This window comes from Mesorhizobium sp. M0615, from assembly GCF_040320805.1.
Classification (GTDB): domain Bacteria; phylum Pseudomonadota; class Alphaproteobacteria; order Rhizobiales; family Rhizobiaceae; genus Mesorhizobium.
In genome coordinates this window covers 1-100,456 of record NZ_JAMYQI010000019.1, presented here as the reverse complement: position 1 = coordinate 100,456, position 100,456 = coordinate 1, and the positions used below count along the sequence as shown (strand labels likewise).

Genomic DNA, 100,456 nt, shown 5'->3' with positions numbered 1-100,456 from the left:
CGCCGTTATCATCGCCGTCGGTGTCAACGCGGACGGCCGGCGCGAGGTACTGGGCATGGAGATTGGCACCTCGGAGGCCGAGCCGATCTGGACAGAGTTCCTGCGCAAGCTGACACGTCGCGGCCTGCGCGGCGTCAAGCTCGTCGTCTCCGATGCTCACGAAGGCCTTCAAGGCGGCCGTCACTCCTGCCGGCATCCTCTCCCCGTATAGCGGCGGGGAGAGGGGTCGCGCATCGTAACATATCCTACAAGTAAATTTGCAGGATCTTTACCACGGCAAATCGCCGACAATGGTACGTTCACCAAAAATCTGAGGTCAGGCACGGCCGAAAAGTAGATGGTGGTTTTACGCTCGGACCGCGACAGCAGATTGGAAGCGAGCGCTCATCCCGGCTGAAGACACAGGAGCAATATCTGTCGTGCGGAGCTTATACAGCCATCTTGCGGCGAAAAGCGCCAAAAAGTTCCCGGCAACGTGCGACCTGCGGCGTTGCTGGCGTCGCGAACGCAGAGGGGTCAATTTATGCAACAGTTGGCAAGCTCTGCCGGTATTTCGATCTCCGAGGGCCAAACACCGCATCACGGCAAATTTACTCGAAACCCACTCCTCGCGAAGCCCAGCGTTCCAGTATCTCTCATCGCTTGTCGGAAAATGCGCCCTGCGGGCTGCCGCCGCATTTTACCTTTTGTGAAATCACATATCTCGCCCCGCCGACCGATGACGAGCAGGAGTGTATCTCCGACGTTGCGCTGACTAGCGGGCCGCTCGGCCTCGGCCAGGGCCGACGAACGTTGAATTCCTGTGGACGAAGCGTGCCCTAGCATTGAGGTCAATTTGCCCTTTGCCGGCGCGCCAAATCCTCAGCTGATTAGTCGACTTTACAATGCCGATGTCATCACCGAGCACACGACTGGGGTTTGCGCACCAGGCAGTGGCGGACTGCGGTCGCGCGAATCCTGGTTCCTGATGATGATGGCACCCGTTTCGATTGGATCGATGGCGCCAATAGGCCGTTGCCATACCAAGTGTCGCCGAGATCAAATTGGATATTGACATCTCGTGAAAGGCGATCGCCGAGAACTCGGATATGTCATCGCCACTTTACTCAACCTTGCTCGGAACAGGGGGATAATTGAACGAAAAGGAACAATCTGCGGCCCCTCCTCTTCCCAGGGCATTTCTCCGTTCTTGGTCCAGGGGCCCGGACCATACCACCGACAATCAAAACGTCGCAACTTGTCCGATAGGAGCCGATATGGAAGACAAAGGGTCGATCGTCAGCGCAAGACCATTCGAGGTTACCAATCGGCAAGTCCTGGCGATTGCTGTTCCGATTACGCTCGCATCCTTCACGACGCCGCTGGTCGGCCTTGTCGGTACGGCCATAGTCGGGCAGTTTGGTAACGCCGAACTACTCGCCGGCCTTGCAGCCGGGGCGGTCGTTTTCGACGTCGTCTACTCGACCTTCACTTTCCTGCGCTCGGGGACTACCGGCCTCGTAGCCCAGGCTTTCGGAAGGGACGATGTCCTGGAAGAGTGGACGGTTCTCTCGCGTGCCCTAGCCATTGCTGCGATCTCGGGTTTGGCCTTGATCCAGCTTGCGCCGCTGATTGCCGCGATCGGCGAATGGCTCATGAACCCCGGGCAGGCGGTGACCGCCGCGATGGATCTTTATATCCGCATCCGGCTCGTCTCGGCGCCCGCCGCGCTGATTAACCTTGTAATCCTTGGCTATTTCTTAGGTCGCGGCGAAGCCAGCCTCGGACTTTTCCTGCAACTCCTCCTCAACGGGATGAATTTCGTCTTCTCGATCTTTTTAGGCGTTTATCTCGGCTGGGGTATTGCTGGCGTCGGCTGGGGCGCGGTGTGCGGCGAGGTTGCCGGCATGATCGCCGGCCTGGCAATCCTCGCCGGGCGTTTTCGCGCAATGCCGAGAACGTCGCCCCACCATACGTTTCATGACGCAGCGATGGGGCGAATGCTTCGCCTAAACGGCAACATTATGATTTGTGACCTCGTGCTCATAGGAGCATACCTGCTTTTCATGCGGCAGAGCGCGCAGCTGAGCACGCTGACCCTTGCCGCCAATGCTGTGCTAATGCACTTTTTACTGTCCGCAGCGTACTTCCTCGACGGCTTTGCGACCGCTGCACAGCAGCTCGCCGGGCGTGCCATCGGCACCCGTGATCAGACGGCTTTCTTGCGTGCCGTTACACTAACGGTTGGCTGGGGATTCGCGCTTGCGGGCTTTGCAAGCTTCTTGGGCTTCGCGTTCGGCGAACCGCTTATCGGTGCGATAACAAAGGCAGCAGACGTGCGTGCCGAGGCGGCATTCTATCTTCCTTGGGCGGTCTTTACGGCGCCTAGCGGCGTGCTGGCCTTCCAGATGACAGGTGTCTTCGAGGGAGCAACTTGGTCGCGCGACATGCGCAACGTGATGCTCTTATCCTTCGCCGCCTTTGTCCCTGCTTTGTTCGCATTGGAGCAGATGTTCGGTAATCACGGGCTCTGGGCAGCCTATCACATCTTTTTGCTAACGCGGGGGATAGGCCTGCTGTCGGTCATACGTCGGCGGGTCCGCACTGCCTTCGCAGGATGACGAGTTGATAGCCGTCGGTGACATCGGGGATATTGGTTTGCTTGCAAGGAGCTAACCCATTTTCATGCATACGGGCGCGTTGAGAAGCTAGCGGATGTAGCTTAAGCGGTTGATTTGGCCAGGAGTCCGTGGCTCAGGCCAGCGCTTCCACCGCATCTCGCGAGCCACGCCCCTATGACCGTGGATGCGTTGCTGCCGCTGTCTTTTCCAGCCGTCGGACGCAAGAAGGTCACAACTGCGTTGGACGACGGACGTATCACGTCAGATGGCAGCGTCATGCTTCTGGCGGCCGCCCAGCGGCGTTTGCGACTGGCCGCCGGCTTGCCGCTGCGATCCGCGAAGTGCTGCCCGAAGCGGTCTGGCAGCGCTGCTACGTCCACTTCCTAAGAACGCACTCGATTACGTGCCGCGCAATGTCGACAACGATTGCCTGCGGAGCTCCGATGGTTCTACGACCGGCGCGACCTTGTCGAGGTCAAGCGCGACTTGGCGCAGTGGATCGCCAAATGGCAGGCCAAATACTCGAAGCTGGTCAACTGGGTGGAAGATAACATCGAGGAGACGCTGAGCTTCTATCGGCTGCCGCTAACTCACCACAAGCACATGAAGTCGACGGACATGCTGGAGCGGCTGAACCAGGAGATCAAGCGGCGCACCCTGGTCGTTCGCATCTTCCCCAACCCGCGGAGCTGTCTGCGGCTGGTTCGGGCAGTGGCGGTGGAGATCCACGAGAACTGGCTCGAGGCGACCCGCTATCTCAACATGGATCATCTGCGCGAGCACAAGAAGGACAGCCTGAGGACCTTGGCCGCCTGAGCACCGTCATGTGTCCGCCGCTCCGCTAAACACGGGGGCTGCGCGGCGGACACGCCCACGTCACCGCTACTGCCACGCTATTGCATTTCATCTATGGATGACACGGACACATCCCGACCAGGGCCGCCGCGGACACTGCGGGCTTGCGTCCAGCCGGTTCGCAACCGCCTCAAGGACATGGACTTCTATCATCAGGCATAGGTGCAGACATAGAAATTGACACTGCAATCTCCTCGGCTCCTTCAGTGTCATCATCTCTCGCCCATCATCTTATTTGGCGCCAGATGGGTGAGCGCGGAATTCGCCAATATAGAGAGGCGGTGCCGTCGAGTCTCCAAGTGACAGACCCTGCCAAGAAGCCGCGGAGCCGCCATCACCAGGCTATGCTCCATGCGGCGTGTCCCTCAGCGACAACTGGCCTACATCACTATGTCTCCTTCCGGACTAATTGTGGCGGCAAGCTTGCAATTGTCTGGGACCTACCGATCGCCGGAGGCATGACCAACTACATTGTCTAACGTCGCGCGTTATCGCCACAGCTCCTTGCTGTCGATGCGCCCGAGAGGGCAACCGCAGCGCGCCGTTGCTCCGCGAAAATCCCGAGCTCGACTATGGGGTATATAACACAGCGAGGTTCGCGGCACAGAAACTGGCTTCACTTGGCATCAATCATGCTTCAATCATATCGAAAGCGGATCCGAACCGGCGTCGCAAGCGCAATTATCATCTGCAATTCCACAGCGTGGATTAACCCGCGGGAAAGGGGAACTGGAACATGACAACCTCTCGACGCAATCTCTTCAAAACCGGCATAGCCGCAGGAACGGCTTTGTCGATCCCTTCATTGTTGCTGGCACAGACAGCGCCAGCGGCCGCACGGACGGTGCACATGGTGAAGGCGATGGACCTGCGCATCTTCGATCCGATTTGGTCGGCGACGAGCATCACCGCCGAACATGGCGCGGCGATTTATGACACGCTGTTCTCGTTGGACTCGAAGTTCATGCCGCAGCCACAAATGGTGGGGAAGTGGGACGTCTCCGACGACAAGAAGACTTATACGTTCGAGCTGCGGGACGGCCTGCGCTGGCACGACGGTAATCCGGTCACCGCGGCAGACTGCGTCGCCTCGATCCGTCGCTGGGGCCAGGTGGCCCCCGGCGGACAGCTGATCATGGCGCGCGCCAGCGACATCTCGAAGAAGGACGATAAAGCCTTCACGATCGGCCTCAAGGAGCCACTTGGGCTTTTGGTCGATATCCTAGCGGACCTGACGCCGCCGTGCCTGTTCATCATGCGCGAGAAGGATGCAAATCGGCCTGCGACCGAGCAGGTGACTACGACTATCGGATCGGGGCCGTTCAAGTTCAACGAAGCTCTTTCTAAGCCAGGCGCAAGCTACATCTATGATCGCAATAAAAAATACGTGCCGCGCAAGGAGCCGTCCGATGGATTGGCCGGCGGGAAGATCGTCAATGTCGATAGCGTCATCTGGCATGTTATCGCCGACCAGCAGACGGCGATGGCGGCCTTGCAAGCAGGTGAGATCGATTATTTCGAGACGCCGCCGGCAGACCTTTACTCCTTGGTCGAGAGTGATGCCAACCTTGAACTTCACGTCCTGGACAAGGCGGGCTGGGACGCGCTCGTGCGCATGAATTTCCTGCAGCCGCCATTTAACAACGTCAAAGCGCGCCAGGCGATCCTCCACCTGATTGATCAGGAAGCGTTCATGCGCGTCATGGCCCCCGACTCAAAATATTCCAGCACCCACGCCTCAATCTTTGGAGACACTACGCCGGTGTCCAATACGGGGTGGTACAAGAAGGGCGGCGGCCCCGAAAAGGCCAAGCAGCTCTTCAAGGAGGCCGGATACGCCGGCGAGAAGGTCGTCATTCTCAATCCAACGGACTGGCACGAAGCCGACAATGCCTCGCAGCTTCTGGCGGCCGCGCTGCAGAAGATTGGGGTCAATGCCGAGCTTGCGCCGAGCGACTGGGGCGGGCTCACCACCCGCCGAGCGAAAAAGGACCCCATTGAGAACGGCGGCTGGAACCTCTTCATCACGACTGAATCAGATTACTCGCTCGGCAATCCGCTCACGGACCCCCTCCTAACCGCAAATGGAGACGACGCCTGGTACGGCTGGCCGAAGAACGACGAATATGAGGCGCTGCGGACCAAATGGGCGTATGTTGCAACACTCGACGAGCGCAAGGCGCTTGCCCGCAAAATGCAAGGGCTTTGGTGGGACTTCGTCGGCGATGTGAGGTTGGGAAAATATGTCGCGCCGATCGCGCACCGCAAGACCCTCACTGGCCTCATCGGCATGCCGCAGATCGTCCCGATGTGGAACATGCAGAAAGCTTCAGCCTGATGGCTGGCTATATCCTGCGCAGGATGTTCTCGACCATTGCCGTCATGGCGATGGTCGGGATCTTCGCCTTTCTTCTTCTCAGGCTGGCACCCGGCGACCCCGCGGCGATCATCGCCGGCAGGTCGGCCACGGCGGAGGTGATAGCCGGCATCCGGGAGCAGATGGGCCTGAACGATCCTATGCCGGTTCAGTTCATAGGTTGGGTGCGGGACATGTTCGGCGGCGATTTCGGCACCTCGATTTTCACTGGGCGACCGGTTCTCCAACTGATATCACAGCGGCTTGAACCGACCCTTTCCCTGTCGATCCTGACGATGATCCTTTCGGTGACGGTGGGGGTCTCTTTCGGTATCCTTGCCGCGTGGCGAACTGGCGGGCTCGTCGACCGCCTCCTCGCGGCGTTTTCGGCAATTGGTTATTCCGTTCCGGTCTTTGTCATCGGCTATTTCTTCATATACTTTTTCGCCATCAGGACACACTGGCTGCCGGTCCAGGGGTATGCCCCGATCGGCGAGGGTCTCGGGCCTTGGTTTGTGCACCTGATCCTTCCCACCGTTGCGTTGAGTCTTGGCTTCATTGCCTTCATCGCTCGGGTCACGCGGGCGAGCATGCTCGAGGTCCTGTCGGAAGACTATATGCGAACGGCCGCTGCCAAGGGTGCTTCGTCCTATGCCATGCTTTTCCACCATGCCTTGAAGAACGCGGGCGTCCCGATCCTGACCGTCATCGGCATTAGCTTCGCCTACCTGATCGGCGGAGTGGTTCTCACGGAAACTGTGTTCAACATACCCGGAATCGGTCGCCTGGTCGTGGATGCAATCAACAACCGCGACTATCCGCTCATTCAGAGTGTGCTCATCCTTACTTCGGGTCTGTACGTCATCATCAATCTCACGATCGACCTGGCCTACACGCTGATCGATCCCCGGATCCGGTACTGATATGACGATTTTGTCCGAAGTCGTGCCGATGGGTCGGCTGCAGCTGTCCGATCTTCGTCGTCTGGCAAGACGGCACCCGCTGGTTCTGTTAGGCGGGTGGCTCCTGGCACTCTTGATCATTCTGGCGCTCGCCGCCCCGCTTTACGCCGGTGATCCAGTGAACATGGATCCATTCAAGCGGCTCCAGCCGCCTTCTGCCGAAATGTGGTTCGGAAGCGACAATCTGGGCCGAGATGTGTTTGCACGAACGATCTTCGGTGCCCGCATCTCCCTGGTGGTCGGACTGCTGTCGGCAGCGAGCGCGGCTCTTGCCGGGGCTCTGATCGGTGTCATCGCCGGCTACAGTCGCAGCTTTGACAACGTCGTCATGCGGGTCATGGACGGCCTGATGTCCATCCCGACGATTCTGCTGGCGATTGCACTCATTTCTCTGACGGGACCCGGAATCGGCATCCTCATCGTCGCCATTGCGATCCCCGAGACGCCAGCCGTCGCGCGGCTCGTTCGATCTGTGGTCCTGGGCGTTCGCGACCGCCCCTATGTGGAGGCCGCGCTCTGCGGCGGGGCGCGCCTGCCCAAGGTGCTATGCCGGCATATTCTGCCCAGCACAGTTCCGGCGCTGACGGTCCAGGGCGCTACTGTCTGCGCCAGCGCGATCATGACGGAGGCGGGGCTGAGTTTCCTCGGCATTGGCGTGCCGCCCGAGATTCCGAGCTGGGGCAACATGATTGCGAGTTCGCGCCTGTATCTTGCCATTGCTCCCATGACGATCTCCGCCCCCGGTATTTGCCTTGCAGTCACGGTCCTTGCCGTCAACCTTCTCGGCGACGGCCTGCGCGAGCTGTTCGATCCCCGCGCGAAGCAGAGGCGCTGATATGCAACGCATATGAACATGGAAAAAAACGAAATGCTTCTCGATGTCCAAGACCTCGAGACCCATTTCTATGGTGAGGAAAGCGTCACGCGGGCATTGGGTGGGATCAGCTTCCAGGTGATGATTGGCGAGACGGTCGGCGTCGTTGGCGAATCCGGGTGCGGAAAGAGCGTCACCGCTCTTTCCATTCTCCGCCTGCTGCCGAAGCTGTCCGCCAGGACGGTCCGCGGCAAGGTCCGCTTCCACGGACGCGGCCTTCTTGAGCTGTCCGATCAGGAGATGCGCAAGATCCGTGGGGATCGGATCGCCATGATCTTCCAGGAGCCGATGACGAGCCTGAACCCCGTCTACACGGTCGGCCACCAGATCGCTGAGGCCGTGCAGATCCACACCAAGGCCTCACGGTCTGTTGCCATGGCGAAGGCCGAGGAGATGCTTCGTCTGGTTCGCATCGCCGACCCCGAGCGCCGCGTTAACAATTATCCCCACGAAATGTCGGGCGGCATGCGTCAGCGCGCAATGATCGCCATGGCCCTTGCCTGCTCGCCGGAACTGTTGATTGCCGACGAGCCGACGACTGCGCTCGATGTCACCATCCAGGCGCAGATCCTACGGCTGATCGTCGATCTGAAAGATCGCACGGGAACGGCCGTGATGTTCATCACGCATGATCTGGGCGTAGTAGCAGAGACGTGCCAACGGGTGATTGTGATGTATGCTGGCCGGATTGTAGAACAAGCGAAGGTGATAGATTTGTTTGCGCGTCCGGCGCATCCCTACACTCAGGGCCTCATGCGATCGGTGCCTGACCGGCGGCGCGGCCGACAGCGCCGCCTTCCGGAAATTCCCGGCATTGTTCCAAGCCTGCGCGAGCCCATTGTGGGCTGCAGCTTCGCGCCCCGCTGCCCGTTTGCGATCGACATTTGCCGCGACAAGATGCCCGTATTGCGTGATGTCGGGTCGAGCCACGCCGCAGCTTGCTGGCGCGCCGAAGAGGTGATGGGCGGATGAACGGTCCTTTGCTGAAAGTCGAGAATCTGACCAAGCACTATGCGCTTGGCTCGGGAATCTTCAAGAAAAGCATTCCGGTGATCCGGGCGGTGGAGGATGTATCCTTTTCCGTCGAGGCGGGTGAGACGCTTTGCATCGTCGGCGAATCTGGCTGTGGCAAGTCCACAGTGGCGCGGCTCCTGATGCGGCTCGTGGAACCGACGGGTGGGCGCGTGCTGATCGACGGGGCCGACATTGCAGGCCTCAGGAAGGACGCGCTTCGCGCGTGGCGCCGTCGAATGCAGATGGTCTTTCAGGATCCTTACTCGTCGCTGAACCCGCGCCTTACTGCCGGGCAAATTATTACGGAGCCTGTCGAGAATTTTGAGCGCCTCAGTCGCAAGCAGCGCAAGGCACTGGCCGCAGACCTTCTCCGAAAAGTCGGAATGTCACCTGAGATGATGGACAGGCTCCCGTCTGAATTGTCGGGTGGCCAGCGGCAGCGTCTCGGCATCGCGCGCGCGCTGGCCCTTGAGCCCTCGCTCATCATCGCCGACGAAGCGGTCTCAGCCCTTGACGTCTCCGTGCAGGCCCAGATCTTGAATCTGCTTCTGGATCTCCAGCAGCAGATGGGTATCGCCTTTGTCTTCATCTCGCATGACCTTGGCGTCGTTGAACATATCGGACATCGTATCGCGGTCATGTATTTGGGGCGGATCGTGGAACTCGCCCCATCCGAGGCGCTCTTCACCAAGGCGATTCATCCCTACACCGAGGCGCTGATCGCGGCAGCTCCAGTGCCGGACCCGACGCGGGTTCGGCTAGAGGTGCCCGTGGAGGGCGAGGTGCCGAGCCCGGTAAATCCACCGAGCGGATGCGCGTTTCATCCGCGCTGTCCGCTCCCTGTCGAACGCTGCCGCATTGACGTGCCGTCTCTGGGACCGCTGGCCGACGGCCGGGTCGTGGCCTGTCATGTGCGCTCCGGCCACCAGCATCCCGGGCCAGCTGGCTGAAGCGAATGCCTTGGCGGTAGTGATGGAGTGGACGCCCCCTCGGCGGCATCGATGTGCCAGAATGGTGGTGTTTGACAGCCACCGTAAGAGAGGGAGCGTCCACAACGCAAGTTAACACGATCGGGTTGGACCTAGCGAAGAATGTGTTTCAGGCGCATGGAGCCATGCGGCGGGCGCCATTGTTTTCCGCAAGCAACTGCGACGCGACAAGGTGCTTGCGTTTCTCGCTGGGCAGCCGGCCTGCTTGGCCGCCATGGAGGCCTGTTCTGGGGCGCATCACTGGGCGCGCGAGATCGGCAAGCTCGGCCACACCGTTCGTCTGATCCCACCATCCTATGTGAAGCCTTTCGTGAAGCGGCAGAAGAACGACGCGGCCGATGCCGAGGCGATTTGCGAGGCCGCGCAGCGGCCGACCATGCGGTTTGTCGCCGTGAAGAGTGAGGAGGAGCAGGCGAGTGCGGCCGTATTCCGAGCTCGTGATCTGCTGGTGCGGCAGCGCACCCAGACGATCAACGCCTTGCGCGGCCATCTCGCAGAATATGGACTGGTCGTTGCCCAGGGCCCTTCTCACACCGCCAAGCTGATGGAAAAGGTAGAGGATCCTGAGGGCGATCTGCCAAAGCAGCCCGCCTGGCCCTCACATGCTGGTCGATACGCTGAGATCGCTGGAGGAAAGGATCAAGCAGCTCGATGCCGAGATTGCACGGCGTGCCCGAGAGGATGAAGACGTGCGGCGGTTGGCCCCGGCGTTGGTCCGATAACGGCAACGGCTCTGGTTGCACTGGCGCCTTGCGCCGCAATCTTCCGAAAGGGGCGCGACTTCGCCGCTTGGCTGGGCCTGACGCCGCTGCAACGCTCTACCGGCGGTAAACAGAAGCTCGGTGCAACATCGAAGATGGGCGAGCGTACATTGCGTCGCCTGCTTATCATCGGAGCGAGCGCTGTCGTGCGTCATGCTCGTTGGCGAGGCATTCGTGAAGGATCGTACGCGCGGCAGTCGGCCTCGATCATTTCCACAAGGCAGAGAGCTTCATGAAAACGCTGAAGGTCGAGGCGATCTACCCGATGGTGCTCGAAACCTTCGAGGAAGTCGCAGCACACCTTTCTAACCGGAAACTGCATATCCGGGTTAGAGCGACCGGAATGCGCCGCCACCGATCATACCGAGCACATTATTCCTCGAAGATCCGTCAATGTTCATGGTTCGTCCAAAGTGGCGCGAATCTGAGCTCTGACCTTGTCACGGCGTCGCAAGGGAGCGGCGAAGCCGGGCATTTGGCCGAGCTGGGGCACATCTGAAGATTCATTCCTCACCCATCATAATCTGGCGGTTGGATCGACCTTTCTTGCACCTGTCGAAATTCAGCCCTTTGGCCAGCTCTGCTAGCGCAGCTAGCCCGCCAGACCAGAAAGAGCACGCTTGCGAAATAGGCCAACTGAAGGAGCAGCGAGCCGGCCAGCATCGTGACGACTGTCAGACGGATGGAATGCGAGGCGAAGTAAACGGTCACAGCACTGCCGCACAGGACCAGGATAAACACGGCGCAAAAGCCTCTAAAGGGCAACACCGTTCTCCTGGGCTGCGACCTGATCGGCCGCAACATGGGTCTGGCAGTTCTTCGGGCAGACGCGGCTGCAGGCTCCGCAGCCAATGCAGCGGCCAGCATGGTCGACGACCATGATCATGCGATTGAGCTCGCCATCGAAATCATCGGCCTCGTCGTCGCAGGCGCCGAGGATTTCACCCGCGTCATCGACGCCGTAAAGATGCATAACCTCGCGCGAGCAGACTTTGAAACAGCGGCCGCAGCCGATGCAGGTCCTGCCGTCTATAGCGGTGAGATATTCCGGCATCCATCCGGAGCCGTCGCGGGTGGTGAATGTGCTCGTCATCGTAACTTCTTCATGGCAACGAGCTCTCTCTTGGCACCGTCCAACTCGGCAAAAACGGCCGATGCTTCCTCGGCAACTTCCTCTATCTCCGGCCATTTTCCCGGGAGATTCTCGGCAAGATCGCGCAATTTCACCTTGGCAATTGCCGCGCGCAGCTGAAGCTTTCGGACTTTCGTTCCCATCTCATCCAGCTTTGACATAGATCCTTCCTCGAAATCGGTGTCTTCACGCCCGTGCCACGTCGCGATAGGCTTCAGTGGCTGAGGTCGCATCGTCGACCAGTTTCGTACCGGCCTCCGAGTTGCCGGAACGTATCGAAGCCGAACCGATGGACGTCTGGACAGAACGACGAGCTGCCCGACCGTGAAAAGCAATCGTCCGAAGCCCCCATGGCTTTCATCTCCATCATTGGGCCGGAGCGCTCCTCGATCGCAAGCCCGACGGCCGTGTAGAACAAATCGAGCCTCCACAGCACGTCCGGATCGGGATCGCCGATGATGGGATCGCACGGCGCTGTTTTCTGGTGATGGTGAAGTCGCCCAGCAGTTCGGCGTCAGATTTGCCTTTCCCACGAGCCATAGGAGTCTTGAGCACGGATTAGCCGCACCAGGCATCTGACAAAAGGCATGGCAAGGGCCGCCTCGTCCGCGTTGATAGCCCGGCTGACCAGCATCAGACATTTCGCCTTCTCCTCATTTCAGTCCTCTTCCTCGAAGCACGATGTCTGTTTTCTGGCACGCCTACTTCGGGCACACTTGCACAGCCGACGCCCGGCTCGGCGCGGCTGATTCCGCGCAATTGACGTCCCTTTGGCCGACCTTGAACACGTCCTCGGCTGCGAAGTCTTCCACGCGAATTCGCGTCGAACATCACTTCCGCCGCAATGCGGCCGGAGGCCATGAAGATTCGAGCCTCGGTCCTGCTGCAAACGATCGACCAAGTGCTGCATGAACCCTCCTTGCTGCTGTCACGCGAGGGAAATGGACGAATTGGCCAGTAGCCAATTTCGACCAATTACCCTTTTTTATCTTTCCTCCTCGGCCGACCGCGCTTTGGCACCTTCGGGGAACTGGTTTGCGCAGCCGAAAAGAGAGTGCCGCAACAAGCCTTCGCACCCGTGTACTTGGCGAGGGCCTGCAGCAAATCCGGCAGATGCTGCTCTTTCAATTCGGCCGGGATAGGCTCCGGACCGTCCAGCGACGTCAGTGCCAGTTCGACCAACTCGACGGCGCGATCATTGTTGCCGTTCTCGTGATAGTATCGGGCGACCGCGGGATAGGACCGGAACTTAGGACTGCCGCCTTGCGGCGGATTCAGCGCCAGGATGTGTTCGGACAGCTCCTTGCCCATCGCGAAGCGCTCAGCAGGGGGAAGGCGCGAATGGTCATTGGCCGGATGGAAAAGTTGGTCTAGCCCCGAAACCATCCAGTCCTCGCAGTTTTTGTCGATCGCGTCGCGAACCAATTGGCGCATCACGGGCAAGCCGGTCCACATGTCTTGAATTTTGTGAAGCAACAGATGCGCATGAGCCAGGCGGAAATTGAGGTCGTCCGGCATCAAGGCGATGCCCTCTTCGATCGCCCAGAGCGCCGTCTTCCAATCTTCCAGCTTCACCGCCGCCCAGAACCTGTCATCGATCGGCTTCTTCAGCGCTTGTCCGCGCGCCAGGGGTTCGCTTGCGGCAATCCGCTGCTGATCGGCGGCTTTCGCTTTGTTGCTGGTGGGCCAGCTGCCGGTGAACACTTTCGGCAAAACCTCACCGAGTTGGCTCGGATGACCGATAAAGGCGATGCAGCCGTCTCGGTCGACTACGAACGAGGTCGGAATCCCGACGCAAAAGCTGGGTTCCCTCCAAAGCTTCTTCATTTCGCCTGTGAAGTCGAACCCAATCCGATGATTCAGATCCGGGCACTTTTCGGCCAACCACGCGTCCAACTTGGTCCGGGCCTCGACGGCCGTTGGAGCGTCTTCATCAGCCGCGATCCCGACGACCTCAAGTCCGCTGTCCTTGTATTTCTCCTGTAGCTGCATCAGCTCGAGCATCTCCGCCGCAGATAGTTCGCACCAAGTTGCCCAAAATTCGACGATATAGACTTTGCCGGGCTGGAAGTCCGCAAGGGGCTCGCCACGCAGCCAGTCCTCCACTTGGATCGAAGGAGCCGGTGACCCCATCCGCAACATCACCTTGCCCTCCAAAGCTGTTGCCAAAGGTTGCGTGACCTTATGCGCAAGCTTGTTCCCCTTTTGAGACGGGGCACGAGGGTTCAACGAAGGGAGAGCATTGTTCGTCTTGCGCATCTGCGTGCAGTCAGCCTTCACTCAGTGTTGCTGAATCTCAATTCGCAAAGGCCGTGCCAACGCGCTCAGCGTGCTGTAAACGCTTGATTATGCTTTGAAAAATTTCTGTGGCGCCCAAGATCGCCGGTTGTATTGGACGCGACATATTTTCCGCCACTGTCGGGTCTTGGACACGCATCACCCGCTTCCCGTCGGCGCAGAAGCGTGGCCACCGACGTCTCGACATATAGGGACGAGCAGATGCATGACCGCGTTGGCTACCGCCAGCCTCGTCATCATCGTCCGCCTCAAGCCTTGCTTGAGCTTCTTGTCGTTTCGGTCGCTCAGGTGGTAGCGCAACGCCATTGCGATTGCAGGCGCCGCTCCATCCGAGCATCGCCTCACCGATGCTGGCCTGATCGCAGTTGGCAATATCGACATCATAACACCGCCACGTGGCTCTCAGCAGTTTGTGAATTTCCTTGGATGTTTTTTCCCAACTGGCCGTGTCCTGTGAAAATCTCTCGATTTGCCTGTACCGTTTTTCCAGTGCGGCAATGGCGTGCGCGCGTTGTCTAGGCCACTCGGAGATGCCATCGCTTAGCGGCGGAGGTGACATAACGAGAGGCGGAGGCGACATGATCAGGACGGACAAATGTGCGCCGACTTCGGCGCACAAGCTCGCAGCTGTTCTGACGTCCTGGTCGGAGTGGTCAGCTCCCGCTACACTGAGTATTTTCTTGAAGGCCATCTGACTGCTTCCCCCTGAGATGTCGGGCCCGTAGCGCGTTTCGAACCGCAAGACTTGCCTTCCAACGAACACGGAGAGTGGCACACCATCCGTTCGCTATTCAGTCGTCCGGCTTCTCGAGCGAGTAGCCGGCAGACCTGACAGTACGAATGACGCTACCTGGCGAGGCCGCCTTCAGCGCCTTTCTGATCCGGCTGATATGGACGTCGACAGTGCGTTCACCGATATGGATATTGTTCGGCCAGGCCGCGTCGATCAGCTCGTCTCGGCTGAAGACCTTGCCGGGAGCCTCAAGAAATTGCCGCAGCAGGTTGAATTCGAGAGGTCCGAGATGGATGTCGTGGCCATTACCTCGAACCCGGTGGGCATCGAGCTTCATCTCAAGGCTGCCGCAACTGAGCCAGCTGCCGTTTTTTATCCCGTTTGAACCCGGCTGTGGCAGCGCCAGCTTTGTGCGTAGACAGTCAAGCAGCTTGGCCGGCGCGAAGGGCAGCATAAAGCTCTCGTCAATACCTGCCTTCAAGAGATCCAGGTGCTGGTTCTCGGCGCCGGGCGCGATCAGCGCAATGACAGGCAGGCCGCCGGTCCGGGGCTCCCGCTTCAACCGGGCGCAGATTGTGGAGCCTGTCGCGCTTGCCGGCCCGCAGTCCAGCACGATCGCCTGGAGCTCCCGTTGATCGGCCAATGCAAGTGCTTCCTTCACGCCGTCTGCCGGCTCACTGGTGAAGCCGTCTACCCCCAGAATGTGGCTGAGAAACAGATACAACTGCGCATCTTGCGAACAGATCAGGACCAGAGGCTTCATCAGCGCTACCCCAAGGACCCGTCAGCCTCGACCGCCTCGATTGAGAGGGCTGTCCATCGCATGTCATCAAGGCCTGACATGATCCCCTCTATCGAAAATCGGTTCCATCACGCCCGCGCCACCTCGGGATAGGCCTCAATGGCTGCGGTGGCATCGCCGGCCAGTTGGGTGCCGGCCGCGGCGAGTTTCCAGAACGTCTCGAAGCCGAACCGATGGACGTCGCGCAGGGTCTTTGACACAACGACCAGTCGCCCGGCCGTGAAGAGCACGCGCCCGAAGCCCTCGTGGCTTATCTCCATCATCGGCGATGCCATCAGGCCGGAGCGTTCCTCAATCGCAAGCCCGACGGCGGTGTAGAACTTATCGAGCCTCCACAGCACGTCCGGATCGGGATCGCCGATGATTGGAATTGCACGGCGCTGTTCCCTGGTGATGATGAAGTCGCCCAGCAGCTCGGCGTCCGATTTGCCTTCCCATGATCCGTGGGAATCATTGGCACGGATCAGCCGCACGAGGCATTTGACGAACGGGGTGGCAAGGGCCGCCTCGTCCTCGGTAGCGGCAGGGCTAACAGCGGCTTCAAACATTTCGCCCACTCCTCATTTTAGTCCTCGTCCTCGAAGGAGGGTTTCTGTTCAGCGACACCTGCCTGCGCCAGCACCTTGCGCAGCCAAGGGGGAGGACACGTTCTGAGCATCATCTGCGTGCGCAACAGCACCTCTTGGATGGTCTGGGGCTGCGGCACTTTGATCGGATGGATCTTTGCGGAAACAAGTTTGGCTGCCGAAGGTCCGCCGATCGCCAGACAAAACAGGAGATGACAGCCCTTCAGCGCCTCCACCTTCGGGGTGATGCGGTCATCGCCCTCAGTTCGATGCTTCCCGCTCTCGTCGGAAACGTCATCGAAGGCCACGGCTTCCACGAGATTCCACTCCTCGCGCATCACGTCGTAGACAGCAAAGCGCCTGGCCGATCCGAAATGGGCGTTGAGGTTCTTCATGTCCTGCGTGGCGATCGCCACGCGCAATGCGCCCGCCTGGCGTTCCGGCGTCGGTGCGTGAACCTCGTCAGTGACGATCGAGAGGCGACGGACGGAGCTCATCTGGCATTTCTCGCTTACGGAGTGGATCAAGCGCCTCAGGCGTCGGCGCTCGCCCGTTGGCTTCGAAAATGTTGGCAACCTCGAAGATCAGGTCGCGGGTCCCCTGGTAGAGGATTGTGAGCTTGTGCTGGGCCCCGAGCCGGTCGAAGATCGGGAAGCCGACCCGCATGAGCGGAATGCCGAGGCGCTGCGCCGCCTGGCGGCCGTGGGAATGAGTAACGAGAAGATCAGCGCCGGCGCCAAGCGCTTCCAAATCGCCGAGATCGCCGATTTGAACCGACTGCGCCGGCACTTCCTCCAGAATTTTCGACATAGCGGCCGTTGTGACCGCCGCCGCGATCTCGGAGCCCATGCCGATGAAGAAGCTCGCGAGTTGGTAGAGTTGGTCTGGTTCAGCAGCGATCGCAATTTTCTTGCCTCCAAAGTGGAAATGTCCGTCGAGCAAAGCGTCCTGCAACTGCGACCGCCGACGGCGCACCCCAGCCGGCGCCGCCTCGCCCGAAACTGCGGACAACAGCGAGACGAACCGGTCGGCGTCCCTCAATCCAGTCAACGATCGGAACAGCACGTAAGAAACCCCGGTCAACCTCTGCAGCACCTCGGCCGGGCGGCGCATATGCTCACCGATGACAATGCATCGCTCGGCCGTGCCTAGCTCGCGGATATCCTCGACGCTGGTGCCGCCATAGGTGGTCGTGACCCAACGGTCGGGCACCGTACCGTCGAGCGAGCCGGAGACGTCCGGCAAAATCACCGGTTTCAGTCCAAAGCTCTCAACCATCTCACGCAAATGCTCGATGTCAGCCACAGTGAGGTTCCAGCCAGGCAGGATCACGATTTTCTTCGATTGCCGCGCCTGCTCGCCGGGCCGTGTAATCCCTTCGATCATCGCGGTGACAGCTTTGGCCCAGCCCTCTTCGATCGCACCATCGAAATCTGGTGTGTTGGCCAGCACCACCTCCGTACCCGCGAGTTCTTTGGTGCGCTTCAGCCCGATATTGGCGATATCGCCTGCGCAGTCTTCGCCCCGGGTTTCCACCAGCGCGGTCGTGCAAACCCCGATCAGCGTTGGCTTTGTGCGGGCCTTGAGGTTGAGGATCGCCTCTTCCAGATGGTCTGCCCCGCCGAGGATCGTTGCCACCTCGTCCATCGCGGTTGTCTGCAAGGGAATGGCTTCCTTGAAATGTCGCACGAAGAGCACGAGCGCGAAGCTGGTGCACCCCTGGCTGCCGTGGAACAACGGCATCGCGCCGTCGACGCCAAGAAAGGCCAAGGCGGCACCCAGCGGCTGCGATGACTTCAGCGGATTGACCGCCGCCGCTTTGGTCTGGGGAACGATGCGGCCCATTGGCTTCTCAACACTCGCCGAAATCACCGGCCGTCGTGCCGGAGAATTCCTGGACAGCATGCAAGGTCACAGTCTCGATTCTCGTGCGCGGCCGTTCCTCCCTCACCGCAGGCTGGCAATCCCATGGTGCCGGCTCCCGCACCTGGCGCCAGATCGGGTTATGAATAGCGAGGTCGATCTGGCGTACGAGTTCCACCATGCCGTGATAGCCGGCGTAAGGATGTTGGCGCTCCTGGTTGATATCGAGCCAGGGTGTCTTGGCCTTCAGGGCGATGAACTGCGTGCGCCCGCCCGACAGCATGATATCGGCCTTGTGTTCCGAGAGCATGGCGTAAAGCTCGCGCGCCGCCATCTGCTCGAACATGTGGTTGTCGTCCTTGAGGATCTGCTTGATGCGTTCCTTGTCTTCGACGGTCGACTTCTTGACAGAGGTGCCGACGATCTCGATGCCGATCTCCATCAGCGCATGGACGACCGACCAGGACTTCACACCGCCGGTGTTGAGCAGCACGCGCTTGCCTTCGAGCCTCGGCCGGTAGGCGGCGAGCTTCTTCCAAGCGATCGCCTCCTCCTCTGCAATCAACGCCTCGGTGCGGCCGAGGATCTCCGGATCGGCACCCTTCTTCACCAGCAGCTGAGAGATCTGTCGGAGCGCTTCCGAGGTGTCGGTGATGCCGTAGAAGGAGCCCTCGAAGAACGGGATCTCCCAGCGCTGCTCCATCTTGCGGGCCAGATTGATGAGCGCGGTCGAGCACACCACCATAGCCGCCCGGGCGCGGTGCGCGCAGGCAATGTCGAAGTAACGCGCGTCGCCCGGAATGCAGGCGCGCACCCGAATGCCGAGCCGATCCAGCAGCGGCTTCACCAGCCAAAATTCGCCCGAGAGGTTGAATTCGCCAAGGATGTTGATGTCGTAAGGGCCGGCCTCGTCGGGCTCCACCGTGCCGATGACATGCTCGAGCAACGCCTCGCCGGCAAGCTTGTTGCCAAGATTCTTGGAGCCCACGAAGCCCGGCGCATTGACGGGCACCACCGGTAGACCGAACTTTTCCGCCGCGCGTTTGCACACGGCCTCAATGTCGTCGCCGATCAGCGCCGTCACGCAGGTCGGATAGACGAAGATCGCCGGCGGCCCATACGCTTCCTTGATCTCGCGGAACGCTTTGAAAAGCTTCCGCTCGCCCCGCCCCATCACAACATCGAGTTCGGTGAGGTCGGTCGTGAAGCTCGTGCGCCACAGCGTTGGCCCGGACGAAGCCGCACCGCGGTTGTCCCAGGAATTGCCCTCGCAGGCGAGCGGCCCATGGACCAGGTGTGCGACGTCGGTGATCGGCTGCAGTACGATCTTGGCGCCATCGAAGGCACAGCCGCCGGCCGCCGCCCCGGGGGTCAGTGGCTTCGAACAGCCCTCCTTGCGCGCCTTGGCATCCTTGCCGCGGTTCTGCTCGCAGGCGGGCTCGTTGAAGACATCCTGGATTTTGGCTCTGAGCAAGGACATTGCGTCGGTCTCCAAAGTCCCTCGGGAAGACGACCGGCCAAAGCCGACCGTCATGTTTAGCGGGTGAGGTCATACGAGTAGTCCGTCACGCCCGTCTCGCTTGTCTCGCGATCGAGCTTGTCGAAGATCTTGTCGAGGATCGTCGTCAGTACGCGCAATCCGCCTTGATAGCCCATGAGCGCAAACCGATGGTGATGGTGGCGGTCGAAGATCGGAAACGTCAGCCGGATCAGCGGCGTGCCCGTGTCGCGCTCCAGATACTTGCCATAGGAGTTGCCGATCAGCAGGTCCACCGGCTCGGTGAAGAGCAGCGAGCGCATCGCCCAGAGGTCCTTGCCCGCCCAGACTTGAGCACCGTTGCCGAAGGGCGATGATGCAAGCAGTGCCTTCAACTCCGCTTCCCATGCCGAGGTGCCGTTGGTGGCGAGGCAATGGGTCGGCTCGCCGCCCGTCTCCATGATGAAGCGGGCCATGGCGTAGACAAAGTCCGGATCACCGTAAATGGCGTATTTCTTACCGTGCAGCCAGGATTGGCTGTCGGCCATGGCGTCAACAAGTCGGCCGCGCTCCAGGCGGATTGCCTCGGGGATTTGCTTGCCGGAAATCGCGGAGACCTCCATCAGCAAGTCGTCGGTCGCCTGGACTCCAAGCGGGTAATGAAACGAGGCAGTCGCCTGCCCTACCCCCTCGCAATACTCCAGTGTTTTTCGGGTGTTGTAATGCTGAAGCGAAAGTGTCGCCTCGGCGTTGAGTGCCTTCCTCACGTCTTCGATCTTCGTGCCGCCGTCATACATGCGGTATTCGCCGTCGGACGGCGTGTCGAACTGGTCAGAGGCGTCTTGGATGAAAGTATAGGACACGCCTATCAGATCGAGCAGGCGCTTGAGTTCCCGGTTGTTGCCGACACAGAAGCCGTCGAAGCCCGGAATGATGTTGATGGTTCCCTCGGCTTCCGTTCGCTCCTCGCCCTTCCAGAAATGCTCCAAAATGCCCTTGACCGCAACGTCATAGCCGTCGACATGGCTGCCGACAAAGGCCGGCGTGTGGGCGAAGGGCACGTCGAAGTCGCGCGGGACCGAGCCTTCGTCCTTGGCGTTCTCGATGAAGCTGTGCAGGTCGTCGCCAATGACCTCCGCCATACAAGTGGTCGAGACGGCGATCATCTTTGGGTCGTAAAGTTGGTACGTGTTGGCGAGCCCGTCTACCATGTTCTTCAGGCCGCCGAACACTGCCGCGTCCTCGGTCATCGAGGAGGAAACCGCCGAAGCAGGCTCCTTGAAATGGCGCGACAGGTGCGAGCGGTAATAGGCCACGCAGCCCTGGCTGCCGTGGACGAAGGACATGGTTCGCTCGAAGCCTGCGGCCGCGAACACCGCGCCGAGCGGCTGGCAGGCCTTGGCGGGGTTCACGACAAGCGCTTCGCGAGCAAGGTTCTTTTCGCGGTATTCCCACGTCTTGGTGAATTCGCCTTGGTCGGTAACGATCTGGTCCGGGTGAGGACATTCGAAATTCAGCCTCTTCTCGGCGAGCATCTGCCTGTATTCCGGCTCGCGGAACAGGGGCGCGTGGTCGAGAACTTTTTCAGCCGACTGCGGCATGGGCGGTTACCTCTTTGCATCTGGCCCGCCATAGGGCGGCACAGGGACGTCGAAAGTTTCAGGTCGCCCGCGGACAAGCGGCCACAGGCGTTCACGGCCTCCCGGTTTCCGGGAGGCCAGGGTTTCATTCGGCTGCGATCGCCGCCGACGGCTCGGCTTTTTTCTTCCAGGGGGCGTCGTAGAGGTTCCAGACCGGGTTGTTGATGGCCAGATCCATATCGCGGGCGAAGATGGCGAAGCCGTCGTAGCCGTGATACGGGCCGGAATAATCCCAGGAATGCATTTGACGGAACGGTATGCCCATCTTCTGGACCGGGTACTTTTCTTTGATGCCGGAGCCCACGAGATCAGGACGGATCCCCTCGATGAACTTCTCCAGCTCGTAACCAGTCACGTCGTCATAGATCAGGGTGCCCTTCTTCACGTAGTGGCCAGTGCGCTGATAGTCGTCGTTATGGCCAAATTCGTAGCCAGTGCCGACGATCACCATGCCCAGGTCCTCATATGCCGTGACGACGTGACGGGGGCGCAGCCCGCCGACATAGAGCATCACCGTCCTGCCTTCGAGGCGCGGCCGGTACCTGGCGATTACGGCATCGACCAACGGCCGGTATTTGGCGATGACCACCTCGGCCTTGGCCTCGATTTCCGGCCCGAAATGCTTGGCTATCTTGCGCAGAGAGGCTTCGGTCTGGGAGGGGCCGAAGAAGTTGTACTCCATCCAGGCGATGCCATACTTTTCCTCCATGTGCCGGCAGATGTAGTTCATCGACCTGTAGCAATGGATGAGATTTAGCTTCGCCTTTGGCGCCCGCTCTATTTCGGCCAGCGTAGCGTCGCCCGACCAGTTGCCGACCACGCGCAGGCCCATCTCCTCAAGCAGGATGCGCGAAGCCCAAGCGTCGCCGCCGATATTGTAGTCGCCGACCACATTGACATCGTACGGGCCGGCCTCGAACTCCACTTCCTTCTTCTCGAACACCCAGTCGCGGATCGCGTCGTTGGCGATGTGGTGGCCGAGGGATTGCGAGACGCCGCGGAAGCCCTCGCAGCGCACCGGCACGATTGTCTTTTCGTGCTCCTTGGCCTTGTTGCGGGACACAGCTTCGGTGTCGTCGCCAATCAGGCCGATCGGGCATTCGGATTGCACAGTCATGCCCTTGTTCAGCGGAAACAGTTCCTCGATCTCGTCGATGATCCGTTCGAGCTTCTTGTCGCCGCCGAAAACAATGTCCTTCTCCTGGAAATCGGAGGTGAACTGCATGGTGACGAACGTGTCGATGCCGGTCGTGCCGACGTAGTAGTTTCGGCGTTGAGACCAGGAATATTGCCCGCAGCCGACCGGGCCGTGCGAGATATGGACCATATCCTTGACTGGACCCCACACCACGCCTTTCGAGCCGGCATAGGCGCAGCCGCGAATCGTCATCACGCCGGGGATGGACTTGATGTTCGATTTGACATCGCATTCGGAAAGGACCTCGCTTTCCTCGCCAGCCTCGTCGCCGCTCTTTGCAACGCTGAGGTGCTTTTTGCGGCGCTTCGCCGACTTGTCAGGATATTGCGACAGCACCTCCTCGATAAGCTTCGCATGGAGGGCACCGTCATTCTCGTATTCCAGGCTCATGGGACCCCTTTCAAGGTTCAGGGTGACGCCTCACCGACGAGGCGCCGTTCTTTGAAAGGCGCACCAGGTAAGGCGGCGCCTCATGTCGGCAGCAGTCGCTACTGTGCGGCAGTCTTGGCCGCTTCCTTGACCTGAAGCTCGGCAAGCATCTGCTCGTCGGTCTTCATGATGCCGAAGTCGAGCAGCATGTCCTCGAGCTCCTCCATGGTGATCGGGGTCGGGATGGTGCCCTGGCCCGAATTCCCGTGAATCTTCTCGGCCAGCGCCCTGTATTCCCCGGCCTGCTTGGAGTCCGGCGCATACTGAATGACAGACATCTTCCTGAGCTCGGCGTGCTGGACGATGTTATCGCGCGGCACGAAGTGGATAAGCTTGGAATTGAGCCTGGAAGCCAGCGCTTCGGCGAGGTCGAGCTCGCGATCGGTTTGGCGCTCGTTGCAGATCAGGCCGCCGAGCCGCACGCCGCCCGAATGGGCGTATTTCAGGATACCCTTGGCGATGTTGTTGGCGGCGTAGAGCGCCATCATCTCGCCGGACATGACGATATAGATTTCCTGGGCCTTGTTCTCGCGGATCGGCATCGCGAAACCGCCACACACCACATCCCCGAGCACGTCGTAGGAGACATAGTCGACGTCGTCATAGGCGCCGTTCTCCTCGAGGAAGTTGATCGAGGTGATCACGCCGCGGCCGGCGCAGCCGACACCCGGCTCGGGTCCGCCCGACTCCACGCATTTGATGCCTTTGTACCCGACCTTGAGCACGTCCGCGAGTTCCAGGTCTTCCACCGAACCTTCCTCTGCCGCGAGATGCAGGACGGTATCCTGCGCCTTCGCGTTCAGGATCAGGCGGGTGGAGTCGGCTTTGGGGTCGCAGCCGACGATGAGGATTCTCTGCCCGAGGTCGACAAGGGCGGCGAGCGTATTTTGGGAGGTGGTGGACTTGCCGATGCCGCCCTTGCCGTAAAAGGCGATCTGACGCAAACCTGACATGTAGCTTTCCTTCCTTCGTTCCATTCATCGCGGCTGCCGCGACATGAATGCCGGTCGGGCAGCTGTAGCCGCCTCGCACCTAAGGATCTCAAGACTCGTGCCAATTTGGCTGATCGAACCGAAGAATAATTTGATGGTTGCTTTTCAGGGGTTTAGCTCGAGTTCCAAGAAAGGATCGTCGAAACAGCCCGTGTAGCGGACGCGACATTGGCGACACAAAGCGTCGGATCGCGATCCTCAGTCACCGCATTCGTTTGAACCGCACCCTCTGCGGGATGCTGCGAACTCTTCTGTGCCCGCGAGCTGACGTGCTTTTCAACGCGTGTCCTAGTGGACACTCCGCCGACTTTGCGCGCGATCCTGGCATACCACCGATCCACGGCCACTCATCCGGGGCCACGGGCGAATAGTTCCGCTATATCAACCCGAGGGACTCGGTTCACTTCTCGGCGCAGGAGTTCAGTATCGGCGTCATCGCCTTCACATGTTCGTCGATCCGCTCGAGCACTTTCGCTGCGACAAGGTCGCGCTCAGGCAGATGCCACCAGTACTCGTTGACGAGTTTGACTGTCTCGACCACTGCCTTCAGGACTGCCGGCTCCGGAAGCCTTGCACGGTTCGCAAATGCTTTCCATCGCGGTGCTGCTAGCGCCTTGAACGAGCGCTCCCCTCCAAGCGACAGCGCCATGGCGTCGGCGGGAATATATGGCACGGTGGACAGGACGTCGTAGATTGGTGCAAGCGCCGGCTTGTCGCCGGTACCGGGATAGATCAAAGACCAGTTCTTCAGGTGCATGTCGCCATTGCCGGTGATGACGGTCAGTGCCAGGCGGCGGACGAACTCGAGAGCCGCCTTAGGCGAGACGGCCACGCCAAGAGCCAGGGCTATGTCGTGATAAGCAGCCCCCTCATATTTGCGCGGGGGGTAGACACCGAAGACCTGAGCGAAATCCTCGATGTGTATCCTCTCGCCATCGGCGCCGCGATCGAAGCGTTTGACGAGAAGGACCTTGCCTTCCGACAGCGTGTTGAATTCTTCGGGAACGCCCTCAAAATCGGACTTCTCGACCAGTTCGCATTCAGGAACGTCCATGCCGATTGCTGCTGCCAGCGCCAGGTTGGCGAATTCGTTCTCGGAAACGCCCGGAAAGGCCGTCGAAGGGAACTTGGCAATGTACCGGCCCTGCTCGTTGTCCATCGGCAAGGTAAGGCCGCCGCCTTTTCCAGTGTTCTTCATGACCGACAGTTTCATCTGCACGCCGGCAAGCGAGAACCGTGCCTTGGGCTTATCCTTTGAAGCATCCTGTGACACCGCTATCGCGCCGTCACTGGGCAACGCCCGTACGGCTCCCGGCAGATCGGCGCCCAGCGCCGCTAAAAGGTCGAAATCATTGCCTGGCCGCACATTGCCTTCGTGGTGCCTTTCCATCGCCTCGCGCAATTTCTCCTCCGGCAGGAGGTTCGCGAAGAAAGCGGGCAAGGCGCCCGCCATAGGCTTCGGATCTTTCCGCAATCCTCCCGTCGCTGCCCGGAACGACAGGCTGAGAACCGGAAAGCCGCCCGTCGCGCGGTAGGCCTCATCGAAGTTGAATGCATTGAAATCACCCGGCGTCCTGACGATTGTGCCGATCTTCACTGCGTTCAAGAGCACGTCCAGGGACGGGATCGTCTTAGGTGCGCGAAAGACTGGGGCCATGATCGTCATCGTCAGGTTGAGAAACAAAGGCGGGTCGATCGTCATCATCATGCGGACGCAATAGAGCCTGGACAGCCGGAACCATGGCTTGCGGAACCAGCATCATTTCCAGACCGAGCGCGCGAGCGATATTCATGAGCGTCGTCGCACGCGCGGCTGCGGCTCCCTTTTCGATGTCGCGATATCGGGGACGGGATATACCCGCCAAATCAGCGACCTGCTCCTGCGTCATGGCAGCGGCCAGCCTCGCCTGCCTGAAAAACCCACCGATTTCGCGCAGAATTTCCGATTGAGAGTCCATATGATACGTAAACGATCCATTCCAATGCTAGATGATATGGCAGAGTACCTTATCCAGCGATCGAGTCAACACGTCATGATCTGTTCGCGTATCATGCATCAGCTTTATGATACGAAAAGAGATCAATTATCCTGCATTTAGCGCCGCCCGACGATGGCGCCGTCCGAAACGGACGCCCGATCAGCGCTCCGAAATCATCGGACGTTAAATCAAGGCGGTCCGGCAGCTGAAATCGCTCGTCTCTTCTCGTTCATACGGCCGGCCGCGCTGACTGGGGGTCAATGTGGATCGCCACTCCTTCATTGTAATGGATTTGCACCATCTGCTCCTGCCGGTCTCCGCCGCAGCTGGTGTTCCGACGCTTTTAGGGACTCATCTTCGGCGTGACCGGTCACCCTGATCGAGCATCGAGATAGCCGTCGAATACGCTTTACTCGCGGCTGTCCATATGGCGGAACGCCTCCTTGATCACGAAGCAGCACCCGAAAAACCCCGCGACGAGCGCGAATGGCCCGGCGGTCCGCGATCTTCTCACTCGGCAAGGCTAGGCGCCCGCCGCCACGTGCGGGCTACGCCGGCATCAACCGGCGGGCAGATGCGTCGAGGGCAACAAGCGCGCCTGACGCAACGCCGCCAGATCAGCCGAGCCGGTGCAGAAGCAGGCGACGGCCAACTGGCGGATGACGATCTCGAAATGCGCGACAACGGCCTCGGTGGATTGGGTAGCCGCGCGCAGCACGCCGGCTGCCTGCCCGGCGATGTCCGCGCCCAGGCGGATAGCCTTGGCCACGTCGACGCCGTCGCTGACCCCGCCCGACGCGATCAGCTTCACCGCTGGCAGCGCCCGACGTACCGCCTGCACGCTGGCCGGAGTCGGAATCCCCCAATCGGCGAACGCCATCGCCACTGCGCGGTCGGCGGCATCGCGGGCGCGCTCGCCCTCCACTGCGGCCCAGTTGGTGCCGCCCGCGCCGGCGACATCGATCACCGCCACGCCCGTCTCGACGAGTGCACAGGCCACCGAGGCGGACAGGCCCGACCCCACTTCCTTGGCCACGATCGGCACGCCCACGCTGCGTGCGGCGCGAGCGATCTGCGCCAGGACGCCGCGCCAGTCACGGTCGCCCTCCGGCTGTACCGCTTCCTGCAGCGGATTGAGATGGACGATGAGTCCATCGGCCTCCAGTGCATCCACCGCCCGGCGCGCGAGGTCCAGGCCGTCGGCCTCACGCAGTTGCGCGGCGCCGATATTGGCCAGCAAGGGAACGTCTGGAGCCAGGCGGCGCAGCGCGCGCGTCAGCCCCTGGGAGTTGCGGGATTGCAGGCTCACGCGCTGCGAACCGACGCACATGGCGATCCCCAAGGCTTGCGCTGCCTCGCTCAGATGCCGGTTAATGGCCTCGGCGCGTGGCATGCCGCCGGTCATGGAGCTGATCAGCAGAGGCGCGCGCATGGTCTTGCCCAGCAGCGAGGCGCTGAGGTCGATCTGCGTCAGGTCCAACTCGGGCAATGCGCAGTGTTCGAAGCGAATGTACTCCCAGCCGGCGGCGTTGGCCCGTGCCGTTCGACTATCCAGCACGATGTCCAGGTGGTCGTCCTTGCGCCGGCTCAGGTTGGTGTCGCTGATGCTCGCTCCATCCGCCCCATCGGGCGACGGCGTTGCGTCGGATCGAACCGACGGGAGCGCGCGCACGCCGGCGCTTCCCGCGCGTTCAGGCCGGCGCACGCTGGCCTCCCTCCGCAGCGTCGCTGCGGTAGCGGCTGGTTGAGGTCTCGTAGTACTGCGCGCGGATGGCCGCCATGGCGTCGATCAACGGTCCCCACGGCGCGGGAAAGCGTTCTTGCGCCATCACCCGGTGCAGCATGCGTGTGTGGCCGGCCAGCTCGTCCTTGAGGAACTCCACCACAGGCATAGCCGGATAGCGCTGCAGCAGCAGGATCGCCGCGTTGTCGGCCTCGCCGGCCGACCTATCCTTTTCGCGTCCATGCAGATCGTTCTGCAAGCGCCCTATCGCGGAGATGAGCCGCAGGACCTGGCGAAACGCCGGATACGCGCGCAAGGTCGCCATGTCCAGCCCCCACAGCAACGACAGGCAACAGAACACGTTCGTGTAGGCGATCGCGTCCACGCCGTTCTGCAAGTACTCGGCGTAGGACCATCGCTCCGCCCCTGCCGCCTGCGCGTGTCCGGCGCGCAGCGCCGCGCAGTAGCACCGGGTATCCTCGAGAAGCTGGGCATAGTCGCGACGATCGTAGGCGAGCGCGGCGAGCGAAGCGCGCAGCACAGCACAGCCCTCGAATCCTGGTAGCGCGCACGGCACGCCCTGCCCCAGCGCCTGCTCCACCGCGGCGAGCTGCTCCGGCGCGATCAGGTCAAGGTCGTTGCAATCGTCCAGCCAGAACAGCAGCGCCAGTTCGCGATAGAACGCCACGATCAGCGTTTCGTCCAGCGGATCGCGGCCGGTGCGGGCGCTGGTGTCGCGCAGGCTCGGCTGGATGGGCTGCAGGATGTACTGGCCGCCCCGGACTGCTTCCACGGCATGCTCGTCGGCGAACCCGGTCAGGGAACGCCCCCACTCCAGCACCTGCTGCAGCGCGCGATCGGTCGGGATCATGGCCCGGCTCCTGCTCCCTCGGCCGAGACGCGCCGCCCCCAACGAAGCGCCAGCCACAACCCGGCGAGTTCGGCCACGCGCACCACCCGGGTGGGGCAATACAGTTCCTTGCCGATCCACAGCGGCGTCTGGGGCAGTGCGTGCGCTGCGTGGCGGCCGAGCATCCACTTCAGCGCGCGCGCCACCGCCTGCGCGATGCGCCGTCGCCCTGCCGGCTCTTCGGTCCCGTCCATCACGTGCAACGCGAACAGCGCATAGGCGGTTTCCTCGAATGTGGACGCGCGACCGGCGCCCCAGCCGCCGTCGTCGCGCTGCGTCTGCAGCAGCGCTGCCAGCGCGCGCTCGTCGCGCCACTGGGGCTTGCCTTGCGCCAACGCAGCGACCGCATGCGCGGTGGGATACAGCCACGAAACGTGCCATTTTTCGTTGTCCCATAGACCGTGCGGGTTGCGATTGGCCTCGACGTAGGCGCTGGTGCCGGCGGCGGGTTTTCCCAACATTCGCAACGCATGCAGGGCATGGATGTTGGTCGACACCGAGGCATTGCGCTCGCCGGGGAAGGTGACGAACAGCTCGCCGGTTTCGAAATGGCGCAATGCATCGACCGCCGGGTCGCGGCCTGCAAGGCGAAGGACGCACAACGCAACGGCGGTGTCGTCCGCATCGGCCGCGAAGTGCAAGGCCGGGCCCAGACCGCGCACGCCGAGGCGGGCTTCGAGCTGCGCGATGATCACTTGCACCGCCTCGGCGAGCGCGGGATGCGCGAACAGACCGGCCAGATGCAGGGTGTACAGCGACCAGCATGGCTCGAACACATTGATCGGCCAGACGTTGGGAACGACACCTTCGATGCCGGTGCGCGTTGCCCGCGATGCCGCCTGCAGATACCCGTCGGTGCGCCCGACCTGCGGCGTTCTTCCCTGTGTCACGGCGTGCGCACGCCACGCGGCGGTGGCCGCCGGACTGATGCCGATGCTGCCGTCGTCGTCCGGGCATGCGGTGGCCGGCGACGCGCCCCAGGCTTCCCAGGAGTGCAGCAACGGATGGCCGCTCGGCAAGGTCGCCACAGCCCCCAGCTTGACCAGGCGTGCTTGCCGCAACGGCAACAGCGCCGGGTGGCGCGGAAACGCCAAGGCGCCCAGCAAGGATGCGGCCTCGTCGCACAACTGCGGCAGGATCAGCTCCGCGCCGATGGGCGCGTCTTCCGGCACCGCATGCGCGTAGGGATCGGGCTGGCGCTCGAGGAACCGGATTGCAGCCTGGACTGCGTCGGCGGCGCCGGGAAGAGGATCGGCACGCTGCAATGCCAGCAGCGCCGCCCAGGTGGGCGCATGGCGAAACAGCGGGAAGTCCGCACCTCCCCATCCGCCATCGGCCTGTTGCTGCGCGAAGAGCCACGCGTATGCGTCGTGCCGACCGGTGACGTTGCCGTCGAACTGCAGAGCTCGCGCCGTGTCGTATACGGACGGACCGACGCTGCCGCCGTCGCTCATCTCGCTCAGCAGGTGACGCAATTCGGAAAGGATCTGTTCGGACAGCGCGTTCACGCGGGATGTTCCTTCTGCAGAGGGCTAACGAGAACAGAAACGGGCAGACGTCGCGCACGCCGCCGCCGACGCGGGCACAGTGCAGCATGCAGCGCCCGCCGGCCGATCGCACCAGCACAGGGGCGAGTCCTTACGGATGGGCGCGCTCATGCGTATGGCGCGGACAGATAGACGTTGGCCCGCTGCAGCATCTGCGCCAACCCTTCCGCACGCGGCCCCAGAGGGGCGATGGCCTCCCCGGCCTCGTGCAACAAGTACAGGGCGAACTGGCGCGCAGCCTGCAGCCCCATGATCGACGCGCAGGTCGGCTTCTGCGCCGCCGCGTCCTTGCCGGGGGTCTTGCCAAGAGTCGCGGTATCCGCCGTCGCGTCGAGAATGTCGTCGGCCACCTGCAACGCCAGGCCATAACATGCGGTGTAGCGATCGAGCGCACTGTACAGCGCAGAGTGCGCGGCATCCTCCGCGATGGAGTATAGCGCGCCCATGCGAACCGACGCGCGCACTAGCGCTCCGGTTTTCATCCGGTGCATCCCCAGGACCCTGTCCAGCCCGGCGTGCTTTCCGACCAGCGACAGATCCATGGCCTGCCCGCCTGCGGCACCCTCGGCGGACACCGCATGCGCCAGTTCGCGCACGAGCGCTATACGATTGTCGCCCGGCGCATCCAGGCTCGCCAGCGTCAGGAAGGCGTGGGCCTGCAGCGCATCGCCGACCAGGATCGCAGTGGCTTCGCCGAACTTTACGTGCACGGTCGGAAGGCCGCGGCGAAGCACGTCGTCGTCCATCGCGGGCAGGTCGTCGTGGACCAGGGTACAGGCGTGCATCATCTCGATGGCGGCGCCGACGTCGTCGAGCATGTGCGCCGGCGTGCCCGCCAGTGCGCCGGCAGCCAGACAGAGCAAGGCTCTGGTGCGCTTCCCGCCATGCAAGGTGGCGTAGCGCATGGCTGCCATCAGCTCTGTCTTACCGTCGTCTTCGGCGCAGAGCAGACGCGCCAGCGCCTGTTCGACCCGCTTTGCGCCGTCCTGCATCCAGATCTCCGGGACCAGCCCGCCGGATGCGCCACGCGCCTGCGCGCCCAACCCGCCGAATGCGGAAACGCCAGTTCGGTCGTCGTGTATTGTGGAACCGGTTTGCATGTTGTTCATGTCCTTGTAGCTGAGACGGCCACGGCGAGCGCAAGTCGTCACACGAGTGCGTGCGCCGAGTGCAGCAATGCCGCGCCCCGCCAGCGCCGCTGCCTTGCCACACAGGGCGTGCGACGCCAGCTCATGAGAAGCCTATGCGGATTGCCATGGACGGATGTGCGGTCGGGTAATAGCGCCGGCCTTTTTCGACGTCGCTCAGCAACTGCGGCCGCACCCCGGCCTTGTGCATGGTCAGCGCCAAGGCGATGCAGAACTGCACCATTTCCAGCCATACCAGGTGGTAGCCGATGCAGACGTGTGGGCCGGTACCGAACTGCAGCATGTCCACGGGCCGGATCGGTTCTGTGCGTATCAGCCACCGCGCCAGGCGGAACTGATCAGGCGCCTCGTGTAGCAGCGCCGAGGTCGAGAAATGCAGCAGCGGGATGCATAGGTGGGTGCCCGCGGGAATACGCCGTTGGCCGAGTTGCAATTCCTGAAGCGCGCGACGCGGCAGGAGCGTGGTCGCCGGATGCAGGCGCAGTGTCTCGCGGAACAGCGCCTCGGCGACCGGACACTGCGCCAGGTCCGCGTGCCGGGTCGGCACCGCGCCCACGCGTTGCGCCTCCTCGACCAGGGCGTCCCACAGCACAGGCTGCCGCGCCAGCTCGATCACGATCCAGGCCATCGTCGAGGCAGTGGTGTCGTGACCGGCAAGCAGCAGCAAGCGAATATTCGCGACCAGGACGTCATCGGAGAGCGGACCGTCGCTGCTGTCAAAAGCGCTCACCATGTCGTTGATGAACCCGGTGCGCGCGGCATGCGCGCGCGCATCGCGGACGAACCGGCGCAACTGCGCGTCGATCCAGTCGCGGGCGGAGCGGCCGCGCCGCAAAGGCAATCCGGGCAGGTCGACCGGTGGCGCGATGATCAACTGCAGCAATTGCCGGTACTTGCGATGCCATCCCGGCAGGTCCTGCGCGGGGATTCCCATGAGGCTGAAGATGAGCTTCAGCATCAGGTCGCCGGTCTCGCGCAGGATAGTTACCTCGCCGCAGGCGCGCCACGCCTGCACCCGCGCCTGGATGACCGGCGCGAACAGGTCGCCGATCCCGGCCTGGGTCAGCCCCTTGGGCAAGAACGCTGTCTTGATGGCATCGCGAGCCTGCCGGTGAGCGCCGCCGTCCAGGGCAACCAACGTTCCGCCAAGCAATTCGGGCGCGATCTCTTCGATCAGCGCCGAGGACACGTCCTTGTGCTTGAGCAGAGAGAATGCGTCCGGATCCACACAGGTCATCAGATGTCCGGCAGGGCCGAAATCCAGCCAGAAGTGGCTGCCCAGCGTCCGTTCTGCGCGTTGCAGCAGGCGCGGCAGGTCGCAGACAATGGCGGGAAGATGCCCGACCAGGGGGAAAGCGCCGGGCATGACCGGGATGTCGGATCGCAGCCGGTGCCGACGGTTGAGTGGGTTGAGCAGTATGTCCATCAGCAGCGCGCCGCCGTCGCCGATTCGGTATCGCCGGCAGGGCGCGCGGCGCAGCTGTTGCCACCGTCCGCGTATGTCGGCACATGCGCCAGCATGCCGCCATCGATGCACACGACCTGGCCGGTGATGAACGCAGCATCGGCGGAGAGCAGGAACGCCACGAGCGCGGCCACGTCCTCGGGGCGGCCGACGCGCTGCAGGAGCTGGTGCCGGCGCAGATGCCGTTGCATGCACTCGTCCAGCTTGGCGAGGAGACGCTCGGTCATGATAAGACCCGGCGCAACCGCGTTGCAGCGAATCTGCGCATGACCGTACTGGGTGGCGAGCGAAGCCGAGAGCATGTTCATCGCCGCCTTCGACGCGCCATAGGACGTCTGCGCCGTGTCACCGCTGAGCCCTTGGCACGACGACATGTTGACGATCGCGCCACCGCCGCGGGCGATCATCCGTGGGATGGCCTGCCGGCAGCAGAGCAGCGTGCCGCGCAGATTGGTCGCCATGGTCTGGTCCCAGACTGCCAGGTCCAGGTCGAGGATCGCGCAGTCGCGCGGGGTCAGATGCATGGCGCTCGCATTGTTAACCAGCAGGTCGACCCCCCCGAAGTGCCGCTCCGCCGTCTCGAACAGTGCTGCCACCGCCTGTTCATCGGCGATATCCATGGCTATGGGCAGCGCGTGGCCTGCATCGGCCGCGATCTGCGCGGTGCAGGCGATGGCCGCCGAGCCATCAATGTCGGCCACCACCACTCTGCCGCCCCCGCGCGCGATGGCGAGAGCGCATGCCTTGCCGATGCCGGCGCCGGCGCCGGTCACCACGGCCACCTTGCCTTCAAACCGTCCCATCGTGCCTCCTGAATTGCATTGTTCTTCGGGGGCATGCCGCTCGGCCTGCGCCGGAGAAGGCGCAGGGTCGGCGCTGGCGCGCTCGTCATGGCCGGCGTCGCTTTCGATCACCCGAATGGCGGCGACCGGGCACTGGTTGGCCGCAAGCCGCACGGCGTCATGCAGCGCCTGCGGGACCGTCGCCACGCACACTTCGGCCACGCCGTCCGGTTCGCGCTGGCGAAAGGTGCCCGGCAGCGTCAGCACGCACTGTCCGGTAGTTCCGCACAGATCCTGATCGACCACGACGCGCATCTCAGCCCTCCTGCCCATGCAGCCGCACCGGCAGCGCGCGGAACGTCCTAAGGAACGCGGAGGGCTCCCGGGTCGGCTGCTCGGCCAATGCCAGCGTGGGGAAGCGCGCCTGGATCTGCGGCAGGCTTTCGGCCAACTGCACCCGGGCCAGCTGCGCACCAAGGCAGAAGTGGATGCCGTGGCCGAAGGTCAGCATGATCTTCCCGTCGATCGACATGCCAGGACTGGTGCCGCAGAACCGCACGGGATCGAAGCGATCGGGATCTGCGAAGGCGTCCGGGTCGCGATTGCCGGCCGCGATCAGCACGCGCACGTCCGCGTTCTTCGGGATCACGACGCCGCCCATTTCGATGTCGCGCTGGGCGATACGCGGAATGGAGCTGAACATGGCGGGCGCGTCGTAGCGCAGGGCTTCTTCGACGAATGCCTTCACCCCCACGGCATCTCCCTTCAGCCAGTGCCGCTGTTCGGGATACGCCAGCATCGCCAGGACAGCATGGCCGATGGCCGCAGCAGTGGTGGCGAAGCCGCCCAGCAGCATGCCCCAGAGCATGCTGATCAATTCCGCATCCGACAGCGTCTCGGCATCGTCGTCGTGTGCGCCGACCAGCATTGACACGATGTCGTGGCGGGAATCGGTGCGCTTGCGCTGTATGAGGTCGCCGAAGTAGGCCTGCACCCTGGCGCTGGCCTCGTCCCCCGCGGCGAGCTGCGGATCGCTGGCGTGCGGGCTCAGGCCTTCCAGAATGGCGCTGATGCCGGTGACGAGCGCGAGAATGTCGTCCGGGGGCATGCCGAACAGTTCACCGAAAACCAGCATGGGCAAGGCCAGCGCGAATTCCCGATGCAGGTCCACCGCCTCCCCGCGCTCCAGCGCGGGCGCCATGCCGTCCAGGCGCGCTGCGACGATGCGAGCGATGGTCGGCCTCAGCTTGTCGATCTGGCCCATGGTGAAATCGCGCGAGATCAGCCGGCGCAGACGCGTATGCGTTGGAGGTTCCTTCATCGCTAAAGTGGACGCCAGCAGACTTAGCGACAGGCTGGTCGCCGCACGCGGGAAATAGCGCGCCAGTTCGCCTGGCGCCGGCCCCCGAAAAGCATCGCCCGTGGCCTTGAGCGCCCAGTAGATGTCGGCGTGGCGGCTCAACAGAAAGAGGCCCGAGGCCGCGCGATGTACCGGATCGTGCTCGCGCAACCACCGCATGAATGGGTACGGGTCCTGAATGCGCGCTGGCGACGCCAGTTCGGCGAAGGCGTCCTGGCATGCTGCCGTGGTTTCTTGCACGTCCATCTTGGTCACCTGTTGGCTGGCTGATCTGATCGGCGCGCGGCAGGCGCGCCGGCAATTCGAGAACATCGCGATTCCTGGTGGCATCCGAGCATCACCAGAGCACCGGGAACTCCTCGAACCCACCAGTGATGATCTCCTTGCGCAACTTCAGTTCTTCGGGCGCCACGGCCAGGCGCAGCGCGGGAAAGCGCTGGAAGATCGAACCGAACACCGCCTTGAGTTCCAGCCTGGCCAGCGCCACGCCGACGCAGTTGTGCGGCCCGTAGGAGAACGCCAGGTGCGGGTTTTCGTCACGTCCTATGTCGAAGATTTCCGGGTCGTCGAAATGGCGCGGATCGAACGACGTCGCCGGCAGGCCGACCAGCACCTTGCTGTCCGCGGGAACATGCACGCCCGCAATGGTCACGTCGGTCCTCGGATATCGCATGATGCCGTCCCAGCCGGCGCCCGGCGGGTACATGCGCAGGATTTCCTCTACCGCCTTGTCCACCAGGGATGGATCGCCGATCAGGCGTTCGCGCTGTTGCGGATGGCGGAACATGGCCAGCAGGCCGAATTCGATCTGCGCGACGGTGCTCTCGTGCCCCGCCACCAGCATGCCCGCCGCCAGGCCGATCGCCTCTTCCTCGGTCGCCTTGCCCTGGTCGACCGCCGCGAGCAGATCCGTCAGCACGTTGTCGCCCGGATCCTGGCGCTTGTCCCGCATCTTGCCGCGAATGTAGGCGCGGAGTTCTTCCCAGGCCAAGCGCGACGCGCTTCGCGGGCCGCTTTCATGCTGGTGCGTCATCACCTCGTCGGACAGCCCGGCGAAAAAGGCGTGGTCCTCGTAGAGCACGCCCATCAGCGCGCCAATGACCATGGCTGGAAGCGGAAAGGAGAGGTGGCGCCGCAGATCGGCGGGCTGGGCCTGGGCCGCCAGCGTCTCAAACAACTGCGCGGCGATCGCCTCGACCTGCTGCGCGAGCTGCTTCACCCTGCCGTTGCTGAAGGCCGGCGCCACGATCGTGCGTAGCCGCGTATGCTCGCCCCCCTCGTGCGAGACCAGCCATCCTGGCGAACCGAGAATCACCGAATCCGGGGTGAATGCGGCCGGCGGCATTCCCGCGGGCCGGAACGCCGCGTCGGACAACACCGCCTTGGCCTCGTCATAGCCTGTGACCCACCAGCCTTCGTGCCCGGACGGGAAGCGCACGCGGTGGATCGGACCGTTGGCCCGCAGCGCCAACATCTCGGGCGAGGGCTCAATGTGATCGACCCGCCACATCGGCAGCGTCGGCAAAGGTTGTTCGGGCATGATGGCACTTCACTCGGTAGCGATGGAAGGGCGGAAGGTGACCGGCGGACGCTGCGGCAGCGAAGACCTAAGACGGCATGTAGACGACGTCGTCCGGAGGCAGACCGATTATCAAGATCGGCTAACGCGGAACTGTCTAGGCACATCGCGCGGCGAGATGCAGAACATTATCCTGTACCTTCGAGGTCAGGATAAAGTCCGTGTGGTGGGCCTTTGACTCGCCGCCGGCCAAGATTTCCTGCGCAAGCGTCGACAAGGGCGGCGAGCTGTTGGGTAAGGGCTTTCGCCGAGGCCCCCCTGCCCATAGACGCTATCCGACGCAGATTTGACATTTTGCTTTTCTTTCTTCGTTCCATTCGTGTCATCCACGAAATGAAAGTCGGTCGGCGGCTCCCGGCCCGCAACGAAGGTGCTTCAAATCTCGTGCCAATTTGGCCGCAGCAGAAAAAAATCGTAGCAGCTTCTCAGCGGCTTAGCCTGAGGCCAGAGAAGAACTAGGCGAAATAAGCCGGTGTCGCGGGCCAACAAAGGCGATGGAACAGTGTCGGACAGAACGCCTCGGGCGACCTTTAGGTCGGGCCTGCGACATTCTGGTCCAGTTTCGAACATAAGAGGGCGGCAAACAGACACGATTGCGGAATTCGATCCTCACGGCGCCAAGGCGCTTGCCCAAGAGCGCGCGCTCATGTTGCTGCGAGAGGCGCGTGTTCGCGATAGCCGTGCTGGGTACCCATGAACGCTAGCGGCACACGCTACGACTGGAGTGCCCGCCAGCCTTAGGTGGTGCATCGGCTCGGCTTCCGGTTCTTCTTTGCCCAGCCGGGGCTGAAGCGCCGAATATCCGCACCATACAGCATCGTTGTTGCCTATGTGACGAGGCGGCATAGCGCGCTCCGGTCTTCTAAGACACGGCCTCCGAGAAGAAGGGGGCGGTCCAACAGCACCTCTATTTGAAATGGCACGCCGCTTGCTGCTCCTGGTTAGAGCACCATCAAATTACGATGAAAGCGACTTGCACCATGCCCGACGCGCGAAGCTCTAGACAGTGGCCTGAGGAGACGGTGCCCGTTCCCGCTGAACATCGGGACATCGTCTCCTCCGGAAGGCCGTTCTCGGTGGCCGCTTTGCGCATGGCTGGTCCGATGCCGGCACGCCAACACGGGCCGCTCGCGCAAATGCCGTTTACCGGTTCTGTTCAGCATGGGAGTGCCCAAGGGCCCCGTCAAAGGGTCACCCAAGCCAAGGCCGGCGGGTCACTGCCACATATCGACAACACGCTGAACCAGTCCAGTGACCCGAGTCTGCGTGAAGTGACATTTCAGGTCGCCACATGCTTGCGATATTGGCTACTGCCGGCCGCTATCCCTTTTCCCCGGGCACGATCGCGGGTGACCGATCCCGCTTCCGGCGCCATAGCCGTGGAAAGCAAGCGGCTCGACGGTCTCCAGCTCGCTCAGATCGATTGCGTTCGCGTGGCCAAGACCAGCCGCCAAGACGTTCCCATACGTCGGGATGGAAAGGAAGTTGCGAGCCGCCGAGGCCCTCATTCCGTGCCCGAGCATACGAGCCTTTGCTCGGAATTGCGCCAGCCTATGCCAGAATTCAACGGCAGTTTTCTTCTTTAGGAGCAACTTGATGACAGTTCAAAAGAAAGTTCCCTTCGTCACCTTTCTCACGCGTGTTCACGATAAGTCGGTCGAGGGGCCAAATCCATATCGCTGGGAAGAAAAGACATCTGACGACTACTTTGCCGGCAAGCGCGTCATCCTGTTCTCGCTGCCTGGCGCCTTCACGCCGACCTGCTCGACCTACCAATTGCCCAAGTTCGAAGAGCTCTATGATGAGTTTGAGAAGGAGGGAATTGACGCGATTTACTGCCTCTCAGTCAACGACGCCTTCGTCATGAATGCGTGGGGGAAGTCCTTGGGCCTGAAGCAGGTCGAGCTCATCCCCGATGGCTCAGGCGAGTTCACACGCAAGATGGGCATGCTGGTTGCCAAGGACAATCTCGGATTCGGGATGCGCTCATGGCGTTACGCCGCCCTGATCAACAATGGCGTGGTGGAGCACTGGTTCGAGGAGGAAGGTTTCTCCGACAACTGCGAGGCCGACCCGTATGGCGTCTCATCCCCGCAAAACGTCCTTGAAACGCTGAAAGCCGCCGCATGACCTAGAAAACGTCTCACTGGCGCCATTGCAGGCCCCAAGAGGCTCCTCGACAGGATTATCGCACTCACCATGCAATCTTCAGCAAGCCTGTTTCAGCGCCAGAAGCAATCCATCGTCGCATCGCCTCAACTCATTGAGTCGATTCGCTTACTGCAACTGGCGCATACCGAACTGCATCAGTTCGTGGAGCGGGAAATCGAGAAGAACCCGCTCTTGGAATCTGCGTCAAACGATGGCGGGCCTTTTGACGATGCTTCGATTTCGGGAGCGGATCAGCCTCTCGGCCCTGGTGCAAACGCCGTTGAAGGACTGACCGGGGCAGGGTCGCCTGAACGGCTCGGGCAATGGAAATCACTTCGCAACACGACCAACAACCCGCCGGGCAATGGCCCTTCCCTCGACGAGTTTGCCACCCTCGCCGAAACATTGCACGACCATGTCGCTCGTCAGATCGCCCTCACTGCGTTCACACCACAGGAGCGGCTGATCGCTGGCCAGCTTGCCGCCGATCTGGAAGACACTGGCTATCTTCGGGCAAACCTTTTGGAGCTGGCCGAGAGCCTAAATGTCCATGAGGCTGTTGTGGAACGGGTTCTCGGAACCTTGCAACAATTTGATCCACCGGGAGTTTTTGCGCGAAGTCTCAGAGAATGCCTCGAGATTCAGTTGCGCCAGCGAAACCGGCTCGACCCGGCAATGGCAGCTTTGGTTGCCCATCTTGAAATGCTTGCGCGACGCGATTTTGAGGCGCTGAAGCAGCATTGCGGCGTCGATGAAGAAGACCTTCTCGACATGATGCATGAGGTTCGTGCGCTCGATCCAAAGCCTGGGAACAGATTCGAATCCGGTGCCTCTGAATCAATCATACCCGACGTCTTGGTCACACCCTCGCCGCAAGGCGGGTGGCAGATCGAACTTGATCCCGCCACGCTGCCGAAGCTGCTGATCAACCAAACCTACTATGCCGAAGTCACGCGTCAGACTGCCCAAAATTCGAAAGATCAAGCATTTCTCGAAGAATGCTTGCAAAACGCGAACTGGCTAATCCGCAGCCTCGATCAGCGCGCCAAGACGATTGTTAAGGTTGCGGCTGAAATCGTGCGTCAGCAGGATGCCTTTTTGGAACATGGCGTCGCCCACCTGCGGCCTCTCAATCTTAGAACCGTCGCTGACGCGATCGGCGTGCACGAGTCGACGGTAAGCCGGGTGACCTCGAACAAGTACATGCTTACCCCGCGCGGAGTTTTTGAACTGAAGTATTTTTTCACCGTCGCGATCGCGTCCTGCCAAGGCGGCGATGCGCACTCCGCCGAAGCTGTCCGGCATCGGATCAAAGCGATCATTGCCGCAGAATCTCCCGGCGACGTGCTTTCCGACGAGGACATCGCTGTCCGGCTGAAGGAAACCGGCATTGATGTTGCGCGCCGCACCGTCACAAAGTATCGCGAAGCAATGAACATCCCCTCCTCAGTGCAACGCCGCCGGGAAATGCGCTTGTGTTTTTAGATTTGGGTCAAGGCAGCCTACATCACGTTGCATTGCATCAAAGTGGAGACTTCGTTCATGACCCGATCCGCAGCAGGCGTCATGAACGCTGTTCTGCACGACCCAGAAAAGCCTGTCCCACCGTCTGGTCCCGCATGGGGTGCCATCATTTCGCTTTCCTTGGGCACCTTCGGGCTGGTCACGGCAGAGTTTCTGCCTGTCAGCCTGCTCACGCCCCTCGCGCATGATCTCGGTATCAGCGAGGGAGCGGCTGGACAGGCGATGACGGCGACAGCTATCGTCGGGGCGATCTCGGCGCCGACGGTGGCCATCATCACAAAGCGCCTGGACCGCAGGACCGTCATGTGGACCATGACGGTCCTGCTGATCCTGTCGGACGTTCTGGCGGCCGGCGCGTGGTCGCTGGCGGTTCTCCTGACTGCACGCGTCGTGCTCGGCATAGCGCTCGGAGGCTTCTGGTCGATGTCGGCAGCACTGGCGATGCGGCTCGTTCCAAGCCACCTCCTGCCTCGCGCTATGTCGACCATCCTCACCGGCGTTTCCGTAGCTACCGTCTGCGCAGCTCCAATCGGCGCTTATGTCGGCGATATCTGGGGATGGCGAAGCGCCTTCATGCTCGCCGCAGCCGGCGGCGTCGCTACACTGCTCGTGCAGCTCATAACCATTCCGAGACTGCCTCCGATTGGAGTGACTAGCGTCCGCAGCCTGCTGGATGTGGCAAAGATTCCGATGGTCAAGGTTGCGCTTTTTGTCATCCTGCTGGTCGCTTCCGGCCACTTCGCCGGGATCACCTATATCCGCGCCTTCCTCGAAAAGATTCCCGCGCTTGACGTCGAGACGATCTCGCTTGTGTTGCTTGCTTTTGGCATCGGCGGATTCTTCGGCAATTTGGCCGGCGGGCTTCTGGCCGAGTACAGTCTCAAGGCAGTCGCGGCCCTTGCACCGCTGCTCATAGGGATAGCGGCTGTTTCGCTACTGACGGCGGGAGCATCGGCCTTCGCCTCGGGGATTGCGGTTGGCGCGTGGGGCTTTGCCTTCGGCGCGGTGCCGGTGGGATTACAGACGTGGATGGTGCGGCGGGCCGTTCCCGAGCAGGCCGAAAGCGCCGGTGTGCTGATGGTCGTAGCATTCCAAGTGGCAATCGCAGCCGGCGCGATTTTCGGCGGGCTATTGGTGGAGAATGCGGGGATCGCCAGCGCCATTGCCTACAGTGCTGTTGCCACGTTCGTCGCTGCCCTCATAGTTTTCCTGCTCGGCCCGAAGCGCGGAACCTAGACCGCCTGACAGGAGAGATCTCAGCAGCGCAGCGGGACGAGAGGTCCAATCGCATGCACGGCGCGGCGCGATCCTCCGCTTGCGGGCGATGCCCCGACAGGAGCGACTGGCTCCTTCGATAATGCCTTTACTCTCTTGACGAATGCTCTGGCGGATCGATCTGTCGTATCGTTCGCATACCATCAGGTTGCCTGGCCACTCCACCCTTTGACCGGTGCCTATCCCTCCGGGGCAGCACGAATGCATTTTCGGCGAGCGTCCTAGCCTTGAACGACCTGATCTTATCCTTGTAGTGCTGGGCGGGTTACGCCCCTTGAACTGAACCCATATTGTGGGCGCACCTGCCGATCCAATTCGCCCTTAATCGTCTCGAAGCGACGTAAACGTACCCGTCATTGGCTGCAACCAAGTTGCATTCTTCGGCGCAATAACCCTGCTTACTCGAAATGCCCCGCCACCGAGAGGCGGGCATCCGCGCTCCGCCCGGCGTAGTCGTTCATCCACGCAACATTGCAGAACAAAATAGGCATTTCTCAGCCGCTATGGGACGTCATGACGGATTCGATCGAAGGTTCCTAAGTCAGACCAGTTGGTTAGTTGAACCGTTTTGACGCGAATTCTAATCGAGCCTAATCCAGCTGGTGAATGGTAGATTGTGGCACAACAGCCTTGGCGATTTCACATAGGTGCTTGTGGTGCGTGAGATAGATGACCTGACCTGTGTTCGCCATCTCCCCAAACAATCTAAAAACTTCCTCCGAGCGAATATGGTCAAAGGTTTCCATGATGTCGTCGGCGATGAAGGGAACCGAGGGCCGGAATTGGGCGAACTCGTAATAACCGGCGAGCCTCAGTGCTAGGTAGAGCTGAAAGCGCGCGCCCTTCGAAAGCGCTTCAGCGAGCTTGGATTGCCCGTCGCGCTGCACCGCGATGAGAACCTCCTCGCCTTTGACGGGCTGGGTTGTAAGGCCTGAATACTGCCCACGGGTCATTAGCTTGAATGCGTCTGATGCACGCGCCATCATCCCCGAACGGTGGTTCTCACGGTAGATCCGCAAAGCATTTCCAGCCGACATGATACCAAGCTTCAGCTCAATGTAGCGAACGGCCTTCTCCTCGATTTCCAACAGGGTTGTGCGCCGTTCGGCATCCAGGCGGGCAACCGCGCTGTCACCGCCGATGGCGTCCAACTTGTCTGCCGCGCGGGTCTGTCGGATCAGCTGTTGCTGGATGATTTCATCGAACTGGCGAAGCCGCTGCTCGCCCTCAGCCTTCTCGACCGCGAGGCTGTCGAAATCGATCGCGTCCAGGATCGAGCGTGCCTGGTCGAATCCATCGACTGCGAGTTCCGCCACTATCCGCTCCTCAAGTTCGGCGACGGTAGTGCGCAAGCCATCGCGCTCACGCAGCAGCTCGTCGCGTTCGACTACCTCGGACAGAGTGGCGACGCCAAAGACGCCCAGCACTTCATTCTTGCGGCGTTCGTGTGCCGAAATCTCGGTGTCGAGGATTTCGCGCGCCTCCTTGAGGCGCTTCAGCTCGTTTCCGAGGCTTGCCTTCGTTTCACGTGTCCGCTCGGCACGCTCCAGGCGCTCGGCAAGGCGGGTGGCCAACTGCTCCGGCTCGCCATCCTTCGTCGGCTCGTCGGCTTCGACCGCAACGGCGATGACCTCGACCAGAAAATTGGCCCTGTCGGCCTCCATCTTGTCGATACGCAGCTGCAGATCCTCCCGTTCCTGCAGGCTTCTTGACAGTTCGGCCAATTGATCGAGCACAGCGCCAACGCCTGACGCGGACAGACCGCTTTCGAGCCACGTTCCCTTGAGCGCTTCGGTAATGCCGGCCAGCCATTCCTCCTCGCGACGCTCCGCCACCCCTACCGCAACCCGTCGGGCAGCTAGATCCTCTTCTTTGGAACTCACCATTCTGAGCGCCTCGGCATACTCGGCGTCCACCTTGCGCTGCCGGTCCAGAAACAGCTCCGCGATGGCCATGATTGCTTCGAGGGTGTCGCCGGGCTCTGATACTATGCCGACGCTTTCCAGCGCCGCTCTCATTTCCAAGTGTATCTGCTCGCCGGCGTCAGCGGCTCGCTCGGCTTTCAAGCGAGCAAGTTCGATCTGCTCCCAGGCAGCGAGCGCATCGCTGCGCGCCTCGATCTGATCCTCGATCCTTTCGATCAGGCGCTCAGACGAAGGTTCCAGGGCTTCTCCGAGGAGGTCGCTGGCGGCCACACGGATTTCCAACAATTGGGTATCCGCATCCTTGACGAGCTGTTGGCTTTGGATGCCGTTTCGTGACAGGTTGGCAGTGGCCTCGGCCAGGGCACGCGTCATTGCCCGGATCTCGGCCAGATCCGCCGCGCCGGCCAGCCGGCCTGCGCTGGCAACGTCATCGCGCGTCAGTGCCACGGCGAAATCGTCAGCGGTGTCACCAGTCAACACTGCGCGGTGCGTTGCCCACGCATCATCGCGGAGACGGCGGATGGCGGCAGCCGCTTCATCGTCGACAACGTCGACCGAGGCTCGAAGGGCATCCAATCGTGCGGCGAGCATTGCATGGTTGCCCTCGTATTCGGCGAGGCGTTCGGCAAGTACCGCGGTGTTCCTTGCCAGTACTGACGCTACTGTCTTCCAGGCGGCAATCTGCCCGGCGCTCGGAACCGCAACGTTGGCGAGAGCGAGGGCATCTCCGTTCCATGGACGCAAGCGAGCCAGCAATGCCTTCCATCGGATTGTTCCCGCATCTCCCGCCTCGCGAGCCGTCTTGATCTCTGCCTTGTGTCCGCTTGCTCGCGCTTTCGACAAAGCCGAGCCCAGCCTTGCCCTGGCGGGTTCGGGCACGGCCCTTTCCTCGCCGACCCGCTGCCTTGCCACCTGCAACGCATCGAGTGCTGCCGCCGCCTCGTCGCGGGCGGCGCGCGCCCCCGTAGCAATACCGGACCTCTGCTCGACCATAGCGCGAACGACGCCAACTGTGACGGCAGGCAGAAGCAGTGCGGCAGGATCCGGCTCGGAAGACCGGCCCAACGCGGCAAGGCAGCTTGCCACGGTGTTGTTGAGGATTTGCAGCCCCATCCTGCGAGTGGGCAAGTCAAAGCCAGCCGCGGTATGGCGCACCTTGCCCTCCGCCAGGCTGCGAATGCGTTCGGAAATCGACAGGATCCGTTCGTCCTCGTCGACCGCAGTGACTTTTGCCGACAGCCGCTCGACCTCATCGATGTTTGCGGACAGTCGCGTTCTGAGGCTGGCATCGTCATCGATCAGTTCGGTGACACTTCCCGTCCATGTCCGGGCTGGGGAGGTGATGTCCGGCAGCTGATCCAGCCGGGCAATCTTGCGGCGCATATCCGCCAGCATCGGCGCAGCACGTACGTAACGAGCAATGGTATCCAGCCTGGCCACCAGCACCGCCCGATCGCTGATGGTTCGGCCGTACTGCTGCGATGCATCGAGACGTTCGGCCTCCAGCCCCTCATAGGTCGATGCAAGTGTGTCGATCGCATCCCTGCGCGACTTCACGTCAACAAGGCGCTTCTTCAGCAGCGCCAGTTCGGTGCCATGCGCCTGCTTCCGATACAGCGCGTCTGCTTCGGCCTCGAGGGCGTTCAACGTATCGCTTGCGTTCCCAAGACCGGCGCTGGCCGTGAAGAGGAGCTTGCCGAGGTCGCCCCGCGACTCCAGGATCGATTTTCCGCCGGCTTCCAGCGTCTCGTCATCGAGTGAAAACATAGTCGTGTAAGCGTCACGCGACAGTCCGGCGAGATGCGCCGTGATCGCCACCTCGCTCACCGATTGGCCCGTCGCGTTCAATAGCGAATTAGTACGCTGTTTCGTACGCGTGAACGTGTGCTCGGAGCCGGCCAGTTCCAGCACCCCACCGATGCGCATGGCGCTGTACTCATGCAGGAAGTTGTAGCGGCTCCGTTCCTCGATGCCGAACAGCAAATCTAGATAGGCGGAAAGCGCTGTCGATTTGCCGGCCTCATTCAGGCCAAACACGATATGCAGATCAGGTCCGGATTCCGGTTTGGGTCCGAAGTCGATCGTACCATCGGTGAACTTTCCATAGCGAATGAGGTCAAGGCGCTGCAGCCTCATGACGATCCACCGGACTTAAGGCGGGAAGTCACCAAGTCTGCGCCCTTGGAAAGCACCTGATCGAGGAACCGTTCCAGCCCGGCTTCGTCCTTCCCAGCAAAATCCCGTCCGTCGGCCGGAAGGTCGGCGACCATCCTTTGGACGAACGCCCTCGCCTCGGCGCGGAAGGCATCCGAGGTGGCATCGGCGCGCATGGATTGCTCGAGTTCGAAAATCGGATCAGCAGTATCCTCGGCCGTCTCCGCCCGAGGTGGCGCGAGGTCAAGCTCGAGCTTCTCCACCCACGTATGGCCTAGCTGTTCCGCAGCCTGTTCGGCTTCGGCAAGAAGGAGATCTCTGTCGCGGATCAGCGCCCATAAGAATGGTGATGTTCCTGTTAGGCCAACGCGGGCCACAGCATGACGCGAGCGGACGGTGGCCCGCATCTCTTCGAGTGCGTAGCGAACACGCGCGACGGCTTCCGGCCACTCAACTGCTCCGGTAAGGTCGACGCTGACCCGCTCGAACTGCGCAACGCTGGTCAGCCTTTCCTCGACCTCCACCGAACGGTCGTCGCGCACCGTTACTAGGGAAACTGATTTCTCACTGGCCTCGTTAATGTCCCTCCCCTGCGGTATTCCCGGCATCACCACCGTGCTTGCGCCGGAATGGACTTGGCGAAGATGAATGTGGCCAAGCCCCCAATAGTCGAAACCGTGGGCGTGCAGGTCAGCGATGCTGCAGGGCGCGTAAACGTCGTGACCGGGCGATCCGGCCAGACTGGTATGCATGATGCCAATATTGACGGCTCCTTCGCGAGCAGCCGGATATTTGGGCAGCAGGCTGTCCGGCGCCTTAGGGTTCGCAAAGCTCAAACCATGGAAAACGACGTCCACACCGCCGGCTGTCTGCAATACCGACTGAGCACGACCGTCAAAAATGGTCACGGTGTCAGGAAACACCAGCTGTTTGGAAATCCGCGACAGGGCGTCATGATTGCCGCGGATCTTGAAAACCCTGATGCCGGCCTGGTGCAGGCGTGTCATCTGCGCTGCCAGGAACCGCGCCGTCTTCATCGAGGTTTGATCACCATCGTATAGGTCGCCGGCTATTACCAACGCATCCACGCGTTCCTCTAGGCAGAGATCCACTATCGAAACGAATGCCTGGCGGCTGGCGTCGCCCACGAGCCCGGCAAGATCGGGATTACGCATCGCGAGCGAACGCAGCGGCGAGTCGAGATGAATATCGGCCGTGTGTACGAATCGAAATGCCATTCAGCCTCCGCCAGCAAAAGAGGTGTTCCGAGCTTCAACAGAGATTGCAACGAGGGCTCTACAATGCCCGGTCACACTTCAGCTAATGCCTCGCTCGCGGACTCGCCGGCCACCAACAAACCGTCTTGGGGCCGCAGCAAGCCCTTGGCAATCAAATCGGCGACCCCAGCTGAAATCAACTGCCGCAATTGTGCACTTGTGGCTTTGAAGCCCAGCATTCTCGCAACGGTTATTGCGATTTCTTCCTCCGTCGCACCGAGGTTGGATTTCACGACTTCCATGGCGCCTTGGGCGACTTCGTCCTGCGCAATCATTTCGGGCTTGCGCAATCCAGCGGACACGACGCCGCTGCGATCCCTGAGACGAACAGGAGCACCTGGCTTGAAGCAGAAGCTGCCTCGACGGGCTACTGCACCACCTCTCTGCGCTATGCCTACCCCTCGCTCGATTGCATCCTGAATCCTGCCACCGGCCCGCTGCAGACCCCACGCGCCCCGAATACGCGAAACTATTTCGTCGACATGGATTGGTGTTTCTATAGCCACCACCTGCTCGACCAGTCCGGCCATGATTCCGCTGGGCGTCTCGTGGAGTTCGAACGATCCCGGTCGGTTTAGTTCGGCCTCTTCGTAGGCTCGATTGGGTATCTCGGATCCCTTTGTGCTTTCGAGACCGATTTCCGTCACGTTGCCTCTGTCGACCGTAACAACCTGCACGGCTACAGCACGATTTCTCTGGACCCCCAATTCGGCCCGCTCATCGAGCTCTTTTCTCGCAGCCTCAATCGCTAATATGGTTCGCTCCAGCTGCTCGCGTGGCCTCTGAAACCAGTCAGCGTTCCAGATGCGATGGATTATCCAACCATGGTCTTCCAGAACAGACTGCCGTAGCCGGTCTCGATCTCGGGCCGAGCGCGATGAATGATATTCTGCGCCATCACATTCGATGCCAAGAATATAGCGGCCTGGCCTCTCCGGATCAGCAACCGCGAGATCGACGAAGAAGCCTGCAATGCCAACCTGAGCATGAACCTGGTAACCCTTTCCGATCAGCGCGTTGGCTACCTGCTCTTCAAAGATTGAATCCATTTCGCGAACCGTGGCCTGGGCAAGCGAAATTCGCCCTGTTCTCGCGTAGTGCAAGAAGAGCTTGAAGGCGAAGATGCCTTTCCCTTTGCCACGCTCCAGGTCGATGTCCTCGTCTGTGATGGACGCGAATACTTCGCAGCTGCGCTTGGCGCGGCTTATGAGGACGTTGAGCCGACGCTCGCCGCCTTCCGCACCAAGAGGGCCGAAACGCATGGCCATGTACCCCTGCGCATTCTTCGCATACCCCACTGAGATCATGATCACGTCGCGCTCATCGCCTTGAACATTTTCAAGGCTCTTGACGAAGAATGGCTCGCTGGGGTGCGCGTGAAAGAACTCCTCCGTATCGGGATTTAGTCGCCGCAGCCCTTCGAGTTCATCCTGGATCGCGCGGCGTTGGCTAACCGAAAATGTTGCAACGCCTAGAGTCTCTCGCGGGTTCACCTTCGCATGACGGATGATCGCTTCGGCTACTGCTCTCGCCTCTACCGGATTGGTTCCTGTGCCACCGGAATCGAAGACCCCCTCTGGCACATGCTGAAACCGCAACCCCATGCCTGCCTCTTGGGTATAGGGGCTTGGCACGATGAAAAGCCGGTTCTCGTAGAACTGGCTGTTCGATACGGCGATGAGAGATTGGTGACGGCTACGGTAGTGCCAGCGGAGCATACGCTGCGGCAAGCCGCGGGCCGTGAACAGGCCGAGGATGCTTTCTATGTCGGCGACCTGCGCGCCCTCACCCTCGTCATCTTCAGACTGCGAGCCTGTCACCTTCGCGAAGAATGTCGTGGGTGGCAGTTGGCGTTCGTCGCCAACAACGACCACCTGATTGGCCCTGGCGATCGAGCCAAGCGCGTCCACAGGCTGTATCTGAGACGCCTCGTCCATCACAAGAAGATCGAAGGACATCCTGCCGGGCGACAGGAATTGGGCCACCGAAAGCGGGCTCATCATGAACACTGGCTTGAGTGCCTGGATGGCAGGCCCTGCCTTCTGCATCAACTGCCGGATAGGCATGTGGCCCCGTCTGCGCGCCATCTCAGAACGAAGCAGTCCGACTGGTCCAGCTCCGCCGTCTCTTGAAGGAATTTTTCGGTGATGAGCCGTCACAACTTCGATGGCACCGGCCTTGATCCTCTGTCGGTCCAGATCGGCGAAGTCACGTACAGCCCTGGAATGCAGTTCCCCGTCGAACCTTGCCAGCTCCGGCTCATCGGTCGCCATCGCTAGAAACATCCGTTCGTAGTAGGCCATATCGAAGACTGATCGCGCCGATCCTGTTGTAATCTGGCCGTCGGCCAGGCCGTCTATCAACTGTCCCAGTCCAGCCTTTCGGGCTGTTTCGGATCGCTCTCCATAGGCAACCCATTTCGAGAGCTGTTCCTGATGATCGAGCCACCCCTCCAGTCGAGAAACAACCTCGACTATCGCGACGTCTGGAAAATCGTCTACTCCAAACAAGGAGGGAGCATCGGCTTTCAAATCCCCTGCAAGCGCCTTCAATTCCCGCGCTGCCGCTTGGGCCGCTTCACGCGCTGAACGCGCCAAGTTTGCGATCTCTTGTCTTTCAGGCAACCGCGCAGCCAAATGCCGGATTGAGCCATTTTCTCTCAGCCAAAGTTCGGCTTGCGCGAGCGCGGCCCAATCGGATCCTCGACCGAGCCACGACGAGCCGAATGCGAACTTGCCAAGGCTTTCCCCGTCCTCGATCTCTTGATCAAGCGCTTGTAGTCTGCCTAGTCGGCGCAGTATCTCCACCCGCTCACTGATCAGATCTGGAACGTCAGTCAGCACCTGTCGTGACGCGTCATCGGCTTGAGCTACAGTGCTTGCCTTCGCTTCCATCAGTTGCAGCGAGGCCCGCTCGGGGGAAGCCACGTCACCTTGCATGGATGACGCAAGGTGGCCTAAATCGTTCCAAAACCCCTCGATAATCGGCTGACCGATGTCGATCACCTTACGAACTCGCACCGCACGCGCGCCCGCTTCAGAGCGCTCCGCCATCCGCCCGGCTATAATTCGCGGTTCCGAGCCAAGTCCCCTCAGCGTGCGCATCCACTCCACTAAGGCCTGGAGTGGTGCCGAAGACGATCTCTCACCGCGCCAATCGGCTCCGAAGGCGGAACCGCCAAAGGCGTCGCCTTCGCGCACTTTTGCTGCGGCCGCTTGGCCCTTCATTAGAATGTCGAGGAGACCCACTATCTCCGCCGCAGGCGCGCTAGGGGCCACCAACATAGTCCGCACAAGTGCAGTGGCACGACGGTAGTCACCATTCAATGCTTTCAATATTCCCGTGTGCTCGGCGAGCGCTTGCCGCGCCGCGGCCACGTTGGTACTCCACGCGGCATCAACAACTTTGCCCTGAAGCTCGGCTCTAGCAGTCTCTAGCGTTGCTACGCTGTCGGCAAGGTCACCAGCCTGTTCCAGCCCGGAGTCCCAAACTGTGGCTGCGAATGCCTCAGGGCTCGCATCGGGGGCTGCCGCAACTCTCTCGCCGGTCATCACTAACCTGAGGAGTCCTCCAAGCGTGTCCGGTAAAACGGTAGACCCCAGTTCTTGATTTAGCCGCTCAGCTTCTTCTCTTAAGCGTGGGAGCAACACGGTTAGCTGGCGCGCACGAACGAAACCATCTTTCGGAAAGTCTGAAGGAAGCTTAGCAAGCTCTGTCTCGAGACCTTCAATTGGCGTATCGATAGCCGTCGCCACCAACTGCTCCGACAGTTCCTCGGATTTGCGGTTGAAATCTGTTCCTGTCCAGAGAAGCGATGCAATGTCCTTTGGACGCTCATCCCAAACCGGCGAGACTAGCGCCTCGGCAGGAAGTCCAGGTGCGGACGCGAGAAGCTCAGCGCGATCTTCTACCTCGCCGCTGTCGCTGAGGATTTGCGGAGGCTTCGCCTCGATCCGCTCAGCAATATCGGCCAGTTTGGCGTGCAGAGCCTTTGCTTGATCCAGGGACGACGCAATGCGTGGGACGAGCCTCTCAATGGTCGTTGGTAGAACGACATCCAGGCCAACTCCCCGCCATGGGTGGTGGATCGGCAAGCCGAATTCGTTGATCCGCTGAGACACGTCATCGAGAAGTTTGCGACGTTGCGAGACACCGTCATTCGTCCAAGCGGTGGCATCCTCAAGTTCAATGTCAACTGGCTTTTGCCCGTTCTGCCTTAGTCGGGTTAGCTGGCCAAGAACCTGGTATGGAGTGAGTTCGGACGTTCCAAATGGAACATGCATCCTTGTAGCATGTGCATTGAGTTTGTCCCTAGCCTCCAGCAGGCGTTCAGTAAGGGAAGAAGCAAGCTGTCCGCGAGGCGATCCGAGTTGCCAGGTGCGCCGCAACTCCTCCAGCATCATGCGCTTGTTTGCCTTGTTGCTATGGAGCTCAAGGCAGGCGTCCCCCACCCCCGCAGTGTCAAGCCGTCGCTTCACGACCTCAAGTGCGGCCATTTTTTCCGCAACGAACAGCACGGTCTTTCCATCGGCAACGGCCGACCCGATAATGTTTGCGATCGTCTGCGATTTTCCTGTCCCGGGAGGACCTTGGATAACGAGGTCGCGACCCTTTCTTGCATCATGGATCGCCAGCGTCTGAGAACTGTCACTGTCGACGATATGCAACATTTCGGCAGGCGCGATATGCGGATCAATCGCAATGTCGTCCGACATCAGCGGTTCGCGTGTTTCGAAACCATCTGAAAGAAGCGAGCGGATCTTCGGTTGTTCGATAATCTTTGCGCCATCCGGCCAGAGATCCGGATCCAGGTCACGGTACATCAAGAACTTAGCGAACGAGAAGAAGCCGAGCACCATATCATCGGCAAGCACCTGCCAACCCTCTTTGGTCGACACTGCTTCGGCAACGGCATCGAGATAGGCCGAGACGTCGAAGTCGTCTCCTACTTCAAAACGCGGCAGGGCGAGCTTGTGAATGCGGTCGAGATAAAGTTCCAAGGAGAGGTTTGCGGTAAGATCTTCCGTACGAGCTCGCAGCCGAAACTTTTCTCCAGCGGCCCCTCGCTCCAGCCGTACCGGGACCAAAATGAGAGGAGCCTGACGGATGTTTTCTTTGTTGCTCGGGTCAATCCACTTCAGCATGCCAAGGGCCAGAAAGAGGATATTGACGCCCTGCTCTTCCTCAAGTGTGCGGGCATCGTGGTAGAGATCAAGGAGCCGGCGCTGCAGCCCCGTTGGGGTCATCCTCGTCTGAAGCTTGGTGTCAGAATGTCGCGCAGATACCCCTCTATCGTCGAATCCTTCGTCCTCAGGCTGAGCAAGAGCAACGGGGGAATAGTCGATTTCCTCGTCTGAAGGGCTGCTTTCAACCTGGCCTGCCTTCGGCCGATCCGGCTTGCCGGCCAGGAAGGTAAAAGCCTTTCCTTCGCTCACCAGCAATCGATAGATCTCAGACGACCTCTCGTCGACAATATCGATCGTCTTCGCGCTCTTTGAAAACCGTGGCACATTCAAAAGTCGGTTGCGAGCAGAAAGGTCGAGCAATTCCATCCTGGCTCGCTCGAGCTTTTCCTTTAAAGGCAGATCGCTTTGGAAGACCGATTTTTCAACTTCCGACACTCACACCCCCCTGATAGGCTGGACACATAGAGCCTAGACAAGGGCTGTCCGCAACATAAAATGCTGGTTTTTCAACCTCGAATGGCAACCACCAACACTTCAATCGTTTAGTATTGTGAGCACTGCGGCTTGGTGGAAAAATTGCGGATGTTTGTTTAATGTTCCGGACACTTCGCATCCCCACCTTGATCTCGAGGTTCCCTTTCGGACAAAATGCCATCATACGTGTGGACGAGGTGTTGGCAGCTCTGGCATCCGCCTCGCCGGCCACGACCAACTGGCGCACAAGCCGACTTCTTTTTGAATCGGCCTCCTAATTTCATTCCGAGAAAACTTGTAGGCTCCAGCGCGGAAAGATGGTCGTGTTTACGGAAAAGGTAACTACAAAGTCGTGACTTCGGGCTGATCTGCGAAGGCACCATGGTGTTCAAAGCGCCGAACTACAAGGCAAACCAGCGCCAGCGAAAAAGGCGGCTATGAATGGTGCAGAGGCACGTTACAAATCATGCAGCTTGCGTTTCGCAAAGGATCGGAAATTGAATAACAATCGCTATTCTTATCGTCGCCGCGCGCGACCAAGGCGCGGCGCGGAACCAATCGTCCGCAGACGTTTCTCTCCAGATGTGCGCTTGCCTCTGATCGTGGTGATCGTGGTGGCCTTGGCTGCTTACGCGACCCACTATTTTACAGGCTCGGGTGACCAGTTACGTGGTCTCGATATAGCAAACTCGGCCGGGTCGAGACGGGCGCCGATTGTAGGCATAGCATCGGTGATTGATGGAGACACGATAGAGATCCACGGGCAGCGCGTCCGCTTCAACGGCATCGATGCACCCGAAAGCCGCCAATACTGCAATGACGCTAGCGCACATCAATACCCCTGCGGGCGCCGGGCGGCCGAAGCATTGGCGAATTTCCTTGCGGCTTCGCAGCCTGTCCAATGCACATTTGTTTCATGGGATCGGTACCGTCGCTTCGTCGGCGATTGTCGGCGCGCGGACGGTGTCAGCGTCGCGTCCTGGATGGTCGAACATGGCCAAGCCTTGGACTGGCCCCGCTATAGCCACGGCGCCTATGCGCAACAGCAAACTAATGCTGAAACCGCAAAGGTTGGAATCTGGATTGGGACGTTTGACAACCCTTGGGATTGGCGCGAACAACATGCCGAATCTGCGAGCCCAACCAAAAGCCCCTTTGGGCTTGTCAGCCGTCGCCAAGTAGCACAGAGCTACTCATGCCAACCTCGCCGGTTGTGCACGCAGATTTCTTCTTGCGAAGAAGCACGTTGGTATCTCGCCAACTGCACATGGGGGAGCAAGTTGGATCGAGATAGCGACGGGATTCCGTGCGAAGGCGTTTGCTGACCTGGGCTCACGCTTTGAGCCCATCCCCAACCATCACTCCCTAGTGTGCGCATTTCGCGTTATGAATTAGCGGTCGGAGCTTCGATGCAATTGCGCGAGTGCCGATAGAGCCTGGCAAAAGGGCTGGCTGACGTTTGTCTTGGAAAATTCCACCAGCTCGTTAAGTCCGGACGGGCTAGAAAACCGCAACGCTTCGTAGCGGCATACAGGGATCTGCCGATTGTCTTTGAAGCGCTTGTCAGGCCCGCCGTTTTTGTTTGGGTGAGCCCAGGTGTAGCTCACGATCTCCGCATCAGATGGAACTTTGCCGGTCTCGATAAAATTACTCGGGGCGAATTGGGTCTGCAGATCGGCATATCCGACTGCGCCGTATCGGTTTCCGTCCTTCACCAGCACTAGGTCAGGCATGAAGAAGAGCACCTGCCGACCCACATGGATTGAAGGAGGAGTAACGTTGCTGCGTACAACCTTCGGCAAGGAGCTTGTAAGTGTCGTGGGCTTTTTGTCGACCAGCATGCTGGCCCCGGCATTTCGCTTCCAAGCAGTCAGATCCTCTATCTTGCCGTCGGCAGCGACATGCCATCTCCCTGCGCAGCCGGTGAGAGTTTCGAACGCGCCGACAAGTCGCCCGTAGGCGGCCTCCGCGTCTTTTTCCAGATCGTAATAGAGCACGCTCACCCCGCGGTAACTGTCAAACCATTTGCCAATGAGCATACCCGGCACAAAGGCACCGATGCCCAGCACCGGTGCGGCACCTCCGAGCTTGGTCCCCGCAAGGAAACCTGCAATCCCGAACAAAACCGCGAGTGCTACGGACAGCCGCGTCTGCGATTGCCTGGCATTGATTTCATCGAGCACATTGGCGAATGTCTCGTCACGCATTTCCACCACATCGCGGGACTCGATTTCTCTCATCACGACGCCGTCAGAGACGTATTCCGGGCGCGAGGATTGTGGACGGGGTTGCGGCGCAGATGGGGTCTGAGAGAGCTGGACTACCTTCTTCGCGCTGGCCTTGCCTAAAGTGCCACGATAGTAGAGCCCACCCACGCCGGCGTGGATGTAGTGACCTCTTGGCCCAGTGCCGATGCGGAGGCCCTTCACGCCAACGGAAGCGCCAACCCCACCGGACGAAAAGTTAAAGCGGAATGGTCCCGCACTGATCGATTTTCGAACGTAAAACCCCATAGCCCAATCCCCCCAACTCAACTGCCGTACCGGCTAAGGCGCCAGTCTCTCGTCCCCATTCATGGCTTGGCGCCACCAACCGGCGCCAATTTTGATCGCTGCCTCACCCTAATCTCGATGCGCCTTCGAGCCCGTACATCGCCAATCTGCGCTCCGTCGGTGAGATGATCGCCGGGCAGGATGAGCTGACCACCAGACATCGGCAAAATCGTAAACCCCTTTAATGCGGGCATGTCACTGAGCACACTTGTAACTGAAATCGCGCGGGCCAGCCCAAGACCGGCATTGTCGGCGGGATGGAGTGAGCCGATTTCCACTTTCCCTGACAGGACCGGTTGGAGCCCCTTGTCCATGTTGGAGGATTCGCCCGCCATTGCCTGTTCGTCCGTGTGTCCAATTACCTCAATCACGTCGACACCGTACGAGGTCGCAGTCCCGGCGATGGTCTTCGCAAGATCGCGCAACTTTGTTTTGAAGGCATTCGAAAGCTCTGCGCTTCCGGTATCGAAATTATAGCCATCCAGTTCGCTGAGACTGATGATCGGCGGCCAATCGTGAGGTTTTGCTGCTTGCGTCGGCTCTGCAGCCTCCTTGAGCACATCAGCCAGATCCTGCAGCCCTTTGTCGGTGCCGGCGTAACCAAATTCTCTCAAGACCTTCGCCGCATCTATCATGGCCTTGGTCTGATCAACGCTTATGTCGTTGTCCGCAAGGACTTTCGCGACAGGGGCATTTCGCACGACCTCCTCCAGAGAAATACCTGCTTCCTTGACCGACTTAACAGCATCCTTGGCCAGGACCAGCTCGCGCCATTGTTCGTCGGGAACGGTTCCTCCCCTCGTGGGCTGAAACACCGCTTTTATCTGAGCCAGAAGCCGCTTGTTCTCGGCTTCGAGCCTCTGCACGTTTTCCTTGTTTGATTGAGTGGCTCGCAGTGCCTCATCGGTCTCTTTCTGCTTTTTCGTGATGATAGCACCGGCTGCTAGCAACAGGCAGAACACCAAAAGCAGCATCGTCTCGGCCATGGTCAGGCCCAGTATCAAACCGCGGCCAAAACCCTTGCGCTCGAAGGCGACCGAAGTCCCGCCAGCGTCACTCACCTGCCCCACCAACTGGTTCGCTTAGGCGGTTCCGTTCGTTCGGCGGGAGGCTCGCTTCCCAGAGTTTGGAAAGCGTCTGGTTGGGGCTCACGCTCGACCCGAATTGGTGCGCTCTCGACGGTGTCATTTGCGGCCAGATCTGCCAGTGGCTGTGCAATCGCAATAGGAGCGTTGAGAGGGGGAACAGGCCTCGGCGCGTGAAGGGTTCTTCCTGCCAAGGTTGCGACAAGGTCTCCGGTGTCCTTGCTTTGCTTTTGCACCACTGCGGCAAGCGCCTGGGTCAAGCGTTGTTGCGCTTGGACGCTCTCCGCTGTTTGCTCTGCGGCTGCCACAGCCTTTTCCACACCTGCGGCCACTTTAGCCACAGCATCAACGATGCCCGCCATGCGGGCTTGCTGTTCCTGCGAAGCCGTCTCTGTTTTGACAGCATACTGAGCGACCGCGCTGCCAAGAAGTTTCACCATCGGCGCCAGATCGTTCTTAAGGACCTCATCAGGGACGACAACCTTCTCCAACTTGGTGGCTACGCTTTCGGCCTGTTCACCCAGTCTGCCAACTGAAGAGGACATTGAGCTGTTGGCTTTGTCGAGCAGATCGGCTGCCGCCTCGACGCGCTGTGCGATCGACGAGAACTGACTTTCGATCTGCCCAAAATTGTGGCTCAAAGCATTGCTGAGCTTTCCCGAGGCCTCTTGAACTGGTCTGATCGATTCCATCGCGATTTTATCCAGGGCCGATCTTATGTGCTCTCCGTTCCGCTCCGCTTGAACGGCGATTTCGGCAAAACCCTCCTCCAACATCTGATTGCTTACGCGGCGAAAGTCAGCGAATTCCCTGGTTACACTTTCCATCTCGGCTCTTACACGCCGCGTCATATCCGCGAGTTCGTGCCTGACCGTCCGTTCGATGTCGGCAGGATCGCGGCGCATCTGATTGTAAAAGATCCGCAAAGCAATGCCCGTGATCGTCGACGTCACCGCGATACCAAAGTTCCTCACGATTGTGTCGGTGGATCCTTCGGAACCAAACTGAAACAGCGATACGCCGAGACTCGTCAACGTAAACAGGAAACCCATGTAGTAGAGATTGTCGCCTGTTTGCTCATCGTGGAGCCGTAGCTTGCCGGTGAAGACGGACGCGGCAAGATAGATGAGCATCAGGCACACCGGTGCGCTCGCCGCCATTATAGGGTCTACGCCCGACAGCTTGGCTATTGCGATGAACACGCAGCCACCCAGGGTTAGCGTCGCAAAGACGAAAAGGGGCAGGCTCGGATGTCCTAAGAACGACTCCCCTCGCTTCTTGGCCATTAGTTTAACCCCTCCAACCCTACCAGCTTCTCAAAATCACCATGATGGCTTTGAACCCACCGGGTCCAGAACTCTGCATGTTCGAAAGAGCCAAATGGCTTCTTCGCCCTATCGACGTAGAGTATCGTAAACCCGACGCCATCGAGCGATGTCCCGTAAGTCCTGTCAGCCGCGCTATCAAGGTACTTCTGATAATCGAGACCCGAACGATATTGTGAGTACAGCGCCGTATGTTCGATCATATCTGACGCGACTATTATTCGCTTAGCGGTCTTCTCTTTCGCCAAACTGCTATCGAATAGCGACAGTTTGATTTTCTGAATTCCGGCCATGATCGGAGATTGGCTCGCGGATTCTCCATTGGGAATCTGGTCGGGAAGGTTCGTCAAAGGGTCCTCGAACGCATCTTCCCATTTCTTCTGCCGCCGAGACGGATTGTTCGTCCAGCTGTCGACCGTCGAGCCGTCGCCCGGATTGCATCCATCAAACATCACAGTCAGGTCGCCGGGCCTCGCGCCCAGCGTCAATATCTTGAGATAGCCGCCAGGCTCGACGCGCCCAATGGTCTTGCGGAATTCATTCTTCAGATCCGCCATGGTTATCGGCGAAATCGGGTCGGTGGCGTCGATCAAGACCGCTGTCAGGCTCACAGGTCCGTTCAGTGGGCAATTCGTGCTGATGTCGATTTGGTCCTTCCCGGATCTCGACCACATCCAAACAAAACCGGCCAGCATCACAGCCGACAGCACGGCCAATCCGGCTGCTGCGATAATTGTGCCGCCACTGCCTTTCTTTCTTCTGCGACCCCGCCTAGCCATTCACGCTATCCGGATGAAGCTTGTCGAGATCTCGGTACTGTTCGATCCCGCGCTCGCATTCCAGCCCGATGAGCCGCAGCTGAGCGTTGAGTTCTTCCTGCGCGTCACGAATTGAGGCGCCCAGGTCCTTCTCGCTCCATTCATCGTCGGACGATATCAGGGGTTTTATGCGCTCAAGTTTGTAGGGTGTGGCAAAATGTTTTGGCGCTGGCTCTGTGCGGGCCTGGAAATTGGCCTCCCTGTACTTTGAGAGAAGCTGGTTGCAGGCTCGCTCCAGCTGGTCTTGATGCTGCACAAAGAGCGTCAGCAGCCTCGACCGATGGTCGATGATCGCTCGATGCTCCCTGCGTCTGCTCCCCAGCCGCTTGACGATGTCCTCCACCTTCTCGTTGTGCTCATCGCGCACCTCTTGCAGAGCCTCGATGAGCTCGCTCTTGCGCTCGATGTAGTCTTCCCGGCGAGCCACCAATCTGTTTTCGACACCCGCATAGCCCGGGTATGGGTCGAGAACGAACCAGCCGTCGATAAACGCAAAGATCGAAAACATGAGACCAATGCCGAACAGAAGCCAGGATTTCACGTCCATAAGGCCAGCCGGATTGGCGAGCATGCTGCGCACGACCTCGACGCCGGCTCCGTCCACAAAGGACCCGCTAACCTCGCGGTAATGCGCAAGCGCTAGGTTTATGGTCAATGCCAAGCCGATATAGGCCACTATCGACAGCGCGCCGATCAACTTCACAAAAAGCGATCTGTGAGTCACCAGGCGTGCACAGAATATTGCGAACAGCAGAGCGGCGCCGATGTTCAAAAACGAGAAAGCGGCGGCTTCGAGGAGCCCGCCAAAGAATCCCTGTTCATTTCCCTTTGCGAGGAAATTTCCGTTCATCGCCGTTTCAATGAGGAACAGGAAGATTAGCAGGGACACTCGGAAAACATGGGCCGCTCCGTGTTGAACCCTCACAGCCCGGACAAGCCCGTGCTTCTGTTTGAACCAGTCGTGTTCTTTCTCCGCATCGTTGAGCGATTTGCGCAATCCGTGAAGTTCGTCCAGGCCCACCGCGATCGAGGCCTTGAAATCGGAAACACTGGCGGCGTTCGCCTGACGGATCAGACCAAACTGCTCTTCAAAGTCGAGGCCAGCCAATCGGCCGGAGAGTAGCTGTAGGCTGTCTTCGAGTGTGTGATGTGCGGCCTTCTTTTCGTCCTCGACCCTCTCGATAACTGTGTGCTCTATATCGTCGAAATTCTTGGCCGTTTTCGGGGGCTGGTTAGCCTCGCCTCGCTGCGTTCCACGACCTTCAAGATCCATTTCGCGATCAATTTTTGCGACATCCAAGCTATTGAACAATTGGGTGCTGGCGCGGAAATCGTGATTTGCCTCTAGTAGAGACTCCCGCAGTTTATTTAGCTTTTCGAATTTTATTCCCACAGCACCGCACCCATTTTTGTACCTCTGCCCGCACAAATGGCTTCTATGCACAGTAGAAGCAAAGGGCAACTGCGTCTTCGCAACTTTGCGGTCCACTGCTCACGAGACGATCGTCTGATGTAAAAATGACAACGATAGCTGCCGTGGCAAGCGGACTTGGGCCAATGAATAGGCCAGGCAGCATACTCTTCTCCGACGGGCTTTGTGGCGAAGGAACTGAAGATCACGCCAATGAGCTGCTAAAAATCGACTCCAGAGGCGTTCGCGCAGTAGCAGAAGCGCGCGCCCACGGCGCGCCCCACGCCACCAAAGTAAGCGCCGTCAATCTCGACCTCGCCTTCAAGGGTTGCGTTCTTGGTTTCAGCCGACAGGCTTCGCGCAGCTTGTGAGCCAGCACAAAGGCGGTCTTGTACTGCACGTCCAGATCGCGAGAGAACTGGACCGCCGACATGCCCTTCGCGCCGTTAACAAACAGGCAGATCGCGGCGAGCAGATCGACAAACGACAGCTTGCGCCAAGGCGAAGATCGTGCCGCTCGTAACCGAGAACTGCGCCCCCGCAAGCGGCGCACTTGAACTTGCGACGGGTCGGAATGTCGTAATGATCCAGGCACCCGCATTTCCGGCAAACAGGCTCGCCTTGAGTCGAAGCCTTGAACGCGTCGTAAGCCTTTTCCTCGCCACCCTTGTAAATCTCTTTCAGAGAAAGGGAGCGGCTTTCGGCGGAAAGGAGGAAGTGTTGGGCCATTGTCATCATATCCGGTTATATGCGGGGCTTGTATCGCCAAATACAGGGGCCTGTACCACCGACTGTGATGATATTTTTTGAGGCGAGGCTATGGCAGGCAAGGACGACCCGCAGACCGTCGAATACGAGACGAAAGCCAAGAACCTTTTGAAGTCAGAGTTGAAGCGGAAGGGCGTTACCTATGCCCAACTCGCCGAAAAATTGGCGACTATGGACATTCACGAAACCGAGCGTAATTTGAACAACAAAATAAGCCGGGGGGGGCTTTAGCGCTGCGTTCTTACTGCAATGCTGAGACGCTATCGGGGCATCCTCACTGCGGCTTTCGGAGTAGTTTTACTCGGGGCGGCTTTACCGCCAGACGAGCGCAAGAGCACTCAGCCCCAACATTCCGAACAGCATCAAGAGACCATAGGCAACCCTGTTGCGGCGAGTCCTCCGCCAGTCCAACAGGCAAATGAACCCCCAAGTTACACTAACCCATGCCAAGCAGGTCACGATGATCGCAGTTCCGATCTGTGTGCCCAGTGGAAGGCTGCCGACGCTGCCCAACAGTCGGCGAACTGGACCACCATTGGCGCTATCGTGGGTGCTTTCACGCTCGCCGCTGCTATGGCCGCTGCTTACTACGCCAAAGAGGCTGCTAGGCACACCCAGCGCAGCGCCGACATTGCCGAAAAGGCTTTGCTCGATATCGAGCGACCGTATTTGTTCGTCACCGCCACCAAACCGTTGGTGGGGGTGACGCACGATTGGGCTGACAAGCCCGACAACAAAAGACCAATTCCGGAAGCGGCATACTCGATCAAGAATTTCGGACGCACTCCTGCCATCATAAACGAGATTCGGGCGAGCCTCCGGCTTTGCAACTTGCCGCCAACTCCGCATTACCATCCCGGAGAAATCAATGACGTTGAACGGGTGCTCGGGGCAGACGATGCTCTTAGCCCTGCAGCTTTTGATCGCGGCGGCCCTATCACAAACAATGTGCTGAATGAGCTTTTCCTGTCCGATACTCACATAGGGGCGGGTTCCCTTCCATATGTATCTGTATGGCGAGATCACTTATACGAGCGTCAACGGGATCACCGACCAATTCGGATTTATCTACCGCTACTCGCCTCCCGGCAATACGTTCCATTTGCAGGACATTCCCGGCTACACCTACCGCCGCCGTGACGTGAAGAAACATAAGCAAAACGATGACTTATCGGCCTTAGACTTGCTCCGAACGCGTAAAAGCGGCCTCGGGCGGTTGCAAGATCGCTACAATGTTTATTTTTGATATCCGCTCGGTAAGGCGCTTTTCGCTTAAGCAACTAGGCGTTCTCACATTTTTTGTTCAAGAACAAGGCGTTACACAACTTGCCTACGAGGCGAAAGCGCCTTAAATGTCAACGTTTACATACGCGAAAGTGCCTAAACATCCTGGCTGCTACGGATGGAAAAACGCTGACTGTAAAAGCCCGCCAACCTTTCGGCGGGCGGGCTTCCACTGCCGGAACTGGAGAGTGTCATGTCGACAGCCCCGACAGGTCGGAAAGGGGTCGCTGGTTAGCGGCGCGAGATCAGCAGGCAGAGCCGGCGCAGGTCACGATCATAGGTGTCTTCGTTGCTAAGCACTTCGACGCAGCGCTTCTTCATCCGAGTGACCTGGGCGTTCGACATATCGCCGACAACGCTAGCCAGATTCGGGTTGCTCGAAGCGGTCGGGTTGCTGGGGTTGGCGGCTGGATTGGTTCCAACGCCGACATTTACGTCGGTACCAACCCCGGTGACGACACCGACATTGGCGCTGCCAGTGCCGATGGAAGCAGTCGCTCCGCCAGTGTCGCCGACGGAGGCTGCGGCATTTGCCCCAGAACCGCCTAGGGATACGCTAGCCGTAGCGCCGCTGTTGCCGCCCACATTAGCGCTGGCGCCTCCGCTGCCGACGGATACCCCGCCGACGCCTCCGACATTAATTCCAGCTGCAGTCGCTGGCATGCAAAGAATTGCGAGAACAGATCCGGCAGTCAGACTGCCCATAAGAATTTCAAAAATTCTTGCCATAGTACGCCTCCTTGTTGCCCTGCAAAGGATGGGACATTTTTGGGATCTACGGACCCGATAGTGACGCACTAGAGTTTAAAAACAAGCTAGCGGCCCGCGAAAGATGCGTTCTTGGATCATTACTTGGCAATTCTCCGGAGTCAAATATAATAAAATTTTACTTTGGCTCCTACGTGATTTTTCCATTTGTCAGATAATATCATTCCCTAAGCACCCCAGGTGCGGGTGCAACAAGGTTCAGGGATCGACCGTCCGGCGATCAGTAAGCGGCTACTACCGCCGATCGGACATACAACGCTATATTAGCACCTTTTGACGAACCCGACCGGCGGGCAGAGCCAGAATCCCGTCTGCGCAAAACCTGCAAAATCGCTTCCGATGCTCGCCATTGACTAGCACGGAGGAAGTCCTGAGCGCCAAACACGGTGACCATCAACCTACGGCCGCTGGTAACTGTCGACGTCGAGCATTTCGCCTGGTTGAAAGCTATGTGGCGCCGAAGCGGAAGAAACACTGCAGACCCCGTTTCCTAAAATCGTATCAGGGCATTAGCAGTGACGCCGAGCGGCCGCCGACCTATCGATTAACTCGGTCCGGAGCCAGAGCGTTATAAAGGAGCAAACACGCCAGAAGTGAGATGACGCTGCCTAGCAGTTGGTCTGCCGTCAGGCCGGAAAAATAAACGAGATCGAACGCCAGTACAGCCATCGCTCTAGCCACTCATGAATTGGAAAACCTAACGAGCTGGTCACCAAGTCCGGCCTGCTCAAGATCGCGCAACGTGTCCTTCAACTCCTTGCGCTTGTAGCGATTGATGATGCCGGCTTAGGTTGTGGCGGCATCTAACAAACATTCGACTCGCGCCTGCCATGACGACGACCCGCCGAAGCGAGCATCGCGAGCGCACAGTATTCAAATCCCCCAAGGCCTCCGTCGAGATTTGACAACAGACATATGGCGTGGCGCGAGCTCTGACGCTGTACGACTGACGCAAGCGGCTCTCAATCCTGGGCGTTGTCCTTGGTCCGTGTGAGCCGGCTTTCGCCTTCCTCCGGGCCGAAGCAGCTTTCGAAATCATTACAGTCCCGGCAACTGGGGGAGCTGCACAGCGAAAAACCTTCGGCCTCGCAGAGCTTTCGGTAAAAGTATTTTTTCCATTTCATGTTTTGGGTGTTGCCGGCCGCCAGCGTCGGAAAATGCGAGGCGAGCAGGCGGCCGAGGTCGCTTCGACTAAAGAGGCCAAGGTCTTGCCAGAGGTGGTCATTGCGCATGGCACGCCGGGCGATGATCTTGGCGAAGCGGGCGCCTGCCTTGTCGTCGGGCCGGGCATGCGCCAGCAGCAGTCCGCGCAGAAGTTCTTCTTCCAGATCCGGCTCGGGCTCGCTCCCCTCTTCCAAGGCAAACGCGTTGATCGGAAAAGCAGGGAAACAGCGGATCAGGACATCGCGCAACTCGGCGCGCGAAAGTCCGGTTGCCTCCGTCGCCGTCGCCTCGCCAGCCTCGATCTCCTCGAGCGCACGTGAAAGCACACAGGCAAGCACATGCTGGTCGAACCTCCTCTCCAGCTGCGGCCATTGGCCGGTGCTGAGCCGGGCATAATGTTGGGCAAATATGGTGCGTTCTCCTGCTATGGTCCTATCAAATCATGCACAGACCCGGCCTGCCGCAACATGGGTCGGGCAGTTCTTCGGTGTGGCACTCCGGTCGCCTCGCGTCGAGTAGTCCGGCAATTCTCGTCTGGTCCATCGGCTCTGACGCAAATTGTGTGATTGGAAGAGTTGTTCGCGAACCCCTGCCCTGCCGTTTGCGCCTCACGGGGAACACTGGCGCCGGAAATGCCCCTGCAGAGTTGGACGTGAACCGTGCGGGACAGAGGTCGCGTGCTGAGTGCGGCCACATGGTTCAAGCCGCCAGACTCACGGTTGAATGAGGCCGATTCAAAACGCGCAGCGGGTGAGTTCTAGCGCACGTTCAGGACAGGATCGCGCGCCTCGTGATGCAGGCAGTTCCTCCCCTTCCGCAACTTCAATGTCACCAGGCAGGATGTAACCGTCATTATCGAGTTTGAAGATGTCCGGCGCTTGCGCCGCGCATCGCGCGTGGCCCTGGCATTTGGCCCTTTGGACGATGATGCGCATGGCGCTGCCTCCATTGTCTGTGCCCGGCTCGGGGCGGGCCTAAGACCAGTCCAGGATCAAATTTTCGATCCCGAACACATGGCCGCCAGAAGTTATCGGCGCCGTACCCTGCTTGATCCTGAAAGCCGGGATGCGCGCCAGCCACTCCTCCAGGCCAATGACAATCTCCCGCCGGGCAAGGTGTGAGCCAAGGCAACGGTGGGGACCATAGCCAAACGCTGCGTGGCGGTTGTCCTCCCGCTCCAAATCAATCGTGTTGGGGCATTCGAATTCCGCCGGGTCACGATTGGCAATCATCGTGGCGCAGGAAACATAGTCCCCCTTCCGGATCGGCGCGCCTTCGAAGTCGATATCTTTCGTGGCCACGCGGATCAACTGAATGGGCGGATAGGCCCGCAGCAATTCTTCGGTTGCGAGCGGGATGCGGTCCGGTTCGCTCCGCAGCAATTGCTGATCTTTGCGGTTGCGTGCGAGGTACGCCAAGTCAAAGCCTATAGCTGCTGCGACCGTGTCGAGCCCAGCGACGAAGACAAGCACGCCGATGCCGCGGACTTGGGTGTTCGTCAGCCGGCGGCCCTCGACCTGTGCCTGCACGATAAAGGTCATGAAATCGTCAACCGCCTCGTCGCGGCGCATGGCTGCAAGTTCGTCGATGAATGCCACGATCGTCCGGGCAGCCACAGGTCGTTCCTTATCGTCGCCGTGGAGCAGATCTTTCCCCCAGCCAACGAATGTATCGAGTCGGTCATCAGGCAACCCCAGAAAGCGAAGAAAGGTGCTCACCGCGAAAGGAAAGGCAAAATCCTTCATCACCTCGCAGCTTGTTCCCGACGCGGCGATCCTTTCGATCAGCTCGACCGCCCGTTCGCGGACAGCCGGTTCCAAAGCCAACACCCGCTTTGGCGAAAGCAGCGGATTGAGCAGTGAGCGAAAGACGCCATGGGCCGGTGGATCGAGCTCAAGCGGGATCGTCGGCCAGTTTTCACCCAGTATGGAGGAGAAGATGCTGCGATGGCTGGAAAAAGTCTCTGCGTCCTGCAGCACCTTCCGCTGGTCCGCGGCACGGGTGATGACCCAGGTACCCCGGCCATCTTGCGTGTTGTAGCGGGAGTAAAAGATCGGAGGCCCGTCATGTACGCAAGCGACAGCTGCGTGTGGATCCCCGTTGGGTGTTGGTGGCATCCCTGGCGATGTAAACAGGCTGAAGTCCCTCACCATTTCGGGCGGGACATGATCTGGAACGGGGTTGGTCGCCATTTTGTTTTCTCTACATTGGCGTTCATGGCTCGATTGAGATTGCACCGCTGTTCCTAAAGTCGATTTCCAGCTGGGCACGTCTCTTGTCGGGTGCCTTCTAAATTCTGTCGCCTGATACAGCCCACCTGCACCAGCGCGGATGAGATGGGTTGCGAAGTCGATCAGAGGGGCATCTCCGCCGCGCTCCGGTCATGAAGCAAAGCTGCCGCTTATCCCCGTTAGGGTTTGAGAGACTGGTCAATCACCTCTGCCCTGCTGATCAAATTGTCGAAGCAAGTCGCGTGCCGGATAGGGTAGCCATGGCGGTGCACCAAGCAATGCCAGCCTGCGCTGGGTCTGCCGCTGATGATCACCTGTCCATCATTCTTATGACAACGTCCGACAACCGACATCCGTGGTCGGTTTTGTCGAGCCCGCGACATCGGGCTGTTCGGCTTGGCTGTTGCTGCACAGCCTGCCGGTCGACGAGCGAGTAGATCGCTCGCACGGCCCGGATTGAGCAATGACGCGATCCAGCGCAAGGATCGGGTGCGGTCCGAGAAGACCCGACGGCGCTTGCGCGAGACGATCGGAAATATCAAAAAGGTCAAGCCGCGCTTCGGTTCGGCGCTGATGGCGTATGCGTTTTATCGCTCGCAGGCGCTGCAAGGCTTTTCCGGCAGACGGCGATGCACTCGTGCGCACCGGTGCCGACCGGCGACCAGCTTGACTGTATAGATGCGGTCCATTCCGGCGTGCATCACCTGACCATGCGCATGCGCTACGACGGCATCCTTTCCGCTCATGGACCTAGATTTGCTCGCGAGCCGCTGTCGGAACGTGGTGCTGAGTCCTATCGCGGCCAATTCAATCCGAGGACCTGTCGGCAGTCAACACACCCCTGGAGGTCGGACCGGGAACGCGTGGCAGACTCTCGGCCAGAAACCGCCAGTCGCTGCCCTCGCGTTCGCCTTCCTTGCGCGTGCCGAAGAACTGGATGATCATCTTGCCGTCCGCGCCATAGGCTTCAATGGACGTAACGTGACCATCCCTCGTCGGCTTGCGCACGGCCCAGACCTCGCGGATGCGATGGGTCCTAAGATGCAGATGGAAGGTCTCTTCGAGCACATTGATCCGCGGCCCGATCTGCTTGACCGACCTGATCGGGCCGGAATGGATCTGAATGCAACCACGATTGCCGACAAAGCACATGATCGGCATCTCGTCTTCGGCCGCCTGTTGGAACAGGGCGCCAATGGCATCATTGTCGAGTAGCCAGGCGTCATCCTCGTCGGCCATACGCATCGCCTGGCAGCGGCTGAGCTTCAGTGTCTTCAACATATGGTAGAACTGATGCACGTCGCTTAGCCGGCCCCAGTGCTCGCGTAGGTCGTCGACCGTGGTGGCGTGGTCTGGACTCACTGCGTTATCGCGCGCCCCGCTCGCCTCGAGCGATATGATCGGCTCCTGGTCGGGGGATACAAGCTCTGCCGTCAGATCCTGATAGGCCTGCAGGTTCGAGGCGGGCGTGAGATGAGCTTTGTGCATCGCCTCGCCGGTGGCATCAAAGAATTGCAGGCTGCGGCGGATCTCGGCCCCCTCGCGCTTCTCGACGGCGAAGCCATACGCCCACGCTTTCGGGAAGATGCGCAGGTCGATCTCGTCGCCGAGCAGTATGGCATGCTGGTTGCCGGTGACCACTTTGCCGTAGACGCCAATCTTTTGGTGCACGGCACTTTCGTTGCTGGTGACCGCCATCACCTCGCCGACCGCTTCGAGGCCGGTCAGCAGATCATCGACGCGCGGCTCGATGCGCACCGCGCCGTGACCACAATGCGCCGCGACCAACTCGGCTTCCGAAATGCCCAATCGAGCGGCGAGATCATGCTCCCGGATCTTCGGATTGTCTTTGCACGCCCGCCGGATTTCGTCGGGCGACGGTTTCTCGCGTTGGTCCATGCTTACCCCTGTTTCTACGACGTGTGAGGATCATCTGCCCTGCCCGGGAATCTTCAGCCGATAAGGCGCGCCGAAATGCTCGATCCTGATCTGCTGCTGGCCCATGAACAAGGTGTCGCTGGACAGCGTGCGCACGGCGTCGCACCGATGCGAAAACCGGCGAGCAGCCACATGCCGATGGCATCCCATCGAGCCGGTCGGCGGCTACTGGGCGGTAGTGAGCCAGTATGGATGTTGTCGCAATCGGCCAAGCGGGCATTCGGATGCCACGAGCGGCGCTGCTTTGCCAACAACGCGTATCTGACCACGGTCCTGACATGTTACTCCCTTGCTTCGCCCCATCCATCGCGATGGCACCCACGGCATGGTTGTGGATCGGCATGCTCTTGCCGTCTCGCCAAACGGAGCTTCAAAAACCGTGCCAATTGCGCCGAGGCAAGCTCAGAAGAAGTTCTGTCCTTGGTGATGTGAGTTCACCCAAGAACTCAGGCCAACATCCCTCGTGCCGGACCCGACAAACCCGACAGCACGTGTCGATTGGCCGACACCTTATCAGCAATCAAGAGGCACCAGTGCGAGAGATGCCGCGCTGTGTTGAAACGTTTTTTGGCTTTGGCACGGTGCATGCAACGTGATGGGCAAGCAGGTCGCGGACTGAGGAGAATGGAGCCATGATTACGCTCACCGACAACGCTGTTGCCGCCTTCAAGACTGCTCTTTGCCGTGCCAGCGAGCCGGCGGAAGGCTTTCGCATTATGGTCGAGGCCGGCGGCTGCGCAGGCTTCAAATACTTAATGGGCCTGGAGAGCGTGTCGCGCGAGGGCGACGCGATCACTGACACAGATGGGGTCAAGCTGTTCGTGGACGCGGGCTCCCAACCCCATGTAGCCGGCATGACCGTCGACTTCCTCACCGGGCTCCAATCTTCCGGTTTTGTCTTCGATAACCCCAATGCGCGCGAAAAGTGCGGCTGCGGCAAGTCCTTCAGTTAAGCGCCCGAAGCGCCTGTGCGGCCGACAGAGTGATTTTGCGGCAGAGGAGACTTATATGGCCGGCACAACAGATGTCCCCGTCCTAAAAAACAAGACAAGGTCAAAGCCGATCTCGGGACTGCCATTCGCTCCCAGTAGGATTCAAAGAACGTCGCCTCCCGAAGCAGCTCGGTTCCTGGTGGCACCCGAGCTGCTTGCGGACAAATCGCGCCGCTGCGCCAAATTCGGCTCATCGGTAGCGTTATCGCGTTCGGGCGTCCTTACCTGCCGGCTGACCTACGGCCACTGCGAACATGTCCATATCGACGGAGATCCGGTTTACGTCAAACACTCCGGGCGCCTGCGCGCACTGCCAGTTCAAATGATCATCAACGGCATGCGCCAGAGGCTCAACGAGTCGGTCTAGCGCTCGCGTCATTCTGTTTAACTGAGGATCGCACCTATGAAGCCTGTCTACCTCGACAACAACGCAACCACACGGGTCGATCCTGAGGTCGTGCAAGCGATGTTGCCGTTCTTTAGGGATCAATTCGGCAACCCTTCGTCGGCACACGCTCTTGGCGCCTCAGTCAGTGCGGCGGTGAGAAAGGCGCGGAGGCAGTTGCAAGCTCTGATCGGCGCGGAGTTCGAGGATGAGATCACTTTCACCTCGGGTGGGACAGAAAGCGACAATGCAGCGCTTCTTTCAGCGCTCGAGGCGGCGCCCAACCGAACCGAGATCGTGACGTCCGCGGTCGAGCATCCCGCCGTGCTGACGCTCTGCGAGCATCTTGAGAAGACCCGCCGCCTCAAGGTGCACAGGATCCCGGTGGATTGCCGTGGTCGGCTCGATCTCGACGCCTATATGGCCGCCCTCACCCCACAGGTTGCAATCGTGTCAATAATGTGGGCGAACAACGAGACTGGTGTGATCTTCCCCGTGGCAAGGCTTTCCGAGTTGGCCAAGGAAGTGGGCGCCCTATTCCATACCGATGCTGTGCAGGCGGTCGGCAAGCTTCCGATGGACCTGAAGTCGACCGCAATCGACATGCTGTCGCTCTCCGGCCACAAGCTGCACGGGCCGAAAGGGATCGGTGCGCTTTTCGTAAAACGTGGCGTCGATTTCCATTCGCTGATCAAGGGGGGTCACCAAGAGCACAACCGGCGTGCTGGAACCGAGAATACGCCCGGCATAGCCGGGCTCGGCACGGCGGCCGAACTCGCCTTGAAATTCATGGACGACGAGACCACACGGGTAAAGTCGCTCCGCGATCGCCTGGAGGGCGGGATCCTCCAGCGCATCCCAAGCACCTGTGTCACTGGTGATCCCTTGCAACGGTTGCCCAACACCGCAAACATCTCCTTCGAACATGTCGAAAGTGATGGAATTCCACTTCTCCTCAGCCGCATTGGCATCGCGTGTTCCTCTGGCTCGGCCTGCACCTCCGGCTCTCTGGAACCAAGCCATGTCCTAAGCGCGATGAAAACGCCACACGCGGCAGTCCGCTTCTCCTTGGCGCGGGACAACAGCGAAGAGGACATCGACCGGGTGCTCGAGGTCATGCCGGGAATCGTGGGGAAGCTGCGCAGCTTTTCCGGTTCTGGGCCGGGTAGTCCGGTCTATGCGTGAGCCGCAGAAGAACAGGCTGCCTGTCATGACCGGTCATGTCTCCCTCAACGATACGACCTTGCGCGATGGCGAGCAGGCGCCGGGCGTCGCCTTCACCACGACGGAAAAGCTGGAGATCGCTGAGTCTCTTGCGGCGGCTGGCGTGACAGAGATCGAGATCGGCACGCCGGTCATGGGCGTCGACGAGATGGAAACAATTCGCGCCGTGGTAGCGCGGCGTCTTCCGGTTCGGCTCATGGCCTGGTGCCGGATGACGTCGTTGGATCTCGATGCAGCGATCGAGAGCGGCGTCCAAGCGGTCAATTTGTCGCTGCCTGCGTCGGACATCCAACTTGCCGCCAAGCTCGGCCTCGACAAGGCGGGAGCGCTCCAGGTCATCGATCATATGGTCAGGCGCGCCGCCGATGCCGGCTTCTTCGTCGCGGTGGGCTGCGAGGATGCCTCGCGGGCCAATCGGGATCATCTCGCCCGCGTCATCGAGACGGCCGCACGCGCCGGCGCAAGCCGCGTGAGGCTGGCCGACACAGTCGGTGTTCTCGACCCGTTTTCGACCTTCGAACTTGTCGCCCAGCTCGTGGTGCAGTCTCCAATCGACCTTGAATTTCATGCGCACAACGATCTCGGACTTGCTGGCGCCAACACGCTGGCGGCGATCCGCGCAGGCGCGCGCCATGCCTCCGTCACCGTCCTGGGGCTCGGCGAGCGTGCGGGCAATGCCGCGCTGGAGGAGGTGGCCGCCGCAATGGCAGTCTTCGACGGCGCAGACACCGGCATTGAGCTGACCGCATTGCCCGGCCTCGCCGCCCAGGTGGCTTGGGCCGCCCGCCGGCAGACCGCAGCCACTAAGCCGGTCGTCGGCGCCGATGTTTTCACCCACGAATCCGGCATTCACGTCGCAGGGCTGCTGAAGGACTCGCGTACTTATCAGGGGCTCGATCCGACTCTCGTGGGCCGCTGCCGGCGGATCGTCATCGGCAAGCATTCCGGCGCGACTGCGATTGCCCATGTGCTGAGCGAAAGCGGTCGCGATCTCGACCCGGATCTGGCAGCCGCGATGGTGGCCCGCGTCCGACGCGAGGCGGCCGAGACCAAATCGACCGTCACTGCAACTCGACTGGTCGAGCTCTACGATGGAATGTGCAGCGAGGCATCCCTCATCGAGCTGTGCGGGTCCAAGTCAGCCGTGCGCGAGCGCACAGAGGCCACAGTTTTGCGACCAGGAAGAATGCAATGAATTGTTCCGCTGACAGCCGCCCCATGGATGTCACCGACATCCTCGCACGACTGAAGCGCTTGTCGGCTGCAGAGGAATTCTTCTCAGTCCTAGGCGTCGCCTATGACCCGAAGGTACTGAATGTCTCGCGGCTCCATATCATGAAGCGTGTGGGCCAATACCTCGCCGAAGAAGATTTCTCCGGTCTGCCCGACCAGGTGATTGCCGCGAGGGTGCGCGCGACGCTCGAACGCGCTTACGAGGACTTTGCGATTTCCTCGCCGCTCACGCATCGGATTTTCAAGGTGCTCAAGGACCACGATCCGAACAAACCTGCCGCGCCGGGTCACACCTTTGTTCCGTTCGACTCGGTACTGAAGCGGTTCGGACGGGAATGATCGGCGACAAGGGTGCGACGCGACAATGTCGAGCAGCCGCCAAATGCGGTCATCACCACAGCGCCGTCAGAAGCAACCAGCCGAAGTTGTAGGAAAGGGGGAGCGCAAGAGACTTGGCACGAATAATGCGGACAAAGGAGATAACCGCAATGCCGGACCCGGACAGGAGCCTAGAGAAACCGCCAATGCACATTGTAATCTGCATCAAGCAGGTGCCGGACTCGACACAGATAAGGGTCCATCCGGTCACGAACACGATCATGCGCCAGGGTGTTCCGACCATCATCAACCCTTACGACCTGTTCGCCCTCGAAGAAGCGCTCAGACTGCGCGACGCACATGGCGGCGAAGTCACTGTGCTCACCATGGGTCCGCCCATGGCAGAGGACGCGCTGCGCAAGGCGCTCGGTTACGGCGCCGACCGAGCGGTGCTCTTGACCGACCGCTATTTTGCCGGCTCCGACACGCTGGCAACCTCGTTCGCCCTTTCCCAGGCAATCGCGAAGATTGGCGAGACGTTCGGCACGCCAGACCTCGTCTTCACCGGCAAGCAGACGATCGATGGCGACACCGCCCAGGTCGGGCCCGGCATCGCCAAGCGCCTCGGACTCCTGCAACTGACCTATGTCGCGAAGATCCCTTCTGTCGACCTTGCTGCACGCGAGATCAAGGTCGAGCGCCGTTCCGAAGGCGGCACACAGATGCTGAAGAGCAGGCTCCCTTGCCTCATCACCATGCTGGAAGGCACAAACGAGATCCGCCGGGGCTCGATCCAGGACGCCTTGTGCGCCGCGCGCAGCCAGGTCTTGAAATGGAGCGCGGCCGACGCCGGCATTGAGGATCTCACCAAATGCGGCCTGCGCGGTTCACCGACGGTCGTCAAACGTGTTTTCGCCCCTCCTGCTCGAGCTGAAAAGGCGGCACAAATCGACACCGCCGAGAAGGCCTTGCGCGATGTCGCTGACGAACTCATCACCGCAATCTTCACCCGCCAGCCGGCGCTGGAACATGAGCTCGCCTTTAACGGCGGCGCGTGATGGCAAGGAGCAAAACGATGTCGACCGCGAACGGAGAAACCCCTCGCCCTGCCGCCGGCCGCGCCGGCATAAAGAAGGAATTGCCCGCCCATTTCAAGGACTATCGGCACGTTTGGGTTTTCATCGAGCTCGAACGTGGCGAGGTCCATCCGGTATCGTTCGAACTGCTCGGCGAAGGCCGCAACTTAGCAGACAAGCTTCAGGTCCAGCTTGCAGGTGTCGTGCTTGGACCGCCGGGAGAGGCCGTGGGGAACGCCGTTGCCGAAGCATTCGCGTATGGCGCTGACCTTGTCTACATCGCCGAGGCGCCCCTGCTCGCCGACTATCGGAATGAACCTTTCACCAAGGCGTTGACGGATCTGGTCGATACCCACAAACCCGAAATCCTTCTTCTCGGTGCCACCACACTGGGCAGGGATCTTGCCGGCTCCGTGGCGACGACCTTGCAGACGGGGCTCACGGCCGACTGCACCGAACTCGATGTAGATACCGACAGTTCGCTCGCCGCCACGCGTCCGACTTTCGGCGGTTCCTTGTTGTGCACGATCTATACGCTCAATTTCCGCCCGCAGATGGCGACCGTGCGGCCGAGGGTCATGCCCATGCCGCAGCGGACGGATAAACCGGTCGGGCGTGTCATCCGGCACAAGCTTTCGCTTGCCGAGGACGAGATCGCTACCAAAGTCCTCGGCTTCCTGCCGGACAATCAGTCGGCGAAGGCAAACCTTGCCTATGCCGACGTCGTGGTTGCGGGAGGCCTTGGTCTTGGCGCGGCGGAGAACCTGCAGCTTGTGAAGAACCTCGCACGAGCAATCGGCGCCGAGCACGGCTGTTCGCGTCCGTTAGTCCAGAAGAGCTGGATGCCAGCTGATCGGCAGATCGGCCAAACTGGCAAGACGATCCGGCCGAAGCTTTACATAGCGGCCGGGATTTCCGGCGCCGTCCAGCATCGGGTTGGCGTGGAGGGGGCGGATCTCATCGTGGCCATCAACACCGACCCGAACGCGCCGATTTTCGATTTCGCTCACCTCGGAATCGTCACCGACGCGATCCGCTTCCTGCCCGCACTGACGGAAGCCTTCACCCGGCGGCTGTCGCCCCACAGTCGCGATAAGCTTTCGAGCTAAGGGGATGGACATGATCGAGGAAAACTTCGACGCCATTGTTGTTGGGGCAGGCATGTCCGGAAACGCAGCTGCTTACACCATGGCCAGCCATGGCCTGAAGGTGCTGCAGTTGGAGCGGGGTGAATACCCGGGCTCCAAGAATGTCCAGGGTGCCATCATGTACGCGAACATGCTGGAGAAGATCATCCCGGATTTCCGGGATGATGCGCCTCTCGAGCGGCATTTGGTTGAACAGCGGCTTTGGGTGATGGACGACACATCCCATACCGGGATTCACTATAGGTCGGACGACTTCAATGAGGCGAAGCCCAACCGATACACGATCATCCGTGCCCAGTTCGATAAATGGTTTTCGCGTAAGGTGCGCGCGGCCGGCGCGACCGTTCTGTGCGAGACGACCGTGACGGAACTCATCCGTGATGCCAAGGACAGGGTGATCGGCGTCCGCACAGACCGGGCGGGCGGGGCCATCTACGCGGACGTGGTCGTTCTCGCAGAAGGTGTCTGCGGACTGCTTGGCACTCGAGCAGGCCTGCGCGAGATGCCAAAGCCGCAAACCGTCGCCCTCGCCGTCAAGGAAATGCATTTCTTGCCCGAAGAGGTCATTGAGCAGCGGTTCGGCGTAAAGGGCGATGAGGGCTGCGTGATCGAGGCGGTGGGCACGACCTCCCGCAGCATGGCCGGGCTCGGCTTCCTCTATACCAACAAGGAGTCCATCTCACTGGGCATTGGCTGCCTCGTCTCCGATTTTGCCGCGATGGTCGAGAGCCCCTACGTTCTCCTTGATGCCTTGAAGAGCCATCCTTCGATCCGGCCGCTGATCGCCGGCTCGGAAGTGAAAGAATATTCCGCACACCTCATTCCCGAAGGCGGCTACAAGGCTATTCCGCAGCTCTTTGGCGATGGTTGGGTCGTGGTCGGCGATGCCGCGCAACTGAACAACGCGATTCACCGCGAGGGTTCGAACCTCGCCATGACCTCCGGCCGCATTGCGGCTGAGGCAATCGTCGAGGTCAAGAGCCGCAACGGTCCGATGAACAAACGGAATCTCGCCCTTTACAAAGCCATGCTGGACAAGTCCTTCGTGGTCAAGGACCTGAGGAAATACAAAGACATGCCGGCCTTGCTCCACACCAATTCCAGCAATTATTTCACGACTTATCCGCGGTTGATGTCGCAAGCTGCGCAGAACTTCATGCGTGTCGACGGCACGCCGAAGATCGAGAAGGAAAAGGCGACCACGGCGGCCTTCATCAAGGCGCGCTCGCGCTGGGGGCTGGTCAGCGACGCGGTCCGCCTTGCATTGGCGTGGCGCTGAGGGGAGACGATATGACCAGCGCAGCGACGAAGTCACGTGTCGAGGACAAGCTTTACCAGAACCGCTACTTGGTGGATTCCGGCCGCCCGCACATCAAAGTGCGACCGCACCAGAAGCCGAGCGCGAATTTGCTCGCGCTGACCCACGTCTGCCCGGCGAAATGTTATGAGTTGAACGACAAGGGTCAAGTGGAGATCACTGCCGATGGCTGCATGGAGTGCGGCACCTGCCGGATTTTGTGCGAGACGAGTGGTGAGATCGAGTGGAACTATCCACGCGGCGGTTTCGGAATCCTCTTTAAATTCGGATGACCGGCGCACGCACACTTAAGGCGGCGATCATCCAGTACAGCTGAGTCTCGGCCATGCCATTTTTTGCTTTAATCGCCAATAAATGAAGAGAAATTGCACGAATACTGTTCTTGCATAATTCAGCCTCAGATAAAAAATGCAGGTTCACTCTGGACGACAACCGCTGAAGTCGTCTCTATGAGCCACCGGGCCGCAGATCGGGTCGACGAGGCCCTGAACCGCCCATCGAGCATGCCCTAAGCAGATACCCGCTCAGGGACTCTACGATATGTGAAGGTGCTGACCGCCCCGAGCGAGCTGGAGATTACGCTCGCCATACGCTGGCCAATTGTCGTGAACGTCCTGCCCACGTTTCTGCAGACGGGTAATTGAGCGATCGTCGTCCTGGACGCTGAAGGAGAGCCGGAGATTGCCGCCACTGCCGGCAATACCCACGCACCTCAATCAGGCACTCGCCGCCTCATATCACAGGCCGTAACAGATCAAGCGGATTGCGGCTGCCGGCCAGTCGCATCGGCGCCTCCGCAGCAAGGTATCTCCTCTTACGGCCGCATCCGAACCATGCCGCTTGTCGCCCGCATCTGACGGCACGCAACCGGCTGATCGACGCGATTGACTAGGCCGGTTGGGTTCTTCCAGGGCGGCTCGTATCCCTGGCCTCACGCCCTGGATAATCGGGTACGCCCTGCGCCGGCATGGTGTCAAGGTTAAGAAATTCGGGACGTCGTGATGACGTCAAGCGTAAGCAGCCCGGAGTGGTCTCGCTCACACTCTGCGCGCCCGAGGCTGCTAGCCTCGCGACCCTATTTGCTTGTCCACTGTCGTAAGCCCGACAAAGGTGTGTCGGAGCAATCCGAAGGAATCTGACACGAGAAGCCTATTCGTGAACCGAAACAGCTCTTTGAGCTGGCATAGCTCTTGCGCTTTGAACTGCGACATCACGCAGCAACGGAGCCGTTCATGTCTGCACCGGCAATTTCGCTTGAGAGCCTCAGCACGACATTCGGTGACCAGTTGCTTGGCACCATGAAACTCGGGGGCTGCGCGTCTTCGTCCTGCGGCTCGTCGACAAAGCCCGACGACACGGATCCGGCTGTCTGGGAGAAGATCAAGGATCACCCCTGCTTTTCAGAAGAGGCGCATCACTATTTCGCGCGTATGCACGTCGCGGTCGCGCCGGGCTGCAACATCCAGTGCAACTACTGCAATCGCAAATATGACTGCGCCAACGAAAGCCGGCCTGGGGTGGCCTCTGAAAAGCTGACGCCCGACCAGGCGCTACGCAAGGTGATCGCGGTCGCCAACGAGGTGCCGCAGCTTTCCGTGCTCGGCATCGCCGGACCGGGCGACGCCTGCTACGACTGGAAGAAGACGAAGGCGACCTTCGCCAGGGTCGCCAGGGAAATCCCAGACATCAAGTTTTGCATATCCACGAATGGGCTGGCGCTGCCCGACCATGTCGATGAGCTTGCTGACATGAATGTCGATCACGTGACGATCACGATCAACATGGTCGACCCTGAGGTCGGTGCAAAGATCTATCCTTGGATCTTTCACGATCATCGCCGCTACGTCGGCATTGAAGCCACCCGGATCCTGCACCAGCGGCAGATGTTGGGCCTGGAGATGCTGACCGCGCGGGGCATCCTCACCAAAATCAACTCGGTGGTGATCCCGGGCGTGAATGATGAGCATCTGATCGAGGTGAATAGATGGATTAAGGAGCGAGGCGCGTTCCTGCACAACCTTATGCCGCTGATTTCGGACCCGGCCCACGGCACGCACTACGGTCTGAGCGGGCAGCGCGGCCCAAACGCAATGGAGATGAAGGCTCTTCAGGATCGTGTCGAAAACGGCGCCCAGTTGATGCGCCACTGCCGGCAGTGCCGGGCAGATGCCGTGGGCCTGCTCGGAGAAGATCGTGGCCAGGAATTCACAGTCGACCGGATTCCCGGCGAGGTCACCTACGATGCCAGCAAACGCAAGGCCTATCGGGAGCTGGTCGCGGAGGAGCGCCGTGATCACGTCGAGGCTAGGAGAGAAGCGATCGGATTGGTCAAGGCAGCGAGCCCCGGCAAGTCCCTTCTCTTCGCGGTGGCGACCAAGGGCGGCGGCCGCGTCAATGAGCATTTCGGCCATGCGAAGGAATTCCAGGTTTATCAAGCCTCGCTGAAAGGGATCAGCTTCGTCGGGCATCGGAAGGTGGACAAGTATTGCCTTGGCGGCTGGGGCGCAGAAGCCGCCCTCGATGGCGTCATCGCAGCGCTTCAAGGCATAGATATCGTGCTGTGCGCCAAGATTGGAAATTGCCCGCAGGATCAGCTCGCGGAGGCTGGAATCAGAGCCACCGACGCCTGTGCCCATGACTATATCGAGACAGCAATCAGCGCGATTTACATCGCCGCATCTGGGACCCCCACACTCGCGGCGACGGCCTGAGCTGTCTCATTCATTCGGACCAGGAGTTAAAATGGCTTTCAAGATCATCGCATCCCAATGCACCCAATGCGGCGCCTGCGAATTCGAATGTCCTTCCGGCGCGATCAAGTTCAAAGGCGAGAGCTACGTGATCGAGTCACAGAAGTGCACCGAATGCGAGGGGGTCTTCGATGCGCAGCAATGTGCCTCGGTATGTCCGGTGCCGAAGACCTGCGTTCCTGCGTAACGGACATTGGACTGCCGACATGGTTGGGGGCTGTCTACGCAGGACGCCTGGAACGCCTTGTTCGGAATCTCAGCCGCAAGAGAAATCAGGGAACGGACATGTCGCTCGGACGCGAAGAGGAGATCGAAATCCGCAGGCCTCCACGATTCATGCCGGGAGAGCGGGTACGTGCCACTCGCCACATAAAGAATGACGGCACCTATCCTGGCAGGGAGATCGGCGAAAATCTCGTGCGGAAGGGGGACGAGGGATATGTGCGCGACATTGGCACCTTTCTCCAGCAGTTCTTCATCTATGCGGTCGAGTGGATCGACCGTGGCACCGTCGTCGGTATGCGAGCGCGTGAACTGATGAGCCTCGACGAGGCCGAGGCGCCCTGCAGTGCTGAAAAGCAATACCAATGAAGGGACGGCCAGATGAAAGTCATGATCCGCAGGACCGATGCTGGTTTGTCGGCGTATGTCCCCAAAAAGGACCTCGAAGAGCCGATCATCAAACTCGAGAAGGAAGAGTTGTGGGGCGGAACGGTCACGCTCAGGAACGGGTGGCGGCTCCTCCTACCCGATCTCCCACATGATACGCGTCTGCCGATCACCGTCGAGGCAAGGAAGATTTCCGAAGAGGGCTGATGCTGCCCCTAGGTGCGTCGCGAGGAAACGAGATGAACACGATCCTGACATCGGGCCACCTCGTCATTGTGCGGGACAGTTTTGCTGAAAAGCTGCTTGACCTGGCGAAGGAAGCGCTCGCCGCCGATGAGGTGATCCCCTATCTCGGTCCGGGTCTTCTTGAGTTGAACTGTGTGGAACCGCCTGTGCCGCATACCCCGGAGGTTGTTGCCGCGGCACTCAATGCACGGGCTCCAGCCCCTTCCAGGATCCGCACCAATATGTGGTCGGTTGCACAGTTCATCGAACAGCGCCGGCATCGCCGGACGCTTCAAGCTTGGATGACCGACATATTCGCAGCGCCGGTGGGGCCGACCCCCTTCCACGCCTGGCTCGCAAGGCTGCCACTCTCCCTCATCATCGACAGCTGGTATGACAGCGCGATGCGCACGGCTCTGGTAGAGACCGGCCGAACGGACGTCGTTGAGATACAAGGCGTCACGCGCGCGAATGAAATCGGCAACATTTGGACGAAAACCTACGATTTGTCCGGGAGGGAGCTCGACCCCCGATTGGGGGCCAAGACGGTTCTCTATTCACCTCACGGGAGTATTAAGCCCGCGCAAAACTTTCTCGTCGCAGATTCCGACTACGTCGAAGTCCTGTCCGAAATTGATATCCAGACACCGATCCCAGACGCTGTGAAGGAACGGCGCATCACCCGTGGATTTTTCTTCGTTGGCTGCCGCTTCAACGATCAGATGCTGCGCACCTACGCCAGACAGATCATGAAGCGCTCCCGCGGTCCCTATTGCACCGTAATGGACGCGGAAACCCTGACCAGAAACGAAGCGCGTTTTCTTGCGGCAAGCGGAATCACGGTGATCGACATGCCACTAAGTCAAGCGGCGGCTCGGCTTGTGGGAACGGGCACGGCTGCAGGTTGAGGACGGGATTAACAATGGCGGATGCCTTTGATGATGTCTGCTTCGGCTTTCCTCGAAGGCGCAAAATGCAGTCGGGAATACACCCGTGAACAGTGAAGCTGTCAGCGGCGCAACGAACGCACTGAATTCGTTGGCCCATGTTGAAGCGGCGCGCTGGGGCCGGGATTTGAGTACGCTGTTGCGCATCACGCGTATGAATCTGCGCCATCCGTGGCAGGTTGCCCTCGCTATGGGCTCGACGATCATGGCGGCAATCCTCCAGTTGCTCATTCCCCAGCTTCTCGGCCGGGCTGTCGACCAGACCCAGACAGCTATCGGGGGCGGTGTCGCGGGGGCTGCGGCAGGACAAGCGCTCTGGGCCCCGGCTCTCCTGCTGCTCGCCGTCAGCGCGCTACGCGGCGTTTTCACGATGGCGCAGAACTATTTTGCCGAAGCCGTCGGGCATCATGTCGCGTACGAATTGCGGCTCGCCTACTACGACAAGATCCAGCGTCTCAGCTTTTCCTTTCACGACCGGGCCCATTCAGGCGATCTGATAACCGCCGGAATGCTCGATCTCGAAGGCGTGCGGATGTATTTTTCCACCGGGCTCATGCGGGTGCTCCTGCTGACGATGCTGATCGGGATTGGCGCTTACATGATGATCTCGACCGATCCCGTGCTCGGCTTGGCCGCGCTCAGCTTCGTGCCTTTTGTCGCTTGGCGCTCATCGACCACACAGCTTAAGCTGCGCGCCACCTGGCTCGACCTCTATGAGCGCCTTTCGGTACTAAGCCGCGTGATGAAGGAAAATCTCGCAGGTATCCGTGTGGTCCGCGCTTTTGCGGCTCAATCCTATGAGATGCTGAAGTTCGACGGCGCTTCCAAGAACGCGCTCGACCTCGCCAACGATCTCGTTGACATCTACGTACCCAACACGTCGGCGATGACCTTGTCCTACTTTTTCGCAATGGGATTGGTGCTTGGGATCGGTGGCAACAAGCTCGTCGCTGGCGAGATCAGCGTCGGAACCATGGCGACCTTCCTGACCTTCATGACCATGCTGCAAATGCCAGTCCGCCAGATCGGTCTCATGGTCAATGCGTTTGCCCGCGCTTCTAGCTGCGGTTCGCGGCTTTTCGGTCTCCTCGATCAGGAGATCACCATCAGGGATGCTCTCGAGGCCAGACCGCTTGAGATAAGTGACGGCACTCTGCGCTTCCACAATGTCTCATTTGCCTACCCCAACGCCGAAAACCGCGCCATTCTGAAGAACCTCAGCTTTGAGGCCCGGAGAGGCGAGACGATCGCGATCGTCGGTCCGCCGGGTTCCGGCAAATCGACGATGGCTCATCTGGTCCCCCGCTTTTACGACGTGACCGGTGGCGCCATCACGTTGGACGGCCAGGACATACGCAATGTCACCCTCGAGAGCCTTCGCAAGGCGGTCGCGATTGTACAGCAGGATGCGTTCCTATTCACCACAACGATCGAGAACAACATCGCTTATGGCGATCCCTGGGCGAAGAGACAGCGAATTGAACGCGCTGGAGAATTCGCCCAGCTCCACGACTACATCCTCGGGCTCCCGGCAGGGTATGAGACGGTCGTGGGCGAACGCGGCGTTTCTCTCTCTGGCGGCCAGCGCCAGCGTCTCACGATTGCTCGCACCATGATGCTGCGCCCCTCCGTCATCATTTTCGACGACTCGATGGCCGCGATCGATGCCGGCACCGAGCTGCGCATTCGCGCGGCGATGCGGCGCTTCGCAAAGGATCGGGTGACGATCATCATCGCGCACCGGCTGAGTGCGCTTAAGCATGCCGATCAAATCCTTTTTGTCGATAACGGCGAAATCGTAGAACGCGGCACGCATGAAGAGCTTCTGGCGAAGCGGGGACGCTACAGGGCCCTTTACGATCTCCAGACGTGCCCGGGTGATAGCATTATTAGCCAGGATGGGGGCGCCCGCTGATGGACCAGGGCCGCGGCGAACTCGAAGCCGAACCTGACGACGGGAGACGCCCTCCGCGCGCGGTCGTCGGCTCGCACCGGATCGAGGAGGAGATGTTCGGCCGGGCTTTCGACAAGAGCATCCTCCGTCGCATCTGGGGCTTCGTCCATCCCTACCGGGCAAAGGTAGTTGTCACGATTGTCGCGATGCTGATCTTCACCGGGACGCAGCTTCTCATCCCCTTGATCATCCGCTACGCGATCGACCTCGGCATGAACCCGGCAAGGCCCGATCGCTCAGCCCAGCTTGCGGCCGTCGGCGCGTTCCTTTCGGCGATTTTGGTCAATTTCGCCGCCGGCTACATGCAGGAAGCCTTGGATGGGAAAATGGCCGAAACTGTCCTGTTCGACATCCGCCGCGCCATGTTTGGCCATCTGCAAAAGGTTTCGCTCTCTTTCATGGACAAGACCGAGGTCGGACGCCTGATGTCGCGCCTGCAAGGCGACGTTAACTCCATACAGGAGTTCCTGGAAACCTCGGTATATTCCCTAGGCGATGTTGCGCTTCTCTTCGGCATCGTTTTCGTAATGCTGTGGCTCGACTTTCGCCTCGGCCTCCTGACGCTATCGGTTCTGCCGATCCTGGTGATCGTCCGCATTGTCTGGTTGCCGCGTGCCCGCGACGCCTTCATGGCTGCACACGAAACCAATTCCGTCGTCAATGGCGCGCTGGCCGAAGCCATTCACGGCGTGCGGACCATACAGTCAATGGACCGCCAGCAGGTGAATTTCAGTCTTTTTGACGATCGGGCCCATGCCAACCTTAGGACCCACCTGATCGCTGCCAGATATGCACTGGTCATGGTGCCCATCGTCGATGGCATCACCGGCCTCGCCTTGGCCGCCGTTATTGTGGTCGGCGGCTCGATGGTCATGAATAGCCGTATAGATGTGGGCGTGTTGGTAGCCTACCTATTTTACATCCAGCGCTTCTTTGACCCGATCCGCTCACTCACCCTGCAATATTCGGTCATGCAGCGCGCCATGGCCTCAGGCAAGCGCCTGACGGATGTGCTCGACGTCAAGATCGATGTTAAGGACAAACCCAATGCCGAGGTGCTTTCGCCCGAAATGGACGGCTCGGTCGAGTTTAGGGACGTCACCTTCGGCTACGATCCGAACCGTTCGGTTCTGAAAAATGTCTCGTTCAAGGTCAATCCGGGCGAGACGGTCGCACTAGTCGGACCGAGCGGTTCTGGCAAATCGAGTGCGATGGCCCTGGTCCACCGCTTCTATGATGTTCAGCAGGGTCAGGTGCTGGTCGGCGGACATGATGTACGCGACCTCACCCAGGAATCGCTCGGCCGCCAGGTCGCCATGGTGCTGCAGGAGCCATTCCTGTTCACCGGGACGGTCTTCGAGAACATTCGATACCAGAAGACGGAAGCCACGCGCGACAAGGTGATCGAGGCGGCCAAGGCTGTCGGCGCGCATGACTTCGTCATGAGCCTCGCCGACGGGTATGAGACCCAACTTGGCGAACGCGGCGACAACTTATCTCTCGGCCAGCGCCAGCTTATCAGTTTCGCCCGCGCCCTCGTCGCTGACGCCAAGATCCTCGTGCTCGACGAAGCTACCGCCAATATCGACAGCTACACGGAATTGCAGATTCAGAAGGCTCTGATCAAGCTGCTTGAAGGGCGGACTGGCCTCGTCATCGCCCACCGTCTCGCCACGGTCCGGGGGGCCGACCGCATCATCGTGCTTCAGAATGGCCAAGTTATTGCGACTGGCAACCACGATGAGTTAATAGCCATGGGCGGCCTGTATTCCAAACTCTACTATCTCAACTACGCCTCCTTCGACGACCTTCCCGAACACGATACCACCGTCCAAGCTGGCTCTCAGACCTGACATCTTGGCGGCCTTGTGGTAGTGGCGTTGACTTTCGGGCGTGTCGGCAGACCACTCAGGCCACCGCATCCGGCCAGCAGCCAGCATTCAAGAACGAGCACTCCTCGCAATTCCTGAAGACCGGCTGCGAACGATTTCCTCCAGCATCGTATCCGACCGCGGTGCACCACCATCATCGGGCGAGCTCGCTGGAGGTGTTGGCTGGGCGTCGCAAAGCCGCTCGCGAGCGCGCCCTCAATAGCGCCGTAGCGAGTGACGGCTTTGCCACCGACGGGCCGCTGATGAAGCTGGATTAGTGGGCGCCGCACCGACGCCGCCCCGGGCGAGAAGAACCTCCTGCGGCTGGCTATGGGCAACGACTAGCGCCAGCGCGACGAGCAGACGCGTGCCGGCATCGTGACGCGCTCCGCTACCCTCTCCTTAGGATCGTGCATGTTCACACGATGGCCCAGACGCCAGCCAACGCACAAAGCTGGTATTCTGTGCCGCCTGCTCGTCGTCAGTTTGGCCTCCTCCCGATTGCCCGCCCCACCACGTGCAAGCTCGAGCACATGGTCAGCCAAGTCGAGCCATGATTTCGGATTGAATGGTCCTCGCGGTGTAAAGGGAAGCATCTAGCGGCAGATTTCCAAATGCCATTTGACAAAGCAGGTAGTTGGCACCTGCCTCTTCCAACTGATCTAGCAGAGCTTTTCGCACAGACTCTGCTGATCCTACCACGCACAATTCACTCTCGACTGCCGCATCGAAGGTCAGCGGCAAGTTTGGTGGAGTGGGGATAGCGTTAAGCTCGTAAAGGAATTGGAAGCTCTTGAGCCAGCGTGCGTAAGCAGGTGCCGCGAGCGAATAGGCATGTGTGTCACAACGCCCAATCACGACCATGCGGAGCAATCCGACAAATCTCCCTTGATCCTCCCCGCCTGCGTTGTCCTCTCGATAGGCGCGGAACGCATCAGTAGTTTTGCGAACAGAAGAGGAAGGTCCTACACACGCGATATTTGTTCCATTCGCAGCGGCCCAAGCTGTGGACTCGGGTCGATTGGCAGCGACCCATGTGGGCGGATGTGGACGCTGATGAGGTCTTAGCGTCAAAGGAACGTCATTGAGATCAAAATGGCGGCCTTGATAGCATAGCGTGCCGACCTCCCTCGAATTCACAAGTATTTGCATAAGAATTTCGCTGGCTTCGGCATAACGGCCCGGCACCGCGTCCGCACCAATCCCGAAGTAGCCCAATTCGGTCGGGAGAGCACCGCGCCCTATGCCCAGTTCGAGCCTGCCACCGCTCAACTGGTCCAGCATACAGATCTCTTCGAACGCACGCAGCGGATGATAAAGCGCAAGCAGCATCACCAAGGGTCCGAGACGCAAGCGCCGGGTGCGCTGGGCGACGCTCGATAAGAACAGATTCGGCGATGGACCTCTCCCATGGGGAGTACAGTGGTGTTCTGCGAGATGATAGGCATAGAACCCCAGCTGATCGCACGCCTCTGCTAATATCAGGCGATCTTCGTACTGCCGGCCTATATCGCGGCCATCCTCATCCAAATGATCGAAGATGCCGAAAGCCAGGTTTGAAGGAAAGACGTTTGTCACTCTTTAAGTCCCCGATTTTAAAAGCAGGCTGTTTTCTTGCTGGGATCACCAGCAAGTCGGAAGAGATGTGTGTGATCGCCGATTAGCGTCAGCGTAACGAAGAAGCAGAGCCTGACGCTTCCCTGCCTCTGGAGCTTGGCACCGTTAAGCTTCCAGCAATGTCGCCAGCGGCAGCAAGAAATTCATCCATCTGCTCTTTTGTGCCGATGCTGACGCGGATACAGTGTTCCAAGCCTTTGTCCGGAAAAAACGCGACAAGTATCTTTTGCCTCTCCAATGCTGCTTGCCACCATGAGCCGTCCTGTCCCGCGGGCACACGGGCCAGCAAGAAATTTGCGCGGGAGGGTGTTACGGAAAATCCGAGTTGCGATAGTGCAACTGTCACTCGCTCTCGTTCATCCTTGATGTGCTTGTGGTTGTCTGCGTAGGCGCCGCGATGCGCAAGCACGCTGATACCAACGGCATGCCCGATCACGTTCATGTTGAAGACGTTCTGGATGTTTCGCAGCCTTCCAATAATTTCAGGGTGACCGAAACCGAAACCGACGCGAATGCCGGCGGCGGCATAGCTTTTCGAGAATGACCTCAAGATCAGAAGGTTCGAATACCGGTTGATGAGGCGCAGTCCGTGATCGGGTGCAAAGTCGACGTAGGCCTCATCGAGGACAATCAAGCGGTCCGATTGTGCTACGAGGCGTTCGATATCGCTTATCGGGAGGAATGTTCCGGTCGGATTGTTTGGATTGGCCAACATAATAAACTTGGCGTCTTTTGCCGGACCAGAAAGCAATTGCTCCATTGGCAGGGAATGAGCTTGACATCCGATTTCGAGGAACTCAGCGCCCTGGAGCATGGCAAGTTTGCGGTTGAACGAAAACCCTGGCGACATCATCGCAACCTTGTCGCCGGGTGCGAGGAAAGCTCTGTAGATCAGTCCGAGCAGTTCAGATGACCCGTTGCCAGCGATGACCTGATCCCTGGAAACGCCATAGGCGCTGGACGCTGCTTCCCTCAGTCTGAAGTTATCGTCATCCGGATATAGATACTGGCGCTTGAGGGCCGCCACTGCACTTTGCATTATGATTGGCGGCAACGGAAACGGGTTCTCATTCGTATTCAGCTTGATAAAATTTGCGTCCGGCGCTGGTCCGTTGGACGGCAGAGCATCCAACTGTCGTGTCACTTGCGAAAGAGCCGAAAGCACAGTTTGCAGTTTTGCGTCGGACATATTGAACTCCGTTTCAGTCACACAGGGGCATCCGCATGAGCTCGCAACGAGAGCAACATGGCGGACGGGATTGGACGATGGCAGGGTTGCCTTTCACACAATGGTCGCAGCGCCGGCTGACATGGGAATTCAGCCACCTGTCCTCGGTCGAATCGAGTTGACGCGCACGCGGATCTGCATCGCTGCGCGGCGCCAAGGCGCCAAGGCGCTAAGCTGCTCAGCTCATGCCCAGGGTCATGCTTTCAAAGACGCTTGATCTCGACGCCGTATTTCCTCAGCACGTAGCCAATCTGGCGCGGGGTCAGCCCAAGCAAGCGCGCTGCCTTTGCCTGCACCCAGCCACATCTTTCCATGGCAGCAATGACGCGCTCTATATCGGGCGTCCTCGCGCCAATTGGGTGGGTTGCGCCGGCAAGTGGGTTAGTCGCGGCCGAACTGGCGGCCTCGTCCGGGGGCGTGGCCAAATTCGCTGACTCCGGCATGATCGGCGGTGGTTGCAGCGCGGCCTTGCCCGATCTGCACTTCCACAGCGCCTCGGCAAAGCATTGGCCTTGGGAGCAGGCAAAGTCGTTTCTCCCGATTGACAGTCCCTCGGCCAGGATCGCTGTCCGGTGCACGCAATTTTCAAGCTCGCGAATGTTGCCGGGAAACTCACATTTCATCAGCACTTCAATCGCACGCGGATCGAAGGTGAGCGTACAGCCGTTCTCGTCGTTGAACTTCTTGAGAAACTCAGCTGCGAGGAGCGGAATATCGCTGCGCCTTTGGCGCAATGCTGGTACCAGCAAGGGAACCACGTTGATGCGGTAGTATAGGTCGGCGCGGAACTCATTCCTTGCAACCGCCTCTTCCAGGTTCCTGTTCGTGGCGGCAATCACGCGAACATCGACCTTGATGGTCTGATTGCTGCCGACGCGCTCAAACTCCTGCTCCTGCAGCACGCGCAGTAGCTTTGCCTGGAACGAGGCCGAGATCTCGCCGATCTCATCCAGAAACAACGTCCCCTTGTCAGCGAGCTCAAAACGCCCCTTGCGGGAATTGAATGCGCTTGTGAAGGCACCCTTCTCATGACCGAACAATTCGGATTCCAGGACTGTCTCTGGGAGCGCTGCACAATTGAGTTTAACGAAGGGCCGCTTGGCGCGCGGCGACAACTCGTGAATTGCCTTGGCAGCCAGCTCCTTCCCGGTACCGGACTCACCTCGCAACAGAACTGTGGTTTTTGCCTTCGCTACGACCGCGATCTTCTCCAGCAGGGCGCTTATCGCCGGACTGTCACCAATCATCCCCTCGACGTGGACCTTTTTGCGCCGGGGTGCAGGGTGCTTAACATCAGAAAATTTCGTTTGCAGCCGATGTTCCAGCTCCGGCGTTCGCTCGCGGTCGACCGCGGAGAAACGATGCAACTTGACTGTCTGTCCCACCATGTTGGCAATCATGGTAAGCAACCGGACATCATCGTCGAGCCGATAGCTTGACCTGCTTTCCAAAACCCGGTCCAAAGTCAGCGCGCCTATGGCGTTCCCATCAACACGAATGGGAACGCCGATGAACGACACGGTGTCGGAGGCCCCAAGCACCTCGATATCAGCGGCAGTGAAGGTCGGATGCATCACTATGTCGTCGGCGACAAGCGGCGTGTCGGTCGTCACAATCTGGTCGATGGCGTTGCGCGGCAGGCGCGAGCGGGAGGGCTCATTGCCGTTCGTGCCGCAGCCGCTGGCCACTGTGATGTCCAGTCCGCCCTCGGCATCGCAGAGAGCGATGATGCCGTGCCGCATCTGCACAAACGAGTGCAGGAGATCGACTACCTTGGCCAACTTGAGTTCGAGCCGGGCGGCATCGGCGAGTACTTTCGATATTTCGAAGATGCCGGTTAGCGCGCGCTCGTGCAATGCCACACTCGCAGGATTCGTGTCGGACTTTGGACAACCCTTTATCGCATTCGGCAGCGATATGCCGCAGTCGCGGGCATTCTGTTCTGACTTGCTAATGTTGTGGTGCATGTGATCCTCGATCTCGCGCCATCAAATCTAGGCTGGCGGCATGTGCGCCGCGACATCGTGGGCACGCGCGAAAATGCTCCGACGTGAACTCGTGCCGCCGCCGTGTGGTCGAGTGCAAAGCGGGTCTAGCCCTGACGCATCGCTTGGCTACTCCCTCCACGAGGCTTGGCCATGTTATTGGCTTGCCCCGGGCAAACACACGTTGTTTTCAAAAGACTGGAGCGAGGCGGCATAGTCAATCGAGCTTTCTTTCATCTGTGAAAGGAAACCTCGCGGCCTATGATAGGATTCATCAGTTCTATCTTTGCGATGAAGCAGAAATACCTGGGCCGGCCATGCGTTGCCCGAGCGGCTGACCGCGCGGAGTGTAAATGCGGGGCCGTGCCATTCACCAGCGCCCGCGAAGGAGGGTCGGGAGCGATAATAACCGCCAACGGCACTGGTCGGTTGCGGCAACCGCCATCTTTCTCGAGTTGATCAGGCGGCGGCGATGTCGGGTGTGAAGGCGCGAAGCTGGCGTTGAGTACGACTTCCTAGGCGGTGCTCGCAACTTCTGAATCGCATCGTCGTGGTCAGCACCATCACCGGCCTGGGGCCGAAATCGGCGCACTCAATGAGCGTATCGAAAAGTCTGAACAGATTACGATGCGACCGCTTGAAAACGGCTGCCCCTGCTGCGGGCGTTGATTTGCAAAATGGGTCGTCCAAAAGGCCGTCCGAATTTATTCTGTGATTGCAGTGGCTGCATGGTCGTAGGCTGTCTAGAAACGAGCGCTTCCGAACAGGGGTAAGTTAGCCTGTCATCTGGACGGCCTTGAACAGGCGACCTATTGGTACGCGCTGGCGCCAACGATGGGGCCCGGTCCAAAGCCGGCCAACGAGGAACCCACCACGCTCTGTGCAGCAAAACCGCTAGCCAGAGGGATCGACCGGCGGCACTCTGCCACAGACCATCAAGGGCGTTGGGACCGCGGCCTTGCCCGCTGGTCTGACACCGCATTCCTCCATCATTGGCGAGCCCACATCAGTTCAGGTGATCGGATTCATCTGGCATGGGTATTGCGGCGGCGTTGGTGCAGCGTTCGACCGGAGCGCCGCGATAGGGAGAAGCCCGGGAGAAGTCACGCCACCTCGATCCGGTCAGGGAGAGAGAAACAGTGTCAGCTGCACAAGTCCGCGGCGCGAGTCCCGCGCCCCGCAAACCCTTGTACACCAAGCTCTACGCCCAGGTGCTTGCCGCCATCGCGCTCGGCGTCGCAATTGGCTATTTTTATCCGGAGACCGGCGAGAGCCTGAAGCCGCTGGGTGATGCCTTCATCAAGCTGGTCAAGATGATCATCGCGCCTGTCATCTTCCTGACAATTGCGACCGGCATTGCCGGCATGAACGATCTTCATAAGGTCGGCCGGGTCGCCGGCAAGGCAATGGTTTATTTCCTCACCTTCTCAACGCTCGCGCTGATCGTCGGCCTCATCGTCGCCAATGTCGTCCAGCCTGGCGACGGCCTGAACATCGATCCGGCCTCGCTCGATGTCCAGGCCGTGAATACCTATGCCGCAAAAGCCAAAGCGCAGTCGGTCACCGGCTTCCTGATGAACATTATCCCGCCAACGATCGTCGGTGCCTTCGCGGAAGGCGACATCCTGCAGGTGCTGTTCTTCTCGGTTCTGTTCGGCATGGCGCTTGCGATGGCCGGAGAGACGGGCAAGCCTGTCGTTTCCTTCCTCCAGGCGCTCATTGTGCCTGTCTTCAAGCTCGTCGGAATTCTGATGAAGGCCGCGCCGATCGGCGCTTTTGGCGCGATGGCCTTCACCATCGGCAGATATGGCATCGGTTCGGTAGTCAACCTCGCGATGCTGGTCGCGACGTTCTATTTCACCGCCTTCCTCTTCGTGTTCGGGGTTCTCGGCGCAGTCTGCCGTTACAACGGCTTTTCGATTTGTTCTCTCATTCGTTACATCAAGGAAGAGCTGCTGCTTGTCCTCGCAACGTCCTCCTCGGAGGCGGCGCTCCCGTCGCTGATGGAGAAAATGGAGAAGGCGGGCGCCAGGCGTTCGGTTGTGGGTCTCGTCATCCCGGCCGGATATTCGTTCAATCTGGACGGCACGAATATCTACATGACGCTAGCGGCTCTCTTCATCGCACAGGCGACGAACACGGATCTGTCCATCGGCGATCAGGTGCTGCTGCTGCTCGTAGCAATGCTTTCCTCCAAGGGCGCTGCAGGTGTGACAGGTGCGGGCTTCATCACCCTGGCGGCTACGCTCGCGGTAGTTCCGAGTGTTCCCGTTGCTGGGATGGCACTGATACTCGGCATCGACCGATTCATGTCCGAATGCCGGGCGCTGACGAATTGCGTCGGCAACGCAGTGGCATCCCTCGTCGTCGCACGCTGGGAAGGAGAGTTGGACCGAGCACAGATGAAAGCTGCCTTCAGCGGTCATCAGCTTACCGAGGCATCAAACCGGCTACCCTCCTGCAAGTAAGGTGGGCGGCCCACGACCTGTGAAGTCGCTTAGCTGGTCACATAACTGAACGACCGACCCGCAGCCTCTAAACGGCTCCTCACGGACCATGTATCAGAAGCGCTAAATGTGTGAGTGCAAATCGTCACCGCCCTTTAAGCGAATGAGCCTTTCAGTATACCCGGCCGGTTTACGTCTGCAATGATGTTCGTCCAACACGCTGTGCCCATTCGTATGGGGACGTCTTCACTTTGCCACCCGAAACCGAAACGCGTTAGGCGGACAGAGAGCCGGCCCGCGTCAAAAACCAATCAGAATAGGACCTATGACCAAGCGCCCCACAATTGCCGATCTCGCCCGCGAAGCCCGAGTCAGCGTAGCAACGATCGATCGGGTTCTGAACGCCCGCCATCCGGTGCGCGAGGAGACCGCGCGGCGGGTCCACGACGCCGCCCAGGCGATCGGCTATCATGCTGCCGGGCTAATCAAGCAGCGGTTGCGGCGAGACCTACCGCACTACCGTCTGGGCTTCATCTTGAGAAAACCGGCCCAGCATTTCTACCAAGATTTTGCGCGCGAGGTCGAAGCATCGGTCAATTTGGCCCAGTCCTTCCACGGCATTCCGCTCGTCGAATTCGCCCCGTCACATATGCCGAGCGACCTGATCGCGCCGCTCAAGGAGTTGGGCGCACGCTGCCATGCAATCGCGATGGTGGCACCGGACCACCCGAAAATCACAGCAGCGGTTGAGGACCTCAAGGCCAAGGGCATTCCGGTTTTCTCGCTGCTTTCCGACTTCGCCGCCGGCGTGCGACAGGGGTATATCGGCCTCAACAACCGCAAGGTGGGGCGCACGGCCGCTTGGATGGTGTCCAAGGTCGCAAAACGGCCCGGCAAAGTGGCGGTGTTTGTCGGCAGCCATCGTTTCCAGGGGCACGAGCTCCGTGACGTCGGCTTTCGCTCCTATTGCCGTGAGAACGCGCCCACGTTCGAGGTGCTGGATCCGGTCATGAACCTCGAGAAACGGCAGATCACCTACGAGGCAACGCTTGATCTCATGCAGCGGGAGCCCGAGCTCGTCGGCTTCTATGTCGCCGGCGGCGGCATGGAGGGCGCCATCTCCGCGCTCCGAGAAGAGGGCAAAAGTCGGGATCTCGTCGCGATCGTGAATGAAATCACACCTGAGTCTCGGGCAGCGCTTGCAGATAACATCGTCACGATGGCGGTCGCCACGCCAATGCGCCGGCTTTGCCAGGAGCTGATAACGCTGATGACACGGGCTATCGAGACCGGCACCGCTGAAACACCCGGACAGACATTTCTGCCGTTCGACATCCATCTGCCGGAAAATATATGAAGGCGGAAGCGCGAGGTAGATTGCCTAGATCCGCAGCGTCAACCTCCACCGGCTTCACTTGCCAACATGCCCCACGTTCTCGTGCAGGGGGTGTGGTCAATGATCCCGCACGGCAAGAGCCGAGCGAGGCCAGCACAGTCCATTTGGGGTCGACCTCGTCGACCGCCATCTCCTCGCCTGGCTGCACGTGAAAAGCCGCGGCACAGCCGGCAAGGTAGGAATTTAACCGGGCTAACCATCTTCTGGGACTTCGCACGCAAATCGAGGCGGCAGTCAATTCAGTAGCAGCCCGGGCGTGTGTTCTGCTCGTTCCGGCCCCTCGCACTTAGCAAGGAACTGCGCCGCTCTGCCGGGCCAAAGGCCCGACGCCCGAAGGGCAACCGCTCCTACGCGATCGCGTCCGCCTCCAGAAGCCGCCATCGAAAAGAATGCTCGCGTCGTCACCACCTACGGCCAAAGCGGGCAATCAAGGCAGCTGGCATCACTCTGCCACACATCCTCGACGAGCAACTCGCCTGAGATCAGCCCCAGAACGTAGGTAACACGCGCCGCGCCGGCGCTTGTCGAACATGCTGATCAGCCTGTCTTACAGGCGGTGATTAGGTGGGGCTCAACATCTTCCGGGACTTCGCACGCGATTTCGAGGTGGCAGTCGGTACCAAGAAACGAAAGGTCGGATCGGCGTGCCCGAGACGCTCAATGATTTCAGGCAAAGGCGCCAGGCGAGATGCCTCCTGCAACATCATTTCCCGCATCCACATGCTTGCCGGATCACTATTGTGAAGCTCAGGCCATTGGACGGCTTCCGTGAATGCAGGAGGAGGAAGTGGCGGCGGAAGTTGGACAATCCGCAGGGGTGTTGTTTTTGCGAAATGCTGCGCCAGCCGTAAGGGCATGGTCCCGATGCGGTTGGTGCCTGACAGGACGGGCGGGATCAGGCTAAAGCCCTGTACGACAACTTCGATACGTCTCTCGAAACCGTGCTCGAGCAAATACCATTCCTCCATGGTGGGCTGCCGGGTGTGCCTGAATTTGAGCACAACATGTCCCATGCACAAGTATCGCTCGAATGTAAGTGGCTCCGACAGCTGCTTGTTCGTGCCGCAGCCTACGCCTACGAGCTTATCTTCGAACAGGGCTGCGCGAGGATGTTTCGACATGAACACTTCCGGCATGATTAGAAAATCAACGTCGCCGCGCCGGAGAAGCTCCTCGGGGTCGTCGCAAATAGGCAGACATTCAAAGCGAACGGCGGGAGCTTCCCGCGCAGCGCGCTCTACTATCGTCCTAAAAAATACGAGCGTGATGTAATCGGAAAGCATGATTCGGAAGAGGCGATCCGATTGGGCCGGGTTGAAGGCGTCGGGGGAAATAATCGATAGCTGGATGTGCAGCAATGCATCCCGGACTGCTGGAGCGAGCCCGTCGGCGCGCGGTGTCAAAATGAGCTCGCGGCCGTTCATCGTAAATAGCTCATCGTTGAAATAGGCGCGTAACCGAGCAACGGCGGCGCTCATGGCCGGCTGGCTCAGGTTGATACTGCGAGCCGCGGCAGTGACTTTACGCTCCCTCATCAGAGCGTCCAGCACAACGAGGAGATTTAGATCCAGCCCTTTAAAACGCATGTCATGTTCTATCCAACGTGTGGATGCGTATCATTCAAACAATCAATTTTACGAATTTACGAGCCATGCATTAGAGGAACGTAAATGAGCGACGTCAAGCTCAAATCGACGACACGGGCCGGAACTTCGAGAGAGTGTCTGGCTCACCTTCGCCAACGACAACGGCTGAGTGCAGCCAACAACGCCGCTTTGGTCGAGTAATGCGGCCGCAAAAACCAATATGAAGAGAGGTCCTGAATGCGCCATCAGGTGCAGTGGAAGTTGTGCTGGGAAAACGAGTTGCAGCTCTCCGATCACGTTAAGCTCGCCGAGTTCTTTCGTGATACGTACGGGCCGACTGGGGCGTCCAACGCAGAACCGTTCGAAGGTAGTCGAAGCTGGGCCGGAGCCAGGCCTGAACTCCGCGTAATCGCCTATGATTCAAGCGGTGTAGCGGCTCACATGGGCATACTGCGCCGTTTCATCAAGGTCGACGCGGTCGACCTGTTGGTGGCTGAACTGGGCCTGTACGGGGTACGTCCGGACCTTGAGGGTCTGGGAATCGCCCATTCAATCCATGTCATGCTTCCAATACTGCAGGAGCTTGGCGTTCCATTCGCTTTCGGAACGGTCAGGGACGCGCTGCGGAATCATGTTGAGAGGTTCGGACGGCGATACAGCCCTATGGCCGTTTTGTCGGGAATTCGCGTGCGCTCCACCCGACCAGAGGCCCGCCTCGACCTGCCGCCCACACGCATCGATGACGCACTCACAATTGTTCTGCCAGTTGGACGGCCGATCAGCGAATGGCCCACGGGCACGATGATAGATCGGAACGGACCAGAGCTATGAGCCGGTCCGATTGCTTGTACGAAGTGCGCCGTGAGTGCTCTGACGGCACCGGCCGTCGAAGCGTTTATCTGACGTTTGACGACGGTCCCAATCCACTTTTCACACCGGAGATTCTCGACGTGCTGGCAGAGCAGCGAGTGCCGGCGACTTTCTTCGTCATCGGCGCCTACGCCTTAGAGCACCCATATCTAATCCAACGGATGATCGCAGAAGGGCACGAGGTAGGCAACCACACGATGTCTCATCCGGATCTGTACCAATGCGGTTTCGGCGAAGTGCAACGTGAGGTCTTTGAAGCGAACGACGCCATCATGAGAGCGTGCCCGCAGGCCTCGGTCCGCTTTGTTCGCGCGCCCTACGGCGCCTGGAGCGAAGAAGTCTGCACAGCATCACAGATCGCCGGGCTGGCGGCCCTTCATTGGTCCGTCGACCCTCGAGATTGGTCTCGCCCTGGAGTCGAGGCGATTATCGATAAAGTGCTCGCCTCCGTCCGGCCGGGCGCAATTGTACTCTTGCACGACGGATGCCCTCCCGGCGAGTTGAGCCAGGGCGCTCACGCCGGCATGCGCGACCAGACGGTCACGGCGCTGTCCCGGCTGATTCCAGCACTGCGTGAGCGCGGATTTGTAATCCGCTCACTTCCTCAACATCACTGAACAACGAGATCCCATGACTCTTCTTGGTACAACCAGCACTGTGGCCATTTCGCTTTATGCACTGCTCTCGACTGCCTATAAGAGCATGCAAGGGCTTTATGCTATGCCGACAAAGGATTCGTCGGGGTTGGAGGTTCTCGTCGGCTCCGACAAACTGCCCAGCGTGGATGTCATCGTCCCCTGCTTCAACGAGGATCCGCGCACGCTTTCAGAGTGCCTGGCTTCCATTGCAGACCAAGAATACGCCGGAAGACTTCGGGTCTATTTGGTTGATGACGGTTCTGGAAATCGCGAAGCCTTAGGAACTGTCCACGAAGACTACGCGCGCGACCCCAGGTTCGACATCATTTTGCTTCCCGAGAATGTTGGAAAGCGCAAGGCGCAGATCGCCGCGATACGACGCTCATCAGGGGATCTGGTGCTTAACGTTGATTCAGACACGGTACTCGCGCCCGACGTCATTTCCAAGCTTGTACCGAAGATGCGAGATTCAGCGGTCGGCGCAGTCATGGGTCAATTGACGGCCAGTAACCGAACCGAGAGCTGGCTGACCAGGCTGATAGACATGGAGTACTGGCTGGCTTGCAACGAGGAGCGCGCGGCACAGGCTCGCTTCGGTGCCGTTATGTGCTGTTGCGGCCCATGTGCCATGTACCGCCGGTCTGCGCTCCTTTTGTTACTGGACCAGTACGAGTCGCAATTTTTTCGGGGCAAGCCAAGCGACTTCGGTGAGGATCGCCATCTCACTATCCTGATGCTGAAAGCAGGCTTTCGAACCGAATACGTTCCGAGCGCCATCGCGGCCACAGTCGTTCCGAACAGACTCGGACCGTATCTGCGCCAGCAACTCCGTTGGGCACGAAGCACATTCCGGGACACGCTGCTTGGGCTGCGCTTGCTGCCTAGCCTAAATAGCTATCTCACGTTGGACGTGGTCGGACAGAATCTCGGCGCGCTACTCCTCGCCCTATCGGTATTAACGGGCCTCGCACATTTCGCACTGACAGGCACTGTGCCTTGGTGGACAGGACTGATGATTGTGTCCATGACCATGCTCCGATGCAGCGTGGTAGCATTTCGTGCTCGACAATTTCGATTTCTTGGCTTTTCGCTGCACACGTTCATCAACGTCTTTCTCTTGCTTCCGTTGAAGGCCTACGCGCTGTGTACCTTGAGCAATAGCGATTGGCTGTCGCGAAGCTCTGCTGTCGCTACATCGAACACTGGGGGAAAACAGGCCCCCACCCAAGCTCCGATCACTGGTTCCAGCAGGGCAGAACTCTCGCCCCATTCGGCTCCGCTTCGCAGGCTCAATCTTGCGCGGGATTCTTCGGAATTAGTCCTGTCGGACAACATTTGCGGCGACGACTGACCGCAATACCTAATGGACGAGAGGTGCACGAGTTTGACCCAGAACGTGAATCATCAGTTGCTTGATCGGGAATTGGCCGCTGACGATCCGTGGCGCCTCGACGGCAATCCATTCGAGCGGAAGCGCCACACGCAAATGCTCCAGCTGGCGCTTGCCCAAGGCTCCATTACAAATGCCCTCGAAGTCGGGTGCGCTGCCGGCGCATTCACGGAAAAACTAGTCCCCTACTGCCAAGGGCTCACCGTCATCGATGTCGTGGCGCAAGCGATTGCTCGAGCACGTCAACGGATAAAGGAGCCGTCGCGCATCAACTGGATAGTCTGCGATGTTCAACAGTTTTCGACCGACGAGTTGTTTGACGTGATCGTTGTGGCGGAGGTCCTCTACTACCTCGGAGACATAGCCGAGATGCGCGCGGCCATCAAAAACCTGGTGCGGGTGCTTGCGCCAGGCGGGCATCTGATCTTCGGATCGGCAAGGGATGCTAATTGCCGTCGCTGGGGTCACGCCGCTGGTGCTGAGCCGGTCATCGCCATGCTGAACGAAACGTTGATCGAGGTAGAGCGGCTTGAGTGTCGGGGCGAGTCGGTCAACGAAGACTGCTTGCTCGTCCGTTTCCGGAACCCGATTTCCGCTTCCTGATGAATCTCGAATCTATCGCCGTTAACGTGGAGACACTATGCGCATCTGTGGTACCAAGCTGACCCATGATGGGGCGATCGCCCTGGTCGAGGATGGACGGCTCGTCTTCTGCGATGACCAGGAAAAGCGGCACAACGATCCGCGTTACCAATCCATCGATAATCTCGACGCAATTGTCGCCGCTTTAGCGGAGCAGCGGCTAGATCCTTGTGATGTCGATCAGTTCGTTATCGACGGCGGGGATGGCGAAGACGAGTTACAGTTTCAGATCGGCAGGGAACCAAGCAACCGCCAGTTTTGTCGTCCCGCTCGGTAAAATGAACCCATGTCCATGATAGCGATCGACCTTACTGACGTAAGCAAAACTTATGACAAGCTCGTTGTCGACAGGCTGTCGTTCCGCGTTGCGGCGGGGGAATGCTTCGGGCTCTTGGGACCGAACGGCGCGGGCAAAAGCACGATTGCGCGTATGGTCCTCGGCATGACATCGCCTGATGCGGGGAAGATTACTGTGCTCGGCGCTCCAGTGCCGGCGCGCGCGCGTTTGGCACGTATGCGCATCGGCGTGGTCCCGCAGTTCGACAATCTTGATGCCGCGTTCACTGTACGCGAGAACCTGTTGGTGTTCGGGCGCTACTTCCGGATGAGCAGACGCCAGATCGATGCGGTCATACCATCGCTGCTTGAGTTCGCCCGCCTCGAGAACAAAGCGGATGCGCGCGTCGCCGAACTGTCCGGCGGCATGAAGCGGCGCCTGACGCTCGCGCGTGCGCTCATCAATGACCCGCACTTGCTGGTGATGGACGAGCCGACCACCGGCCTCGATCCGCAGGCCCGCCACCTGATCTGGGATCGGCTGCGATCGCTGCTGGCGCGGGGCAAGACCATTCTTTTGACTACCCATTTCATGGAAGAGGCCGAGCGGCTGTGCGATCGGCTGTGCGTTATGGAGGAGGGGCGCAAGATCGCCGAAGGTCGCCCGTCCGAACTCATTGACGAGCAGATCGGCTGTGACGTGGTCGAGGTCTACGGCGGCAATCCGCATGAACTGGGTGCGCTGATCCGGCCGTACGCACAGCGCATCGAGGTGAGCGGTGAGACGCTTTTTTGCTATGCACCCGATCCGGAGCAGGTGCTGGCGCAGCTACGCGGGCGCACGGGTCTACGCCTTCTGCAGCGTCCCCCCAATCTCGAGGATGTGTTTTTGCGGTTAACCGGGCGCGAGATGGAGGACTGAACAATGGGCGAACGTTATGCGGCGGGCATGCCCGCCAATGCGTGGAATTGGGTCGCGGTTTGGCGCCGCAACTATCTTGGATGGAAGAAAATCGGGCTTGCATCGGTTCTCGGCAACCTCGCCGATCCGATGATCTATCTGTTCGGTCTCGGCTTTGGCATCGGAACAATGATAGGTCCTGTTGAGGGCACTTCGTACATTGCGTTTCTCGCGGCTGGCATGGTTGCCACAAGCGTGATGGCATCGGCGACCGCTGAAACGGTCTACGGGAGTTTCGGCCGCATGGGCGACCAGCGCACCTGGGAAGGAATGCTATGCACTCAGCTGACGCTCGGCGATATCTTACTCGGCGAATTGGCGTGGGCAGCCACGAAGGCCCTCATGGCGGGCACAGCAATCACTATTGTTGCCACCACGCTCGGCTACGCATCGTGGCCATCCATCCTCTGCTTGCTGCCAGTCATCGCTCTCAATGGCCTCGCCTTCGCGAGTCTAGCGATGGTCGTCACGGCGCTTGCGCCCAGTTATGAATATTTCATATTTTATAATACGCTTGTTATTACACCCATGCTGTTCCTTTGCGGCGCGATGTTTCCGATCAACCAATTGCCCGGCGCTTTTCAGTATGCTGCCTCCTTATTACCGCTCGCACATGCAATCGACCTCATTCGTCCAGCGATGCTTGGCCGTCCGATTGACAAAATGGGCCTGCATATCGGCGCGCTTTGCATATACACAGTTTTGCCCTTCTTCTTTTCGATTGCTCTTTTTCGTCGAAGGCTGATGCGTTGACGCTACTCACCATTCGAATTGAATGTTTGGTCGCAACCCATTCACACGCCGCCTAGATCAAGACATGCGTTTTAAGGGACTCGATCTGAATCTCCTCGTTGTGTTGGACGCTCTGGTCAGGGAACGTAAAGTCACCGCGGCGGCCCGCAGTATTAACCTGAGCCAGCCGGCAATGAGCGCCGCCGTTGCTCGGTTACGCGCCTATTTCAGCGATGAGCTATTTACGATGAGCGGCCGCGAGCTCATTTTGACGCCTCGCGCTGAGGGGCTCGCCCCAGCAGTCAGGGAGGCATTGCTGCACATCCAGCTATCGATTATTTCCTGGGACGCCTTCAACCCAGCCCAATCGGATCGTCGCTTCCGGATTATCCTTTCCGATTACATCACGCTCGTATTTTTTAAGAAGATCGTAGAACGTGCTGCGCGGGAAGCTCCCGCCGTCCGCTTTGAATGTCTCCCTATTTCCGACGATCCCGAGGAGCTTCTCCGGCGCGGCGACGTTGATTTTCTGATCATGCCGGAAGTATTCATGTCGAAACATCCTCGCGCAGCCCTGTTCGAAGATATGCTCGTGTGCGTAGGCTGCGGCACGAACAAGCAGCTATCAGAGCCACTTACATTGGAGCGATACTTATCGATGGGGCAGGTTGTGTTCAAATTCGGGGACACCCGGCAGCTCTCCATGGAGGAATGGTATTTGCTCGAGCACGGTTTCGAGAGACGCATCGAAGTTGTCGTACACGGCTTTAGCCTGATCCCGCCCGTTGTATCAGGCACCAGCCGGATCGGGACCATGCCCTTACGGCTGGCGCAGCATTTCGCAAAAACAACACCCCTGCGGATTGTCAAACTTCCGCCGCCACTTCCTCCCGCATTCACGGAGGCCGTTCAATGGCCTGCGCTCCACAATAGTGATCCGGCAAGCCTGTGGATGCGGGAAATGATGTTGCAGGAGGGATCTCGGATGATTCCTCTGCCTAAGAGCACCGGACGTCTCAGTTGTCCCCAAATTGAGAAACTGCCCCCCCCTCGACTATGAGAGGAGGCATGGATGGCGATCCCCCGCCGCCTGCGACCCCGCAACTGCTCAGCAGAAGGGCGGAGCGAACGAGAGTGAATCCATTTCGTAAATGTGTGCCTATCCAAGCAATCGATTTCTGCAATTGTCCGATGACGAATATGAACGCGCCTGAAGGTGTGGAGGCGGAAGCCTGTTCGGGCCCTTGCGGCCGACCACGATGAATCCCTTCCAAACCTTCAGCCGGACGGTGTT

81 protein-coding genes and 8 pseudogenes are annotated in these 100,456 nt (G+C 59.9%); 44 read left to right on the top strand and 45 right to left on the bottom strand.

Annotated features, from left to right (window positions below; genetic code table 11):
• The 11 genes and pseudogenes from NKI46_RS27285 to NKI46_RS27235 all read left to right on the top strand — a co-directional run.
• Positions 1 to 172: pseudogene (locus NKI46_RS27285) on the top strand (transposase); the annotation flags it as partial.
• 1,084 nt (positions 173 to 1,256) lie between these two features.
• Positions 1,257 to 2,600 (top strand): MATE family efflux transporter, encoded by a 1,344-nt coding sequence (locus tag NKI46_RS27280; RefSeq protein ID WP_352748929.1) that lies wholly within the window; start codon positions 1,257 to 1,259, stop codon positions 2,598 to 2,600.
• Positions 2,601 to 2,774: 174 nt separating this feature from the next.
• Positions 2,775 to 2,924 (top strand): annotated as a pseudogene (locus tag NKI46_RS27275) (IS1380 family transposase); the annotation flags it as partial.
• A pseudogene (locus NKI46_RS27270) lies at positions 2,921 to 3,416 on the top strand (transposase); the annotation flags it as partial. The pseudogenes NKI46_RS27275 and NKI46_RS27270, both read left to right, overlap by 4 nt.
• Positions 3,417 to 4,191: 775 nt before the next feature.
• Positions 4,192 to 5,793, top strand: coding sequence for an ABC transporter substrate-binding protein (locus tag NKI46_RS27265; RefSeq protein WP_352748927.1), 1,602 nt, complete (start codon positions 4,192 to 4,194; stop codon positions 5,791 to 5,793).
• Complete coding sequence (locus NKI46_RS27260; RefSeq protein WP_352748924.1) at positions 5,793 to 6,734, top strand: ABC transporter permease; 942 nt, start codon at positions 5,793 to 5,795, stop codon at positions 6,732 to 6,734. Before NKI46_RS27265 ends, NKI46_RS27260 begins: the two co-directional genes overlap by 1 nt.
• A 1-nt stretch (position 6,735) precedes the next feature.
• Positions 6,736 to 7,608 carry an ABC transporter permease gene (locus NKI46_RS27255; protein WP_352748921.1) on the top strand — a complete coding sequence of 291 codons (873 nt, stop codon included), beginning with the start codon at positions 6,736 to 6,738 and terminating at the stop codon, positions 7,606 to 7,608.
• Positions 7,609 to 7,620: 12 nt separating this feature from the next.
• Positions 7,621 to 8,619, top strand: coding sequence for an ABC transporter ATP-binding protein (locus NKI46_RS27250; protein WP_352748920.1), 999 nt, complete (start codon positions 7,621 to 7,623; stop codon positions 8,617 to 8,619).
• The gene (locus NKI46_RS27245) at positions 8,616 to 9,611 is read left to right on the top strand and encodes an ABC transporter ATP-binding protein (RefSeq protein ID WP_352748917.1); all 996 of its coding nucleotides are present in this window, start codon (positions 8,616 to 8,618) and stop codon (positions 9,609 to 9,611) included. Before NKI46_RS27250 ends, NKI46_RS27245 begins: the two co-directional genes overlap by 4 nt.
• Positions 9,612 to 9,682: 71 nt before the next feature.
• Positions 9,683 to 10,560, top strand: a pseudogene (locus NKI46_RS27240) (IS110 family RNA-guided transposase); the annotation flags it as partial.
• A gap of 83 nt (positions 10,561 to 10,643) precedes the next feature.
• The gene (locus NKI46_RS27235; RefSeq protein ID WP_352748914.1) at positions 10,644 to 10,910 is read left to right on the top strand and encodes a hypothetical protein; all 267 of its coding nucleotides are present in this window, start codon (positions 10,644 to 10,646) and stop codon (positions 10,908 to 10,910) included.
• An 11-nt stretch (positions 10,911 to 10,921) separates the two neighbouring features.
• Here NKI46_RS27235 and NKI46_RS27230 read toward each other — a convergent pair whose 3' ends face one another.
• The 25 genes and pseudogenes from NKI46_RS27230 to NKI46_RS27110 all read right to left on the bottom strand — a co-directional run bounded on the left by NKI46_RS27230 (position 10,922) and on the right by NKI46_RS27110 (position 35,995).
• Positions 10,922 to 11,074, bottom strand: a complete 153-nt coding sequence (locus NKI46_RS27230) for an exopolysaccharide production repressor protein (protein ID WP_352748946.1) — start codon at positions 11,072 to 11,074, stop codon at positions 10,922 to 10,924.
• Positions 11,075 to 11,165: 91 nt separating this feature from the next.
• The gene (gene fdxB / locus NKI46_RS27225; RefSeq protein WP_352748912.1) at positions 11,166 to 11,504 is read right to left on the bottom strand and encodes a ferredoxin III, nif-specific; all 339 of its coding nucleotides are present in this window, start codon (positions 11,502 to 11,504) and stop codon (positions 11,166 to 11,168) included.
• Positions 11,501 to 11,704: a CCE_0567 family metalloprotein gene (locus tag NKI46_RS27220; RefSeq protein ID WP_352748910.1), complete on the bottom strand. Its 204-nt coding sequence runs from the start codon at positions 11,702 to 11,704 to the stop codon at positions 11,501 to 11,503. Before NKI46_RS27220 ends, fdxB begins: the two co-directional genes overlap by 4 nt.
• Before the next feature lie 53 nt (positions 11,705 to 11,757).
• Positions 11,758 to 11,979 carry a DUF269 domain-containing protein gene (locus tag NKI46_RS27215; protein ID WP_352748907.1) on the bottom strand — a complete coding sequence of 74 codons (222 nt, stop codon included), beginning with the start codon at positions 11,977 to 11,979 and terminating at the stop codon, positions 11,758 to 11,760.
• Between the two features lie 539 nt (positions 11,980 to 12,518).
• Complete coding sequence (locus NKI46_RS27210) at positions 12,519 to 13,685, bottom strand: TlpA disulfide reductase family protein (RefSeq protein WP_502896843.1); 1,167 nt, start codon at positions 13,683 to 13,685, stop codon at positions 12,519 to 12,521.
• A 154-nt stretch (positions 13,686 to 13,839) separates the two neighbouring features.
• Positions 13,840 to 14,532 carry a hypothetical protein gene (locus NKI46_RS27205; RefSeq protein ID WP_352748902.1) on the bottom strand — a complete coding sequence of 231 codons (693 nt, stop codon included), beginning with the start codon at positions 14,530 to 14,532 and terminating at the stop codon, positions 13,840 to 13,842.
• A 100-nt stretch (positions 14,533 to 14,632) separates the two neighbouring features.
• Positions 14,633 to 15,337 (bottom strand): response regulator transcription factor, encoded by a 705-nt coding sequence (locus tag NKI46_RS27200; protein WP_352748900.1) that lies wholly within the window; start codon positions 15,335 to 15,337, stop codon positions 14,633 to 14,635.
• 107 nt (positions 15,338 to 15,444) lie between these two features.
• Positions 15,445 to 15,924, bottom strand: a complete 480-nt coding sequence (locus NKI46_RS27195) for a NifX-associated nitrogen fixation protein (RefSeq protein WP_352676937.1) — start codon at positions 15,922 to 15,924, stop codon at positions 15,445 to 15,447.
• A gap of 17 nt (positions 15,925 to 15,941) precedes the next feature.
• Positions 15,942 to 16,439 (bottom strand): nitrogen fixation protein NifX, encoded by a 498-nt coding sequence (nifX, locus tag NKI46_RS27190; RefSeq protein ID WP_352748897.1) that lies wholly within the window; start codon positions 16,437 to 16,439, stop codon positions 15,942 to 15,944.
• Complete coding sequence (gene nifN, locus NKI46_RS27185) at positions 16,405 to 17,787, bottom strand: nitrogenase iron-molybdenum cofactor biosynthesis protein NifN (protein WP_352748894.1); 1,383 nt, start codon at positions 17,785 to 17,787, stop codon at positions 16,405 to 16,407. Before nifN ends, nifX begins: the two co-directional genes overlap by 35 nt.
• A gap of 7 nt (positions 17,788 to 17,794) precedes the next feature.
• Positions 17,795 to 19,285, bottom strand: a complete 1,491-nt coding sequence (gene nifE / locus NKI46_RS27180; RefSeq protein WP_352748892.1) for a nitrogenase iron-molybdenum cofactor biosynthesis protein NifE — start codon at positions 19,283 to 19,285, stop codon at positions 17,795 to 17,797.
• A 56-nt stretch (positions 19,286 to 19,341) separates the two neighbouring features.
• A complete protein-coding gene (gene nifK, locus NKI46_RS27175; protein WP_352671235.1) occupies positions 19,342 to 20,883 on the bottom strand; it encodes a nitrogenase molybdenum-iron protein subunit beta in 1,542 nt (513 codons plus the stop codon).
• 124 nt (positions 20,884 to 21,007) lie between these two features.
• On the bottom strand, positions 21,008 to 22,510 hold the full coding sequence (gene nifD, locus NKI46_RS27170) for a nitrogenase molybdenum-iron protein alpha chain (RefSeq protein ID WP_352748890.1): 1,503 nt from the start codon (positions 22,508 to 22,510) through the stop codon (positions 21,008 to 21,010).
• A gap of 98 nt (positions 22,511 to 22,608) precedes the next feature.
• A complete protein-coding gene (gene nifH / locus NKI46_RS27165) occupies positions 22,609 to 23,502 on the bottom strand; it encodes a nitrogenase iron protein (protein WP_023763052.1) in 894 nt (297 codons plus the stop codon).
• A gap of 439 nt (positions 23,503 to 23,941) precedes the next feature.
• Positions 23,942 to 25,198, bottom strand: a complete 1,257-nt coding sequence (locus NKI46_RS27160; RefSeq protein ID WP_352748887.1) for a type II toxin-antitoxin system HipA family toxin — start codon at positions 25,196 to 25,198, stop codon at positions 23,942 to 23,944.
• On the bottom strand, positions 25,173 to 25,499 hold the full coding sequence (locus NKI46_RS27155; RefSeq protein ID WP_352748885.1) for a helix-turn-helix domain-containing protein: 327 nt from the start codon (positions 25,497 to 25,499) through the stop codon (positions 25,173 to 25,175). The genes NKI46_RS27160 and NKI46_RS27155 overlap by 26 nt, the downstream gene beginning before the upstream one ends.
• 580 nt (positions 25,500 to 26,079) lie before the next feature.
• The gene (fni, locus tag NKI46_RS27150) at positions 26,080 to 27,126 is read right to left on the bottom strand and encodes a type 2 isopentenyl-diphosphate Delta-isomerase (RefSeq protein ID WP_352748943.1); all 1,047 of its coding nucleotides are present in this window, start codon (positions 27,124 to 27,126) and stop codon (positions 26,080 to 26,082) included.
• An 85-nt stretch (positions 27,127 to 27,211) separates the two neighbouring features.
• Positions 27,212 to 28,114 carry a terpene synthase family protein gene (locus tag NKI46_RS27145; RefSeq protein ID WP_352748883.1) on the bottom strand — a complete coding sequence of 301 codons (903 nt, stop codon included), beginning with the start codon at positions 28,112 to 28,114 and terminating at the stop codon, positions 27,212 to 27,214.
• The gene (locus NKI46_RS27140; protein ID WP_352748881.1) at positions 28,111 to 29,661 is read right to left on the bottom strand and encodes a hypothetical protein; all 1,551 of its coding nucleotides are present in this window, start codon (positions 29,659 to 29,661) and stop codon (positions 28,111 to 28,113) included. Before NKI46_RS27140 ends, NKI46_RS27145 begins: the two co-directional genes overlap by 4 nt.
• Positions 29,662 to 29,807: 146 nt before the next feature.
• Complete coding sequence (locus NKI46_RS27135; protein WP_352748940.1) at positions 29,808 to 30,800, bottom strand: polyprenyl synthetase family protein; 993 nt, start codon at positions 30,798 to 30,800, stop codon at positions 29,808 to 29,810.
• A gap of 130 nt (positions 30,801 to 30,930) precedes the next feature.
• Positions 30,931 to 32,274 carry a cytochrome P450 gene (locus NKI46_RS27130; protein ID WP_352748878.1) on the bottom strand — a complete coding sequence of 448 codons (1,344 nt, stop codon included), beginning with the start codon at positions 32,272 to 32,274 and terminating at the stop codon, positions 30,931 to 30,933.
• On the bottom strand, positions 32,274 to 33,116 hold the full coding sequence (locus NKI46_RS27125) for an SDR family oxidoreductase (RefSeq protein WP_352748937.1): 843 nt from the start codon (positions 33,114 to 33,116) through the stop codon (positions 32,274 to 32,276). The genes NKI46_RS27130 and NKI46_RS27125 overlap by 1 nt, the downstream gene beginning before the upstream one ends.
• A gap of 168 nt (positions 33,117 to 33,284) precedes the next feature.
• Positions 33,285 to 33,410 (bottom strand): annotated as a pseudogene (locus NKI46_RS30990) (ferredoxin); the annotation flags it as partial.
• Position 33,411: 1 nt separating this feature from the next.
• Positions 33,412 to 34,701 carry a cytochrome P450 gene (locus tag NKI46_RS27115; RefSeq protein WP_352748934.1) on the bottom strand — a complete coding sequence of 430 codons (1,290 nt, stop codon included), beginning with the start codon at positions 34,699 to 34,701 and terminating at the stop codon, positions 33,412 to 33,414.
• Between the two features lie 91 nt (positions 34,702 to 34,792).
• Positions 34,793 to 35,995 carry a cytochrome P450 gene (locus NKI46_RS27110; protein WP_352748876.1) on the bottom strand — a complete coding sequence of 401 codons (1,203 nt, stop codon included), beginning with the start codon at positions 35,993 to 35,995 and terminating at the stop codon, positions 34,793 to 34,795.
• A 1,635-nt stretch (positions 35,996 to 37,630) separates the two neighbouring features.
• Between NKI46_RS27110 and NKI46_RS27105 the strand changes: the two genes are divergently transcribed.
• The 3 genes from NKI46_RS27105 to NKI46_RS27095 all read left to right on the top strand — a co-directional run bounded on the left by NKI46_RS27105 (position 37,631) and on the right by NKI46_RS27095 (position 40,945).
• A complete protein-coding gene (locus tag NKI46_RS27105) occupies positions 37,631 to 38,164 on the top strand; it encodes a peroxiredoxin (RefSeq protein ID WP_023698264.1) in 534 nt (177 codons plus the stop codon).
• 69 nt (positions 38,165 to 38,233) lie between these two features.
• Positions 38,234 to 39,670: an RNA polymerase factor sigma-54 gene (gene rpoN, locus NKI46_RS27100; RefSeq protein ID WP_352748874.1), complete on the top strand. Its 1,437-nt coding sequence runs from the start codon at positions 38,234 to 38,236 to the stop codon at positions 39,668 to 39,670.
• Between the two features lie 57 nt (positions 39,671 to 39,727).
• Positions 39,728 to 40,945, top strand: coding sequence for an MFS transporter (locus tag NKI46_RS27095; protein ID WP_352748871.1), 1,218 nt, complete (start codon positions 39,728 to 39,730; stop codon positions 40,943 to 40,945).
• 629 nt (positions 40,946 to 41,574) lie between these two features.
• Here NKI46_RS27095 and NKI46_RS27090 read toward each other — a convergent pair.
• The 3 genes from NKI46_RS27090 to NKI46_RS27080 form a co-directional block, all read right to left on the bottom strand.
• Entirely contained in the window at positions 41,575 to 45,045 is a 3,471-nt protein-coding gene (locus tag NKI46_RS27090) for an ATP-binding protein (protein ID WP_352748870.1), read from the bottom strand.
• The gene (locus NKI46_RS27085; RefSeq protein ID WP_352748867.1) at positions 45,042 to 46,301 is read right to left on the bottom strand and encodes a metallophosphoesterase family protein; all 1,260 of its coding nucleotides are present in this window, start codon (positions 46,299 to 46,301) and stop codon (positions 45,042 to 45,044) included. Before NKI46_RS27085 ends, NKI46_RS27090 begins: the two co-directional genes overlap by 4 nt.
• A gap of 71 nt (positions 46,302 to 46,372) precedes the next feature.
• Positions 46,373 to 51,961: a DUF3320 domain-containing protein gene (locus tag NKI46_RS27080; protein WP_352748864.1), complete on the bottom strand. Its 5,589-nt coding sequence runs from the start codon at positions 51,959 to 51,961 to the stop codon at positions 46,373 to 46,375.
• Positions 51,962 to 52,497: 536 nt separating this feature from the next.
• On the opposite strand from NKI46_RS27080, the gene NKI46_RS27075 reads away from it, so the two are divergent.
• Positions 52,498 to 53,325 carry a thermonuclease family protein gene (locus tag NKI46_RS27075; RefSeq protein WP_352500572.1) on the top strand — a complete coding sequence of 276 codons (828 nt, stop codon included), beginning with the start codon at positions 52,498 to 52,500 and terminating at the stop codon, positions 53,323 to 53,325.
• Positions 53,326 to 53,391: 66 nt separating this feature from the next.
• On the opposite strand, the gene NKI46_RS27070 is transcribed toward NKI46_RS27075, so the two are convergent.
• The 6 genes and pseudogenes from NKI46_RS27070 to NKI46_RS27045 all read right to left on the bottom strand — a co-directional run.
• On the bottom strand, positions 53,392 to 54,513 hold the full coding sequence (locus NKI46_RS27070; RefSeq protein WP_352748861.1) for a DUF4236 domain-containing protein: 1,122 nt from the start codon (positions 54,511 to 54,513) through the stop codon (positions 53,392 to 53,394).
• A gap of 59 nt (positions 54,514 to 54,572) precedes the next feature.
• A complete protein-coding gene (locus NKI46_RS27065) occupies positions 54,573 to 55,613 on the bottom strand; it encodes an OmpA family protein (protein WP_031198812.1) in 1,041 nt (346 codons plus the stop codon).
• Positions 55,610 to 56,923, bottom strand: a complete 1,314-nt coding sequence (locus NKI46_RS27060; protein ID WP_352748859.1) for a hypothetical protein — start codon at positions 56,921 to 56,923, stop codon at positions 55,610 to 55,612. The genes NKI46_RS27065 and NKI46_RS27060 overlap by 4 nt, the downstream gene beginning before the upstream one ends.
• Positions 56,923 to 57,741 (bottom strand): hypothetical protein, encoded by an 819-nt coding sequence (locus NKI46_RS27055; RefSeq protein WP_352748857.1) that lies wholly within the window; start codon positions 57,739 to 57,741, stop codon positions 56,923 to 56,925. Before NKI46_RS27055 ends, NKI46_RS27060 begins: the two co-directional genes overlap by 1 nt.
• Positions 57,734 to 59,167 carry a hypothetical protein gene (locus NKI46_RS27050; RefSeq protein WP_352748932.1) on the bottom strand — a complete coding sequence of 478 codons (1,434 nt, stop codon included), beginning with the start codon at positions 59,165 to 59,167 and terminating at the stop codon, positions 57,734 to 57,736. Before NKI46_RS27050 ends, NKI46_RS27055 begins: the two co-directional genes overlap by 8 nt.
• A gap of 308 nt (positions 59,168 to 59,475) precedes the next feature.
• Positions 59,476 to 59,920 (bottom strand): annotated as a pseudogene (locus NKI46_RS27045) (transposase family protein); the annotation flags it as partial.
• Between the two features lie 90 nt (positions 59,921 to 60,010).
• Here NKI46_RS27045 and NKI46_RS27040 point away from each other — a divergent pair.
• Entirely contained in the window at positions 60,011 to 60,190 is a 180-nt protein-coding gene (locus NKI46_RS27040; RefSeq protein WP_352748854.1) for a DUF6471 domain-containing protein, read from the top strand.
• Between the two features lie 81 nt (positions 60,191 to 60,271).
• Here the strand turns inward: NKI46_RS27040 and NKI46_RS27035 are convergent, their stop codons facing one another.
• Positions 60,272 to 60,940, bottom strand: a complete 669-nt coding sequence (locus NKI46_RS27035) for a hypothetical protein (protein ID WP_352723987.1) — start codon at positions 60,938 to 60,940, stop codon at positions 60,272 to 60,274.
• A gap of 22 nt (positions 60,941 to 60,962) precedes the next feature.
• On the opposite strand from NKI46_RS27035, the gene NKI46_RS27030 reads away from it, so the two are divergent.
• Complete coding sequence (locus NKI46_RS27030) at positions 60,963 to 61,205, top strand: hypothetical protein (protein ID WP_023806332.1); 243 nt, start codon at positions 60,963 to 60,965, stop codon at positions 61,203 to 61,205.
• Positions 61,206 to 61,474: 269 nt separating this feature from the next.
• Here the strand turns inward: NKI46_RS27030 and NKI46_RS27025 are convergent, their stop codons facing one another.
• The 6 genes from NKI46_RS27025 to hemP form a co-directional block, all read right to left on the bottom strand.
• Positions 61,475 to 61,972: a hypothetical protein gene (locus NKI46_RS27025; RefSeq protein ID WP_031356183.1), complete on the bottom strand. Its 498-nt coding sequence runs from the start codon at positions 61,970 to 61,972 to the stop codon at positions 61,475 to 61,477.
• A 1,001-nt stretch (positions 61,973 to 62,973) separates the two neighbouring features.
• A complete protein-coding gene (locus tag NKI46_RS27020) occupies positions 62,974 to 63,585 on the bottom strand; it encodes a nitrogen fixation protein NifQ (RefSeq protein ID WP_352723985.1) in 612 nt (203 codons plus the stop codon).
• 324 nt (positions 63,586 to 63,909) lie between these two features.
• Positions 63,910 to 64,110, bottom strand: a complete 201-nt coding sequence (locus NKI46_RS27015) for a ferredoxin (protein ID WP_081727483.1) — start codon at positions 64,108 to 64,110, stop codon at positions 63,910 to 63,912.
• A gap of 39 nt (positions 64,111 to 64,149) precedes the next feature.
• Complete coding sequence (locus tag NKI46_RS27010; protein ID WP_352723953.1) at positions 64,150 to 65,367, bottom strand: cytochrome P450; 1,218 nt, start codon at positions 65,365 to 65,367, stop codon at positions 64,150 to 64,152.
• Between the two features lie 846 nt (positions 65,368 to 66,213).
• Positions 66,214 to 67,305: a hemin-degrading factor gene (locus NKI46_RS27005; protein WP_023672205.1), complete on the bottom strand. Its 1,092-nt coding sequence runs from the start codon at positions 67,303 to 67,305 to the stop codon at positions 66,214 to 66,216.
• Between the two features lie 30 nt (positions 67,306 to 67,335).
• Positions 67,336 to 67,440 carry a hemin uptake protein HemP gene (gene hemP / locus NKI46_RS27000; RefSeq protein ID WP_023685012.1) on the bottom strand — a complete coding sequence of 35 codons (105 nt, stop codon included), beginning with the start codon at positions 67,438 to 67,440 and terminating at the stop codon, positions 67,336 to 67,338.
• A gap of 536 nt (positions 67,441 to 67,976) precedes the next feature.
• Between hemP and NKI46_RS26995 the strand changes: the two genes are divergently transcribed.
• The 16 genes from NKI46_RS26995 to NKI46_RS26920 all read left to right on the top strand — a co-directional run bounded on the left by NKI46_RS26995 (position 67,977) and on the right by NKI46_RS26920 (position 83,376).
• Positions 67,977 to 68,297, top strand: coding sequence for a HesB/IscA family protein (locus NKI46_RS26995; RefSeq protein WP_023672207.1), 321 nt, complete (start codon positions 67,977 to 67,979; stop codon positions 68,295 to 68,297).
• Positions 68,298 to 68,352: 55 nt separating this feature from the next.
• Entirely contained in the window at positions 68,353 to 68,703 is a 351-nt protein-coding gene (locus tag NKI46_RS26990; protein ID WP_155923868.1) for a hypothetical protein, read from the top strand.
• A gap of 36 nt (positions 68,704 to 68,739) precedes the next feature.
• Positions 68,740 to 69,906: a cysteine desulfurase NifS gene (gene nifS / locus NKI46_RS26985; protein ID WP_023672209.1), complete on the top strand. Its 1,167-nt coding sequence runs from the start codon at positions 68,740 to 68,742 to the stop codon at positions 69,904 to 69,906.
• Between the two features lie 25 nt (positions 69,907 to 69,931).
• A complete protein-coding gene (gene nifV / locus NKI46_RS26980; protein ID WP_023727119.1) occupies positions 69,932 to 71,140 on the top strand; it encodes a homocitrate synthase in 1,209 nt (402 codons plus the stop codon).
• Positions 71,137 to 71,517 carry a nitrogenase stabilizing/protective protein NifW gene (gene nifW, locus NKI46_RS26975; RefSeq protein ID WP_023687348.1) on the top strand — a complete coding sequence of 127 codons (381 nt, stop codon included), beginning with the start codon at positions 71,137 to 71,139 and terminating at the stop codon, positions 71,515 to 71,517. Before nifV ends, nifW begins: the two co-directional genes overlap by 4 nt.
• 185 nt (positions 71,518 to 71,702) lie before the next feature.
• Entirely contained in the window at positions 71,703 to 72,554 is an 852-nt protein-coding gene (locus NKI46_RS26970) for an electron transfer flavoprotein subunit beta/FixA family protein (RefSeq protein ID WP_023727118.1), read from the top strand.
• A 17-nt stretch (positions 72,555 to 72,571) separates the two neighbouring features.
• Positions 72,572 to 73,681 (top strand): electron transfer flavoprotein subunit alpha/FixB family protein, encoded by a 1,110-nt coding sequence (locus tag NKI46_RS26965; RefSeq protein ID WP_023685019.1) that lies wholly within the window; start codon positions 72,572 to 72,574, stop codon positions 73,679 to 73,681.
• A gap of 10 nt (positions 73,682 to 73,691) precedes the next feature.
• Positions 73,692 to 74,999 carry an FAD-binding protein gene (locus tag NKI46_RS26960; protein WP_023687350.1) on the top strand — a complete coding sequence of 436 codons (1,308 nt, stop codon included), beginning with the start codon at positions 73,692 to 73,694 and terminating at the stop codon, positions 74,997 to 74,999.
• A gap of 11 nt (positions 75,000 to 75,010) precedes the next feature.
• On the top strand, positions 75,011 to 75,310 hold the full coding sequence (locus tag NKI46_RS26955; protein ID WP_023687351.1) for a ferredoxin family protein: 300 nt from the start codon (positions 75,011 to 75,013) through the stop codon (positions 75,308 to 75,310).
• A gap of 960 nt (positions 75,311 to 76,270) precedes the next feature.
• The gene (nifB, locus tag NKI46_RS26950) at positions 76,271 to 77,749 is read left to right on the top strand and encodes a nitrogenase cofactor biosynthesis protein NifB (RefSeq protein ID WP_023708818.1); all 1,479 of its coding nucleotides are present in this window, start codon (positions 76,271 to 76,273) and stop codon (positions 77,747 to 77,749) included.
• Positions 77,750 to 77,780: 31 nt separating this feature from the next.
• Positions 77,781 to 77,975: a 4Fe-4S dicluster domain-containing protein gene (locus NKI46_RS26945; RefSeq protein WP_023672218.1), complete on the top strand. Its 195-nt coding sequence runs from the start codon at positions 77,781 to 77,783 to the stop codon at positions 77,973 to 77,975.
• Between the two features lie 98 nt (positions 77,976 to 78,073).
• Positions 78,074 to 78,379 (top strand): nitrogen fixation protein NifZ, encoded by a 306-nt coding sequence (locus tag NKI46_RS26940; RefSeq protein WP_023748899.1) that lies wholly within the window; start codon positions 78,074 to 78,076, stop codon positions 78,377 to 78,379.
• A 12-nt stretch (positions 78,380 to 78,391) separates the two neighbouring features.
• The gene (gene nifT / locus NKI46_RS26935) at positions 78,392 to 78,604 is read left to right on the top strand and encodes a putative nitrogen fixation protein NifT (RefSeq protein WP_023672220.1); all 213 of its coding nucleotides are present in this window, start codon (positions 78,392 to 78,394) and stop codon (positions 78,602 to 78,604) included.
• Between the two features lie 32 nt (positions 78,605 to 78,636).
• Positions 78,637 to 79,530, top strand: a complete 894-nt coding sequence (locus NKI46_RS26930) for an SIR2 family NAD-dependent protein deacylase (RefSeq protein ID WP_023829769.1) — start codon at positions 78,637 to 78,639, stop codon at positions 79,528 to 79,530.
• Between the two features lie 85 nt (positions 79,531 to 79,615).
• Positions 79,616 to 81,484: an ABC transporter ATP-binding protein gene (locus NKI46_RS26925; protein WP_023829770.1), complete on the top strand. Its 1,869-nt coding sequence runs from the start codon at positions 79,616 to 79,618 to the stop codon at positions 81,482 to 81,484.
• Complete coding sequence (locus NKI46_RS26920) at positions 81,484 to 83,376, top strand: ABC transporter ATP-binding protein (RefSeq protein WP_023727113.1); 1,893 nt, start codon at positions 81,484 to 81,486, stop codon at positions 83,374 to 83,376. The genes NKI46_RS26925 and NKI46_RS26920 overlap by 1 nt, the downstream gene beginning before the upstream one ends.
• A 555-nt stretch (positions 83,377 to 83,931) precedes the next feature.
• On the opposite strand, the gene NKI46_RS26915 is transcribed toward NKI46_RS26920, so the two are convergent.
• From NKI46_RS26915 to nifA, 3 genes are all read right to left on the bottom strand, one after another.
• Positions 83,932 to 84,972, bottom strand: coding sequence for an LLM class flavin-dependent oxidoreductase (locus NKI46_RS26915; RefSeq protein ID WP_081726232.1), 1,041 nt, complete (start codon positions 84,970 to 84,972; stop codon positions 83,932 to 83,934).
• Positions 84,973 to 85,060: 88 nt separating this feature from the next.
• Complete coding sequence (gene hisC, locus NKI46_RS26910) at positions 85,061 to 86,200, bottom strand: histidinol-phosphate transaminase (RefSeq protein ID WP_023829772.1); 1,140 nt, start codon at positions 86,198 to 86,200, stop codon at positions 85,061 to 85,063.
• 242 nt (positions 86,201 to 86,442) lie between these two features.
• Positions 86,443 to 88,206 carry a nif-specific transcriptional activator NifA gene (gene nifA, locus NKI46_RS26905; protein ID WP_023685026.1) on the bottom strand — a complete coding sequence of 588 codons (1,764 nt, stop codon included), beginning with the start codon at positions 88,204 to 88,206 and terminating at the stop codon, positions 86,443 to 86,445.
• A 1,157-nt stretch (positions 88,207 to 89,363) separates the two neighbouring features.
• On the opposite strand from nifA, the gene NKI46_RS26900 reads away from it, so the two are divergent.
• The 3 genes and pseudogenes from NKI46_RS26900 to NKI46_RS30985 form a co-directional block, all read left to right on the top strand.
• The gene (locus NKI46_RS26900; protein ID WP_023727109.1) at positions 89,364 to 90,692 is read left to right on the top strand and encodes a dicarboxylate/amino acid:cation symporter; all 1,329 of its coding nucleotides are present in this window, start codon (positions 89,364 to 89,366) and stop codon (positions 90,690 to 90,692) included.
• Positions 90,693 to 90,996: 304 nt separating this feature from the next.
• Positions 90,997 to 92,028 (top strand): LacI family DNA-binding transcriptional regulator, encoded by a 1,032-nt coding sequence (locus tag NKI46_RS26895; RefSeq protein WP_023672231.1) that lies wholly within the window; start codon positions 90,997 to 90,999, stop codon positions 92,026 to 92,028.
• A gap of 291 nt (positions 92,029 to 92,319) precedes the next feature.
• A pseudogene (locus NKI46_RS30985) lies at positions 92,320 to 92,547 on the top strand (IS1634 family transposase); the annotation flags it as partial.
• A gap of 80 nt (positions 92,548 to 92,627) precedes the next feature.
• Here NKI46_RS30985 and NKI46_RS26890 read toward each other — a convergent pair.
• Complete coding sequence (locus NKI46_RS26890) at positions 92,628 to 93,653, bottom strand: LysR family transcriptional regulator (protein WP_023685028.1); 1,026 nt, start codon at positions 93,651 to 93,653, stop codon at positions 92,628 to 92,630.
• Between the two features lie 237 nt (positions 93,654 to 93,890).
• On the opposite strand from NKI46_RS26890, the gene NKI46_RS26885 reads away from it, so the two are divergent.
• From NKI46_RS26885 to NKI46_RS26850, 8 genes and pseudogenes are all read left to right on the top strand, one after another.
• The gene (locus NKI46_RS26885; RefSeq protein ID WP_023694280.1) at positions 93,891 to 94,484 is read left to right on the top strand and encodes a NodA family N-acyltransferase; all 594 of its coding nucleotides are present in this window, start codon (positions 93,891 to 93,893) and stop codon (positions 94,482 to 94,484) included.
• Complete coding sequence (nodB, locus tag NKI46_RS26880) at positions 94,481 to 95,140, top strand: chitooligosaccharide deacetylase NodB (RefSeq protein WP_023672235.1); 660 nt, start codon at positions 94,481 to 94,483, stop codon at positions 95,138 to 95,140. The genes NKI46_RS26885 and nodB overlap by 4 nt, the downstream gene beginning before the upstream one ends.
• Positions 95,141 to 95,153: 13 nt before the next feature.
• The gene (gene nodC / locus NKI46_RS26875) at positions 95,154 to 96,512 is read left to right on the top strand and encodes a chitooligosaccharide synthase NodC (RefSeq protein WP_023829773.1); all 1,359 of its coding nucleotides are present in this window, start codon (positions 95,154 to 95,156) and stop codon (positions 96,510 to 96,512) included.
• A 33-nt stretch (positions 96,513 to 96,545) separates the two neighbouring features.
• Entirely contained in the window at positions 96,546 to 97,154 is a 609-nt protein-coding gene (gene nodS, locus NKI46_RS26870; RefSeq protein WP_023727107.1) for a nodulation methyltransferase NodS, read from the top strand.
• A 37-nt stretch (positions 97,155 to 97,191) separates the two neighbouring features.
• Positions 97,192 to 97,425, top strand: a pseudogene (locus NKI46_RS26865) (carbamoyltransferase N-terminal domain-containing protein); the annotation flags it as partial.
• 54 nt (positions 97,426 to 97,479) lie between these two features.
• On the top strand, positions 97,480 to 98,391 hold the full coding sequence (gene nodI, locus NKI46_RS26860) for a nodulation factor ABC transporter ATP-binding protein NodI (protein WP_023685034.1): 912 nt from the start codon (positions 97,480 to 97,482) through the stop codon (positions 98,389 to 98,391).
• A gap of 3 nt (positions 98,392 to 98,394) precedes the next feature.
• On the top strand, positions 98,395 to 99,183 hold the full coding sequence (locus NKI46_RS26855; RefSeq protein WP_023698293.1) for an ABC transporter permease: 789 nt from the start codon (positions 98,395 to 98,397) through the stop codon (positions 99,181 to 99,183).
• A 64-nt stretch (positions 99,184 to 99,247) separates the two neighbouring features.
• A complete protein-coding gene (locus NKI46_RS26850) occupies positions 99,248 to 100,222 on the top strand; it encodes a LysR family transcriptional regulator (protein WP_023685036.1) in 975 nt (324 codons plus the stop codon).
• Positions 100,223 to 100,456 lie beyond the last annotated feature (234 nt).

Excerpts from the sequence above, each read along its gene's own strand:
- NKI46_RS27105 (WP_023698264.1), top strand. The coding sequence starts at position 37,631 with ATGACAGTTCAAAAGAAAGTTCCCTTCGTCACCTTTCTCACGCGTGTT.
- nifB (WP_023708818.1), top strand. The coding sequence starts at position 76,271 with ATGTCTGCACCGGCAATTTCGCTTGAGAGCCTCAGCACGACATTCGGT.
- NKI46_RS26855 (WP_023698293.1), top strand. The coding sequence starts at position 98,395 with ATGGGCGAACGTTATGCGGCGGGCATGCCCGCCAATGCGTGGAATTGG.
- NKI46_RS27005 (WP_023672205.1), bottom strand. The coding sequence starts at position 67,305 with ATGGACCAACGCGAGAAACCGTCGCCCGACGAAATCCGGCGGGCGTGC.
- NKI46_RS27205 (WP_352748902.1), bottom strand. The coding sequence starts at position 14,532 with ATGGCCTTCAAGAAAATACTCAGTGTAGCGGGAGCTGACCACTCCGAC.
- NKI46_RS27055 (WP_352748857.1), bottom strand. The coding sequence starts at position 57,741 with ATGGCTAGGCGGGGTCGCAGAAGAAAGAAAGGCAGTGGCGGCACAATT.
- NKI46_RS26940 (WP_023748899.1), top strand. The coding sequence starts at position 78,074 with ATGTCGCTCGGACGCGAAGAGGAGATCGAAATCCGCAGGCCTCCACGA.
- NKI46_RS26930 (WP_023829769.1), top strand. The coding sequence starts at position 78,637 with ATGAACACGATCCTGACATCGGGCCACCTCGTCATTGTGCGGGACAGT.
- NKI46_RS27250 (WP_352748920.1), top strand. The coding sequence starts at position 7,621 with ATGAACATGGAAAAAAACGAAATGCTTCTCGATGTCCAAGACCTCGAG.
- NKI46_RS27200 (WP_352748900.1), bottom strand. The coding sequence starts at position 15,337 with ATGAAGCCTCTGGTCCTGATCTGTTCGCAAGATGCGCAGTTGTATCTG.
- nifS (WP_023672209.1), top strand. The coding sequence starts at position 68,740 with ATGAAGCCTGTCTACCTCGACAACAACGCAACCACACGGGTCGATCCT.
- NKI46_RS27280 (WP_352748929.1), top strand. The coding sequence starts at position 1,257 with ATGGAAGACAAAGGGTCGATCGTCAGCGCAAGACCATTCGAGGTTACC.
- NKI46_RS27070 (WP_352748861.1), bottom strand. The coding sequence starts at position 54,513 with ATGGGGTTTTACGTTCGAAAATCGATCAGTGCGGGACCATTCCGCTTT.
- nifK (WP_352671235.1), bottom strand. The coding sequence starts at position 20,883 with ATGCCGCAGTCGGCTGAAAAAGTTCTCGACCACGCGCCCCTGTTCCGC.
- NKI46_RS27145 (WP_352748883.1), bottom strand. The coding sequence starts at position 28,114 with ATGATCCCGACCGATCGCGCGCTGCAGCAGGTGCTGGAGTGGGGGCGT.
- NKI46_RS27260 (WP_352748924.1), top strand. The coding sequence starts at position 5,793 with ATGGCTGGCTATATCCTGCGCAGGATGTTCTCGACCATTGCCGTCATG.
- NKI46_RS27095 (WP_352748871.1), top strand. The coding sequence starts at position 39,728 with ATGACCCGATCCGCAGCAGGCGTCATGAACGCTGTTCTGCACGACCCA.
- nifE (WP_352748892.1), bottom strand. The coding sequence starts at position 19,285 with ATGTCCTTGCTCAGAGCCAAAATCCAGGATGTCTTCAACGAGCCCGCC.
- NKI46_RS27125 (WP_352748937.1), bottom strand. The coding sequence starts at position 33,116 with ATGGGACGGTTTGAAGGCAAGGTGGCCGTGGTGACCGGCGCCGGCGCC.
- nodI (WP_023685034.1), top strand. The coding sequence starts at position 97,480 with ATGTCCATGATAGCGATCGACCTTACTGACGTAAGCAAAACTTATGAC.
- NKI46_RS26945 (WP_023672218.1), top strand. The coding sequence starts at position 77,781 with ATGGCTTTCAAGATCATCGCATCCCAATGCACCCAATGCGGCGCCTGC.
- NKI46_RS27195 (WP_352676937.1), bottom strand. The coding sequence starts at position 15,924 with ATGTTTGAAGCCGCTGTTAGCCCTGCCGCTACCGAGGACGAGGCGGCC.
- NKI46_RS27040 (WP_352748854.1), top strand. The coding sequence starts at position 60,011 with ATGGCAGGCAAGGACGACCCGCAGACCGTCGAATACGAGACGAAAGCC.
- nodC (WP_023829773.1), top strand. The coding sequence starts at position 95,154 with ATGACTCTTCTTGGTACAACCAGCACTGTGGCCATTTCGCTTTATGCA.
- NKI46_RS27155 (WP_352748885.1), bottom strand. The coding sequence starts at position 25,499 with ATGGACTCTCAATCGGAAATTCTGCGCGAAATCGGTGGGTTTTTCAGG.
- NKI46_RS26995 (WP_023672207.1), top strand. The coding sequence starts at position 67,977 with ATGATTACGCTCACCGACAACGCTGTTGCCGCCTTCAAGACTGCTCTT.
- NKI46_RS27010 (WP_352723953.1), bottom strand. The coding sequence starts at position 65,367 with ATGGCGACCAACCCCGTTCCAGATCATGTCCCGCCCGAAATGGTGAGG.
- hisC (WP_023829772.1), bottom strand. The coding sequence starts at position 86,200 with ATGTCCGACGCAAAACTGCAAACTGTGCTTTCGGCTCTTTCGCAAGTG.
- nifD (WP_352748890.1), bottom strand. The coding sequence starts at position 22,510 with ATGAGCCTGGAATACGAGAATGACGGTGCCCTCCATGCGAAGCTTATC.
- NKI46_RS26955 (WP_023687351.1), top strand. The coding sequence starts at position 75,011 with ATGACCAGCGCAGCGACGAAGTCACGTGTCGAGGACAAGCTTTACCAG.
- NKI46_RS26920 (WP_023727113.1), top strand. The coding sequence starts at position 81,484 with ATGGACCAGGGCCGCGGCGAACTCGAAGCCGAACCTGACGACGGGAGA.
- NKI46_RS27160 (WP_352748887.1), bottom strand. The coding sequence starts at position 25,198 with ATGGCCCCAGTCTTTCGCGCACCTAAGACGATCCCGTCCCTGGACGTG.
- NKI46_RS26885 (WP_023694280.1), top strand. The coding sequence starts at position 93,891 with ATGCGCCATCAGGTGCAGTGGAAGTTGTGCTGGGAAAACGAGTTGCAG.
- NKI46_RS27220 (WP_352748910.1), bottom strand. The coding sequence starts at position 11,704 with ATGTCAAAGCTGGATGAGATGGGAACGAAAGTCCGAAAGCTTCAGCTG.
- nifW (WP_023687348.1), top strand. The coding sequence starts at position 71,137 with ATGAATTGTTCCGCTGACAGCCGCCCCATGGATGTCACCGACATCCTC.
- NKI46_RS26990 (WP_155923868.1), top strand. The coding sequence starts at position 68,353 with ATGGCCGGCACAACAGATGTCCCCGTCCTAAAAAACAAGACAAGGTCA.
- nifT (WP_023672220.1), top strand. The coding sequence starts at position 78,392 with ATGAAAGTCATGATCCGCAGGACCGATGCTGGTTTGTCGGCGTATGTC.
- NKI46_RS26970 (WP_023727118.1), top strand. The coding sequence starts at position 71,703 with ATGCACATTGTAATCTGCATCAAGCAGGTGCCGGACTCGACACAGATA.
- NKI46_RS27255 (WP_352748921.1), top strand. The coding sequence starts at position 6,736 with ATGACGATTTTGTCCGAAGTCGTGCCGATGGGTCGGCTGCAGCTGTCC.
- NKI46_RS27235 (WP_352748914.1), top strand. The coding sequence starts at position 10,644 with ATGAAAACGCTGAAGGTCGAGGCGATCTACCCGATGGTGCTCGAAACC.
- NKI46_RS26890 (WP_023685028.1), bottom strand. The coding sequence starts at position 93,653 with ATGCGTTTTAAAGGGCTGGATCTAAATCTCCTCGTTGTGCTGGACGCT.
- NKI46_RS27090 (WP_352748870.1), bottom strand. The coding sequence starts at position 45,045 with ATGAGGCTGCAGCGCCTTGACCTCATTCGCTATGGAAAGTTCACCGAT.
- NKI46_RS27015 (WP_081727483.1), bottom strand. The coding sequence starts at position 64,110 with ATGCGCATCATCGTCCAAAGGGCCAAATGCCAGGGCCACGCGCGATGC.
- rpoN (WP_352748874.1), top strand. The coding sequence starts at position 38,234 with ATGCAATCTTCAGCAAGCCTGTTTCAGCGCCAGAAGCAATCCATCGTC.
- NKI46_RS27130 (WP_352748878.1), bottom strand. The coding sequence starts at position 32,274 with ATGGACATACTGCTCAACCCACTCAACCGTCGGCACCGGCTGCGATCC.
- nifV (WP_023727119.1), top strand. The coding sequence starts at position 69,932 with ATGACCGGTCATGTCTCCCTCAACGATACGACCTTGCGCGATGGCGAG.
- NKI46_RS27135 (WP_352748940.1), bottom strand. The coding sequence starts at position 30,800 with ATGCAAACCGGTTCCACAATACACGACGACCGAACTGGCGTTTCCGCA.
- NKI46_RS27115 (WP_352748934.1), bottom strand. The coding sequence starts at position 34,701 with ATGGACGTGCAAGAAACCACGGCAGCATGCCAGGACGCCTTCGCCGAA.
- NKI46_RS26960 (WP_023687350.1), top strand. The coding sequence starts at position 73,692 with ATGATCGAGGAAAACTTCGACGCCATTGTTGTTGGGGCAGGCATGTCC.
- NKI46_RS27245 (WP_352748917.1), top strand. The coding sequence starts at position 8,616 with ATGAACGGTCCTTTGCTGAAAGTCGAGAATCTGACCAAGCACTATGCG.
- NKI46_RS27060 (WP_352748859.1), bottom strand. The coding sequence starts at position 56,923 with ATGGCCAAGAAGCGAGGGGAGTCGTTCTTAGGACATCCGAGCCTGCCC.
- nifA (WP_023685026.1), bottom strand. The coding sequence starts at position 88,206 with ATGCACCACAACATTAGCAAGTCAGAACAGAATGCCCGCGACTGCGGC.
- NKI46_RS26850 (WP_023685036.1), top strand. The coding sequence starts at position 99,248 with ATGCGTTTTAAGGGACTCGATCTGAATCTCCTCGTTGTGTTGGACGCT.
- NKI46_RS27110 (WP_352748876.1), bottom strand. The coding sequence starts at position 35,995 with ATGCCCGAACAACCTTTGCCGACGCTGCCGATGTGGCGGGTCGATCAC.
- nifX (WP_352748897.1), bottom strand. The coding sequence starts at position 16,439 with ATGAGCTCCGTCCGTCGCCTCTCGATCGTCACTGACGAGGTTCACGCA.
- NKI46_RS26895 (WP_023672231.1), top strand. The coding sequence starts at position 90,997 with ATGACCAAGCGCCCCACAATTGCCGATCTCGCCCGCGAAGCCCGAGTC.
- NKI46_RS27030 (WP_023806332.1), top strand. The coding sequence starts at position 60,963 with ATGTATCTGTATGGCGAGATCACTTATACGAGCGTCAACGGGATCACC.
- nifN (WP_352748894.1), bottom strand. The coding sequence starts at position 17,787 with ATGGGCCGCATCGTTCCCCAGACCAAAGCGGCGGCGGTCAATCCGCTG.
- nifH (WP_023763052.1), bottom strand. The coding sequence starts at position 23,502 with ATGTCAGGTTTGCGTCAGATCGCCTTTTACGGCAAGGGCGGCATCGGC.
- NKI46_RS27265 (WP_352748927.1), top strand. The coding sequence starts at position 4,192 with ATGACAACCTCTCGACGCAATCTCTTCAAAACCGGCATAGCCGCAGGA.
- NKI46_RS27085 (WP_352748867.1), bottom strand. The coding sequence starts at position 46,301 with ATGGCATTTCGATTCGTACACACGGCCGATATTCATCTCGACTCGCCG.
- NKI46_RS27025 (WP_031356183.1), bottom strand. The coding sequence starts at position 61,972 with ATGGCAAGAATTTTTGAAATTCTTATGGGCAGTCTGACTGCCGGATCT.
- NKI46_RS27210 (WP_502896843.1), bottom strand. The coding sequence starts at position 13,685 with ATGTTGCGGATGGGGTCACCGGCTCCTTCGATCCAAGTGGAGGACTGG.
- NKI46_RS26965 (WP_023685019.1), top strand. The coding sequence starts at position 72,572 with ATGTCGACCGCGAACGGAGAAACCCCTCGCCCTGCCGCCGGCCGCGCC.
- NKI46_RS27230 (WP_352748946.1), bottom strand. The coding sequence starts at position 11,074 with ATGCTGGCCGGCTCGCTGCTCCTTCAGTTGGCCTATTTCGCAAGCGTG.
- nodB (WP_023672235.1), top strand. The coding sequence starts at position 94,481 with ATGAGCCGGTCCGATTGCTTGTACGAAGTGCGCCGTGAGTGCTCTGAC.
- fdxB (WP_352748912.1), bottom strand. The coding sequence starts at position 11,504 with ATGACGAGCACATTCACCACCCGCGACGGCTCCGGATGGATGCCGGAA.